The sequence below is a fragment of the Brevibacillus sp. IT-7CA2 genome, assembly GCF_949767855.1.
Lineage (GTDB): Bacteria > Bacillota > Bacilli > Brevibacillales > Brevibacillaceae > Brevibacillus.
The window spans coordinates 113,080-228,422 of sequence record NZ_CATKQT010000052.1; the positions used below are offsets into that span (position 1 = coordinate 113,080).

Below are 115,343 nucleotides of genomic sequence, written 5' to 3' on the forward strand. Positions count from 1 at the left end.
CATGTCGCCATTTTTCACCATATGGGAGCGAACGCGATTGATAACCAGCTTCGGCATTCCGATTTTTTCTCGCTCTAATAGGCCAATAATCCTATCAGCATCACGCACTGCGGCCTTTTCAGGTGTAGTCACGACGATTGCCTGATCAGCCCCTGCCACTGCATTGCGGAAGCCTTGCTCAATACCCGCAGGGCAATCGATGATGACATAATCATATTCCCGCTTCAGTTGCGTAATGATTTCCTCCATCTGCTCAGGAGTTACTGCTGATTTGTCCTTGGTCTGAGCAGCTGGGAGCAATGCCAGATTGTCAAACCGCTTGTCTTTGATCAGAGCTTGCGGCAGTCGGCATGCGCCTTCTGCAACGTCTACCAGATCATAAATAATTCGGTTCTCAAGTCCCATGACTACATCCAGATTGCGCAAGCCAATATCGGTATCTACCATGACCACTTTTTGTCCCAACAATGCGAGCGCCGTTCCCAAATTGGCGGAAGTGGTCGTCTTACCCACGCCGCCTTTACCGGAAGTTACGACAATTCCAATCCCCACGTCCGTTCCTCCTCTTTCCCTCAACCCTCACGCTTTTTCTCACCCAAATCAGGGCGGATTCGCGACAAGTAGTTCATTTTCGCTACCAGCATGATCTCATTTTCCAGATAGGCAAATTCTGTGCCTCCGGAATTATTCGTCCATTCCTCACCCGGCTTGCTGATCACATCTGCAATCCGCAACTGGGTAGGACTCATGACTGCAGCCGCAATAATTACCTGTGAGTCACCGGAAATACCTGCGTGCGCGTACCCTCTGAGATGACCCAGCACGTAGATGCTTCCTGTACTGCGAACCGTCCCCCCGGGATTGACATCTCCCAATAAGAGCAAATCACCGTCAAACTCCAGTACTTGCCCAGAGCGTACCGTATTTACCTGTATGGAAAAATGGGTTTTCAGGCGTTCAGCCATAGCTTCTTCCCGCGTGATCAAATCAGATTCGATTGTATGGATCACCAGGTTGCCCTTAGTTCGAATAATTTGAGTCAACTGCTCTTGTTGCTCGGGTGAGCAGTATCGTTTTCCCAATTTTATAGATACCCGAATGAGTGGCCCCGACAAAATCTGTTGGTGGCTATGCTCTATTTTTTCACGCATATCGGCCAGCAGTTCGTCGAAGGAACAGGTATCATCCATAAAGAAGACGAGACCCTCTTTAGTCCCTTTGATCGTGACCTTGCTTTTCACAGTCGTCACCGGTTTCACCTCGACCGATACCATTCGCCATACAGAAAGATTTTTCCTGCTCTGCATGAAAAAATTGCCGAATTGGGTCAGATGGTGGCATTTTACAAGAGCTTGACTCCATTATTCTCTTGGGCTTGATTGCCCTGGACAACCATTGCGGTTACTTCGCGGACGGTGGATTTGGCTTCGGAACCCCACCAGTAAGGACACCTGGATTCAGTTCATTGTAAGCTTCGAGCAATCGACGCGAGATCGGACCAGTTGCATCAGAACTGGACGTACCGTCTCTCAAACTGTTCGGCGCAATGACGACGAAAACCAGTTGAGGATTTTCATAAGGCGCAAAGCCGACAACCAGTGCATTTTCCGCCGGCTGCGACGTTTGTGCCGTACCAGACTTGGCTGCAACAGTGAAAGGCAACCCATTAAATCGTTGAACGGTACCACCTGGCTGAGTAACCAACCGCATCCCTTCTCTTACCACCTGTATATGCTTCGGATCGATATCAACCCGGTTGAGCACTTGTGGTTCAATAACCGAGAGCGTTTGTCCTGGTTTCTTCGGATCGGTTGTTCCTTTACGAATTTCTTTTACAAGATGTGGGCGTACCCGATATCCTCCATTCGCAATGGTCGATACGTATTGCCCCAGCTGCATCGGCGTGAACAGATCGTATTGACCAATCATCACGTCCGCCAAGTTTCCGTAGTAAAGGTTCTGGTTTTCCCAACCGGTATGTTCATTCGGCAGATCCACACCTGTTTTCACACCAAGACCAAACTGGGCATTGTAGTAATCATAGACAGAGAACTGCTTCTCCCAGCCTTCTTTCCCTTTTCTTGCTAATCGAATCGCCATTTCGTACATATACGTATTGTTCGACACCTGCAAGGCACGACGAGCGTTAACAGGTCCATGACCACTTGCCTTCCAGTTTCGTTTATACGTGTTACCAACATTCAAGCCGCCTCGGTCATAGATGACTTCGTTCGGTGTAGTCAGACCCTCCTGAAGCGCAATCATGACAGACAGTGGCTTGTAGGTAGAAGCAGGTGGATACGGCGTATAAATGAATCGATTTGATTCGTTCGGCAAAATAAGCGAGGCGTAACTCTCGTTGAATTTCTTGCGGTCGTAATACAGATTCAAATTGTAATCTGGATAACTCGCCATCGCCAATATTTCGCCCGTATTCGGATTCATCACCAATACGTGTGCGTCCTTAAATTCTTTTGGCGTAGTCGGGCGCTTCTTGAACGCTTCAAACTCTTCTTTCAAGATAGCCTCTACCTTGCTTTGATAACGCCAGTCCATAGCCAAAACGAGATCGTTTCCTGGCTCAGGGGCTTGGCGCATCTTCTTCTCTACCGTCTCCGAATTTTTGTTCACGTGCACTTCCATAATCCCGTTTTTACCGCGCAAATAACGTTCATAGGAGCTCTCCAAACCGGTTACACCGACACGGTCGATAGCGTTGTAGCCTTGTGCCTGATATTCTTTCAAGCTCTCAGGACGAATCGCATTGATGTACCCGAGAAAGTGAGTACCAAATGCCGAACCATCCGGATCTTCGTAAATTTGGCGAACAGGCTCCAGCTCCACACTAATTCCCGGCAGTTCGGTGCGTCGTTCTTCGATTTGGAACATTTCCTGCTCCGTGATGTTGACCTTGACACGTCTAGGGATGTAGCTGGCCATCTGCGGTGAACGCATCTCCTGCAGCAAAGAAAGCTTGTGCCATTGAAATTGGCGTTGCTGCTCTGTCAACGGCAGTTTGATATCCATGTCGAACAACGAGGCATAGCGCAGCAAATCCATGTCGGACTTTTCTGCTAAGCCTACGGGGGTTGGTAAAACTCCGATCTGATCCTTCACTTTTTTGGCGAGGTCATTGCGATCTTCCTTGTCCAATTTGAGAGTGAGGGTCATATTGGCGTTTATCGCCATTTTTAACAGTTCGAAATCCGTAGTGTTCGCTTCCGTAATAGCGGGTGTACCCGGCTTGGCAGCATTCAGTTTCTTAATAAGGTCTGCTCTCTCCTTGTCATCAAAAGGAGAACGAACGCGCATCCCGAGATACACAGCAGTTTTTACCAGCTCAAAGTCCGACATCTGATCGACGGTCTCTACTTTCGGAACGGCTTTTAACTTCGCCGCAACCTTTGTCTTGAGATCGTTTGTTTCTTGCGCATTGAAAGCAACAGGCAAAGTTGATCTCAGTTCAATCGTTTTCTTTAACAGTTCCTTATCCGTTCCAATTTTGCCGCCATCGGGAATGAGGATTTTTGCCAGACGATCCGCGACTTTCTCTTCATCAATGTCCTGTCCTTGTTCTTCAACGTATTGAACGGTGTACACTGGCTTATTCGAAACGAGTACCTCGCCATTTTTATCCAAGATACGGCCACGAGGAGCGGAAATCGGCAGTTCACGAATACTGAACTTTTCCAATTCATGCTTGTACTGTTCGCCTTCCACCAGCTGCACAAAGGCCAGCCGTAAAATAATGGCGGCGAAGAACAAAAATACAATCACAAACAATATATTGAGCCGAATAGGTATGTCTGATTTCGGTTCTTTGACTTCTTCCACGAACTCTCCTCTCCTTTGCCCTTACTGCATGTGCATTTCCTTTTTCGCCAGAATCTTGTTGCATACATTCTTGATCGGAAAGTATACCAGTAAGCCAAAAGCGAGATTAAACAGCACACTAGGCAAAATTTGATGTGTCAAAATCCATTGAACATCGAAGGGGGCAGCGGAAAACAAGCGGAACAAGGAATACAAAAGCCACTCATGTCCGAACAAAATCAGGAAGCTGGTAATAAAAACCATCCCGAATCCTCTCTGGAACAAAAGAACGATCATCCCTGCAAAGTAGCTGGCCACCATCATGGACATGGTATAGATTCCAATTAGTTGCCCAAACAGGACATCTTGTAAAAATCCGAACGCGATCCCGTAATACAAGCCCTCGCGCCTGCCGAGATACATCGAAATAAAAACGCAGCAGACAAGCGCAAACCGGGGGACTATCATCCAAGACAGACCCCCAGTGCCAGGTGAAAATACTTGCATCACAGTTCCTTCCAAAACAAACATGACCACGACGCCCAACGTCAATAAAAACCGAGCCATTACTGACCACCCCCGCTAGCAGGTGGAGCCGGAGGCACAGTTGTCTGTGTTTGTGTCTGACCGGCTGGCTGTTGCGGGATCAATTCACCATTGGGAGCGATTGTAAAATCTCGTTCCACAACCATGACTTCATTCAATTGTGAAAAATCAGCGCTTGGCTGGATGTAGGCCGTTTGAGTCAAGCCGTAATCATCTGGTTCTACGCGAACAATATAGCCGATCGGCAAATTAGGAGGTACGACGCCTCCCAAACCTGATGAAATAACTTGCTGATCTTTTTTTATGGCCTGTCCCCAAGGGATTTTACGCATGACGAGCAATCTCTTTTGCGGGTCGTATTCCTCGATGACACCACTAATCTGACGGTATACAGGCTTGCCTTCGACCAGTTCTTGCGTCAAAATACCCGCAGAAATATGGTCCCGTCGTTCATAGCTCGTCAACAATTCAACTGTAGATGAAAAGTTGGCAACACTCTGTACGCGCCCAATCATTCCTTTGGCAGTGATGACCGCCATATCCTTTTTGATGCCACTTTTCAAACCTTGATCGATGGTAACAACGTTGTTCCATGTATCAGGGTTTCTCGCTACGACTTCTGCAAAGTGAAGCCTGTAAGATTTGAGTGAATCTTTTGCCCCCACCATTTCTCGAAGGCGCTCATTATCTGCCTTGAGTGTGTGCAATTCGGCACTGAGACGGGCATATTGATCCAAACTTGCCTTGAGTGCCTTGTTTTCTTCATATACGCCGTACGCTTCTTCAATTTCCTGAAAAAAGCCAGAAACAGCCTGGGCAGGGCGATAGAAAAAGCCCTGCACCACGCTGAAGGTATCTTTGAAGAACATTTCTGGCCAGGTCAGGCTAACCCGTTCACGAGAAGTGAAGCCCACGACGGAGATAAGCAGGACCAAGCCTACAAGTACAATGATAAGCCGCTTATTCCCGAAAAACGACATGCCCTACCCTCCGTTTATTTACCCCGTTTTAGTCGGGAAGAGGTGATGCCTTGCTTGGATTTGAACAGGTGAATGTTCTCCAATGCACGACCTGTTCCAATCGCTACGCAATCCAGTGCGTTTTCCGCGACATGCACGGGCATACCCGTTTCCTTACTTAACAGGCGATCCATGTTGCGCAAGAGCGCACCGCCGCCTGTGAGTACAATCCCACGATCCATGATGTCCGCCGCGAGCTCAGGCGGGCTTTTTTCGAGTGTTACCTTCACCGATTCCACGATAGCAGAAATGGTTTCCGCCAATGCTTCTGCAATCTCTGTGCTGCTTACCGAGAGCGTTTTTGGCAATCCGGTTACAAGGTCACGACCGCGAATGTCAACGTTTTCGACCTCATCAGGAGCAATCGCAGATCCGATCTCCAACTTCAATGTTTCTGATGTCCGTTCCCCGATCATCAAGTTGTAACGGCGCTTGATGTACTGAATGATCGCCTCGTCCATCTCATCCCCAGCCACACGAATGGAGCGGGATGTAACAATCCCCCCGAGAGAAATGATAGCGACCTCTGTCGTACCACCGCCAATGTCAACGACCATACTTCCAGTCGGTTCCCACACTGGCAGGTCTGCACCGATCGCTGCTGCAAACGGTTCTTCAATCGTATATGCTTCCTTCGCGCCAGCCTGCTTCGTAGCGTCTTCGACTGCGCGCTTTTCCACCGCAGTAATTCCCGAAGGTACACAGACCATTACGTTTGGACGACGCGTAAACAGCCCTTGATTTTTTTGTGCTTGATTGATGAAATAACGCATCATTGTCGCAGTTGTATCAAAGTCAGCGATAACCCCGTCTTTCATTGGGCGAACCGCTACGATATTACCTGGCGTACGTCCGATCATACTTTTTGCTGCGTTCCCTACTGCTTCAATGGAATTGTTATTCGTACGAATCGCTACAACAGAAGGTTCACGCACAACAATTCCTTTACCCTTCACAAAAACAAGTGTATTGGCAGTGCCGAGGTCAATCCCCAAGTCACGTGTAAATCCACCAAACATAAAAAAACTCCTTCCAAATATTAATCCAAATGACAAGCATAAGAGAACCTCTTCCGAGGCCTCTCCAAGATAGAGCGACCGCGTTTTTGTGGAAGGTTTTCATGCGCACAAGAATTCATAGACATATCGATGATAAATCTTGCACGTAAAAACATGTTACAAGTACCCTTGCTCTTTGAGACTAACGTACTTGCCTTCCCCGATAATAACATGATCCAACAATGAAATCCCCACCAGTTCACCAGCGTCACGCAATGTATGCGTAATCGCGATGTCTTCCCTGCTAGGTGTCGGATCACCGCTCGGATGGTTATGTAGGCATATCACCGATGCGCTGCTACGACGGATCGCTTCTTTAAAGACTTCTCTCGGGTGTACGATGGAAGCGTCCAGACTGCCTACAAAAATCGTCTGCTTGCCAATCACATGGTTCTTGGTATTCAGAAAGAGACAGACAAAATGTTCCTGTGTCAAATGAGCAAGCTCTGGCGACATCAAATCAGCTACGTCCCGTGGTAAACGGATAGAAGCCCTATACTCTCGAGGCACTCCCATCAATCTACGCCCAAGCTCAAACGCAGCATGCAATTCAATCGCTTTGACTGGACCAATTCCTTTTAGCTCTGTTAACTCAGCATGAGAGGCTTGGGCTAAACCACGCAGGTCTCCAAACCTGGCTAACAAGCGCTGAGCCAGCTGATGAGCCGTCTCTTGTTCCCTGCCTGTCCGCAGTAAAATGGCAAGAAGTTCAGTATCAGACAGATGGACCGCTCCTTCGCGAAGCAGTCGTTCACGTGGACGGTCATAGTAAGGGACGTTTTTCAACAGCATTTTGTTACAGGTATTTGTTGCCATTTTATATCCGCCTCCAGCCATATTCACATTATCGAAAACGGCTGACATGGAGATGTTCATGAGGCGTATGGCCGTCGCCGCTTGCTTCAAGCATGACAACTTTACAATATCGGCATCCCAAAACGTGTCAAAAGAGTAGACGTGAGGCCTAACGGAAGACCAACAACTGTGAAGTAGTCTCCGGTTATTCCTTCCACGATCGTGGCTCCAATACCCTGAATGGCGTATGAGCCCGCTTTATCCATCGGCTCACCTGTCGCAATGTACGACTTGATTTCTTGCTCTGTTAAAGCTCGAATTCTTACGTGTGTTAGACTATGTGAGACTTCCGCACGGCCTGTCTCCACATCTATCAAGGCGACTCCACTATAAACGGTGTGCTCTTGCCCCTGAAGCATGGACAACATACGATATGCGTCCATTTCATCAACAGGCTTGCCCAGTATTTGGCCATCAAGAACGACTACCGTATCAGATCCTAAAACGACGCCTTCCGTCAAGCGAGAAGCCACTTCCTTGGCCTTGCGCAAAGACAATTCTTCTACTACTTCGCTCGCAGATAAATGCTCTGCTGTCGTCTCATCTACATCACTGGTGATAACGGTAAATGATAAGCCCAAAGCTTGCAGAAGCTCCCTTCGACGAGGCGAAGATGAAGCCAGAATGAGAGGAACATTTTTTTTCGTCATTTTTCAACCTACTTTATTCGTCGATGTATCCAAAATGCGAGGGCTAAGCCTCCGATACTGGCTAGATTTAGTTTTACCTGAAAGTTCAGTTCGTACTTCAAAATTTCTAAATCTGCCGCAGGCGACCAAGTAATCTCTTTACTCTTGGTCAAAAAAGGTAGCCAGGGACTTAAAATCTCCCCGATAATGCTGCCAAACAAAAGTCCACTCACCAACAGAAACACGAGAGTAAGCGTTTCTTTCCCCATTTTCCCAACTCCCTTTTTATAAGGGATTCTCTTTTTGCCAAACATAAGTTTAGCAAATGGGGAGAAGCGAAACAATCCCTGATTGCTCTTGGTAGTTACTGTATAGAAAGAAAAGGCCTCCTGCAAGAAAACCTTGCGGAAGACCATATAAACATGCACTTATGTGGATGAACGTGCATTTTGAATCCAGCTCGAGTAGCTCTCGAAAAAGGCAAGGACACCCGCCTGTACTTGCCACGCATAGGATTCGGCGCTTTCCACCTTTTTGCCAGTGCTCGCTTCTGCCATTTTGTCCCTGGCTGCCAGCGCTTGATTCACCCCATTTACCATCCCATCTAGCAATGGCTTCCAGGCTTCCTTAGGTTCCATTTTACGGCTTTCCTCCAGAAATTGGCGGTGAATTTCTTTTAATTCTGCTGTTTCTTTTGCCGTTGGCGAAAGTTGACCCGTCGTAATAATCAGCCCTGATTGTGCTGAAAGTGTTTGGACGAGTTTGACTCCGTGGGTGAAAAAGGCATTCACGTTAGGGTCACCAGATGCGTTGGCGGCTTTTCCGACAGGGACAGACCCTTCAAAAGCGGGAAAGGAAAATTCTTTGACGTATATATCCATGCCTTTGTTTTTCAAACTGGCGGCAAAGCCTAGCACAGCATCTCTTGTGGGAGCAGCGGCTGCGAACATGTACTGCTTGCTTGCATCCTTATAAAGCAAATGAGGAATCCCCGCTTTCTCCAGTGGTTCTACAGCTGTTTGCGGCGATGCATCCGGCTGGAATACTCCTGCCTGTGCAACGTACATGTTTACGGCTGGCAGTTGTAGGGCTATCGCTTTTTGACCCACTACGGTACCATTCGTTGGCGTCTCTTGCGTTGGCTGGCTTTCATTAGGCAAAGTGGGACCTGCCACGCCATTTTTCCCAGCGGTTTGTTCAGTGCCTGCACCCGGCGCGGTCAGTGTCTGAACCGTTTCACTCAGAACATTCCCGTACGACTCGGAAAACTCCTTTTGGGAAAAGACTGTCAAAACAAGAAATCCGAACAAGAGACCAATTGCTATAGCCCCACCCGTTGTTAATGTCGTGCGCCAAAAGGGCCCCTTTGGCCATAATGCTGCGAGCCGACTACCAGGACTACTCCTGTATCCCTTCTCTTCGGTATCCTCGAAGGAATAATCGGTTTCAAAGGAGTCGTTTGTCGTCTGATCGAATTCGACGTTCGGATTCGTTTCTTTCGTGGCAGCTCCACGTAGCTGCATCATGCGTTCCCATGCTTCGTTGCCCTTCTCTTTAAACGGGTCAGTAAACGGCAAGGGAGGCGCTTGAAAACGACCACGAGGCGTGTCATCCTTTGGGGTGCGCTTTCTACTTGCTTCCTTCGGGATATCGTCCCGCTTTTCATCCCAGAACCTTCCGTTCATTTTGACCGTCACACGATTTTTATTTTGTCCGCTCATACGCTTGCCCTCCTAGCCACAGGCTCTTTGTACTAGCATACGTTTTGCTCGGACTAGTTATGACTTCTATCTAGTGATTCTATTAAATTTGTTTCTACTACTATTCCCCATACCATTTCAAGAGGTATCGCTTATATACAAAATGACGGCTAGCCCAATCGTCACAAAAGGCGCAAACGGTACTTCGCATTTTATACTTACTTTTCGTATCAGCAATAAAACGAGAGAGACGAGCATAGCTGCCAAGCTCGCAACCGTTAGAACGACTACAAAATCGTGAACCCCAAGTCCATAGCAGACTAGAGCAAACAGCTTCACATCCCCCATCCCAAGCGCACGCGGCCTGTGCCAGCTGATCCATCCAAATACCAGTAAACAGAGAATCGCAAAGAATCCAGCCATCAGCCATTCCCTCTCCGAAGAGAGAACATATTCCATAATAGAAATCAGTACAAACCCTACACCTAATGCAAGATTGGGTATTCGTCTATGACGAAAATCTACCCACGAGAGGTAAAGGCAGAGCCCGAATAATATCACAGCGTTTGCCATTTCTTCATCCCCCAAGTTGAAACTGTCCTTAAGAATACGCTTCTTTCCTGGGACGAAAAAACTGCCCAGAACGATTCTGGACAGCCTCTCGATTTATGAACATGGTTTACGGATTCCAAGTGAACAAAAGGCCAGCGTGGACGAGACCACCGCCAAACCCATACAACAAGATCGTATCCCCTGCCTTTACTTTGCCTTCCTTGATCCCCAAGGCGAGCGACAATGGAATGGTAGCCGCTGATGTGTTGCCATAGTGTGTCAGACTGTACAATGTCTTTTCGAGAGGAAACTGGCTCTTCTCGCAAATGGATTCGATCATGCGCAAATTGGCACTGTGCGGTATGAACCAGTCGACATCTTCGAGCGTTTTGCCCGCCCGACTCACTACCTCCTGCATCCCCTTTGGAACAGTTGTTACTGCCCACTTGTACACTTCTCTCCCGTTTTGGACCATGCATCCATTCCCACTCAATTCTCGTCCGTCCATATGCGTGGACAAGCCCGATCGGTATACATGAATCCCTCCGTCCCCCTTTGAGCCTAAATAGGCGGACAAAAAACCAGGAGCCGTAGAGTCTTGCTCAACCAACACTGTACCCGCCCCGTCCCCGAACAGGATGCACGTCGTACGATCCGTATAGTCGGTTACTTTTGTTAAGGTTTCTGCACCTACCACCAACACTTTGCGATGCAAACCAGAGCTAATGAGCGCATTTGCCATATGGAGCGCATACGTAAATCCTGCACAGGTAGCGGAGAGGTCCATGGCTCCCGCCTGCTCGACTTGAAAATGCGCCTGGATTTGGCTTGCTACACTTGGAAATGGATAGTCTGGCGTACTGGTCGCCACCAAAATCATATCGACATCGCGGATATCCTTCCCATAATTCGCGATCATATCGTGGATAGCAGCGATGGCGAGATCACTGGTAAATTCATCTTCCCTTGCCATACGGCGCTCATGAATACCTGTTCGTTGTAAAATCCACTCATTCGATGTCTCCACTAGTTTTTCCATATCTGTATTGGCAAGAACGCGACTCGGCACATATGTACCGATAGCGGTAATTCGCGACTTGAAGGGGCTTGCATTTGTCATCATCCGATCATCACCTTCCGTTTTTATGATCTGATTATAACACTAGATATTAATATCTGGTACTAATTTTTGAATCAACATAGTGGAGGAGAAGAAAAAGCACAGTTCTCTTCGACTCTGACACGCCAGCAGGGGGATTCACTGCCCGTCTCCACTACAAAAAGGGACCGTCGAGCCAAAGCCACCCTACGGGCGGATGTTTCTCAAGGGAGAAGTGTTCGACAAGCGTGGTCCCCTTTTTGTAGTTCCGACTGGGTAGGCGTTGTCAAGGTCTGCGAGCCCTGTGCTTTTTCTTCTCACTAGCATTGTTGGTTCATCGATACCTTTTAAAATATTGGTAGATCATCCTTTGCAGTATTACGCCAAAACTTTTCGGTAGAAAATAAAAGGCTTGAAACCCGTAGGTTCCAAGCCTTCATATGCCTCTATCCGTTATTTCTCTAGCTTTTCAGCCAGCCAGTAAGCGGATTTCCAAATATCCCCTGCACCCATTGTCAACACGAGATCGCCCTCTTGCAATCCTTTGAAGACATGCTCCTGCATTTGTTCCTTCGTCGGAATGTACTGCGCACGCGGGTGGCTGTTGGTGCGGATTTTTTGCACCAACACCTCGGAGGTAACTCCTTCGATCTTTTCTTCGCCTGCTGGAGAGTAGATATCCGTGATGATCACTTCGTCTGCTTCTGCAAAGGCACGGCTGAATTCATCCATGAGGAAATACGTGCGTGTGTAGCGTTGTGGCTGAAACACAGCGATCACACGTCGGCCCGATGCCCTTGCCCCACTTAGTGTGGCGATAATTTCTGTCGGGTGATGCGCGTAGTCATCTACAACCAGGACGCCTCGTGCATCCCCGATAATTTGAAATCTGCGCTTGGCACCGCTAAAAGTAGACAGTGCCTGTGCAATTTTATCAAAGGAAAGGCCAATATCCAGGCAAACAATGATCGCAGCCAGTGCATTTGCAATATTATGCTTGCCTGGGACTACGAGACACAATTCACCCAACCGCTCATCCTTGTGATAAATCTGGCACGTGCTGCAACGATCTCCACATTCAATCGAAGTGGCAGAAAACTGTGCTTGTGCCACAAAGTTCGGATCGACTGCATACGTCACGACCGTTTTTTCTACGGACGGCATAACTTCACGCACATGTTGATCATCGATGCACAGGATCGCTTTTCCATCCGGTTTGAGATGGCTCAAGAACTGGACGTACGCCTGTTTCAAATTGTTGAAGTCGCCATCGAAATGCTCCAGATGATCTGGTTCAATGCTCGTCACAATTTCATACATCGGTCTGTATTCCAAAAAGGAACCGTCGCTCTCGTCTGCCTCGGCAATGACATAATCACTGGTACCTGCCTTTGCGTTGGTACCAGCACTCATTAATTCACCGCCGATGATGAAAGTCGGGTCTACATCGCACTCTTCCAGCACGTGAGAGATCATCGATGTCGTGGTCGTCTTGCCGTGTGCTCCGGCTACTGCTACTCCTGTGCGTTCATTCAATATGCGAGCAAGCATTTGGGAACGGTGCATGACCGGAATTCCCAATGTTTGACCTGCGATCACCTCAGGATTGTCTTTGGAAATACTGGTGGAGTATACGATGCTGTCTGCTCCCTCCACGTGGGCAGCGTTATGGCCAATATGAATGACCGCCCCTCTTGCTTCCAGCTTTTTCGCCAAATCATTCATGGCGACATCGGAGCCGGTTACCTTGTATCCAAGGTCGATCAAGACGCGGGCAATGGCACTCATGCCATAACCGCCGATGCCCACAAAGTGGACGTGTTGGGCCTGATCCACCCTATTCACCTGCCTCTTCTACTATAGTGGGAAAGAATGTGCGTACTTGGGCGATGAAGTAGAGCGAACCGCAGACGACCAACCAGTCATCCGCCTTCGCTGATTGCTTCTCCCGCATCCAAGAAAGGAGAAACGCCCGCCAGTCTGGGACTGCATCGAGAAACTCTTGCTCCCAGCCACCGGCTAAAAACGACTCTTGTAAGCTATTGGCTTCGGCTGCACGCGGGAAGTCAAAGGTTGTCACATGCAGCTTTTTGATTTTTGACTTTACTGGTGCGAGCGACTCTGCCATTTTGGCAAGCGGCTTATCTGCCAATCCAGAAAAGAGCAAATGCAACTGTACTCCGTCCGGCAACAACCGATCCAGACTGCTTACAAGCGCCTCCATTCCTTCCTGATTGTGTGCCCCATCCAAGATAACCATTGGTCTTGGAGAGATGACTTCTAGACGACCAGGCCAACGCGTTTGTTGCAAACCGCGAGATATTTCTTCTTCCTCCAGCAAGAAAGAGAAGTAATTTCGCAGGATATCGATGGTCATTAGAGCAACGGCTGCATTGGTTGTTTGGTGAATGCCATTCATGGTAAGACGGTAGGATGCTTCCGCACGACGGTGAATGCTTTTGTAACGAAACTGTTGGTCACCCAGCTGCTCCTCTACCTGCTCTGCCTGGAAATGTTCACCAATATGATATAGCGTACTCATCGTTTGTCTTGTGCGCTCCTCAAAAATCGCGAGAAGTTCCGGCCTAACCTCACCTGTGACTACTGGAACACCCGGCTTGATAATTCCTGCTTTTTCCCGGGCAATATCTTCCAAGCTTTCTCCCAATACTTTTGTATGGTCCATGCCGATATTCGTGATGACTGAAACAAGCGGAAGGACGACGTTCGTCGAATCCAATCGCCCGCCTAGTCCTGTTTCCCATACGACTACCGCTGGTCTCGCCACTCTTGAAAAATAAAGAATGGCGATCAGCGTAATCACTTCAAATTCGGTAGGGGAACCGAACTCTGTTTCTCGTTCGCATCGTTGCACCCATACCTTGACTTCATTCACCAGCTGCAATAGATCTTCTTCCGCGATCATGCTGCCGTTGTAACGGATGCGCTCACGGAAGTCAACCAAATAGGGGGAGGTAAATGTACCTACACTATATCCAGCTTCCATCAGCATTTGCGTCAGGAATGCGCAGGTTGAACCTTTTCCATTGGTGCCAGCCACATGAATAAATGGGATTCTCCGCTCAGGATGTCCTACTTGCTCCAAAACCCACTGCATTCTCTCCAGCCCCGGCCGTTGACCGAATCTGAGCAGTCCATGCAGCCAGTCGAGCGCTTGCGTATATTCTACAAACCCTTCTTCTGCATGCATACCACAATGCTCCATTCTCAAAAATATGCGATGGTATGGCGGATCATTCGCCCATCAATTCGGCAAGTCGTGCAATCACTTTATCCCGCTTATCCATGTAGTCTGCCATCTTCGCTTTTTCCTCTGCGACTACTTTTTCAGGTGCCTTGGCCATAAATCCGGCATTGTTGAGCTTTTTCTCAATACGCTCCACTTCGCCGTTGAGTGTCGCCACTTCTTTTTCCAGACGCTTCAGCTCTTGCTCGATATCGATCAAGCCTGCCAGTGGAAGGAACAATTCTGCTCCCGTGATCACAGCAGACATCGCTTTATCAGGCGTAGCCAGATCCAGGCTGATTTCCAGACGCTCAGGGTTGCAGAAACGGCTGAGGTAGTGCTCACCACGTGTCAGACGCTCAGCGGACAATGCATCGCTTGGCTTGATCAGGAGCTCAATTTTCTTGGACATTGGTACGTTTACTTCTGCACGGATGTTGCGTACGCTGCGGATGATATCCATCAACTGGTTCATTTCGCTTTCTGCTTCAGCAAAAATCCATTGCTCGTTAACGGTTGGCCAAGGTGCTACTGTGATGCTATCGCCTTGGTGCGGCAATGCCTGCCAAATTTCCTCCGTGATGAACGGCATGAACGGATGCAACAGCTTGAGCGTTTGATCCAGAACCGTCACCAGAACGGATTGGGTTGTTTTCTTCGCCGCTTCATCTGTACCATACAGCGGCAGCTTAGCCATCTCGATATACCAGTCACACAGATCATCCCAAATGAAGTTGTACAGCACACGGCCTGCTTCACCGAATTCAAATGCGTCAGACAGACGGGTTACATCTGCTATTGTCGCTTGCAGGCGGGAGAGAATCCATTTGTCTGGTGTAGACAGCTCACCGCTCAAATCGATTTCCTCGTATTTGAAGTCAGCCAGGTTCATCAAGGCAAAACGAGACGCATTCCAAATCTTGTTCGCGAAGTTGCGGTTTGCCTCCACCTTTTCCCAATAGAAGCGCTGGTCATTCCCTGGGGAGTTCCCTGTTGCTAGTGTGTATCGCAGCGCATCCGCTCCGTACTTCTCAATCACTTCCATTGGATCGACACCGTTGCCAAGTGATTTGGACATTTTTCGGCCCTCGGAGTCGCGAATAATGCCGTGGATCAAAACGGATTCAAACGGACTTTTCCCGGTAAATTCAAGACCTGAGAACATCATGCGAGCAACCCAGAAGAAGATAATATCGTAGCCTGTTACCAGGACATTCGTTGGATAGAAGTACTTCATGTCCTCGGATTCTTCCGGCCAGCCCAGCGTCGAGAACGGCCATAGACCAGAGGAGAACCATGTATCGAGAACGTCGTTGTCCTGCTCCAGCTTGTGGCTGTGGCAGCTTGGGCACTCAGTCACATCCGCGCGAGATACAATCGTTTCGTTACAATCTCCGCAATACCATGCAGGAATTCGGTGACCCCACCAAAGCTGACGGGAGATGCACCAGTCGCGGATGTTTTCAATCCAACGCAGGTAATTCGTCTTGAAGCGCTCTGGGACGAATTTCACGCTCTCAGGGCTATTTGCATTAGCCAGTGCTTCGTCAGCCAAAGGCTGCATTTTTACGAACCATTGGGTAGAAAGGTATGGTTCTACGACTGCATCGCTGCGCTCACTATGACCAACCTGATGAATATGCTCCTCAACCTTGAACATCACACCTTGCTCAGTCAAATCTTTGATGATTTGCTTGCGGCATGCAAAGCGATCCAAGCCTTTGTAGATACCAGCCAGCTCGTTCATCGCGCCCGTCTCATCCATGACAACGATTTGTGGCAACTGATGACGAAGACCCAATTCAAAGTCATTCGGATCGTGTGCCGGCGTAATTTTTACAGCGCCAGAACCAAACTCAGGATCAACGTAGTCATCTGAAACGATTGGAATTTCTCGTCCTACGATTGGCAAAATCACGGTTTTGCCGATCATGTCCTTGTAACGCTCATCTTCCGGATGTACAGCTACAGCCGTATCACCTAGCATTGTTTCAGGACGGGTTGTAGCTACTTCGATATAACCGCTGCCATCTGCCAATGGGTAACGCATGTGATGCAGCGCACCTTTTACTTCCTTGTAGATTACTTCAATATCAGACAGAGCTGTGCGGGCAGCAGGGTCCCAGTTAATAATGCGGTTGCCGCGATAGATCAAGCCTTTTTCGTAAAGACGAACAAATACTTCGCGGACAGCTTGGGACAAGCCTTCATCCATCGTAAAACGCTCGCGGGAGTAATCCAGGGCAAGACCGAGCTTTTCCCACTGCTCACGAATATGCGAAGCGTAGATGTGCTTCCACTCCCATATTTTTTCCACGAATTTTTCGCGGCCCAGATCATGGCGAGAGACGCCTTCTTCACGCAAGGTAGCTTCTACGCGCGCTTGAGTCGCGATACCAGCATGGTCCATACCTGGCAAGAACAAGGTGCTGTAGCCTTGCATACGCTTGGTACGCGTAATGATATCTTGCAAAGTCGTATCCAGCGCGTGTCCCAAGTGCAATTTACCAGTTACGTTCGGCGGTGGAATGACAATCGTAAACGGACGTTTATTCGGGTCACGTTCTGCCTTGAAAAATTGTTTTTCGATCCAATACGGATACCATTTGTTCTCTGCTGCTTTTGGATCATAGTTTTTCGGCAGCAATTGGTCAATGTCGGTTGTTGGCTGTGTAGACATGTACGACTCCTCCTATTAGCATAACTTGCTTTGCAAAAAATAAAAAAACCCTTCATCGCAAAGGACGAAAGGATTATTTTCGCGGTACCACCTTTGTTAACACACGATAAACGTCATGCTTATGGTGTGTTCACTCTGACAAGATAACGGTTGCGAACCGGTCTCGGCTAGGCACATGCTTTCACCGAAAAAACTCCTGGGCGACCTTCAGCCATTCATGACCTTAGAGAATCTCGCAGCAACTGATTCTCCTCTCTGCTAAGGTGTCCTGACTTACTCTTCCCACTCATCGTTCATATTATATGTAATTGTCGTATAGTTAGCTTTCACTATTATATACAATCACGCTGTTTGGCGTCAAACCCGGGTTTCGCCCACTTTTCCAACTGCAATGCCCAGTGCTTCGGTAAAACCGAGCACGCCCAAAATATCGAGAATTTCTTCTCGGACATTGACGATTTCTACCTGTTTGCCCATGGCCAACAGTTCTTTCGTGGTAAAAAACAAGCTTCCAATACCGGAAGAATCTACAAAGGAGACACCTTGAAAATCGACGGTAACGGATTGATTTCGCCCTCCATACTGCTGGAGCAATTCACCTACTCGATCTCCTACAGCCATGTCCAACTCTCCGACGAAAAACAATGTAGCCTGTCCGTTCGCCTCTGTTGCGCGGTAGTCCATGCTCAAACTCCTCTCAATAGGTATCGGTACACCCAATCTGCTCGTCCTTTTACTATATTACCCATTTTCATTCACTTGCAAACATTTGGCTTTTTGGAAATGGTTGCTTAACGTGAAAGGATACATTCTAAAATAAGCTTTGTGCCTGCCAGGGAGCTGCTCAAATAAACACGATCACAGTATTGCAGGATCACATGAAAACCGGCCCCAAGCGAGTGGCGCGTAGAAAATCCTTGTTGTAGGGTAGCTCGCGGGATATCCTCGAGCAAAATTCCTTGTCCTTCATCATGGATCACAGCGCGGCACATCTGCCTGTCATTCGTTAGGTATAACGTAACCACACCGCCTTTTCCGTGCTTCAACGTATTGGAAGCAGCTTCGTTGACCGCAACGAGAAATTGCAGCAATCGTTTATCAGAAATGCCTTGTGGTTCCAAAGCTTGCTTGAACAATTTACGCAGTTCTGCAAGCTGCTCCGGTAAACGGATATCGATTGCCAAGAGCTTATGCCCTTCCCGAAGCAAGAAAAATAATTCTTCATCACTAAGCAACAATAGCTTACCTTCTGTGACCACACCCAGGATATCTCTGTAGATCTCCCATTCCCGTCTTTTGCGTTTTCGTTCTTCTGCTATGACGGCGGTGACATCAATCAATGCGATTCCACAGGTCCGATCTGGCAATACAGATGTGTATAATTCAAACACCTTTGTGCCATCAGTGGTGACAATTTGCTCCCTTACAGGACCACCCGATCCAGCCGCCTCTTCGACGAGTCGTTGCATTTCTCGCTCTACTTCCAAACTCGCACGAACGTCACCCAGCGGACGAACTTTCCCTTCATCGTAAAGATAGAGGAAAACGGTCTCGATCTGACGCAGTATTGATAACTTCTGAATCTCTTGTTTTATTAATCGCCCCCGCTCGTCGTCTCGATCCTTCCAATGTAACAAGACGTCTGCCGGGTCCAATTCGCCACTCATGTGCCATGTATGAAATTCTTCCAGGAGCAATCGCTCCAGAACATCTTCCCGTCGCAAAACTTTTTCGATATCGATAATGTGGTACGGATCACCTGCTATACCGCGCAGTCCGCTACCAATAATTCGGAAATCATAGGCGAGCTCTATTTCTATGCGTCCGTTCAAAACATGATCAGAACTGCTTAACCCAATGGTCGTCCGACTCACTGCTACCAGCTTCGCCTGGAACGATTCCATCGTTGCTAGGTTCGTCACCTTTACAGTGCGGGGCGGAACTACTTTGTTTGCTGCACCGCCAGAACGTAGCGCGACAAGGCAATTATCACAAGTGGGATTGTCCGGACAACGCTCACACAAAATCACAGTTCATCCTCCTATTCACGCGCAACTACACGAGGGCTATACTCTCTTCAGGCTCAAATTGAAGAATCAACACAGAAATATCATCCGTTTGGTTTCGCTGCTGTGTTATCTCCATTAAGTAGGCCTCAACTCGATTCATCGATTCCTGCTTACTATCACCTGGCATATTTAATAAGGAGGATAGTTCTTCTAGCCAATGCCTGCTGCCTCGAATCACTTCTTTTCTCCCTGTATCCAGCAAACCATCTGTGTAGAGCAATAGCATGCCCTCTTCTTCTAAGGGTACCTCCTCCATTAGATACGTGCTATCGGGCAAAAGCCCTAGGCCGACCCCACCCTTGCTAGCTAAAATGGTTTGATTCGACTTGGACAAATAAAAAGGCTGTGGATGACCTGCCCTGCCAAAACGAATTTTGTGTTCCATCTCATCATAGACAGCAACCAGCATCGTAATGTAAGAACGGGTTTTTACTAAATCTGCATAAAGCAACTGATTGAGTCTTTCCAAAATCTCATCCGGCGAATAACTGGACTGCAAAACCTCCCGTACAGCAATCCTAATCCCCGTTGCCCAAATACTGGCCAAAAAACCGTGCCCGGACACATCCGCAATGATAAAACAGGTGTAGCGATCATTGATTTGTTTATAGTCAATGTAATCTCCGCCTACATAATCGACTGGCACGTAAACCGTTCTTGTTCGCAAACTGGTTAACTGCAATTCTTCTGTGGGAATGAGCTTCGACTGCATGCGTCTAGCCAGCTTCATCTCCATCTCGATTTCTCGCTGCCCTGATGACTGGTCCTGTTGACATCTGAGGATCAACGCCCGAATGTTCACGAGGAGCAGCCCATAAAAAGATTTCTCCAGTTCCTTTAGCTCACGGTCATTGACGTTACTCTGGGCGAACAAGCGGACATAGCGCGGTGTTTGAGCGGTGTCACACTGTTCCGAGACAACAATGCGCTCCTCTACTTCGCGCTGCACTTTTGCGCTCTCTTTGTTGCCACGCTCGATTCGAAAATAGACAGCACCTAGAGCCGATTCAAATGTGATCGACAAGAAGCACGGCTTGTCCATTTTCACGAACCACGTATCGACTAACTCTTCTATAAATGGCATGAGACTCTCGTAATTGACTTGGCGCTTGCTTTGCTCATTGCTGGTCATCACCAGATACTCGTAATTCTGTTTCAATTCCATTAGTTTGACCAATTGATGATTCATCCCCGAGCCACTTCCATACACACTTTAGCATAATTCTTTCTTTCGGGAATTGAGAAAAGGGTTATGGCAATTTTCAAAAACATTGTGATCACCTTTATTCGTTTCGTCCTAGCCTTCCTGCCCTACACCTTCCCTTTTCAGGCACTATTCAAACCACTATCTACTTTCCTTGAAAATGTTTTAGGCATTTGCTCAAGGTTGTAGACACTGTCCAAAGTTGCCGCGCATATGCTGAAATGAGGTGATTGTGATGAATTTTCGTTGGAAGTATAACCCCACGTATTTACGGATCAAATACGGATGCAAACAGGTGCTCTTTCCGCTGTTGGTTTTTCAATTTATCCGAACGGTTGTGTTTCCTACCTCTTTTGATGTCGTCCTTCTCGGTTTGTTAGCCATGCTCTATGTTGCCATCTCCCTTGAATGGTTATAAAAAAGAAAAACAACGCCCCACGCGGTGAGACGTTGCTCATTAAAAGGCTTGCTGGACCCAACGATGCAAACGCATCAGGCGGTCCATATCTTTTTCAAAACGTTGGACAGCGTAAAACTCGGTCCACTCACGGGGATGATGATAATAAATATCCAAGTCTCTCATAATCCTCTCCGGATAGGACAGAAACGAAGCCATCAGCTCAATTTCTTCCGGCCGTAGCGGAAATATCTCGGCGTAACGATGGAATAGTTGAGAAGCCCCAGCCTCATCCCCCGCCATTTGAAAATAAGTACGATAAAATAGCGTCAAATCGCGCACTGGTGTATCAAAGCTGGCACGATCAAAATTAAGCAGCCGTCCTTTTCCCGATCGATCTGGCACAACATGCTCAGGATTCGGGTTACCATGGATCAACGATAAGCGAAAATGAGCATGTGTCTCATGACGCTCACGCCAATCGGTCAATAAGTCTGTCGCTGTTTGCGCCATTTCTTCAAGAAACTCCTTGTTTGCCAAAAACACCAGATCAAAAGGGGAAGGATATTTACGTTCCTGCGCAAGGGTTGCCGCCTTATTCATTTGGTCTTGCCAATATTGCCAACGGTTCAGCAAGGAGTCGATAAGTGGCTCTACCTGTCTCGGATCATCGTAGCGATAGTTTTGTGTCAAATGATGAAGTTCCGCCAAACGCTCCAAGGCAGGGGGCGCCCAAGACAAGGGCTGCTCGACCCATTCCTCGCTTCCTGGCTGCCAGGGGGTTACGTAAAAGGCGGTGCTACCTTGTTGGACAAAAGGATCATCGTATTTCGTGTACGTAAAAGGAACGGCCCCATCCCATCCACGGTGCTGCAATTGACGCAGCATATCGCTGACGAAAACAAGACGTTGAGCGGGTATTTGCGTTCGTTTGCACACGAAGGAGCCGTAGGGAGTCGTCGCCTTAAATACATTTGGCTCCTTTAAAACGTCAATGCTCTGGGCATACATGTCATACTCTTTGAACAAAGGAGCAATGTCATCATACCGACTCATAGACTCCCTCCCTCCTCGAACGCTCGGCCCGCTCTGCAATATGCCGAAGCAGCAAGTCAACAGATTGTTGGCTCTGCAAGGCGTGCTCAATACCAGCGATCGACGCTTCTTGATCCAGCGATACGCGCTTTACGTACGATTCGATACTCCTGTACACTTCACGAGGACGAGCCATAAAGGCGAGTATCAACGAATAGTTTCCATAGGTGAGTGGCTTGCTTTCTTCATAGCCGTCAAAAAAAGCGTCAATCTGTTTCAGATCCTTGTGGGTTAAAAAGTGATCGCGCAAAAAGATGGCAACGTCGCGTTGCTGGACTGAAATCACCGGCCTGAAAAAACCTCTCAAGTACAGCTTCCCGTTTATCATTCCCCAGTTGTCACGCAAAAGGTCCCGATGGGATACAGCAACCGCCTCCGGAGTAATTCGCTCATGGGCAAGCATCGCAGCCGAACGGTCCATTCTTTGCAGCATAGGGGTCATGAGTTCCGATACCCAACGATTCTCCTTAGAATCCCGCCCAGATTTGGCTCGAAATGATTCGACCAGCTCTTTAGCACGTCTTCCTTTTTCTTCTACTTGCTGCTTTTCCTGCTTGAGCAAATCACTTCCGGACAGTAAAGGACTTTCCTGCTGAGACTGATGCATCATCGCGATCACGCGTCCGCATTGCCTCGCAATATCCTGGCCGGGCTGATAGTCTTCGAATTGTCGGTGATGGTCAGTCATGGTAACGCCGCGTTTACCCAAAATCAAAAATGGCTTGGTGTCTCTCGTCCGAATAAACCGCTCCACTTCTCGAAACCCCTGACGAGCCAGTCGTTCGCGCCAGGCAAACGACCAGCGCATCACATCTACACGCGGCCAAACGTGGAGTTCTTTGGGGCCCCGGTTTGTCTCCAATAAATAGCAATCATCTAGGGGCGTAATTCGGATTACGCGCGCCCGATATTGCTGGCAAACCTCGGAGAGATCAATTTTATCCACGGTCCCCCACTCCTCTATTGTGGGATGTACAGAATCTGCCCTGCTACAAGCTGCTCGGAAGCTAATCGGTTTACTTCCACGATTTTGGAAACAGGCAGGGAGTATCGTTGTGAAATATGCTCTAACGTCTCATCTCGCTGAATAATGCACATTTTCAGCTGACTGGAACGCTCTTCTTTTCTCCGGACAAACGACGTTAGATTTTGCATGGCCTCCACCGTAGAAGCGTTGACATTCGCCGCAGCCCCATATCGCGAAGAGCTAGATGAAGATTCCGCCTCCAACGCCATCGCTTCCTGTTTGGCACGACTCGCTTGTGAGAAGATGGAAGTAATGTTCACACGACTTCTATCTTCCTGGGAGGGTTTCCCTGAAATCGCCACTCGCACTTCTACATCTTCAGCTGCAGCCTCTGGTTGCGCAACGACTGGTTCTGCTTCTTGCTCAGGTTCTGGCTCGGATACACCACTGGCTTCCACCGCTTCTTGCACGGCTTCTTGCACGGTTTCCTGCGTCTCTTCTTCGACTGACGAGCCAGTAGGTTCATTGGAAACTTGCTGGTATGCGAGTGCCTGTTGATCGTGTAGAGCCAGTATTGGCTCCTCATGTCCTTGTTCTTTTTCGGCTATTTCTCTCATCTGCTCTTGCTCATCTGCCAATACTGACTGCTCGGAATAGGCGACAGAAGAATCGTAAGAAGCAGATTGTTGGGAATCGAAGTCATACGAAATAGGAGCAGTCTCCCGGGACTCTGGAGGATTGGACTGTGCCACTTCCAGCACATCACCGTATTGCTCGTAGTATTCATCCTCGACGGATTGAGCAATAGCCGGAGTATCGAACATGGAGGGAGATTCGGGAGATTCGGTTGATTCATAGGATGCTGGTAATGCCTGCCGCTCCAATTCCTCCTCCAGCGCACTCAGCTTTTGATCAATGTCATCGAGGGACGTCTGTTCCGTATATTCTTGCCCATCATCCCCAGCAGCAAAGGTATATTCCCACGCTTCTTCGCCTGGACCTGCTGCCTGCGTTTCGATCTGCTCCGCTTGTTCTGCTCTATCCCCGAGGACTATTCCCAAAATCTTCAGATCGGCATCAATTAGCATTTGATGTGGTGATTCCAGCTTGTAGTCAAAGCTGTCCACAATTGCGTAGATATCTCCGATCTCGGTAATCCGATCCAATGGAATGGTGATGTTCAACGGAATGCGATGACCGATCTGTTCCTCCCAGCCATAAAAGGCTTGATCCGATGCTTCCTGGCGAAAGGGAGTAAAAGTCATTGCCTCAACCAGCGATTCTCCTTCGCCGCCTGTCGCTTCTGCGGCTTCCCTGATTGGCTCGTACTTCCCTACTAATTGCAAGCAACCCGTTATCGAGATGTAGGAATCGTTTTCCAACACTTCCACATCTGGAACCAATTCCAGCTCTTGCAATTCACCTATTCCAGCTCTATCGGATGAGAGGAAAATGGTCTCCTTGATGGCAAAAGAGAGTTGCCCATCCTGTAATGCCATTCGTGCTCCTCCTTTCAAGTGCAGGACATTTCCCTATACTATATGGACAGGACGAGCCGTTTAGCACCGAAAAAAAAGGAAAAACCGGGTTATCTATCTCCCCGGTTTTACAGACGCGATCCATTCTGCTATTGCTTTTTTTCCCTGATCAATACAATCGGGTACACCTACGCCACTGTACGACGCACCTGCCACGATAACACCAGGGAGCTTTTCTTTTAATTGATTGTTCACATCCTGCACCCAAGCCTGATGTCCGACAACATATGGTATGGCATTTTGCAAACGTGATACGTTATAAAAATCTGGCTCTGCTCGAATCGTCATGATCTTGCGCAGATCGCGGAGGACAACCTCCAAAATTTCCTCGTCTGTCTGCTCCATGAAGGATTGCTCTCCTGCTCTCCCAATGAAGCTACGCAGCAAGGCTTTGTTTTTCGGCGTCGTATGCGGCCATTTGCGATGCGCCCACGTACACGCGGTAATTTTTGCTCCAGAGTGCCGCGGTACAATAAATCCTGTCCCTTCCATTCCTAAATCAATGGCTGACTCTGGAAACGCCATCGCGATGGTTGCAACCATATGCGGCTTCGCTTGTGGCAGAGTAGGAACTTGTACATAAGGACGGAACAACGGCTCTGCGACAGCATGTGGCAAGGTAAACAATACCGTATCCGTCTCAATCGTTTCCCCATTTTTCAATACCAAGGTGTACTTCCCGTCTGGACGTTTCATCAGTTCTTTGACACCGGTATTCTTCGAGATGACTTCTTCAGGCAGGCTCTTCTCGATTGCCTCTACTAAAGACTGCAAGCCGTTCTTCAACGTCAGGAAGATGCCTTTTGGCTTTTCTTGCGTTTTTACTTGCTGGCGAGAATGCTTCATCGCTACGATCAAGCTGCGATGCTGCTCCTCCATTTTGGCGAATTGAGGAAAACTCGCAAGCAAACTGAGTTTGTCGAGATCCCCGGAGTATACACCGGACAATAAAGGCGCTATAAGATTATCAATAACTTCATTACCTAGCCTACGCCGAAAAAAGTCACCCACGGAGATATCGCCGTCTCCTTTTGATGCAGGAAGAACGAGATCCAAAGCTGCTCGAAGCTTGCCCGGCCAAGAAATAAGATCGGTCGTGACAAAAGGCATGAGCTTCGTCGGTACACCCATGACCGCTCCTTCTGGTATAGCCTTCAGGCGATCCTGATGCCAAATATAAGCTTGGCCTGTACTGTTGCGAACGAGATCATCCGCAAGCCCCAAGTCCACTGCTAGCTCAGCCGCACTCGTTTTCCGCTCGAGAAACGAATCGGGACCTTGCTCAATCACAAACCCTTCGTGACGCCATGTCTTGATTTTCCCACCAAGTCGTCCCTGCTCTTCAAGCAGTTGAAAACGGATTGGCAAGCCTTTTGCTTCGATTTCCTTTTGTAAGTAATAAGCAGCGGTTAACCCTGTGATGCCGCTGCCTATAATCGTAATATGATAGGTATTATCGCTCATATGATCGATCCCCTAATTCGCCAGCTTCTTTCCGACTGCATCAGCCAGACAGGAAATGAACGCAGGTCTGGCGTTAGGCATCGGTGGACGATTGTAATGTACCCCTAGCTCATCTGTAACCGCTTTGCATTCCACATCATTATCAAACAGAACTTCCAAATGCTCCGCAATAAATCCGACAGGACAGTAAACAAATGCTTGGTAGCCTTTTTCTTCGTACAGCTCTCTAGTCAAATCCTGTACATCTGGTCCCAACCACGGATCAGGTGTATTTCCGGCGCTTTGCCATCCGATTGCATAAGAAGTGATCCCTGCTCGCTCGGCAATGAGCTTTGCTGTCTCTTCCAGTTGCATTGGGTACGGATCACCTGACTTCAAGATTTTTTCCGGCAGGCTGTGAGCGGAGAAGATCACGACTGCTTGTCCACGCTCTTCATCCGTCATCGTAGCAAACGTCGCTTGAATGGCATCTGCCCAATATCCGATGAAGCCTGGTTCCAGATACCAGCTCTCAATGCTCTGGATGACTGGTCCGCCAATTGCCTCGGAATGCTCCTGTGCTCGTCCATTGTATTCTTTGACGCTATAGCTGGAATAATGAGGCGCCAGAACAAGACTGATCGCTTCTGTTATCCCATCCCGCTTCATTTGCTCTACTGCGTCTTCGACAAACGGAGCGATATGCTTCAAACCAAGGTACCCTACAAATTCACGGTCTGGGTAGCGTTTGTTCATTTCCTGCTCGAGAGCGCGTACCTGCTCATCCGTAATGTCTGCAAATCGATTCAATCCATCTACAGCCTCGTAACGCGTCATCAAATCATCGAGCAGTTCTTGTGGTGGCTTACGACCACGGCGAATGTGCGTATAGTATGGTTCAATCTGTTCAGGACTGCGTGGCGTTCCATACGCCATTAACAAGAGTCCGATCTTCTGCTTTGACATGTAAGCGCCCCTCCTGATTAGACGTCCCTTTTGTAACTATGGATGAATTTCGTCAGTTGTTGCAGTGTTTCTACTTTGGCATCAGGGAATACGCCGTGTCCCAGATTGAAAATGAAACCTGGCTGTTTTGTGCCTTCATCCAAAATTTCCTTCGCCTTCGCTTCGAGCTTCTCCCAAGGGGCCAATAGCAGCGTTGGGTCCAAATTGCCTTGCAGCGTCTTCGTCACACCCATCTCACGAGCAGTTGTAATCGAAGTACGCCAGTCCAGACCAACCACATCAACAGGCAAGCGGTTCCAATCCATCAAAAGATGGCCAGCGCCGATACCAAAATAGATCGTTGGCACGCCAGTATCTTTTAGTGCGTTGAAGATACGAGTCATGACTGGTGTAATGTACTCGCGGTAATCTTCGTCATTCAATGCACCGACCCACGAATCAAATACTTGCACAGCTTGTGCACCTGCTTTAATTTGCGCTTTGAGGTAGGTGATGGTCATATCGCCCAGTTTTTCCATCAGCGCCTGCCAAGCAACTGGCTCGGTATACATGAATGCTTTTGTCTTATGATAGTGCTTGGAAGGGCCGCCTTCGATCAAATAGCTAGCCAGTGTAAATGGTGCACCTGCGAAACCGATCAATGGAACAGATAATTGCTGACGCAAAATCTTAATGGATTCAAGAATGTACGGCACATGCGTTTCCGGATCGAGCTCAAGCAGACGCTCAACATCCTTCAAGGATTCGATTGGGTTCGCGATTACAGGACCAATGCCAGATTCGATATTCACATCCACGCCAATCGGTTTTAGTGGCGTCATGATGTCTGCAAACAAGATTGCAGCGTCAACGCCCAATTGCTCAACAGGTAGACGTGTCACTTCCGCGCAAACTTCCGGTATGTAGTTCATTTCAAAAAAGCTATGCTTCGCGCGGATGGCGCGGTATTCTGGCTGATAACGCCCTGCCTGACGCATGTACCAGACCGGAACATGCTCTGTCGCTTCACCGCGACATGCTTTCAAAAACGTGTCGTTAAAAGTTTTTGCGGTCATGAATAAACCTCGCTTTGCACAATTATGTTTCCTTCAATATGATACCATTCGTCATTCGACAAGTAATGTCTCTTTTGTGTCAAAATCTTTTCGTTTCTTCCGTTTCCAATCCTATCCATCAGTGTTTCCAAACTTCTCCTATTGAATGCGAACGTCCCCGGTAGAACTTCGCACAGTCATTTTGGGTCCACCTGATCCAATCGATGCCTTCACTTTGTATTCCTCGTTCTTTTCATAGGTAAGGTTAGACCAGGTGGTTTCAATGCCTCCTGTATCTGTCGTTACTTCCAGCTGTGCTGCAGAAGGCTCCTTGGCTACTGTCACTCGAATATCCCCGGTATCCGTTCGAATGGAAACGTCATGGGTCAACTCTGGCATTGTCAGTTTATCAATCTCGCCTGTGGAGCTTTCAATGACAACGGCCGAGCGAATATTCGCCAGATTGATATCTCCTGTAGCTGTCTGGACGTCAAGTGCTTCTCCTTCATAGCCCGACACGTCCACATCTCCATTGCTGGTGGATATTTTCGTGTTCTTTGCCCGCAGCATTCCGCTCTTGATATCCCCTGTCATCGTTCCAAGCTGGACGTTCTCATACACTTTTTCTGGCAGGAAGAGCTCCAGCTTTACCTTCCCGTTGCGAGGATAAAACATATTGACGTGAGGGCGTTCACGCAGTTCTACGAGCAGCGTACCATCTGGTGAGACTACACTCCGAAACTCCAGTCGCTCCTGCTGTTGTTCGGATACTTCCCCGACCATCCGTACGCTCGCTTTTGGTTGCTTGCTTGCCATGATTTCCACATCAGCCGTTTCCGTCAGCAACTCAATCGCTTTTACCTCTTGTTCGATTATGCGTTCTTCATTGACTTGTTTTAACGAAAATGAGAAATTTTCTTGCTTCGTAAAGAGCCAGATGATTCCACATACACCGATGATGAACAAAAGAAGACTTATTCCAAAGAGTCTTTTCCCCAAATTTCGCATCTCATTTCCCCCTGATCATCTTCACGTTGAACTGGAGATAACGCAAGAACTGGCGATACAGCCATTTCGTCAATCGTAGCAAGCCGATGGCAAACATTCCGCCCAATCCTACGGAAACCATGCTGGAGAACAACAAAAAAAGTCGCTCTTGAGACGGGGCAGGAATCCCGTAATCCAAGAATATTCCGACTGGCGCGACCAAAAGCGCCGCAGTCATCGCATACAACCCCATCAGTATACCGATCAAGCCTAAAAATGGCCCCAAAACAAAGACGAGATTGAAAAATCCCAAGCTGATCGTCGCGACAATCGCTCTCGTCATATTCCCTACCGATGCGTTGGACTGTGCTTGATCAATTCGGTAGCCAGCCAAAAGCTCGCGTGCCACTAGCTTCGGACTTCCCAATCCTTCCGCAATTTCAAACTCCGTCTTCCCTTGTTTCATTCCCGAGAGAAAATGCTCTGTATAATCGGCAAGGATGTCTAAGCGTTCTTTATCAGGCAAAGCGCTAAGCAAAGCATTTAACTCATCCATAAACTCACGCCTTGTCATATCCGAGTCCCCCCTCTATGATCTCATTTACCCCGCGGTTAAATATTCGCCACTCCAAGACGAGGTCATTCATGTATTGACGACCGCGATTTGTCAGCTGGTAATATTTCCGTGGGGGTCCCTCTTGTGATTCCGCCAAATAGGTCGTAAAAAATCCTTCCTGGGTCAAACGGCGAAGCAAGGGGTAAACCGTTCCTTCAGAGATATGGAATTTTTCTGAGATGCTCGCAACCAGTTCGTAGCCGTATCTGTCTTGCTTAGCTGTCAAGACGAGAACACACAGCTCCAGAACCCCTTTTTTAAACTGTACGTTCATCAACATCACCCATGTAAAAGCTTACCAAATGGCTACTATATATTGCAAGGTACTTCATAATAACAAAACCTCTTTCTCGCAGCATGTAAAGGAGATGCGACCGCGTTTTAGAGGTAGGTTATTCTATCCGATACAGTAAAAAATGGACAGGGAGGTTTTTCTCCACCCCTGTCCGGTCAAACCTTATTTTACTTCAACAATCCTGTCTTCTACTTTTGGATTGACAGTTTTACGCTTGATCAAGCCTTCTTCCACAATGCTGTACATGGACAAGCCTGTGTTGAAGAATGGCTTTTTCAAAGATTCGTAACCATCTCCACCTGCTGCCAGGAAGTCGATCGTTGCCACTTTATACGTTTTGGTCAGGTCAAGCGGCTTGTCGCCAACTTTTACTTCTACTACGCGCTCGCCAGCTGGCTTGGATGGGTTGTACGTGAAGCTCATGCCGCTCACTTGCGGGAAACGTCCTGCTCCCTCTTCTACCTTGCTCACGCCGTTTTCGAGGGCTTTCTTCAGCTCTTCGCCTGTTACTTCTACGACTGCCAGTGTATTGTTCTCGAATGGCAGGAGCGTGTACAGACCTTTTTTCGTGATATCGCCTGCTGGCAGCTGTGTACGGATTCCACCACCGTTAGCGAGTGCTACATCTGCCTCATAGCCTTTGATGGACTGTGTGCGCTCCAGCATGATATCTGTGATCAGGTTACCCACGTTTGTTTCTTTCGTACGGACCAGTGCACGGTCACCATCGAGTGGCACTTCGGATTTCGCAATGACAACATTCATGACAGTATCGATCTTGCCCACGATTTCTTTTACCATCTTATCTACATCTGGATCAGCTACAACTGCTTCATCGTACTCTTTCAAACCGCCGCTGAATGCTACCAGTTCTTTGCCGAGGTAGTAGAGGTCAGCGCGTCCGAGGGACTTGCCGTACTCCCAGTCTTGTACGATGTACGTGCCGTTTACGAGTTCAGGTGCTTTCAGCGGTGTATGGGAGTGACCACCAACAATCAGGTCAATGCCAGGAACGTTTTTCGCGATTTCACGGTCTACGTTCACTCCGATGTGGGAAACAACAATCACGTGATCTACTTCTTTTTTCAGCTCAGGTACAAGTACTTTCGCCACTTCTACCGGTTTTTTGAATGTTAGCCCTTTTACGTTGTCAGGGTGAGTCAATACAGGTGTGTCTTCCGCCACGAAACCAACAAAGGCGAATTTCTTCCCGCCAATCTCTGCTTTGAAAACAGGTGGCAGCAATTCTTTTCCATCTGCCTTGAACACGTTTGCTGAGATGACTGGATGCTCGAGCATGTCACGCAGCTTTAGCAATTGCTCATAACCGAAGTCAAACTCGTGGTTACCTGCAGCCATTACGTTGTAGTCGAGGCTGTTGAGGATTGGAACAACAGATTCGCCTTTGAATTGGTTCACGAAAACGGTACCTTGGAAGGTATCACCAGCGTCCAAGAGCAAGAAGTTTTCGTTCTCTGCACGCCATTCCTTGAGCAAGGTTGCGATTTTGGCAAAGCCGAATTCTTTTTGGTTCTTGTCTTCTTGAATATGACCATGTGTATCGTTGGTGTGTGCAATCGTTACATGCGTGGTAGCCGCATCACCCAATGCTTGGAAAAATTCACCGCGCGTTACAGTCGCTTTGTTGTCGAGCTTCATTTTGTAGCCCAGTTTGTCAGCCATTTGTGTCAGCTTGGCAGACGTTACGGCTTGCGCAGGGTTTTTATAGTCGTCTTGTGTGAGAGCACCTTGGCTCTTTGCCCAGTCGAAGTAAGGAGTAGACCAATGAGCACCTTTAGCGGCTGCTCCCAGTTTTGCCTCTTTCAATTTGGAGAAAACAACAGTAGCCTCCGCGAGAGTCACGGCACGATCCAAAGCAAGATCGCCATTTTGACCCGCTGATACAATTGCCTTTTTCACCATCCAGTCAGTGTGCTGTACGGGATGCAATGGTGCTGCAAATGCTGAGGAAGACATCAGCGATGCAAATACGATAGATGCAAACGCCGTCATCGTAATCCGACGTGCCTTTTTCATGATAATTTCCCCTCTCGTCTATGTATAAATAAATAGGATAACGTTTTCATTATAGCAAAATTTGCTAGGACTATGGTGTGATATTTGTTTACTTTCTGTTTAGAAAGCTCATGAAGGCTTCAGCCATTTTCTCTGGTGATTCAACCATGCCCATATGCCCAGCATCAGGCAACAGCACTTGTTCGACGTTATTTTTATCTACTGTAAAAGTTTTTTCAGCAGGAATGATCTGGTCCTCTGTTCCTGCGACTAATAGCACAGGTAACGTCGTTTCTTGCAGCACATGATTGCGATCCGCTCGATCACGCATAGCGATTAATGTTTGGACGGCTCCAACCGGGCTCGTCTCAAAGCCGATTTCTTTTGCTAGCTGGACTTCTTCTCTCATCGTCTCGATATGAGAAGGTGCGAACAGCTTCGGTACGAGGGCTTTGATAAACGGCTCCATGCCATTTTGGCGGATGTTGTCTGCGCCTTTATCCCGATTGGCTTTGGCAGCGTCGTCATCCGGATATGGCGTCGAATGGACCAAGCCAAAGCTCGCCAGCTTGTCCGCGTATTGATTTGCAAATGCCAAGGTCACATAGCCACCCAGCGAATGTCCAAACAGATGAATCTTCGCTAAACCAAGCTCCTCTACAAGCAAAGCCAGATCGTCTGCAAAGCGCTCCATCGAATACGGTTCATCAGGCGCCGAGCTGTTTCCATGCCCACGCAAATCGATTGCAATGACCCGATGCGTTTTAGACAAGAGCGGAACTAGCTTATGCCAGTAAGATGAGCTCCCGCAAAAACCGTGGATCAAAACAAGCGACTCCCCCGTTCCTTCTTCTACATAGGCTATTTTGATGCCGTTACTCAGTTGGACTTCCTTTTTCATCGAATCATACTCCTTTAATGTTTGTTTACTTCTTGTCAAAAAGTGCTGCTGACCCTTACGATTGGAAAATAACCCTTGTTCCAAAGAACATGAAAGAGGTGTAGCTAGTAGATGGTATACCCAAAAACAGGTTCCGTGATCGTCAAGGACGGCAGAGAAATGACGTACACGCACATTCAGGCAAATCAGACGCCATCTCGCTCCGTCTGTTTTTTCTTTCCCGGAGCCAGCTATTCGTTCGACAGGCCTTATCTGTATTATTCTACCATGCTTTTTTTGAGCAAACAGATCGATCTCGTCCATGTGCACGCTGCGTATGGAAAAGACATCCCTGATTTCGAAACCAGCTCATTCGCAAAACGCAGCGCTTGGATCAGCGAGGATATGCAAACGGTTGTCTCCCAAGTACTAGATCAGCAGGAGTATGAACGTATTTTCTTTCTCGGGAAATCACTTGGAACAGTTCCGATTGCATGTTCTTTGCTCAAGGAACCTCGTTTTTCCCGTTCGTCTGCGATCCTGTTGACTCCGTTGCTGAGGGAGGATTTGGTCGTGGCAGACTTGCTTTCGCTGGAGCAAAATGTCTTTCTCGTCTCAGGTACTGCCGATCCCCACTACCATCAGCCTACTCTCGAAAGAATCATTACTTCCAAGCCGAATATTCATCGGTATCTGCCACAAAACGCAATGCACTCCCTAGACATCGGTCTACAGGTTGACCTTTCCCTACAAGTCTTGCAGTCTATCATGGATGAACTTGGTTGTTTTTTGGACAAGTCGCTGGACAATTAAGCAAAACGCTTCGATACCCGCTTCAACGCTTTTTTCATTTGCTTGCGTCTGCATTGCAACACTTTTTGGATAAATTTTTTTTCGGACTTTTTCAAACACCCTTTCGGTACCCTTTTGATCGCTTTTTTGATTTCTGAAGTAGGCAAAGATTGGATTTTTTTCACCATCTTGTCAAGCTGTTTTCGATTTTCCCGCGTGAACCGCCTCAATCCGTAGGGAATTCGTTGCTTCTTTTTGTCCCCGGTATGCAAGCAAAATTTGTATGCTTTTTTACAGGAGAACTTTTTCTTTGCTCTGCGAAGATTCCATTTATCTGGATTGCCAAACAATGATATGCCGTGATCGATGCCATACCATTTGTATTTCTTCCATGATTTTCCCCGGTAAAGAATCAAGTTGCGATTCGAACGATCCGGGTTAAGAATCCATGCATCGAAAGCAACCAAACGTGCTAATTTTTTGGCATTCTTGATATACTTTTGCGGTTTTTTCTTTACGTAAGACTTCGCCTTTTTCCAAGGAATAACCTTTTTGGCATTGGCTGTGACAGAGACAAGACCGCGCTTAATGTACCCTCGTGGTCCTTTTACACGAGCCTGCAATACTTTTGCAACGGGTAACCCGAGTTTTTTGGCCAAGTGTGCAGCGATGTATTCGTTAGCGACAAGAATACGATAACTCGTGCGATGATGTGCCCAGACATTCGATTTAAAGTATCCTTTCCGATTTTTCCGTTTGCGAACACTCCAAATCAACCGACCGTAACGCTTGCGCAAGTGCTTTCGATAACGCCATTTCAATTTCACCACACTTGTCACCCCTGTCCTGTTTTTTTACAGTATACGAGTCTGGATTCCAATTGGTGAAACCAAACAGCCAACACCTCCCGCTTTTGGGTTTAAAGGGTGTTGGCTGTTTAGAGGTGCTGCTTCGCTGTTCTTTCACCGAAGCGGAATAAAAATTTCGTACGTGTTCTCGACCCGAGCAGACTCATGTACAGAAGGAACGTACCGTTGATCGTAGCGCTCCATACGAAGAGCATACTCATCTACCTGATGGTCGCTTGCGTTGAGCCAACCAAACAAACTGTGATACGTGTTTTGGACCTGTTTCATTGGACCTGTGTGAGTAAAGCGAGCGTATGTCTTCGCTGGAATGGTGAAACCCACCATGCCCTCAGGGATATACTCAAAACGCTCTACTTCCACCACAATGTACTCGGTATAGATTTGGTGCGTCCGATTCTCGTCGCTAATGTCGTAACGAACATCTGGTGAAATCACGAGAGGAATCTCATCCTGACGCTTCAAAAAGGTCTCCCACAGCTTTGGCATGTACTCGACAAGCATGGGAAAAGAACCAGAGAAGCTAAGACCAACCAGATGCTTTTGCGGTACGTGAACAATCGTCCCTTCCATCTCTCCACCTCATTCATCTGCGTTTTACCTCGTAATTTTGACAATCGGTGGAAAAATCCTGCAACAATGCAAAAAAAGCACCTCCCGCCAAATAAGCGAGGAAGTGCTTTCTCCTTTTCGTTGCTTTTATTCAAACGCTTTTTTCATCGCTCTGTAGCTTGCTTCAATCGTCCGTTCGATATCTTCATCAGTATGTGCCAAGGAAACGAACATACCCTCAAACTGGGACGGCGGGATCATGATGCCTTCCTCCAGCAGATAGCTAAAGTACGCGGAGAAACGCTCCAGATCGGATGTTTTCGCTGTTTCATAGTTGATAACCGGTGTCTCTGTGAAGAACAGGCAAACCATGGAGCCTACGCGATTGAGCGTGTACGGAATGCCCAGCTTCTTGGCATTGTCAGCCAAGCCTTCAGCCAAACGAGCGGACATTTTCTCCAAGCGTTCGTAAGCGCCTGGTTTGCTGAGCTCTTGCAAGGTAGTCAAGCCTGCTGCCATTGCCAAAGGATTACCCGACAGCGTTCCTGCCTGATAGATTGGTCCTGCTGGAGCCACTTGCTGCATGATCTCCCGTTTGCCACCGTATGCACCAACTGGCAAGCCACCCCCGATAACTTTCCCCATCGTTGTCAAATCCGGGGTAATGCCGTACAGCTCTTGTGCACCGCCCAATGCTACACGGAAGCCAGTCATGACTTCATCGAAAATCAGCAGTGTCCCATGTTTCTCTGTAATTTCACGCAGTCCTTCGAGGAAGCCTGGCTGTGGAGGAACGACCCCCATGTTGCCGCCGATTGGCTCCACAATGACTGCTGCCAGATCATCGCCAAACGATTCAAATGCCAGTTTGACGCTTTCCAGATCATTGTAAGGAACCGTAATCGTGTTGTGTGCTGTTCCTTCTGGTACGCCTGGGCTGTCTGGAAGTCCGAGTGTAGCCACACCAGAACCAGCTTTGATCAACAGACTGTCGGCATGACCATGGTAGCAGCCTTCGAACTTCATGATTTTGTTGCGTCTGGTATAGCCACGCGCGAGACGCAGAGCGCTCATTGTCGCCTCTGTACCGGAGTTCACCATGCGCACGACTTCTACAGACGGCACGATCTCACAAACGAGCTTTGCCATTTCTGTTTCCCGCTCAGTCGGTGCGCCGAAACTGGTTCCAAGCGCAGCTACTTCCGTAATCGCTGCGAGGACACGCGGATGCGCATGACCCAAGATCAATGGACCCCACGAGCCGATGTAGTCAATATAGCTGTTTCCATCCACATCAAAAATGCGGGAGCCTTCTCCTTTTGCGATGTAAACAGGATTGCCTCCGACACTCTTAAAGGCACGAACCGGACTGTTTACTCCGCCTGGTATGTAATGCTGTGCTTCTGCAAATAACTGAGTAGATTTTTCTCTATTCATCTCGTGCTCACCTCGCCAGCCATTTTGCAACATCTTTTGCATGGTACGTAATGATCAAATCTGCACCTGCGCGCTTGAAACCAACAAATGTTTCCATAACGATACGCTCTTCATCGATCCAGCCATTCAGAGCTGCCGCTTTTATCATAGAATACTCTGCACTCACATTGTAAGCCACGATCGGCAGGTTGAAGTTCTCTCGCAGACGGAGAATCATGTCCATGAAGGCAAGACCTGGCTTCACGATCAAGAAGTCTGCTCCTTCTTTTACATCGGAAGCTGCCTCGCGCAGACCTTCCCGTGCATTGGCCGCGTCCATTTGATAGCTTTTGCGATCGCCGAATTGTGGAGTCGAGCCTGCCGCATCGCGGAACGGCCCGTAGAAAGCAGAAGCGTATTTCACCGCATAGGACATGATCGGAATGTGCTCAAAACCAGCCGCGTCCAAAGCTTCACGGATTGCAATCACGAAACCGTCCATCATGTTGGAAGGAGCAATGATATCTGCGCCAGCTTTTGCTTGGGAAACAGCGGTCTGCCCCAAAAGCTTCAATGTTTCGTCATTCACGACTTCACCTTCGTGAATCACACCACAGTGACCATGATCGGTGTATTCACACAGACATGTATCTGCAATCACGAGCATTTCCGGATGGGCTTCCTTGATCAGACGCATCGCCTGCTGGGTAATCGCATCATCATTGTACGCCTCTGTTCCACATGCGTCTTTATGTGTTGGTACTCCAAACATCAAAACAGCTTGTATTCCCAGAGCTACGATTTCCTTCATCTCTTCGGCCAATGTGTCCAAGGAGAGCTGATACACGCCTGGCATGGACGGAATCTCATTCTTAATACCGGTTCCTTCCACTACGAACAACGGATAAATCAAGTCTTCCACCCGTACGTGGTTCTCCCGCACCAGATTGCGCATAGCCGCGCTTTTGCGAAGACGGCGATGACGGTCAAATGTTTGTGCCATGTCGATTCCCTCCCAGATTCTCTATGATAGCTGCTAGTAATCCTTCCACGGTGTACTCACTCGCTACCACATGAACAGAAAGCCCGTTTTGTTTTGCTGTATCGGCCGTTATTGGTCCGATACAGGCTATCTGAACGTGCTTGAGCCAGTCAAACGATGCATAAGGCTCCATCGCTGCCATAAAATGCGTCACCGTTGAAGAGCTAGTAAACAAGATGATATCGATGAGACCTTGCTGGAGCTTTTCCACTGCATCTGGAGCCTGCTCTGCATCAATGACAGTGTGATACACGTCTACCTCTGTCACAGCAAGTCCCAAGCGAGCCAACTCCTTTGGTAGTGCCTTGCGGGCAATATCTGCACGAGGCAGCAGAACACGCTGACCAAGAAGCAGTTGATCATACAAGCTCGACAGCAAGCCCTCCGCCACGTAATCAGATGGGATGACAGCTACTTCGAGTCCGTGATGCTCAAGCGCCTTGGCCGTCTTCGGACCGACCGCAGCAATTTTGCCAGTGAACGCTTCGAGTCCTATCCCGAGCTCGCGCATACGCTCCAAAAAGAAGTGTACGCCATTCACACTCGTGAAGACCACCCAGTCGTATGTTGGCAACTGGGTGATGGCTTCGTCGAGCTTGGCAGTGTCCGTCGGCGGCATCATTTTTAACAGGGGAAATGCGTACGCTTCTCCACCCAACCGCTCGATATGTTCAACGAGCTCGCGAACTTGACTTCTCGCCCGCGTGACCATGATGCACTTGCCAGTCAGCGGCTTGTGCGATCCGTGGACAATCATTGCTCATTCTCCCGCAAGACTTGCGCAAGTACCTCTCCCGCTCCCTGCGCCAGAAGGGCTTCCGCCACTTGAATCCCCAGCGCTAGCGGATCTTGGCCAGTCGCCGTGTTTTTGAACATTTGCTTCCCATCTGGGGAGCCAACCATTCCGGTCAAAGTAATTTCATTGTTCTCACCAATTGTCGCATATGCGCCAATCGGTACCTGACAGCCTCCTTGGAGTTTATGCAGGAAGCTGCGCTCTGCCGTTACCGCCAAACGCGTCAGTGCGTCATCAAACTGCTTCAAGAGAGCGAGTGTCTCCTCATCGTCTGCACGACACTCGATGGCAAGCGCACCTTGACCGACAGCTGGCAAACTGATTTCAACAGGCAGGAACTGCGAGATGTTCCCTTCAAAATTCACGCGTTCAAGTCCAGCGGCAGCGAGGATGATCGCATCAAAATTCCCTTCCTCCAGCTTGCGTATGCGCGTATCAATATTTCCACGCAGAGATTCGATCTGAATGTCAGGGCGATGTGCGAGAATTTGTGCAGAACGGCGCAAGCTACTGGTCCCTACCAAAGCTCCTTGTGGTAATTCATCCAATGTCTTGCCGTCCTTGGAAAGCAGGACATCTCGGGGATCAACACGCTTTGGAATCGCGCCGATTACCAAGCCCTCTGGCAATTCAGCCGGCATATCCTTCAGGCTGTGTACTGCAAAATCGGTTTCCCTATCGAACAAGGATTGCTCGATTTCTTTAATAAACAATCCTTTTCCGCCTACTTTGGACAAGGTCACATCGAGGATTCGATCGCCTTTTGTCACGATTTCATGCAATTCAAAATCAGCCTCAGGTGCGAACCCCTTCAGTTTATCTACGACCCAATTCGTTTGGGTGAGCGCCAATTTGCTGCGACGCGTTCCCACATTCCATTTTCCCATGACAGCCTCCTTGATAAACAGCCCCTACCACCAGTCGTGAAATGTAGAAGTAGTGAAGCCTAAAAAATTGATAAGCAGTAACAAAAACGCCAAGACGTTCCACTGCGCGAGTCTGCGCATCTGCACCGTATCCCGATAGCGTTGGTACAGCCATAGCGAATAAATCGCAAGAACCAGCGTGGAGAGCACTACTTTTGAATCTAGCAGAAATTTCTCCGGCAAAACCATTTTACCCCAAATGATCCCTAATACAATCGAGAGCAAGAGCATCGGTACACCCAGCATGTTCATTCGGTACGCGTAGCCTTCCAATTGATCGAGGCTAGGCAACCGCCTGAGCAACGGGGACCAGCGTCTTTCCTTGAGCATTTTGTGCTGAAGCAAGTACATGGCCGAGAAGATCATGGAGAGCGAGAACGCCCCGTAGCTGAACATGGCCAGTGTCACATGTGTCAACAATAGCTCAGAGGTCAAGATACTCGATACAGCCTCAATCGGCGTTTCCGGCAAAAACATCGACATGACGAGCACGACGAATCCGATAATATTGGTAAAAAAAACCAGCAAATCAATCCGAAAAAAATAGTGAATGGTAAGCGACAAGCCTACCAGCACCCATGAATAAAAAAAGAGCGTCTCAAACAGCGTAATGACTGGAAAATACCCCTTCATGACTGCTTGCGAGACAAAAAATGCGGTTTGCAAGGCCCAAACGACAACAAGCAACCCGAAAGCCAGACGATTGACTTTCCGGTTGCTTTGCAAGAAGTCGTTAAAATAGAAGAGAACACTTGCAGCGTAGAGAAAGATCGTCAAGTCGTAGATCCATCTCACCTCGGCCATGTACTCTCTCCCCCACTTTCCCAATCGGTTTCTAACAGTAGCAGATAGATTGTTAGGTCAGCTTAGTCAGGGAACCGGGAAGCCAATACTTGCTCCCGAGAAGAAGATGTCTGTTTATTTTTATCGTTAGCCCAGATTGCTTCCTGTTCTTTTCGATCCAGGATCTCCTCCAACGCAAACATTTTCTCGAAAATATCCAGCACTTCTTCCCCATCTTTGGTAGCTGCCATTTCTTTTAAACGCACGACCGGATCGTGCAATAGTTGATTGACAATGCCCTTGGTTGTCTTGCGGATGATGTGCATCTCCCGCTCAGACAGGTTCGGCAGCTTGTTTTCGATTTTTCGCATCGCTTCGCTTTGAATCGTGTTTGCCTTGTCACGCAGTGCAGCGATGAGTGGCGCCACTCCAAGCGTCTGGTACCAGGTCGTGAATGCCACAATCTCTTCTTGAATCATGACATCCAGACGTTCCGCTTCACGAGAACGTTCTGAAACGTTACTCGCAACGATGCCTTCGAGATCGTCAATATCATATAAAAATACGTTATCAAGATCATGCAAGTCAGGATTCAGGTCGCGAGGAACTGCGATATCCACCATGAACAACGGACGATGCTTCCTTTGTTTCATGATCGGAGCCAGTTCTTTTTTGCCGAGGACATAACCTGTCGCTCCGGTCGAGCTGATGACGATGTCTGCTGTGAGCAGTGCCTCTGGCAGCTGCTCCATCGTACAGGAATCACCCTTGAACTTTTCTGCCAAAAGCTGCGCTCGCTCCAATGTACGATTCGCTACCATGACGCGTTCCGATCCATTTGCGTGCAGGTGCTTAGCGGTCAGCTCACTCATTTTGCCCGCTCCGACGATCAGAACAGACTTCCCTGCGAAGGAACCGAAGATCTTTTTCCCCAGTTCGACAGCAGCGTAGCTAACAGAAACCGCATTTTGTCCAATCGCTGTCTCTGTATGGGCACGCTTGGCGAACGTAATCGCTTGCTTGAATAAGGTGTTAAAGACAGTCCCTGTCGTTTGACGCTCCTGCGCCAACAGGAACGCATCCCGGACTTGTCCGAGGATTTGTGTTTCTCCCATTACCATCGAATCAAGACCGGAAGAGACGCGGAACAAGTGCTCGATTGCCTGTTCGTTCTCTTTTATATAGAGATGATCCTTAAATTGTTCTTTCTCCACGCCGAACCATTCAGCCAAAAAACGGCGAGTATAGTCTCGGCCAATATTCGCCTGGTCGCAAACGACGTAAATTTCCGTCCGGTTGCACGTCCCCAGGATGATACATTCTGCGATACTCTTCGTCTGGGAGAGAAGATGAAGAGCGCGTGCTGTTCCATCGTCGCTGAATGTAAACTTTTCGCGAATTTCGACAGGAGCTGTTTTGTAGTTTAAACCCAGCAAAAGAATATCCATAATGTCCTCCCAGAATAACAAACCTGTTAGCGGCATATGTAAAATGCACTATTATTATATCATTATGTCCTGAATCGGATAAGAGTAATTGTGAAAAGTTTATTAACGGAGTGTACTTTGCGTATATCCTATATAATCCGCTTGCGTTCCTTCCGGGAATCCCTTATGATGTCGGCTATACATGAAAACAGAAGAAAAATTGCGAAAATGTCAGAAAGGAGAGGAAAGAAGCTTTGAGAAAACCTTGGATGGCAGACATAACGCTGCTCCTCGTCGCAGTTATCTGGGGAACTACGTTTTTGATCGTACAGCAGGCAATCGCATCGCTGCCTCCCAATACGTTTAACGCCGTACGCTTTACCATTGCTGCGTTATTTTTATTGATCATCTATTTCATCCGCAATCGTCATCGTGGGCAGACCTATGAATGGAGAGGGCCACTGCTTCGTGCAGGCGTCATCCTCGGTTTTTGGCTCTGTCTGGGATACGCCTTTCAGACCGTAGGACTTTTGTATACATCGCCGTCCAAAGCTGGCTTTATCACTGGTTTATCCGTCGTATTGGTGCCGCTCTTCTCGTTTTTGCTCTTGCGTGAGCGTGTCAAGCCTTTCGCTATCGTCGGCGTGATTCTAGCAGCGTTCGGCTTGTATTTGCTGACACAGAACCAGTCGTTCTCCTTTAATCTCGGTGATGCCCTGGTATTCTTCGGTGCAATCTGCTTCGCCATGCAAATCGTCTCTACTGGCAAATACGCACCTCGTTTTGCAGCATTGCCCCTTGCCATTACACAATTAGGCACGGTAGGTGTTATGAGCTGGCTGTACGCCTTTTTCTTTGAGGATTGGAGTCGTGCTTTTGATCCGGCGATCTTGTTCATTCCCGAGGTGGCCTTTGGTTTGATCATCACTTCTATTTTCGCCACAGCACTGGCCTTTCTCGCGCAGACCGCCTTGCAAAAACAAACCAGCTCGACGCGGGTCGCTCTCATTTTCGCTTTGGAGCCCGTATTTGCCGCACTCACCTCATACGTCTTTATTCATGAAGTATTAAGTGGAAGACAGTTGACCGGATGTCTCCTGATTTTCACCGGAATGATTCTGGCTGAGCTGCCGATTCAGGAATGGTTGCGGAGTTTCCGTCAAAGAAAACCAAATGACGGTCGTGAATCCGCCTAATGCGAAAAGCAAAAAAGTTCCTTCTCCCCTGCGGGAAAGGAACTTTTTTTATGAGCTCTTCTTAACCTCTAGCATTACCGCATCCACAAAAAGCTGCATGACCGGTCCGCACACTTCTTGCGGGTAACGCTCCGTTCGTTTGAGCCACTGCTTGAGCCGGAGCAAATGATACGCTGCTTGTGGGAGTCGCCCTCTTGTCCCATGATCAATGAGTTCGACTGCCGACAGACCGACCTTGGACCATAGATGGAACTTCTCCACCCACGGCCTCGTTTCTTCTGCCAGCTTCTGATTCGTCATTCCTGCCAACAGCTTGTCTGCCGCAGCCTCCATCTTTTGAAAAAGAGCCGTCAAGTCAGCAATGGCTTTTTGCCGATCTCCCTGCAAAAAATGAAAGCGGAAGGTCAGGATAGCTTCTAACAATCGCGGCGATTCCACCTCGCATAAAAACGAGCTTTGCACGTTATCCGCAAAGGTGAAGAAAGCATCTGCATCCTTTTGTCCCGCTACTTCCTCTACGGCTTGTTTCCATACTCTATCAGGATCGTAGCCGATCGGATCTCGCAAATAAGCTGCCGTCGTAATCAAAGGAATCTTCGAGCATTCTGATCTAGACATCGCATTCGCCACATAGCCTGCTGCGTATTGCCACAGGTCAGGGTCACGGTGACGCAATGGACCGATATGTAGTTCGTTCGCCATGGCCAAATCATTCACCGGGTAGTTGTCCCAATAAAATGGCTGATGACCCGTGTGCTCTTGAAAGCGAATGGCATCACCATCCGTCAGGTAGGGCGAGCAGACGAATCGTCCCGTCCAGAACAAATCGATTTCTGGCGGCAAATGCTGGCCGAGGTACATGATGTACGCTTCTTTTCCAATCCCGTTGTATTGTGTAGGACAGACAACCAGCTTGACTGGTTCGCCCCAGCTGCGTATCAAATCCCACACATAAAGCGTCGTACGGGCATGCGCCTCCGCCAAATGGGTAAACTCGGCTACATCCTTCTCATGCAACAGATGCATGGGGATATCATCGAACAATAGCGCAAAGTAACGCACACCGCGATCGTACAAATCCCGATACTTCCTGCCTAACAGCTCCAAGTGCTGACGATTCGTATATTCCATGCTGAGCCCAGGACCCAAGCAATAAATAAACTGCATGTTGCGAGTCTTAGCCCGCTGGATCAGCTCATCTAACTGTTGATTGGCTTTCGCAGGAAGCGGCTCCATCCAGCGTTCCCGCAGATACTCGTCATCTTTTGGGGCGTAGAAATACGCGTTGTAATCATGTCGGTGCAAAAAGTCGATCATATCCAGCCGCTCTTCATGTGTCCAAGGTGTTCCATAGAAGCCTTCAATCACACCACGTACAGCAAAGCAAGCACTCCCGCTCACTCAGATGCTCCCTTCCCCACGACGAATTGGGTCTAAGAATTACTCATTGGCTGGAGCAGTCTCCTCAGCCTTAGTAGCCGTCTCCCTGGCCATTTCCTCGCCAGCACGGATACGACGCATGATTTCTGCCCACAGTTCATCCTTGCCTTGACCTGTCTCCGAGGAAAATACGATGATCGTATCATCCCCGCGCAAATTCAAGCTTTGACGAATGATCTTCGTATGCTGTAGCCAACGCCCGCGAGCGATTTTATCACCTTTCGTCGCTACGACTACGGTAGGGATCCCGATTTGCTTACACCATTCGTACATCGCAACGTCGTCTTTACTCGGAGCATGACGAATATCGACTAGTTGAATAACGAAGCGAAGCTCTTCCCGATTTTTCAAATAGCCCTCGATCATTTTTCCCCATTGTTCCTTGATCGTCTTCGCTACCTTTGCATACCCATAACCCGGGAAGTCAACGAAGTAGAGCATTTGATTCACACGGAAATAGTTTAATGTCTGGGTTTTACCCGGACGAGAACTGATCCGGGCAAGCCCTTTGCGGTTCATCATTTTATTGAGCAATGATGATTTTCCTACGTTAGATCGCCCTACCAGCGCGATCTCATGGAGCCCATCAGTCGGATACTGCTTTGGTCCAACCGCGCTGATAATAAACTCTGATGATGTTACCTTCATGCTTTGTCACCTACTGGCTGTTTAGTTAGCGCGTGACGCAGCACTTCATCTAAATGATCAACTGGATAGAATGTCAGTTCACCGCGTACGCTCTCCGGGATATCCTCGATATCCTTCTCGTTGTCTTTTGGCAAAATGATCGTGGTTAAACCTGCACGGTGAGCAGACATGCACTTTTCTTTCAGCCCGCCAATTGGTAGAACCCGACCTCGCAACGTAATCTCCCCAGTCATCCCCACTTCTTTTTTCACAGGGATTTTCGTGAGGGCGGATACGAGTGCGGTTGCCATAGTAATCCCAGCAGACGGACCGTCTTTTGGAATCGCCCCTTCTGGAAAGTGGATGTGGATATCGTTCTTCTCGTGGAAGGACGGATCAATTCCCCACTGATCTGCATGGGAGCGAATATAGCTGAATGCAGCCTGCGCTGATTCCTTCATGACATCACCCAGTTTCCCTGTCAGGGTGAGCTTTCCTTTTCCAGGCAAAATGCTGACTTCTACATTCAGCGTATCTCCACCTGCTTGTGTCCAAGCCAGACCCGTAACGGAGCCCACTTGATCTTTTTTCTCCGCTAGTCCATAGCGGTAGCGCGGTTTGCCAAGGAGTGTCTCCAACGTCTTAACCGTAACCACGACACGCTTCTTCTCACCGCTCACGATCAGCTTGGCAGCTTTGCGGCATACGTTGGCGGCTTCGCGATTGAGGTTGCGAACACCCGCTTCTCGCGTGTACAGACGAACGAGCTTCAGCATCGCATCGTCGTTCATTTTCAGCTTATCTTTGCCCAGACCGTGATCCTGCATTTGCTTCGGCAAGAGGTAATCACGCAAAATGTTCAGCTTCTCCAGTTCAGTATAGCTGGAAATTGAGATGACCTCCATCCGGTCCAAAAGCGGACGCGGAATCGTATCGAGACTGTTTGCGGTCGTAATAAACATGACGTTCGTCAAATCATAGGTCTCTTCGATATAGTGGTCACTGAATTTATCATTTTGGTTTGGATCGAGTACTTCGAGCAGTGCAGACGCAGGGTCACCGCGGAAATCAGACGCGAGCTTGTCGATCTCATCCAGCAAAAAGACAGGATTAATCGTACCAGCTTGCTTCATTCCTTGTATGATTCGCCCTGGGAGAGCACCTACATACGTGCGGCGGTGTCCGCGAATCTCTGCTTCGTCGCGTACTCCACCCAAGGAAATGCGAACGAAATTGCGCCCGATTGCACGCGCTACGGAACGAGCCAGAGACGTTTTTCCGACACCCGGAGGGCCTACCAGACAAAGGATCGGTCCACGCATGGAGTTTACCAGCTTTTGTACTGCCAAATACTCCAAAACGCGCTCCTTCGGTTTATCCAAGCCGTAATGATCTTCATCGAGAACTTGCTGTGCATGATGAATATCCAGATTATCTTCTGTCGTTTTCGTCCACGGCAGCGCAAACAAGGTATCGATATACGTACGGATGACCGAGCCTTCCGCAGAAGTAGCCGGCATCTTCTCCAGACGCTCGAGCTCCTTCTCGATCTTCGTTTTGATCCGCTCAGGAGCATCCGATTTTTCGAGCTGAGCACGCAGCTCATCTACTTCGCCTTGGCGTCCGTCCTTGTCGCCCAGCTCTTTTTGGATTGCCTTCATTTGCTCACGCAGGTAATATTCCTTTTGCGTGCGCTCCATCTGTTTCTTCACGCGGTTGCCGATCTTGCGCTCCAGCTCAAGTACCTCGCGCTCGTTGTTCAAAATGGTCAAAAGAATTTCGAGACGTTCCTTGATGTTGGTCGTCTCCAAAATTTCTTGTTTATCCTTCATCTTGAGCGGCAAATGCGAAGCAATCACATCCGCCAAACGTCCCGGTTCCTCAATGTCCTGCACAGAGGTTAGCGTCTCTGGAGAAACCTTTTTGGACAGCTTGATGTACTGCTCAAAGTGACCCAGCAAGGAACGCATTAAAGCTTCCACTTCGTTTTGCTCTGTTTTTTCATCTTGCAAATATGTAATCGACACGACGAAATAATCTTCCTGTTGAAGATACTCCTCGATCTTCGCGCGTTGCAAGCCTTCTACCAATACACGGATTGTCCCATTCGGCAGCTTTAGCATTTGTTTCACACGCGCAACGGTACCAATACTGTAGATTTGCTCAGCATCTGGCTCTTCTATATGGACCTCTTCTTGTGTCGCAAGCAAAATCTTGTTATCGTCTACCATGGCTTGCTCCAATGCGCGGATGGACTTTTCCCGTCCAACGTCCAAATGGAGTACCATTGTCGGATAAACAAGCAATCCTCGCAACGGGAGAAGCGGTAATTCTCGTTTACCGGAACGTTCGCCCAAGCGGATGCACCTCTCCTTGTTGATCTACCCTCTTACAAAGAGCCTTATAACAGACAAAAACGGCCCTCAAAGCCGTTTTTCAAACGCCCGCCCGGCCCCAAAAAACGAGACAAAAAAGATCATACCAATCATTTTTTGTGTAGCTCGTTTCAGGCCGGGCAAGGACTCAGGCTCTTTGCAAGCAGAAGCTTTTTTCCATTGTAGCGCAAACACAATCCGATGTCTAATCCACGAGCATACCCGACTGTTACAGTGATAGCGGAGAGGAAGCGAGATCTTCTGCTGGGATTTGCAAAGTAAATCCCGTCGCCTCGTCTTCTTGCATGGCAACTTGCGGTACAGCTAGCTCGATTACCTCAGTGACAGTGGACACTGGTATGATTTCGATCCCTTTCATGTCGGCAAAAATGCTTTGCCAGTTTTCCTGTGGAATGAGGACTCTGGTCGCTCCCGCTTGTTTGGCGGCCTCTACCTTCGCGACTACACCCCCAACTGGCTTTACCTTCCCATGAATACTCACTTCGCCAGTCATGGCCAGTAAATTATCGACAGGCTGATTCAAAATCGCCGAGTAGATCGCAGTGGCAATGGTAATGCCCGCAGAAGGCCCATCGACTGGGATGCCTCCCGGAAAATTGATATGCAGATCGTAATCATACGGGCGGACGCCCATTCTGTTCAGGACAGTCAAAACGTTTTCGATCGATCCTTTTGCCATCGACTTCCGGCGGATCGTCCGGTTGCGGCTGCCCATCTCCTCTTCCTCGGCCATTCCTGTCATCGCCATTCGACCTTGACCAGGAACAGCGGTGGGTGAAGCAGTCACTTCAAGCTCCATCACACTGCCCATGTTCGGACCGTACACAGCAAGACCGTTGACCAATCCCACCTGCGGTGTATCATGCACCTGCTTTTCTGGACGAGGCGATTTTTGACTGCTGTGCATCACCCATTCCACATCGGCAGCCTGGATGTCTTGGCGTTCTTCCGTCAAGGCAATTCCGGCAGCAATTTGCAGCGTATTGATCGCTTCGCGTCCATTGGTCGCATAGCGCTCGATCACGGAAACAGCGCTGTCTTCTATATTCATATTCATTTTAGGCACGGCCGTACGCACGATACTCCCAATTTCTCCAGCCTTTAATGGGCGGAAAAAGATTTCCAGGCAACGGGAACGAAGCGCAGGAGGCAATTCTTCTGGCAACCTCGTCGTCGCTCCAACCAGACGGAAATCGGCGGGTAAACCGTATTTGAAAACGTCATGAATATGCGAAGGAATTTGGTTATTTTCCTCGCTGTAGTAAGCACTCTCTAGCATGACTTTGCGGTCTTCAAGAACCTTTAGTAACTTATTCATCTGCACAGGATGGAGTTCCCCTATTTCATCAAGAAAAAGCATGCCACCGTGCGCTTTTGTCACAGCGCCTGGCTTTGGCTGCGGAATCCCCGCCTGCCCAAGCGAGCCAGCCCCTTGATAAATAGGATCATGTACAGAGCCGATTAACGGGTCAGCAATCCCGCGTTCATCAAAACGAGCAATCGTCGCATCGATTTCAATAAACTTGGCATCAGAAGAAAACGGCGATAGCTGATTTTTCTTTGCTTCTTCCAGCACGACCCTAGCCGCTGCGGTCTTGCCTACACCAGGTGGTCCATAAATAATGACATGCTGTGGGTTGGGACCACACAAAGCGGCACGCAACGCACGAAGCCCATCTTGTTGTCCTACAATTTCTTCCAAAGTAGCTGGTCTCGTTCTCTCTGACAGAGGTTCTGTCAATGCAACCATTCTCATTTTACGTATGGAATCAAGATCCTTGCGCGATTCCTTTTCGGTTGAGGTTTTCGTGTTTCTCTGCGCTCGCAGCAAGTTCCAAAAGTAGGTGCCGATCACGATACCAACAACCACTTCAATGACAGCAATGACCAATGTCGTATAGTCCATATGCAGTCCCTCCCATGCGTCTTCGCTTGCGGTCAACTTCTGTTCCCCAAAGAGGAGGGAACACCTTCATGACCGTTTTGTGCATATGTAAAGCTTCTCTTGAACGATATCAAGTAGTATTGCCCCGCAAGCGTAGACGTAAACCAACAACAAAAAAACCACCTCGCTTATCACGAGATGGTTTGTGTAGACAATGCTTATGCTGTTTCTTCGTGCAATTCCTGGCCTTCTTTGGTCAACAGTTGTGGCTTCACTTTGTCGCGAACCGTTTCTTCGGTAATCACGCACTTGTTGACGTCTTCTCTGGAAGGAAGCTCATACATCATATCGAGCATGATTTGTTCGATAATCGCACGCAGTCCGCGCGCACCAGTGTTGCGCTTAATCGCTTCTTTGGCGATTTGCATGAGCGCACCGTTATCGAACTCCAGCTCAACACCGTCGAGACTCAGCAGTTTTTGGTACTGTTTCACCAAAGAGTTTTTCGGCTCTGTCAGGATACGCACGAGCGTCTCCTCATCCAGCGGCTCCAAGGTAGCAAGCACTGGCAAACGACCGACGAACTCCGGAATCAGACCAAATTTCAGCAGGTCTTCCGGCAAAATGTATTTCAGGTATTCTCCGGCTTTCAGATCGCCTTTTACGCCATCTCCGAAGTCTGCACCGAAACCGATGACTTTTTTACCCAAACGACGCTTGATAATCTGCTCGACGCCATCAAATGCACCACCGCAGATGAACAAAATGTTCGACGTGTCGATTTGGATGAACTCTTGGTGAGGATGCTTGCGTCCGCCTTGTGGTGGAACACTCGCAACAGTACCCTCCAAAATTTTCAAAAGCGCTTGTTGAACGCCTTCACCAGATACATCACGCGTGATGGATGGGTTTTCCGATTTACGGGCTACCTTATCAATCTCGTCAATGTAAATGATTCCTTTTTCAGCCTTCTCAACATCATAGTCAGCAGCCTGGATGAGCTTGAGCAAGATGTTTTCAACGTCTTCGCCCACATAGCCTGCTTCTGTCAGAGAAGTTGCGTCCGCAATCGCGAAAGGTACATTCAGAATGCGCGCCAATGTTTGCGCGAGCAACGTTTTCCCGCTACCAGTCGGACCGATCAGCATGATGTTGGATTTTTGCAGCTCCACATCCTCGATCTTCGCCCCGGAATTAATCCGTTTGTAGTGGTTGTACACCGCTACAGACAAGGACTTCTTCGCCATATCTTGACCGATGACATAGTCGTCCAAGATTTTGCGAATTTCCACTGGCTTTGGAATTTCTTTCATATCGATTTCTTCTTCAGTGCCCAGTTCTTCCTGTACAATTTCATTGCACAGTTCGATACATTCGTCACAAATGTAAACACCAGGACCAGCTACCAGCTTGCGCACCTGTTCCTGGGACTTGCCGCAGAAGGAACACTTCAGTTGGCCTTTGTCGTCGTTAAACTTAAACATGCGCTTCACCTCACAACGGGTCAGTTTTTGCGTTCGATAATAGAGTCAATCAATCCGTAGGCCTTTGCTTCTTCTGCACTCATGAAATTGTCGCGGTCTGTATCTTGCTCTACGCGTTCATAAGGCTGACCTGTCCGCTCAGACAAAATCTCATTCAGCTGGCGCTTCGTTTTCATAATCCATTCCGCATGAATGCGGATGTCTTCTGCTTGCCCACGCACACCACCGAGCGGTTGGTGAATCATTACTTCGGCATTTGGCAGAGCGAAGCGCTTGCCTTTTGCACCAGCAGCCAACAGGAACGCACCCATGCTGGCAGCCATGCCCACACAAATCGTGGACACATCCGGTTTGATGTACTGCATGGTGTCATAGATGGCCATTCCTGCTGTAACAGAACCACCTGGAGAGTTTATGTATAGCGATATGTCTTTGTCCGGATCCTCTGCCTGCAAGAAAAGCAGCTGAGCGACAACCAGATTGGCGATTTCATCATCAATCTCGGTGCCCAAGAGAATAATCCGGTCTTTCAGGAGGCGCGAGTAAATATCGTAAGAGCGCTCTCCCCTGCTTGTTTGCTCGATGACCATAGGGATTAGCATTATGTATTTTCCTCCTTTGCCGAAAAAAGTCAATGGTGGAAAAACAAGGCACGATACACTCGTGCCTTGTGGTCTTGACAGCCAGCGTCAGGGTTAGCCTGCCCACTGACCAATCATGCGTTCTTCTAAGCTTATGCTGTTACTTTGCTTTCTGCAACCAGCAAATCTACTGTTTTGCGAGTTTGCACATCGCGGTACAGAGCAACCATGCCATCTTGTGCAGAGAAGATTTTGCGCAGCTCATCAGCTGGGCGGCCGTATACGCCAGCCAGTTTATCCAGTTCTGCGTTTACGTCTTCTTCTGTTGCTTCGATGTTTTCTGCTTTGCCGATTGCTTCCAAAGTCAAGGAAGTGCGAACGCGGGATGTTGCATCTGAACGCAATTGATCACGCAGTTGGCTCTCATCCATGCCGGAGAACTGGTAGTACAGTTCCAGAGTCATGCCTTGGTATTGCAGACGTTGACCAAATTCATTTACCATTTGATCCAATTCATGCTCAACCATTACTGCTGGCAGATCGATCTCAGCGCTTTCAGCTGCTTTCAGAACGAGCTGCTCACGAACATATTGATCTTTTTCTTGCGCTGTTTTTTCTTCGAGTTTTTTCTTGGTGTCTGCTTTCAGCTCTTCCAGCGTGTCGAACTCGCTCACGTCTTTGGCAAACTCATCATCCAAAGTAGGCAGGTTTTTGCGCTTCAAGCTGTTCAGCTTCACTTGGAATACCGCTTCTTTACCAGCGAGGTTAGGAGAGTGGTACTCTTCAGGGAAAGTTACGGTAATTTCTTTTTCTTCGCCGATGTTCAAACCAGCCAGTTGCTCTTCGAACCCTGCGATGAAAGTACCGGAACCCAGTTCCAGAGAGTAATCTTCCGCTTTACCGCCTTCAAAAGCTACTCCGTCTTGGAAGCCTTCGAAATCGATTACAGCGATATCGCCTGTTTGTGCGGCACCCTCTTCTACTGCTACGAGCTCAGCATGACGCTCTTGCATGCGCTTCAGTTCAGCGTCAACGCTCTCGTCTGTTACAGAGAAGTCTTTTTCTTCGATGGACAGACCTTTGTAGTCGCCCAGCTTCACTTCAGGCTTCACAGTTACAGTCGCTTTGAAGATCAGGTTTTTCCCTTGTTCCATTTGCGTTACGTCTACTTCTGGACGATCTACTGGCTCGATACCAGCTTCACGAACAGCTTGTCCGTATGCAGTTGGAAGCAGAATGTCAAGAGCGTCTTGGTACAAAGATTCTACACCAAAACGAGATTCGAACATTTTGCGTGGTACTTTTCCTTTACGGAATCCTGGAACCTGAACTTTTTGAACCACTTTTTTAAACGCTTGATCCAATGCTGCGTCTACTTGCGTAGCATCTACTTCAATCGTCAGGACTCCCTGGTTATTCTCTACCTTTTCCCAATTTGCTGCCACGTAAACTTCCCCTCCTAAATCGAATCAACAGAACATCGCCAGCCGCGCCATGGTATCTTCGCAGGCTCGGATGATAATATTCTAGCCATTATAACCATTCTAGTATAGCACAAATCTTTTAGTTTTCAAGAAGACCTCATTGGTCGACGAACAGAATAGTTCCCTCCCAATTGTGAAACCCGGTTGCCTAAATGATCATAAAACGCCACGGATATGTAAACTTCTGTCGGGCTCGTTCCTGTCTCTTCTAAAAGAGCATATGTCGGTACGTGAAAACCGCGCGGCATTTGCAGGCTACCCGGATTCAGAAACAAGATGTCTCTCTCTACGCCACAGACAGGTACATGAGAGTGACCGAATACGACTACATTTGCTCCGACCTCTTCTGCACGGTAATGAAGGCGCAGAAGAGAGCCTTTCACTTCGAAAAGATGCCCGTGCGTTTGCAGGATGTGAAGTTCGCGCCATTCGGTCTCTTGTTCAGTCGGCACCTCTTGTGTCGAATCGCAATTGCCTCGGACAAGCGTCATGTTGGAAAACGGCTCGCGCTGATGGTCGACACAAAAATCGCCACAATGCAAAATTTTTTCGACATGATGTCGGTTGACGACCTGGCTTACTTCCCGAACCAAGCCGTGGCTATCGCTCATGATGAGAATTCCCATCACGCCTCACTCTCCTGTTTTCTCTCTTGTCTACTTGATGATTTCAAGCAGTTGCTGCATGGCACGAGCGCGGTGGCTGATCTGGTTCTTTTCTTCTGGCATGAGTTCGGCCATCATTTTGTCCATCGATGGGATGTAGAATACCGGATCATATCCAAAGCCGTTTGTCCCTTTTGGCTCACGCGCAATCACACCCTCACAAGCGCCAGTGGAAATGATTGGCTCTTCGCCTGGAATCACCAACGCCAACGTACAACGGAAGCGAGCTGTGCGTTCCTGTGTCGACACTTCTTCCAGCTCTTTCAACAATTTACGCCAATTCTGCTCGTCTGTTGCATCTTCCCCAGCGAAGCGTGCGGAGTAAACTCCAGGACGTCCTTCCAGCGCATCTACTTCCAGACCTGAATCGTCACCGAGGGCTGGCATATTCAAGTATGTAGAGATTTCAATTGCTTTTTTCAGCGCGTTTCCTTCGAAGGTGTCCTTGTCTTCTACTACCTCAGGCACACCGTCAAATTCAGCGAGGCTAATTCCTTCCCAGCCTGCCTCTGCGAACAGCCTGTTGAATTCTTTCACTTTTCCTTGGTTACGTGTTGCGAGAACAACTTTTTTTCGATTAGGCATGACTTTCCTCCGCTACTGATTGTGCAAAAGAGAGCGAAACATCAGCGAGCGCCTCTTTTTGACTGTTAATCAAGTTGTCAATGCCGACTTTTGCAAGGGCAATCATTTCTTGTAGCTGTTCAGGAGAAAACGGGGCATCCTCCCCTGTTCCTTGCAGCTCGACAAACTTTCCTTTTCCCGTCATGACGACATTCATGTCGACAATCGCTGTAGAATCTTCTTTGTAGTTGAGATCGAGCACGGCTTCCTCGCCGACTACCCCTACTGAGGTCGCTGCCAGGAAGTCGTTGAGCGGCAGCTGTTTCCAGGTGCCACTATCCACCAGCTTTTGCATTGCGTCTACCATTGCCACGAAGGCTCCAGTAATCGAAGCTGTCCGTGTACCTCCGTCTGCCTGAATGACATCGCAATCCAGCCAAATAGTGCGTTCACCCATTGCTTCAAGGTTCACGACGGAGCGCAGAGCACGTCCGATCAGACGCTGAATCTCCATTGTGCGTCCACCGACTTTTCCTTTGGACGACTCACGCGCGTTGCGGGTCGCTGTTGCTCGGGGAAGCATGGAATACTCGGCTGTGATCCAGCCCTTCCCGCCACCACGCATAAAAGGCGGTACCCGGTCCTCCAAAGTCGCCGTACAAATCACCTTTGTGTCTCCGACTTCAATCAGGCACGATCCTTCTGCGTGTTTAATGTAATTGCGCGTAATCGTTACAGGGCGCAATTGATCATGGGCACGGCCATCCACTCTCATTCCAAGTTCCTCCTAAATCGCTTTGTTACACTCCGCTCATTATACCAGAGGCGGGAAACGATCTGCCACTGCACAAACGCCTCTTCCTTATTTACGTTAATTGCAAATATTCTTGTCACTTCCTCCATCATAATAAATTTCTTGCGGTCGAAGTGGCTGCCAGCAGCATCGCTGGGAGCAAAACAATTGGCGTACAAAAACCACGCTCGTTAATACGGGCGTGGTTTTTGTTCATTACATCTGTATGGGATTGAGTTGAACCGGGCGGCTAACTGGCTTGGTGAACTCGCCACTAGCTAGCGGTTTTCCTTCCACCAGCAGCTGCACTTGCTTGGCTCCTGTCGTTTCTGTCAATGACAAGACGAGCGATTGCAGGGCTTCTGGGCTCGCTTCCTTGCCATCGTCATACTTGAGGATGTCACTGCTCAAATTGACCGTCACCAAATCTTTTTCTTGCTTCACATTCAGAACACGTGTCGTACGCAGCAAGGAACTAAAGAGCTGAGATCCTTGTTTCGGTCCTTTGATCAACTCTTCAACAGTTGCCTTGGCGATGTCAGCCGTTTCAGGAACCAGGCGAGTGACTGGGACATAATACGTACGTGTATCATCCAGCTGTCCTTGGAAATAAACCGTTACGCTGGAGGTATCTCCTGGTACCGCCCCATCGCCCAGTTCGAGATTGACTCCTTGATTCCGGTCTAATAGCGTAATGGGTGTTTTGGCTGCTGGCATTTCCGTCAACGGCGTTCCATTCACCCAAATTTGCACAGTCTTGACGCTGCTAAACTCCGTCAACGCCCGGGTGACTGCATCGACAATTTTCTTCTCGTCTTTCTCCTCGTACGTTTTGAAGTCTTTGGAAAAATCGACAGTGGCTACGCCATTTTTGATGACAAGTCCTTTTACTTCTGTCCCTTTCGGCAAGACAGCGGAGAAGCCACCCTGGAGCATGCTCTCTACCGGACCGCCTTTTACCATGTAGCTCAATACTTGTTTGGCAGGACCTTCTGATTTCGGAAGAGTCATCGAGACAGGAACGATATATCCGTTAGCATCCTGCAAGTACACCATTCTCTCTCCAGTCTCCTGAACGACCGGTTGTGCACCTTCTTTTGCAGCATCCGGGGACGTCGTGCCGTTTGGCAAATCCACTGATACCTCTGACTGTGGCGGTGCATCAATACTAATCGTTTCCTTTTCCGGGCCAAAGAGACCGCAGCCCGACAAAAGCACTGCGCTAACCCCCAGCACGGCCGTCATTTTCCCGATGTGCCTTATCTTCATTTCCCCAGCCTCCTCCAGACACTTTGTACTACCATGTATACGAGCTAGGCTTGGGTTTATGCGTTGAAAGTTTGTCTCGACAGACAAGGTCTTCCATCAGGGCTGGACGGATTTTTCCAATGAGTTGTGCTGGACGTTAACTTTGCAATCCAGCCATTCTTCTGCAATGGTCCGGAATTTGCGGGCGTCCCCACTCGTCACAAATAGATGTTCCGGGCGCTCTATTTGCTTACTTTCGGCGTCCGTCGCAATTTGCAAGGACAATTCTCGCGCTGTCTCTTCTGCGGAGTTAATCAAGCGTACTCGATCTCCCATCACTTCCGAAATGACTGGTGCTAGCAACGGATAGTGTGTACAGCCCAAAATTAATGTATCCAAATCTTCGTGCAAGAACGGGGAGAGCGTTTCTTTTACGACTCTTCTTGCTTCCTCCGAGTTCGCCATGTGGCTCTCCACCAGTGGCACAAATGCGGGACAAGCCATGCCTGCGACGTACAGATCCGGTTGAATCCGTAAAAGCGCACGCTCATACGCCTTGGTACGTATGGTCGTTTCCGTCCCGATGACACCGACCCTTCCGTTTTTCGTCACTTGAACAGCCGCACGTGCGCCTGGTTCAATCACCCCAATGACGGGCAGCGGCAAATCCTCCATCGCTTCCTCCAGCACGACGGCAGTCGCAGTATTACAGGCGATCACCAATGCTTTTAACGGTGTACGCATCACATAATCGATCATTTGAAAGCTGTAGGTACGAATCTCTTCCGGCGATTTGGAGCCATACGGACAACGGGCATTATCGCCTACATAAACAATCCGTTCTTCGGGTAGCTGACGCATGACTTCCTTCGCAACAGTTAATCCTCCCACTCCTGAATCAATAACGGCAATCGCTCGTTCTCTACTCATGCTAATGTGTCTCCCCTGTTGAAATGAATATAGTACAGCATACCACTCAAACATTTGTGCTACTACCATATGCCGAGATGAAATTTCTTGTACTCCGCAAATGTCGCACCTTCTCTAGGCGCCTTTCATAATGTGGGGAGAGATGATGTGCCCACGAGGAGGAGAATCTTTTGGTAGAAGAAGCCAAGAATTTGCTGGACTGGAGCCAATGGGGCCGACAATGGATCGAGCATTTGCGAAGACATAAGACCCTCAACCGAGAACTCGAACGGCATCTGCACAAATTCGAAGAATCATTTACATTGATCGGAAGGCAAGCATCCAAGCTTGGTTCATCACAAGAAAGCGAAGAACTCCCTGCTCTCATCACTCGCGCAGAACAGGTGCAGGAGCAATTCCATCACTTTTTACGACTGGCTCAGTTGAGTGAAGATGAGGATCTGGAAGGAGAAGCGAGGGAGCCTGTTCAGGAATCAATGGATGTACAGCCAGCGGTGGCGGAAGAAGTACAGGTGCCTGTAGTGCCAGAACCCGTTTCCTATCCCGGTGCACGCGAGCCAGTCCGTGCGGCACGCCCCGTGGCTGTCGGCCGACATACCCTCCCCCCGCTCCCTTATGCCTACAACGCTTTGGAGCCATACATCGATGAAGCTACCATGCAAATCCATCACATCAAACTGCATCAAAAGTATGTAGACGATCTCAATACAGCAGAACGGAAGCTAGCAGAGGCGCGAGAAAGTGGCAACTTCGATCTCATACGCCATTGGGAACGCGAGCTAGCCTTTAATGGGGCCGGTCATTACTTGCATACTATCTTTTGGCCATCCATGAGTCCAAATGGAGGTGGCACTCCATCTGGTGATCTCGCAGCGGCAATCAATCGGTATTTCGGTTCGTATGACGCCTTTAAGAGACAATTTAGTCAGGCGGCAGAAAAGGTAGAAGGTCCTGGGTGGGCGATCCTCGTTTGGTCCCCGCGAGCACATCATCTGGAGATTCTTACAGCCGAAAAGCACCAGAACTTGTCACAATGGGATGTGATTCCGCTACTGGCTCTTGACGTATGGGAGCATGCCTATTTCCTGGCGTATCAAAACCAGCGAGACAAGTATGTAGAGAACTGGTGGAATATCGTCAACTGGCCCTATGTGGAAGAGCGATTCGAAAAAGCACGAAAACTGCGCTGGGAGCCATATTGACTTGTATCTCCTCTTCATTGACAAACCCCCTCGTCATCCCAAATGACAGGAATGAGAGGGGGGTTTTTGCTGGCAAAACTTACTCGTTATACGGGACAAATTCGATCTTTTGCACCTTGATCGGATTTTGGATGGGCTTCGCATTCTCATCTGTTTTCTGGGCAGCGATCTTGTCTACCACTTCCATCCCGGCAAATACATGACCAAAAACAGTGTGGCGATTGTCGAGATAAGCTCGTCCGCCAATTTCCTTATACTTCGCTTCTGCATTCAACGGCAGCGCCGACAAATCGAGATACTCCTGATCCACCTTGGGGCTTTGTACAATGTAGAAATGGGTGCTGTTCGTATTAGGTCCAGCATTCCCCATACTGAGCGCTCCTCTGAAGTTGAACAGATCCCGGCTAAACTCGTCCTCAAACGACTCGCCGTATATACTCGGCAGCTCCTTGCCATCCGGCCCTTTCAAATCTCCCGCCTGAATCATGAAATCGTTGATCACACGGTGAAAAATCATATTGTTGTACTGCCCATTTTTCGCCAGTGTCTTAAAGTTTTCCACCGCTTTTGGTGCTTTGTTCGGGAACAGTCTCAGCTTGATCACACCTGAATCAGTCGTGATCACACATATTTCTTCGCCTTTGCGTGGCTTCTCCAATTGAAACAGCTTCACATCTGACACATCGATGCCAGAGTCCTGCCAAATGACGCCCCACACCTTCCAGTTCACCGGGTCTGTCCCGAGTCTGGCCAAGCCGAGATAATCCGTTTTTTCAATAGCCTTGTTATCTGCGGTATACCCGACGTATTTGAATTTCACAATCGCGCGGTAGTTATTGTAAGCGTCCTCCTTCGTGACGGTGTACAGCTTGTCTACTTTTGCTTCGATCACCTGAATGTTTTTGTATTGCGCCAATCCTTCCATATAGGTTTTCATCGCAAAATTCGTCAAGGAGTCATCTGCTACCAGCTTTGCTACCTCAGCAGGATTGGATCGTTGCTTCACCAAGGACGCTATGAAATCATTCACTTCCTGCTTATCTCCCCCATGCGGGCGGAACTGGTTGACCTGAACTTCGTTACGATAATCATGAATAGCGTTTGCAGCAGCATGTTGGACAAAGGTCGGACTCAGTAACGGGATCGCAATACTTGCAACGACTGCCAGAGAAACGAGTTTTTTCATTTTTTTCCGCCCCCACTAAATTAGAAGATTGTTCCATAAAAACAGTATAGCTCAATCTGTGAATCGACGTCTGAAATATTTTAAAAATTCTGCTAAATAAAGCAAGAAAATTTCATTTTTTCCCATAAAATCTCTTGCGTCTTTTTGCGTTCCTCCCCCGTCTAACCCATGTAAACTTCATGAAGCTACAACAAAAAACAATCAATCATTACAGCCATATGCCATATAAGGGAGAGACACACCATGAATAAAAAAACGATCACTGTATTTGCTGCTTCTATATTGACTTGCTCTGTTTTTGCTGGAGCTCTCGGCACTACTTGGGCTAACCAAGCTGCTACCCCAGTAACCACGCAGCAAGAAACAAAAGCAAACGAAGCTGCCATGCAAACTATGTTCCGGAATATCAAACTAGCGGAGCCTGCTCTCCTGTACACCTTAAAAGGAGAAGTAAGTGTTTTTGAAGGAACGTACCAATACGCAGTCAAGCAAGGGAAGCACGTCTTGGCAAAAGGGTTCGGCACAGCTTCAAAAGGTGGTCCGGAATGGGGAACTTTTGCGCAAACGATTAAGATTCCAACAAGTGAGCTGATCGGAAACGAGCCATTGATGCTCGAGATGTTTGAAATCAACCAAGAGAACGGCTCGGTCATCAACAAGCTTTCCATCCCATTAGATAGCTCCGATCAAGTAAAAAACACCAACGTATTTCGTAACCTGAAGCTTGCGGCACCGTCTGTCGTGTATACCGTATCCGGCGAAGCTAGCGTTTTCGAAGGCACCTATCAATATGCCGTGAAGCAAGGTGAACAAGTAGTTTCCAAAGGCTTTGGAACAGCATCGAAAGGCGGACCGGAATGGGGGGAATTCTCTCAGGAGATTGTCATTCCGCTGAGCAATCTGTCTAAAAATAAGCCAAGCACCCTCGAACTGTTTGAGATCGATCTAGAAAGCGGCGAAATGAAAAATAAAATGGTTCTTCCATTGAAGTAAGGAAAGAAGGAACTACGCTCCCGCAGTGTGTCTAGCGCTGCGGGATTATTTTCTAGAAGAACGGAAGAACCTAACGTATTCAGTAAGGAGGGTATGCAGCATCGTGAATCAAACTGAACTGGCGCAAAGAGCCATTTCCGGTGATGAAGACAGCTTTACGCTTCTGATCCAAGAGAGTAGAGAAAAAATATATCGAATGGCTTTTACTTATGTACGAAATAAGGAAGACGCTCTGGAAATCGTGCAGGAAACTGTCTACCGCGCTTTTATCTCCATACACAAATTGAAGCAGCCGCAATACTTTCAAACATGGCTGACCAAAATCGCCGTCAATTGCGCCTTGGATCACATACGCAAAGCAAAAAAAGTCGTTTATATGGATAAAGAGCATGAAGGCAGCTACGAGCAGAAACCGCGGGAAGATGTCATCGACCTGCATGATGCCTTGGACCAACTCGATGAAAAATCCCGAACGGTCATTATGCTGAGATATTTCGAAGACATGCCCATCAAGGACATTGCCGATGTGCTAGACATACCCCTCAGTTCCGTAAAGTCGATCATTTACCGCGGACTGGAGAAATTGAAAGTGAACATTGGGGAGCGTGAATCTCTTGGATAAAAAGCTGGACGATTATAAACATGCCTATCACGATATTGAAATTCCCGAAGAGTTGGCGGCAGTCACCGAGCAAGCCATCGAACGTGGGAAACTTCATCGAAAACGTGCGAAAGCAAGAACGCGTTGGATGAAGCACGCTGGCGTAAGCGCAGCGGCAGTCTTTGTTCTTTTTACAGTCAGCGTGAACACGATGCCCGCTTTTGCAAGTGCTTTGGAAAACGTACCCGGTCTGGGCAAGCTAGTGAAAATATTGCAATTCAATAAAGGCAGTGCGGGCGGCGGTACTCCTCAGGATGCCGTAGATGTTAGCTTCATTACGGTACAGAAGCAAGGAGATCAGGAAAACATCATCTTGAACTTTACCCAGGATAATGAGGTACAGCAGAACGCCAGCTCCTTCCACGTGAGTTTTACTGAATATCCGAATACGATGACGTTTGCTGTTGGTGGTGCAAGAAGATTTTCGGCTGTCAAAGATTTCGAGACATTGAAGCAAAGTCCGTATATCGAAGATGCCTACGAGATCATTTCATTGGACGATTCTCTCGTGCGGTTTAATGTGACCTTTAAGGAAGCGATTGCTTATGAGGTGAAAGAGTATAAGGAACCGGCACAGGTTGTGATTACGATTTCGCCAAAAGAAGTGTCGCCAGAAAAGCAACAGCCTGTGTACTCAGTGCGCACTGCTTCCGTACCGTATGGAGAGACGCTCGGGGCTATGGAGGAATCTCTTTTGGTCGCGGACAATATGCGGGTTTTGAAGGACAAGCAAGGTGGATACTTTGTCGAAGCCGGGTATTATCGGACAGAAGCTGAGGCTCAGGAGAAGAGGAAGCAGTTAAAGGATGAGTTTGGGGTTGTAGAGCCGTTATTTGTGGAGCAGAGAGGGTATTTGGAGGTGCCTGGAGGGATTGTGGCGAGGTAGGGTTCCCCTCCCCCTTCTATCAATCGTCAGATTATTCTGGGAGGATAGAAAAGCTGTGAACATGATAGGAAAATTCCTAGTGACTCTATATAATAAGCTCTCAAGAGCGCTCTTCTCTGTTTATTAGTTTGAATCGGGAGGTTTCATGATGAATACCAAAACTGTTGTTTATGAAGCCAGCTATCGTGATCAATTGGTAGATATTTGGTATCGTGCTGTTTGCCGTACTCACCATTTTTTGACGCAAGAAGATATTGAGTTTTATAAAAACATGGTAAAAAATGAAGCACTATCTGCCGTTGAAGTATGGATGGAACTAAACGAAAAGAAAGAGCCTGTAGGCTTTATTGGCCTTGATGGAACGAAAATCGAAATGCTGTTCGTTGATCCAGAATACCACGGAAAAGGGATTGGTAGCAGATTACTCGAACATGCGGAACGCAAGTATGGCCCTCATTTGAAAGTAGATGTCAACGAGCAAAACGAAGGCGCTCACGCTTTCTACAAGCGGTATGGGTTTGTGCAAACAGGACGATCTGAACTAGATGGTTCGGGAAGACCTTTTCCTTTGCTTCATTTAGATTTACAACGTTAATTTTCGATTTTTCAAAAAAAAGACTGTCTCCTGTAGTAGAATTCCCTACTTGCGAGACAGTCTTGCTCTACTTATTTGTCTTGCAAACTACCAAGGGCATTCACACAAAGGGCCATTTCTTACGCATCCTTTTTGGCATCCTGCAAACGCACTTGCTCCAAGCTTTTGGAGTAATTTTTTGAACATGCATATCACCTCTAACTTTCCATAAAATGTATTTATAGGAATATAATACAATATTTATATGGAAATTGAAAGCGTTTTCTGAAATTTCAAGAATTCATATTTTCATCGCTTTTTCTACTATTCGCTTCTGCTGCTTCCATTTTATTAATGAACGTTCCGACCACCTTTAATACTTGAAACAGGACGACCAAAATTGCGATGACCGTCAACAATAATACCCCGAACCCAATCATCCAGCCTGTAGACATATTCATCCCTGCCTTTTTCGCAAAATATGTTTGAACGTACTGATTTCTCCGCTAATAGCCATGAGCAGTGAGATGCACACACTCGAAAAGAAGATAGCGAATACCCCGTTGGCGACTTCGAAACTGCCGGACAATAAATAATGGTCAACACTCGCCCAGCCTCCGCTCCATTGCCCCACATAGACGGCCAGACTGATGAATACGAGGTTACGCAAAACAAGCTTCCACGATAAAAAATGGTTTCCCGCCATTCCGCCGCATCCGCATGAAATCTTCTTTCTACCTCTTGCTAGATTGATACTGATCGCAAGTGTGTACGCCCCTAGCAACAAAATCGCCAGGAACAGTCCCAGCATTGTAAAAAGACCGAGCAGCAAGGAAATCGCTACGATGGCTTGCAACCCCAGATCCAGATACGTAAAGCTTTTTGACCACGAGTAGGGTATGATCTGATAGGCTCGCACAATGGACAAATGCGTGCTAATATCGCTTATTTTTGAGACAAACGTGCTGAGAAATAAAAATGCGAGAATCAACCGAAACAGTAAACCAAGCTCCTCCATAACACCCCTCCTTCGTTACGCAAACCATTTCGCCTGCATGCGGTACATACGCGAATATTCTCCGTTTGCATCCATTAGCTCATCATGATGCCCTACTTCGATCAGCTGACCTTGCTTCATGACAAAAATCCGATCCGCCATTCGTGCCGCAGCCATCCGATGGGAAATAAAAATCGCCGTCTTGTTTTGTGTGAGGGCATCAAACTGCTGAAATACTTCCAGCTCTGCTTGCGGATCAAGTGCCGCCGTAGGCTCGTCCAGAATAAAAATCTCTCCTCTTCTATACAAAGCCCGAGCCAACGCGATCTTCTGCCACTGTCCGCCTGACAAGTCTTCGCCATCCTGTAGCGTCCGCCCCAAAATCGTATCGTATCCACTAGGGAGTTTACGAATAAAGGTATCTGCACCGGTTTCAACCGCTACTTGCCTCATCTGCGCGGGATTGACTTCCTGCGTCACTCTCCCAATGGTGATGTTCTCTCCAGCTGTGAAATTGTACCGTATGAAGTCTTGGAAAATGACCGTGATATTTCGTTGCAGGTCGGAAATATCGAGCTCATGAATCGACTGATTGTCGAACAGAATATTTCCAGAATGGATCGGATAAAGTCCCATCAAGCATTTGACGAGCGTCGTTTTTCCAGAGCCATTATCGCCGACAATTGCAATACGCTCCCCAGGCTTAATCATAAAGGAAACTTCATTAATCACATTGCGCTCCATTTTGGGATAGCAAAACGAAACCCGATCAAACGTAATACCAGATTGCAGCTTGGTGGGAAACTCCGCTTTACCAGTGAGCTGCGGAATCGTCTTATTCTCGTATTCCAGAAAGTCAAACAGATCCGCAATGTACAAGCATCTGTTGACGATATGTGCGAGGTTAAAGGTCATGAGCGAAAGTAGCTGCTGTGTATTCTGTACCGCTTGTGCAATGGCTACAAAATCCCCTACCTTCAGGGCGCTCGCACGAAGCAGCGATACGACCAATCCCAAGCAGCCAATATACATCGAGGAGGTAAAAATCCCTGAGAGAATCAGTGCTTTTTCCCTGCGATGGAGCAGACGAAGTACCTCTTTCATATTTTTCAAATACAGGCGAGACCATCTGCCTAGCAAAAAGTCCTTTAGCTGAAACAGTCGGACCTCTTTTGAGCTGTCGCGCTCATTCAGAATCGAGCTGATGTAAGAGGCTTCGCGAATCTCTGGCGTCTGTAGCCTTGCGAGAAAGTATTCCGACATACCAAATTTGATTTGGACAATTAACAGCGGGATCACGGCCAGCAAGCTCATCACAGCTAATCCCCAGTGAATGCTAAGCAAAAATACCGCGTAGGAAATCAGAGTAATCAGATTTTTACCGAGATCCAATACCCTTTCCACAGGGTCCAGAAATCGTTCCCCCATCGCCTCTGCCCGGATGCGGTGATGATGATTGTAAAATTCCGGATCATCGAAATAAGAGAGCGGAACAGATGCTGCTTTCTTTGCTACCATATGCTCCAAATGATATTCCAGTCGTTGCTCCGTATGGGCATCGAGAATACGCAAGACCGTTTCCAACGCATTGGTCACCAGTGTCACGGAAAACAATCCCGCAAGCAGCCAAAGCAATGGCTGGTAATCATCCGTCTGATCTAGCGCAATAGCTGTAACCTCGTTCACCATTTCTTTCATGATCCAGATCGTAGCCAACGGGGAAAATGCCAGGATGATTCTGAGAGCAATGGAACAAATGAGCCATAGCTTGCCATGTGCCCAAATCAATCGAACTGTTTTTGTAAAATAGGAGCGAATCATACTGGTTCACCTGCTAGCGCCAGGAGCTTCTTTTTGGTTTCCACAGCGGTTATTGGTTTGGCACGAATGACGTCCTGTTCGTCGATTACGAAAACGCTTGGGAAATGATTGATCTTGTATGCTTCCAGCATGGGTTCGTTGCCGATCAAGACAGGGATGCCGGATATGTTGTTTTCTCGCAGCCATTGGGAAGTGGATATGTGCTCGGATTCTGTTGAGATGATAACGGAAGCATCTGTGAGTACCCTTCCCTCGGACAATAGTTCATGCACATGATTGGCACAGTGCCCGCAACCTGTATGGGTGAAGTTTACGATCAGTGGGCGGGGCAGATGGTTTAGTTGTTGCTCTAGACCGTTTAGTGTAAGGAAAGGTAGCGATTGTAGTTTGGTGCCGATTGCTGGTCCTGTTTCTGGGATGAAAGGGTGGAAGTGATGGACCTGTCTCTGGGTTTGTTTTAATAGGGTGAGAAGTTTTGCCAGTATGAAGGCAAAGATAAGTAGAAAGATCAGGTTTATAGCTATGAGCAAATCTATCGATCCCCTTTCGTGCGACTCGAGATAATACGAGAGGCGTAACATATTTTTACAGAGAAAATACCATAATATTCTAGTTTTGTCATTGTTTTATGTTTTAAATGAGTTTGTTGGTAGAAAAGATTTTGGTGGGAAAAAGAAACCCCAAACAAGTATTTTACTGCTCGCTTGAGGTTTAACTCTTTTTTGCATACATAATCTCTATTTCTGTCTTGATTGTGTTGACCCATATCAAAATAGAAAAGACGTCCTTATTAAAGAACGTCTTCCTTCTATCTATTGTAATTTAAAACCTCATTTGCCCCGCAATCGTCAAATGCGCCTCACCAGCTACACGAATAACAGGCTCCTCTCCAGATCGATCAACGGTTACATACAGCTTTCCTGGTCGACCAATCGCATGTCCTTGCCCTACGACAAGCTGAGTCACTTTCCCAGCAGGCAGCCTTTCTTCCAATGCTAGGTAGCCAGCAAGTGCCCCGTTTGCAGCCCCGGTTACGGGATCTTCCGCAATCCCGATCGCAGGCGCGAAATCCCTTGTATACAAGTCATAGCCTTCAGGCGCATCCCACGTAAACAAATGGGTGGTTGTGATGCCGTGTTCCCTGTTCATTTCTGCTAGCGACGAGAACAATGGCTGCGCTGCATCGATTGCCTGACGGGTGCGGACTGGAACGAGTAGATGCCTATTGCCAGTGGAAGCGAGCTTCATCGGATAGCGATCATCCAGATCAGCCGGTGTTAGGCCTACCAGTCTCGCAACCTCTTCTCTGTCTAAATCGGTCTCCTTCACAGAAGGCTTGATTTGGGTCATTTCCACTCGCTGTAACTGACCATCCTCCATCACCAATTGAACAGGAATCAACCCGACGTTTGTCTCAAACACGATACGGCTACCCTTTTCCAACCATCCGCGCTCTGTTGCCAATAGCCAAGCAGAACCGACTGTCGCATGGCCGCAGAAATCGATCTCAACCGAAGGAGAAAAGTAGCGAATACGAAAATCGGCTTCTGGATGGTCGGACGGCATCAAAAAGGCAGACTCAGGAAGATTCAACTCATTGGCAATTTTCTGCATTTGTTGTAAAGTCAAAGTACCTGCTTCCGGGATGACACCTGCGGGATTGCCTGCAAACGGCTCTCTCGTAAAGGCGTCCACATGGTATACGCTCACATGATTCATGGTTGTTTCTCTCCTTTTTTTAAACGAATGCTTCTCTTGCTTTTCATCTTAAAGTGATGCAACCGCGCTGTAAAATGAAGCTTTCGCATACCAACCATGATAAAAACTTCATGAAAGGAGGAGGAGCTCCATGACTTTGTTTCAAATGGAAGTCCTTGTGGCTGTCACGAACGCTGGCAATTTCACGCGAGCGGGAGAACAAATCGGATTGAGCCAGTCGGGAGTGAGTCATACCATCGGCGCACTGGAGAAGGAACTTGGCATTTCCTTGTTCATTCGAAATCGCAGCGGTGTTAAGCTGACCACAGCTGGGGAAAAAATTGTCGCCTCTGCCCGGACCATCTTGGAAAACGTCTCGCTGATTAAACAGGTGGCTGCCGAATCAAGCGAGCATTTGGAGGCAACGCTCCGGATTGCTTCTTTTCCCAGCGTAACCGCCGAGCTCCTGCCAAAATTACTAAAGGCGATGCAGAGTCACTATCCGTATATGCAAACAAAGCTATATGAAGGAAGCTATCAAGAAATAAAAGAATGGGTTCGCTCAGGGGTTGTCGATGTCGGTTTTCATGTGTGGCCCGATGACGAGCTAGAGGGAATCCTACTAACGACAGACGCCCTGCATGCTGTCGTTCCAGCCAATCATCCTCTGGCAAAAGAGCGCTCTCTTACCTTGGAGCAATTAGCCCGCGAATCGTTTCTTATGCCCATGGCGGGTTGCCACTTGTTGATTGGCGCGGAGTTTGCCAAGGCTGGACTTACGCCGAATGTTTCCTATGAAATCGCCGACAATACAACGATACTGGCCATGGTAGAAAGCGGTGTTGGGGTGACAGTCGTTCCGTCACTGACTCTACCAACGCAATTACCCGATGTCGCTGTCATAGAAATCACGCCGCCTCTCTCTCGGCAAATCGGCTTGGCTGTACGCTCGCTTCGTGAAGCCCCACCTGCCGTTCAAGCTTTTTTGCGGGAAGCAGAGTGCATTGCACCCACACTATAAAAAGGACGTGCTTCTTCGTTGAAAAAATGGCTCATTCTACTACTTGCTCTCTCCGTGATTAGCAGTGTGATTTTAGGAATTACCATTCAAGCTGGTACGTTGGTGCCATTGATTAACCAGAGCTTTTTAATCGGTCTTTTCCTGTTGATCGTTGGGAGTATTGCCGTCGTTACACGATCTGGATTTTTCACTATTTTTCTGCGTGGATTCAAACAGCTAAAAGGGATGTTCTTTCGCAAGCCGCGCATGATGGACAGTGACATCGTTCAAGCTAACGACCCTGCTTTCGAGGAAAAGAAGGAGTCCTTCGTGCGAATCGGAACCTCGCTTTTTCTCACATCAGGCACTGGACTGATTGTCTTCTCAATTGTTCTGACCTGTTTCTACTATTTATAATTGCACAAGAAAGGGCTGTCCCTCCGATTGGGGGAACAGCCCTTCTTCCATACTTACAACTCTATCAAATGACAAGCCACCCAATGCCCAGGTTGCGCCTCCTGCCACCTCGGCACTTCTTCCGCACAACGAGGTTGTACAAGTGGGCAGCGTGTACGAAAACCGCAACCACTCGGCTTGTTGGCTGGACTCGGCAAATCTCCCTGCAAAACGATACGCTCTCGCTTCACCGTCGGGTCAGGCACTGGCACAGAAGAGAGCAAAGCCTGTGTATAGGGGTGCAACGGACGAGCGTACAGCTCATAGCTCGATGCAAGCTCAACCATTTTTCCCAAATACATGACGCCAATCCGGTTGGAAATATGTTTGACCATGGACAGATCATGCGCGATGAACAAATAGGTCAATCCGCGATCATGCTGCAAATCCTCCATTAAATTGACGACTTGCGCTTGAATCGAGACGTCGAGTGCGGAAATCGGCTCGTCGGCAATGATAAATTCCGGCTCCACTGCCAACGCACGCGCGATTCCGATCCGTTGTCGTTGTCCCCCACTGAATTCATGCGGAAAACGCTGCGCATGATCCTTATGCAAGCCAACTAGATGGAGCAGTTCCGCCACACGCTCTCGTCTCATTCCTCGATTCAAATGGTGGATGTCCAAGCCCTCTGCAATGATATCCTCCACGGTCATACGCGGGTTCAGACTTGCTTGCGGGTCCTGGAAAATCATCTGGGCATCCCGATTGAACTGCCCCGCTTCTTTTCCCCGAAGCTGATGAACATTCTTCCCTTTGTACAACACTTCGCCATCTGTATGGTCATACAGGCGAATGATGGTCCGACCTAGCGTAGACTTCCCGCAGCCACTTTCGCCGACCAGACCGAATGTCTCCCCTTTGTTGATTGTAAACGAAACACCATCGACTGCTTTCAAATCAAATCCCGTTCCAAACGAAAAATACTTCTTCAAATCGCGAACATCAAGCAACGCTTCTGTCATACTCCCTGCCTCCCTGCTGCCACCAGCTCCTCTATTCGCGGTGCCCGTGGATCGTGGAGCCAGCAAGCTGCCTGATGTCCACGCCCGAATTCGCTCGTCACGGGCATCTGCTGTTCGCATATCTCCATCGCAAAATCACAGCGGGCAGCAAATGGACAGCCGACTGGCGGATTGAACAAATCTGGAGGGCTGCCTTCGATGGGAATCAGCCGTTGCTTTTCGCCTTCATCCAGACGAGGGAGGGAGCGCATCAGTCCCCATGTATACGGGTGACGAGGATTCGCAAAAACGTCCTCAACCGTGCCTGTCTCAACTACCATCCCCGCATACATGACAACCATGCGATGAGCGATCTCGGCTACGACTCCCAAATCATGCGTAATAATCACGACCGATAACTCCTGTTCCTCTTGCAGTCGCCTGAGCAAATCCAAAATTTGCGCCTGAATCGTCACATCCAGTGCTGTCGTCGGCTCATCAGCAATCACCAACTTGGGTTGGCAAGCAAGAGCAATCGCAATGACCACACGCTGACGCATTCCTCCGCTGAATTGGTGCGGGTACTGATCAATTCGCTTTTCCGGATCGGGAATTCCTACGAGTGAAAGCATCTCTATCGCTCTCTTTCGTGCTTCCTCTTTTGATACTTGGTGACTGCGAACGAACCCCTCTACGATTTGTGTCCCTACCTTCATCGTCGGATTGAGCGCTGTCATCGGGTCTTGAAACACCATACCGATCTGCGTTCCGCGAATACCCAGTAGTTCTTTCTTGGGCAGATGACTGATTTGGGCTCCTTCAAATACAACCTTTCCCCCGACGATTTTTCCAGGTGGATTGGGGATCAATCCCATAATCGCTTGAGCCGTAACACTCTTTCCACATCCACTCTCGCCAACGATGGCAACTGTCTCCCCCTTGTCCACGTAAAAGGACACGCCCCGCACGGCTTGTACCTCGCCACCATACGTCTTGAAATTCACCCGCAAGTTATCGATCGTCAGCAAATGCTGATTCATCCTTATTCCCCCTGTCGTCTCTAATCGCGTAGACGCGGATCAAGCGCATCCTGCAAACCGTCGCCGAATACGTTGAAGGCGAACATCGTCAGCGAGATCATCAATGCTGGGAAAAACAGTCGCCACCAATCACCCGTCAAAATAACGCCCAAGCCATCGTTTGTCATCGTCCCCCAACTGGCGACGGGCGCTTGTACACCAAGTCCAAGAAAGCTGAGAAAAGATTCCGCAAAAATTGCCGATGGAATCGTAAAGGTCAAATTGACGATAATGACGCCAAATGTGTTGGGAATCAGATGCTTTAGCAAAATTCGTGAAAACTTCGCTCCCAGTACTTGGGCAGCCAGAATGAACTCTTGATTTTTCAATTGCAGGATTTGTCCGCGCACCAACCGCGCCATGCCGACCCAACCAGTAGCAGACAGAGCAATAATAATCGTCAGCATTCCTGGCTCCATCACAACCATGAGCAAAATGACGACCAGCAAATACGGCAGCCCATACAAAACCTCGATAATGCGCATGATGATCGTATCGATGCGATCCCCTCGTTTGCCTCGTCCTGCCATATAGCCTGCAATTCCCCCGACTGTCACTCCGATGACCAGGTCGATTACTGCCGCGACAATGCCAATCGTCAAAGAAATCCTCGCCCCATACCATGTACGGGCAAACATGTCTCGTCCCAGCTCATCCGTACCGAACCAATGCTCTGCGGAGATTTCCTGATTTTTGGTCAGCAAGCTCTGGTCGGAATAACTATACGGTACGAGGTTCGGTCCAATGATCGCCATGCCAACCAAAGCGAGAATAATGAAAAGGCCGAGCATAGCCAGCTTGTTTTTCAAAAGCTTCCGAATGACCTGCTGCCCATTGCTGAGACTGGGTCGTGCAATGACATTCGCCTGCGTATTTTTCGCCAACGGGCGAAATAACGGGTCCACTTTGTGCTCTATCGCCACAGTTTATCTCTCCTTGTTGGTCAGCTTGATCCGCGGGTCAATCAGGGTGTATGCGATATCAATCAGGAAAATGGTAAAAATCAGAATCGCACTGTAAAAAATAGTCGTACCCAAAATGACCGGATAGTCACGGTTGAATATGCCGTCTACGAAATACTTGCCAATGCCGGGAATCGCAAAGATTTTCTCCACGACAAAGGTCCCTGTTATCAAACTGGCAATCAAAGGTCCGAGAAAGGTGACAACAGGCAGAATCGCATTGCGAATGCCATGTCTGACGACGATGATAAACATGGGAATCCCCTTTGCCTCTGCTGTTCGAATGTAGTTCTGGTTCATGACTTCAATCATACTGGCACGCATGTAGCGGGTAATGACCGCAACCGGACCAAAGGCGAGCGCCAGTGACGGAAGTATCGTATGCATCCAGGTACCCCATGTCGCAACGGGAAAGAGCGGCAGCTTGATCGCGAAAAAATTGATCAGAAGCGGTGCCATAATGAAGCTCGGGATCGCTACCCCCAATACGGCAAGCGCCATGGCAACGTAGTCCAGCCATTTGTTGCGATTGAGCGCTGCGATGATACCCAATGATATTCCGAAAAGGAGTGCGATCCCGATCGCTTGCACACCCAGCCAGGCAGATGCAGCAAAGCCATCGGAAATCATGTCATTGACTCCACGCGAGTCTGATTTGATGGATGGGCCCAAGTCGAGCATTAACAGATTTTTCAGATACAAAACATATTGAACAGGCAACGGCTCGTCCAAGTTGTATTTGGCGCGTAAATTATTGAGAATTTGCTCTGGCAGCTGATCCGATTCGGAGGCAAACGGATTCCCTGGAATGGCATGCATCAAGGCAAACGTCAGCGTCACGATAATCCACAGGGTGACGAACATCATCAAAATACGTTTTACCAGATAGTTTGACATGGAAGTCCTCCTCGTTTACTTAGCCAGCTCGTAAATGGCATGCGCGTATATCGCCATGGCACGAAGCAGGTCGTCAATCTCGGCATATTCATCAGTCAGATGGGCCATTGATTCCTTGCCTGGAAAGAGCGGGCCGAAAGCAACACCATACGGCATGATTTTGGCGTAGGTAGCTCCTCCTGAGGAAAGAAGGGTCGCTGGTTCTCCCGTGTGCTCCTCGTACACGCGCGACAAGGTTTGGATCACAGGATGATCTTTGGGTACATAATGCGACTTGGATGTCCGTAAAGCGGAAATCGTCCAGCCCAGCTCTGTAGTCCTTTGCTTCAATTTCTCAACGTATTCCTCACAGGAGACAGTCGCCGGATAGCGTATATTGAGCCGAACTGTCCCCCCTTCGCTGGAATCGTAACGCAAAATCCCAGCGTTGACCGTCAGCTTGCCTGACACTTCATCCTCGCAAGCCATATGTAGATGGTGAGCAAAATAATCTTCATGCAGGACATCAGCCAACATCGTAAGAAAGGACGAACAGGAGCCACCAAACGGATACAATCGCAAAAAAGTAGCCAACAAGGTTCCTGCATTCACGCCTTGGAATGGTGCCATCCCATGAGCCGGCTTTCCTGCGAGCTTGAATTGCAACTGTCCCAGCCCTACCAGTTCCATACGACCAGTTGTGTGGTTTTCATTCAGAAACATTTCCCACTCTTCCGCCAATCGAGAAAGGACGACCTCCTGCCGTGCCAGGGAGTCCAGTCGTACAAGAGCGACTGCTTTTTCGGGAACACTGTTGCCTTGATCACCGGAGACAAATGACGCTAGCTGCCATGCTCCATTTCGTTCGATTGGTCCCTTCGCTGGAATCGTCAATGTCGGGTTGATTTGTCCCTTTTCGGCATGTGTCATCGGGAAGGAGGAATCAGGTGAAAAGCCAATCGGCGGGATGCGATCATGCTCGGCAAAATGCTTCATGCATAACCATCCGCTCTCTTCATCTGTTCCGATGATCATTCGCACGTGTTTGGTCAGTGGCAAGCCTGAATCCTTGACCAGCTTCAACGCATAGTAAGCAGCCATCGCTGGGCCTTTGTCGTCAATCGCTCCCCGCGCATAGATGCGACCGTCGCGAATGCTCGGTTCAAAAGGCGGGGTCGTCCAACCTTCTCCCACAGTAACAACATCGATATGAACGAGCACACCGATCTCTTCTTCCCCGTCGCCGAGCTCGATTGTCCCTGCGTAACCAGCCAGGTTTTTGGTCTGGAAGCCATCCAGCTCACCGCGTGCGAGCATTGCTTCAAGCGCCGCGGCAACACCTTCGCCAAATGGCTTTCCTTCTTTTGCCGTCGTCATGTCTTCGATACTGTTAATGGAAAGAAAGGATTTCAAATCATCCAGGTACTGCTCTCTTTGCAGAAGCGCTAGCTGTCTCCAGTAATCGCTCATATGCGTTCCCCTGCTTTCATCCGATGTAGATAGGCAAGAAACGATTCACCTTTCGAGGAAATCTGACTCCCTTGTCTTCCTTTTCCCACTTGAATCAGCTCATCCTGCTGCATAAGCTTCAGGCGATAGCGCAGCTGTTGCAACGTAACCGAGTGACCTCTTTCTTGCAACTGCGCAAGTAGCGTATAGCGTCCACCGCTTCCTTGCCCCAGCTCCTGCAAAATAGCTGTGATTTCATCCAGAAATCCTCGTTTTTTATATTCAGTAACGATGCTTTCACATTCGTTGTTCAGACCATCTATAGGCAACGGCGCTTCCGGTATTTCCCGCAGAAACGGCAAATGATACGGATACGCTTCATCCTCTACGACGTGTGCTAAATACTCGATCACATTTTCGAGCTCGCGAATATTTCCAGGCCAATCGTACTCATGGAGCGCCCGCATGGCTTCATTGGTCAACGTAAACGGTGGGCGGCGCAAATCATAGGAGTATTTCTTCATAAATTGATGAGCTAACCATGGGATATCCTCCCGTCTGTTTCGTAGCGGCGGCAAATGAATCGGCAAGATATTCAGTCGATAATACAAATCAGCACGGAAGGCACCTTCCGTAATCATCCGCTGCAAATCTTGATTCGTTGCTGCGATGACGCGAATATCTGTCGGGATGATCTTGCTGCCGCCTACGCGCATAATTTGGCGTTCTTGTAATACACGCAGCAATCGGTTTTGAATAGCAACGCTGGCATCTCCGATCTCATCAAGAAATATAGTTCCTTTGTGGGCCAATTCAAACCAGCCGATATGCCCACCTTTACGCGCACCGGTAAAAGCTCCTTCTTCATAGCCGAACAGCTCGCTTTCCAAAAGAGATTCCGATATGGCAGCGAAGTTGACCCCAACAAACGGCTCTCTTCGACGTGGCGAAGCATTGTGGATAGCCTGGGCGAGCAATTCCTTCCCTGTCCCTGTTTCTCCCAGCAACAGCACGGTGGAGTTGCTTCTTGCGATTTTTCGGGCAATCTGAATGACATTTTGTACAGGCGCACTCTCCCCATAGAAATCATCAAATTGGTATTTGGCTACCAATCCTTTGCTGTAAAGGCGCATGCGATAATCATGCTCCAGCTTTTCAATTTCTGCGGCCTGGCGAAACAAGAGCAGACTCCCGAGAAAGCTGCCTTCCATGACGATGTGCATTTTGCGGAAAAAATAGGTTTTGTTCGCCCAATCTACCAAAACATCCTTGTTCTCTTCACACTGCCGGATCAACTGATAAAAATTCGCAGGCAAGCAATTGGACGCCCGCTCACCGACGACTTCATTCCCTTCCATCTGCAACGTATCGATTGCTTTCTGATTGACAAAACGGATGTTTTCTTTTTCATCCATGGCAATCACCGCGTCCTCAATCCGATTGACGATGGCCTCCAAATATTTGCTCAACAGATGCGCATGCTGAATCTCGTTGTTCAGCTCTTTGGTGATATCGACCAACGATTGCATGGCGCGTGCGGTCACCTTTTGAAAATTGCCGTATTTAAAATGAGAGTAGATGGCAAGCCACGTAGATAAATCGATGATCCGATACCCAATATCGACAACTTTGCGAATATGCGTCGGGACATGCTCTGCCTCTCCTGGCGTTACCGCAATCTCGATGTCAGGGGGATAGTCAGCACCTGGATAATAAGGATACAGTTCAAAATCCATCCCTGAGGCACGCAGCAATTCCACATTTTCTTCAGCAGTCTCCTTGGTGTCACTGACGAGAAGTACTTTCACGCCTTTCGGGATTTCCAGCATGCCGCGCAAATTATGGTACGGTAGCATTCGCTTGGCAATGATGATGCTGGATTCTTTCGGCACATACGGTTGTACAAGTGGGACGATGCTTTTGGTAGATACAATGACGAGGGCACCAGGCGTGATCGGGCGTAGCGGAAGCTGGTCGACTCGCATCGCCTCGACATGGATATCATCGCCGATTCCCAATTCATGATATTGACTAACGACGGACTGTAGAAACTCATCCATTCTTGCAATAAATATGATCGATTTTTTGTCCATATCAGCCGCTCCAAGATGTAAAGTGAAGACAAGAACGTTTCGAATATTCGCTCTTGTCTTCGCTTATTTTACTTATTATTTATTGCCGATTTCTACCCATTTGTAGTCAATCGTGCCGACTGGATGGCGAATGATGCCTTTTATGTTTGGTTGCTCCATAAACACTTTTGTCCCGAAATAGATAGGTACGAGCGGCATATCATCCATGAAAATTTTCTCGGCGTCATGCATGAGCTTGAAGCGCTCTGGTTCGTCGGCAGTGTTGCGAATCTTCTCGACCAGTGCGTCATACTCTTTGTTGCTGTAGTTGACACGGTTTCCAGGATGGTCAGTCACGAACAGCTCAAGGTAATTGACCGGGTCTCCGTAGTCCGCAGGGATCGTCGAGCGGGAGAATTGAAGACTGCGGGCACGCTGTTCAGCCAAGAATACTTTCCACTCTTTGTTTTCCAGCTTCACATCTACCCCGAGATTTTTCTTGTACATTTCCTGCAAAACTTGCGCGATGGCCTTGTGCGCATCACTGGTGTTATACGTCATGGTGACAGGCGGGAGGGTTGTCCAGCCTTCCTCTTCCATCCCTTTTTTCAGCAGTGCTTTTGCTTGCTCTACATCGTTATCCTTGAAGAAATCCCCGCCCTTTGTACGGAAATCCGCTCCGTCTGGCTCCGGGAAGCCCAATGGCACGTGAGCCATAGCAGGTGTTTGTTTCCCTTGCACGACATTGTCGATCAAGGTTTTGCGATCGATGGCCAGCGCAAATGCTTTCCGAATGTTGGCGTTCGTGAATGGAGGCATTGTAGTGTTCATCCGGTAGTAGTAGATGGACGCTTCGGTCTCTACCTTTGCTTCTCCAGAATCAATCAACTGTTTCTTCATATCATTGGGAACGGTCTGGATCATGTCGAGCTGACCTGTTTTGTACATTTGGAATTGCGTATTTTCGTCGTTGACCATGACAAACTCGATTCCCGCATATTTGATCGAGTCACGGTCCCAGTAGCCGTCGTTTTTCACGAGCTTCACTGATTGGTCATGGACCCAATCTTCCATTTTGAACGGTCCATTCGTCACGATGCTTGCAGCGCCTTCCGCCCATTTCGGATTGCTCTCCACGACTTTTTTATTCACCGGGAAGAAGGTCGGTTGCGTCAGGATGTGGAGGAAGTAACCTGTTGGCGCCTTCAGCTTTACCTCAAACGTCTTCCCGTCTACGGCTTTTACCTGTACGCCGTCTGCATTTCCTGTTCCTTTGTTGAACGCTTCTGCTCCATCGATGTAATAGGCGAGGAAAGCAGACGGGAATGCATTGTTCGGATCGACAATGCGCTTAAACGCAAATTCGAAGTCCTGCGCTGTCACTGGTTCACCATTCGACCATTTGCTATCGCGCAGTGTAAAGGTATACGTTTTCCCATCCTCACTCACTGCCCATTTCTCGGCCATGGCTGCTTGCGGCTTGTGATCCTTGTCCAATCGAACCAAGCCTTCCATTGTGGCGTTCAGCACTTCGTTAGAGGTACTGTCAAAGCCCTTTGGCGGATCGAGGGAAGGTGGCTCGGTCTTCAGGTTGAGTTTTAGTTTTGCAGCGACATTTGCTTGTCCACCTGTATCTGTGGACGATTGACCTGCTGTCCCTCCCCCTGCTGGCTGTGTCGGCGTTGCCGACTGGCTACAACCTGTAATGGCAAGAACAGTGACAAGTGCAGCGGTACTAAGCAGCTTCCATCCTTTTCGCATGTTCATTGCATGTGACCCCCTTTTCTTTTTTAAACAACAATGAGCATTTGTTGCTTTATGAATAAACGGCACTGCTGGAAATGCCATTTATACACGTAAAGAAAAACCTGTCTTGGCTAGACGGAAGGAAGTTTCGATCCGTCCAACAACGTTACCACTCATGTTTGTAATGGGCGGGTTGGTATATTCGGCGAGCGTATCCAAAGGACCGTCCAAGCCGATTCCCAGTTGACGAAGCACTTCATTGACGACCGGGTTGATCGCCCGTGGTCCTCCATCCTCGATTTTGATGGCAATGCCCAATCCTGTTTCTCTATCACCCAGGCAATACACGGACTCGGCGCCCGCCTTCCCTACGATACGACCGCCATAGGCTGACATGAGGTCTGTGCAATATCGATTCTCGCCTCCGACCATTTCGGGATGAGCGGTCATGGCATCCGTAATTCGCTGAACGGCTTTTCGTCGCTCTGAATTCTCGATCACCTCTGGTCTCGCCAGCTTGGCGAATGCCCACGCATAATGAGCGAGTGGTAATTGATGGACGGGAACCCCACATCCATCTGTCCCGAGGTTGATTTTGTCTTTGGGGTAGCCTGTTATGTCCTCGACTACTTCGAGAATCCGCTGTTGCACTGGATGCGTAGGCAAATGATAGGTAGTCACGTCCTCCCCCATATGTGTCGCGGTGGCAATCATTCCGGAGTGCTTACCGGAGCAATTCGAGAATACGGGTGTAAGCGGCTTGCCCTCCCGGATCAGCTGTTTGTAGCTCTCCTCATGACGTGGCACATGTGTCCCGCATTGCAATGCCGCTTCTGGCTGACCTGCTCGCGCAAGCATAGAGAGCGCCCGCGTGCGATGGCGTGGCTCTCCACTATGAGAAGCGCAACAGAGCGAAAGATCAGCCGGCTCAAGACCATACCGATCTGCCGTCCCCGTCTCGATTACCGGAATCGTCTGCAACGGCTTCATACTGGAGCGTGCATATGTAAGGCGATGGGGATCACCGTACGAATAGAGCAATGTCCCCTGCGAATCAACGACTGCGATATGTCCGAGATGTGAGCTCTCTACCTGTTCTCCCCGGTATACGTTGGCAACGACGTTCATAGCAAGTCTCCTTTGAGTGTTCAATAGTAGAATGATTGTACCTTTCTACAGTAAGCAAGTAGCGTGCCAGCGAAATGATATGACAGTCAATATTGAATTTTCTGCTATTTTACTCATGAGTAGCGGGACAAAAATAACAATCCGCACGATAAATAAGCCACCCCATAAACGCTAATAGGTTGACCTTTTAGATAATTAAGCTACCTTTTTGATCAAATAAAAGAAAAACACCCCTTTTCATCCCGCAATCGGAAATAGGGTGTCCTGAATAGCCTTCCCCTTATTGTTTGGCAACGCGTTGCAAATCCGCTTCGACCATCAAGTGAATGAGCTCTTGCAGCTTCGTTTTCGGTGTCCAGCCGAGCTCTCTTTTCGCTTTTTCCGGATTGCCCAACAAAATGTCCACTTCTGCTGGCCGATACAATTCCGGGTCGATCACGACGTAATCCAGGTAGTTCAACCCAACATAATCGAAGGCAATTTTGCACATCTCTTCCACCGTCGAAGTTTTTCCTGTCGCAATGACATAGTCATCCGGCTTATCCTGCTGGAGCATCAGCCACATCGCTTCCACGAAATCGCCAGCAAAGCCCCAATCCCGCTTCGCCTGTATATTCCCCAACCGCAGCTCCTTTTGCTTGTTCGAGGCAATTCTTGCGACAGCATGTGTCACTTTCCTCGTAACGAATTCCAGCCCACGTAAAGGTGATTCATGATTGAATAAAATGCCGTTAGTGCTAAACATCTGAAAGCTTTCCCGATAATTTTTGGTCATCCAGTAGCCAAACAGCTTGGAGACTGCATAAGGGCTTCTTGGGTAAAAAGGCGTTTGCTCCGATTGCTGTGGCTCCTGGATTAAACCGTACAGCTCACTTGATGAAGCCTGATACATTTTGATGGCCGGGTCTGTCTCCCGTATCGCCTCCAGAACATGCAGGACACCCATTCCAGTTACTTGCGCGGTCAAAATGGGCTGCTCCCACGACGAGCCAACAAAGCTCTGCGCCCCTAAATGGTACACTTCCTTTGGTTTGCACGCCTTCAGTGCACGCGTCAACGACGACACATCCAATAGATCACCTTCCTTGTACTCGACGTGATCTGCGATGTTCAAATACTCCAACCGCCACCTGTCCACCGTGCTACGGCGTGGTACCAGTCCCACAACATGGTACCCTTTCTCTAGCAAAAATTTTGCCAGGTAAGCGCCGTCCTGACCTGTGATTCCTGTGAGGAAAGCTGTTTTCATCCACTTCTACTCCCCTTCTTCAGGCTGTGCCGTAATGTTCATTCCGGTAAGTTCCCTTGAGCATCTCTTAAGCTTATGCCGGACCATGTTCATACGTTCAGTTATCAAGGGTGAGGGTCAAGAATAGAAGTCCGTAATAAACTAATGAAAGCAAACCGTTGTCATTGATCAAGGAGGAGGTAGGCAGGTGACAGATCGTTGGATGCCTGGTCCACAAAAAAGCGGTGCGATTTGGCTTACCGGATTATTCATTCCCACCCATCAGCTTGGCGTCGATGAATGCGTGGAACGAATCTTGTCTTCTTTCTTATCTACCATTAACAAGCAATAAGGCTGGGAGTCAGGGATTGGAATCATCATGCTTACTTTGTTGACTCGATCGAAAACATGGATTCCACTATCTAATGAGACATTCAGATGATGTCGTACATCTCTTTCATGGGCAACCGTTATTTTCTTGGTAACACTTTGACCAATAAATAGCACATCACCGGATATCTCCATCCCTCTGGTAAAACCATTACACCGGAAGATAGCCTCCTTGTCTGGGAAAAGCGGATTTTATCATAGGTCGCCATCACGAAGTGCTCTCCCCCTCTCGCAATTCCCTTACAATTGTTCGTCAGCAATTTCGTGAGCCGATAATTCTCTTCCTTATACATCCAGAACATACAGTCCTCCATTCACATTGCTACACGTGACGAGCAGCTTGCATTTCCCGATTCCAAAAATGGTACGCACCCTCTTTCTTCCTGCTTACATGTGTTTCTAAGATCGTTTGAAAATGTCCAAAAGAGGTGTTTCGACCGCCATGTCGCGCATTACTGTCGTGATCCCAACCTATAATCGGGAAAAGTATCTTCCCACAGCCATCACAAGTGTGTTGAACCAAACGCACAAGGAATGGAAGCTCCTCATTGTAGATGACGCCTCTACTGACCATACACATGCCATCGTAGAAAAGTACCTCGATGATCCCCGCATTCACTACGTGCTACTCCCTGAAAATTCGGGGATCGGCAAAACAATGGCAGCTGCTCTTGAACGAATTGACACGCCCTACTTCGTCTCACTTGACTCGGATGACTGGTTCGACAAAAAAACCTTAGAAATTTTGTTGGATGAAATGGAACGCCAGCCCGAAACCACGAACGTCGTGTTCTCCAACACCGTTTTTTGGAAGGAAATTGGTGATACGCGAGAACTGTCTGAAATCATGCGGCCTCCGATCTATGAAGATAAGTATGATTACCTGGAAGCTCCGATGGTTTGGCCTCGTTTTTATCGGACACAAGCGGTTCGTGATGTCGGTGGATTTGAATGTGATGATCCGATGCAGGGAAGGTTTTCTCATGACAAGTACATGTTATTAAAATTGATCGGAACAGGTGATATTCACTGGGTCGATGCGAACCTCTATCATTATTTGATTCACGAGAGCAACAATTCCCACACAAAAAACTGGCCGCAATGGACAAAAGCAAGAAAGTACATCCTTACGAAAATCTTGAAACTGTGGGGAGACGAGTACGAGCCTGTTTTTGTTTACACACCCGAGGGATGGATCTATGTGAACGAGCTCATTCCGAAAGAAAAGCCTTCCTAAACTATTCTGTGACAATCTGCTTAAACAAGGTCAATGCCCGCGCCACTGCTTGATCCATGTTGTAGTATTGATAGTCCGCGAGTCTGCCCGCAAAAAGTACTTGATCGCGTATTTGCTCCGCTTCTTGTTTATAGAGGCTGTACCGTTGGCTATTTTCCTTGCGAGGAATTGGATAATAAGGCTCGTTTTCGCCTGGTGAATACGGCTGTGGATATACGAAGGATATGGTTGTATGAGGAACGACTTGTCCTGTGAGGTGCTTTTGTTCGAGGATTCTGGTGAAATCATACTCATTGGGATAATTGACAGTCCCCACTTCTTGGTACCATGCCTTTTGATGCGTTTCAAAATGAAAGCGCAGGCTTCGATAAGGCAACCGTCCATGCTTATAGCCAAAGAAGGTATCGATCGGGCCTGTGTAGATCATTCGTTTATATCTAATTTCATCCGCGATTTCTTGATAGTCCGTATTGAGAAGAACCTTTATATTCTGATGGTCGAGCATGCGATGAAACATTGCCGTAAAGCCATGCATCGGAATTCCTTGATACGTGTCTTGAAAATACCGATTGTCCCTGCTGACATACACAGGAACCCTTGCGGAAACAGATTGATCCAGCTCCTCCGGCTTCAAATCCCATTGCTTGATCGTATACCGATGAAATACTTTTTGATAAATGAATTCGGCCAAAAAACCAAGCTCTTCATGTGCACTATCCCGAAGCTTGAGAATCGGAATCTTCGCCCCGAATCCATATTGACGGATCAGTAAGCTCTCCAGTTTCTGCGCATATTGCGGGGAAAACAAAGCGGACAATGCATTTAGATTGAAAGGCAACGGTATTTTTATGCCATCGACATAGGCACGCACCTCATGAAAGTACGGCCGCCACTGGGTAAAACGCGACAAATAGTCCCAGACCAGCTTGGAATTCGTATGAAAGGTGTGCGAACCGTATTTGTGAATCAGTACCCCCTGCTCGTCGTAGCAATCATAGGCATTTCCTCCGATATGATTACGCCCCTCAACCACCAACACTTTCTGATCAAGCTCATTGGCAATCCGCTCTGCGAGTGTAGCACCCGTGAATCCAGCTCCGACAATCAGCCAATCCACCTTCATGTTAGTCTCACATCCTCCAGTCTTAATTACATCCACTCACTCCCTCACCATTCCGTTAATACCTTAGTAAATGATGTCGTACTCTACACGCGGGAGTGAACTCTACATGAATGCATACTGGCACGCACACTACACACGCTGGAACGAGTGTGAATCCCTCGATCCAGAGCTTCGTCAGCAGTTAACCGCCATGCACGCTGATGAAAAGCTGCTTGCGGATTGCTTCTCTGCTCCGATTGCATTTGGAACCGGAGGCATGCGCGGGGTCATGGAGCCGGGAATAAACCGCATCAACCTATACACGATTCGCAAAGCAAGCGCAGGGCTGGCTCTTTATTTACTCGAAACATACCCGGATCTGGCCGTCAAAAAAGTCGTCATTGCCTATGATTCACGGAAACACTCACAGTTGTTTGCCAAGGAAACCGCCAAAGTTCTCGGTCAGTACGGGATTACTACATGTATATTCAAACAGCTGACTCCTACCCCTCTGCTTTCCTTTGCCGTGCGCCACTATTGTGCGTGTGCGGGAATTGTCATTACAGCAAGCCACAATCCGCCGGAATATAACGGCTACAAAATTTATGGCGCTGATGGGGGGCAAATTACGCTCGCGACAGCCGAACGACTGATGGAACAGATCGTCGCAGCCGGAAATGAACTCGAAATCACCCCAGCCGATGAACAAGAGCTGTACAAAAATGGACTTCTCCGCTACATTGACGATTCTCTCTTGCATGCGTATTTGGAAAAAGTAAAGCAATTGCGCGTCCATCCAGACTTATCTCCTGCGATCCGAGAGCAAGTGAAGATCGTCTTTACTCCCCTGCACGGTACAACCCATGACTCGATCACACGCGGATTGGACTTGTTTGGGTATACACAAGTGAGTGTCGTGGAAGAGCAAGCTGTCCCCGATCCTAACTTTTCGACCGTAGCCTCGCCTAATCCCGAAGAGCCTAAAGCCTTTCAATTAGCGATTTCATACGCCAACCAGGTGGAAGCCGACGTGATCATGGGGACGGACCCTGATGGAGATCGCCTCGGTGTGCTCGTCAAAAATCAGGCAGGAGACTACAGCGTCCTGACAGGGAATCAATTGGGAGCCTTGCTTCTTCATTACCTGCTGGATTCCAAACAAAAAAAGGGGGAGCTCCCCTCTAACGGCATTGTATTAAAAACAATCGTCACGTCTGAAATGGGCAGGGCCATCGCGTCAGACTTCGGTGTATCTACAGAAGACACTTTGACCGGCTTCAAATATATTGGCGAAAAAATCGAAGCTTACGAAAAGAGTGGAGCGCATGTCTTCCAATTTGGTTACGAAGAAAGCTACGGATACTTAATCGGCGATTTTGTCCGGGATAAGGATGCCGTACAAACTGCTTTGTTGCTTGCTGACATGTGCGCGTATTACAAATCTCAGCACAAAAGCCTCGATGACACACTGAATGACTTATTCAACCGTTACGGTCATTATGCGGAAGAGCTGATTTCTTTCACGTGCAAAGGAGGAGATGGCATGCAAAAAATATCGGCAACGATGTCTGCCCTGCGCAATCATCCACCTTCCCTAATCGCCGCCCACCCCATCATAGCCATCGAAGATTATGGCAGCGGGATCCGCACAAATTGTCAAACACATACATCCACACCGCTCACCTTGCCTGCCTCGGATACGATCAAATACTTTTTCCATGATCATTCGTGGTTTTGTGTCAGACCATCAGGCACGGAGCCCAAAATTAAAATCTATTTAGGAGTGAAAGGAACGAGTAAGCAGGATAGCCAAGAAAAGCTTTTCACCTTGAAACAGGCTGTCTTGCAGCTGATCAGATTCTAGTATGGACTAGATATCCAAGTACGGACCGGATTGAGGAGGATGTCCGCCCGCGACTGTTCCGTAACGAGGAGGATGATAAGCTTGTTCTGGTGTTAGTTCAGGAAAACCTGATTGAAGAAGCAAGTCGTGTCTAACAAAAAAAGCGTTGACGCCCTTTGAATCTGTCCCCACCAAGGCATACCCCAACCTGGTTCCCAAAATGGCCAAGGAACTCAAGCTGGCACCATAGTAGGTATTGCCACCCCATTTAAAATCAGGCTGATACACGATCACCATTTTTTGTGGAGGCGGAAAAGCCGCATTGTACTCAATAACGACAAGTCGCGGGGTGTAAGCAGAAAGAGCTTGCCATACCCAGTAGTCATTGCCGTCAATGTCGATAGAGAGCAGATCAAATTCTTTTTGGACACCATTTTTTTCGAATAACCCAGCAATATTTTCTCTCGTGATCAACTCATTCTTGATGATGAGCTGGGGGTAGGCAGCATAATCGGCAGACATTTTATTGCAACTGTTCAGGTCGGCTTCCATCGCCAATCCGCCCCATCCATGCTGCGTGACGAGATTTTTCATCATGCATTCCGAGCCATCTCCAACTCCGAATTCTACACAATAGCGATTCGTAGTTCCGATTCGCGAAAATATTTCATCAATGATGCCGTCTTCTCCATTTTGGGAATACACTCGTTTTTCATATCGGTTTAACACATCCATTCTTTCCATGCCTCCATTCACAACGTCCCTCTTTCCGTATCTTATTTATCTTTTTGCAGATACGATTGGTCATTCAATGAACAGGCTGCAAAACAGGCTATTTGCACGCATCTCATACAAAATGTTCCACGTAAGAGGCGCCTGCCGTTTCAAGGCCCTCCTCGGGACATATATTAGGATAAAGTTTACAACTAGGAGCCTATCAGGCATTTTGTAAGACAGAGGAGATGTGTATCGTGAGTTTGCCCATCGTGTTTATTCACAGAACGGCTGAAGAGCATGTAGGATTATGCATGCAACAGGCGAAATACAGCAACCCTTCTTCTCGTGTCATTCTTATCGGAAGCCCAGAAAACAAGTATCTTTCTGCGGAAAATACAGAGCACTTCCTGTTGAGTCATTTCTACCAAAGCGCCCAAGCTTTCTCCAAAGTTTACAAACACTCCACTTCCAACACCTACGAATACAATCTGTTTTGCTTCCAGCGCTGGTTTATTTTGCGCGATTTTATGAGGAGTCAAGGGATAAAACATTGTTGTTACCTAGACTCGGACGTAATGCTATACACCGATATCAGTAAGCGAGACAACGAGGAGTTCGATGACTTTACGTTTGAGTATACCTGGACGACCGTATGCGACCTGGAAAAACTCAATCAATTTTGCGATTATACAACCAAATTTTTTCGCGACCCTCTTCACTACCAGACTCTGCTTCAATTCGCAAAAGAAATCGGAGATGCCCCCATTTCTGACATGGTGTTGTTTATCCTGTTTCACAATTACGCGCTTCGCCGCAAAGCTACGTATGGTATAGTTGCCAACGGCTTTTTCGATCATAATCTCAACTGTCCTTTTGCTCCATCCTGCCCACAGGCTGACAGCCAAGATGAGAAGAAGCAGATTTATCAAAAGAATGGCGCTCTTTATTGCAAAATAACGGGCACGACCGACTACCTTAGCGCTCATTCCTTGCATTTTCAAGGACATTCGAAAGCATATATCCCCTACTTTCGCTCACAGGACATCCCGAACACAGATGATTTTATGTATTTCGACTATCCGACCTGTAAATGGGTGCCCGCCAAACCCTGATCTCAATAAAATTCCCTTTGGAAACGAGCTGTGCGCCGTGCCATTTTTTCACGTTTTTCCATATTCATAATATGTTAAGCTGTTCATCCTTCGCTATGAGCATCATGGACAGGGGGGATTCGACTCATGAAGGCATTGATTACCGGAGTAACGGGATTTGCCGGCAGTCACTTGGCTGAGTATCTACTGTCACGGGGAGATGTAGATGTTTACGGCACATTCCGATCCCTTACCAAAAAAGAGCAGCTGGGGCACCTGATGGACCGCGTGCATATGGAAAACTGTGAATTAAAAGATCCCCAATCTGTAAATGAACTCATCCAGAGAATAAAGCCTGATCTCATTTTTCACTTGGCTGCTCAAAGCTTCGTCCCCACCTCGGTGTCGTCTCCTGCAGATACGATGGTAAACAATATTGTCCCACAGTTAAATTTGTTCGAGGCGGTACGCAACCATGCCGTTTCGTGCAAAATTCAAATCGCTTGCTCCAGTGAGGAATACGGTTTGGTTTATCCGGAGGAAATCCCCATTAAGGAGACCAATCCCCTCCGTCCTCTCAATCCATACGCGGTCAGTAAAATTGCCCAGGATTATCTCGGGTATCAATATCATCACAGTTACGGTCTGGCTATCATCCGTACACGTACGTTTCACCATACCGGTCCGAGAAGAGGCGAAAGCTATGTGACCTCTAATTTTGCCAAACAAATTGCCCAGATTGAGCTTGGTCTGCAAGAACCAAGAGTGCACGTCGGCAATCTTGGGGCAATTCGAGACTTCACGGATGTACGGGATATTGTCAAGGCGTATTGGTTGGCGATTACGCGAGGTGAACCAGGTGATGTATACAATATTTCCGCAGGTACTCGTTATACCATCGAGGACATGTTGAAAACACTACTAGCCTTGACTGATGTGCAGGTACAAATACAAGTAGACACCAATCGGTTGCGCCCCTCTGATGTGGACATTGTCTTGGGAGACTCTTCGCTGTTCCGAGAAAAGACGGGATGGGAGCCCGAGATCTCTTTCCAGCAAACAATGGAAGATTTATTGAATGACTGGCGCTCTGTACTACGCCAACAGAACAGCTCTTGAAAACGTCGAGTGGATGAGTAGAAAAAATCAGGAGGGAACTTTTTATGTCCATGCAATCCCTTCCTCTCGTCAGTGTCATCACCCCTTCGTACAATCAGGCAGCCTTCATCAAGCGAACGATCGAGAGTGTATTGACACAGGACTATCCCCATATTGAGCATATTGTGGTAGATGGCGCCTCAACTGACGGTACACAGAGTATTTTGCAGCAATACAGCCATCTGGCAGACCGCTTCCGCTTCGTTTCCGAGCCTGATCGCGGCCAATCTCATGCGATCAATAAAGGATTGCAAATGGCACGTGGTGAGATTATCGGTTGGCTCAATTCGGATGATACGTATTTTCCCGGTGCCATTCGAAAGGCTGTGGCAGCCTTGCAGCAGCATCCCGATTGGGGCGTGGTATACGGAAAAGGGCTACACATTGATGAGAATGACAAAGTAAAGTATCCGTACATTTGGGTAGAGTTTGACAGAAAAAAATTGTTTAATTTCAACCTCATCTGCCAACCCGCTGCTTTCCTGCGAAAGCATGCCTTTGAAGCAGTTGGTGGTGTAAATGAAGAACACGACTGGTGCATGGATTACGATTTGTGGAACCGGATTTCCCTGCATTATCCGATTGGAACGATACCTGAATTCTTGGCTAACTCACGCTTATATGACGCATGCAAAACGTTTGTCTATGAATTGGAGCCAGGGTTTTCCGAAATTTTGAAAACAAGCGTGAAGCATCATGGCACCATCTCGAATGAATGGCTCTATCACTACACGCAGAAGCATTACAAGCAAGGAGCATTTTGGTTTCTCAACAAGCTCAAAGCGTATCATGCATTCGGATCCTCTCCTCAAATCGTTGCATCCAACCGCTATTCGGACGCATGGGCTCCCCAAAACCTGCGAATGACCATCGAAGCCAGCCATGGACCGATGCACGCTTTGCTTATCAAAGGAAGCAACCAAAATATCGCCCCTCTCCTGCATTTCCATGTCACGAGGAATGGGAAATTCGTACACAAATTCCAAGTTACCCAAGCGCGTTTTCAAGTCGTGATTCCCATTACCTCAGAGGGACAGCAATGTGAAGTGAGTATTTTTTGCAGCCAGCAGATCCTTCAGAGCCACCCCAACAATCCTGAAGTCAAACGATCTGTCAGCTACCACCTGGAAGAAGTCCTCCCGCTTTCCTATGAGGAGTACCAATTTTATCAGGAATTTACCAAAGGCAAGGCCCACATCGAAAATTGGGTAAATCGCAGAGTCCCTTCGCCTCGAATTTGAATGCGGACGAGAAAGGCAGGTTGACAAGAATTGAATCTGGCGAAAAAACGGATTGTGGTTACTGGTGGATCAGGATTTCTAGGAAGCCACGTCGTTCATCAATTGCGCAAGCTGGACTGTACGGACATCTTCATCCCTAGAAGCCATGAATACGATCTTCGCAAAGAATATGATGTAAACAAGATGTTGCAAGATTTCCGTCCCGATATCATTCTTCACTTGGCTGCCGTCGTCGGCGGAATCGGAGCGAATCAAAAAAACCCCGGAAAATACTTTTACGATAATTTGATCATGGGGACTCAGCTCATGGAGCAATCCCGCTTATTCGGTGTCGAAAAATTCGTAGCCATCGGAACCATTTGCTCCTATCCAAAACATGCGCCTGTCCCGTTCCAGGAAGAAGATATATGGAATGGTTACCCTGAAGAAACCAATGCTCCGTATGGCTTAGCCAAGAAAATGATGCTGGTGCAATCGCAAGCCTATCGCGAGCAATACGGGTTCAATTCCATTTATTTGCTTCCTGTCAATTTGTACGGTCCGGGCGACAACTTCGATTTGGAAACCTCACACGTCATCCCTGCCATCATTCGAAAATGTGTGGACGCTATTCGCAATGACGAGAAGAAGATCGTTCTCTGGGGAACAGGCAGCGTCACACGCGAGTTCATTTATGTCGAAGATGCCGCACAGGCGATTATTGCTGCAACCATGAGCTATGATCAATCTGAACCGGTCAATATCGGTTCTGGTCATGAAATCTCCATCAAAAGCTTAGCGGAAACGATCAAGCAGCTAAGCGGCTTCCAAGGAGAGATCGAATGGGATAAAACCAAGCCAGACGGACAGCCGCGCCGCCTTTTAGATGTGACCAAAGCAAAAGAGCATTTCGGCTTCGTGGCACAAACGTCCTTACTTGCTGGCTTGGAGAAAACGATTGCCTGGTACATGGCACATCCTCACGTACAAGGGAGGATCCCTACATGAGAGTCGGAATAAACCTGATGTCAGTGATTCCTGGCAAAATCGGCGGGATGGAACAGTATGTCAGGAACTTGCTGGCCTACTCGATGAATGCTGGGGACGGCCATCAGTGGTTTCTTTTTTTATCCTCACACAATTTCCATACCTTTGAGGCGCAAAAAAATGTGCGCAAATTCATGGTCCCCGATCATGGTAATGCACACGCGATGCTTCATTTCTGGATTAACTCCCTACAGTTGAATTTGTGGTTTTGTCCGCTGCTTGTATTGAATCCAGCCGATGTCACAATCCCTTCTGTGATCAACATTCCAGATATCCAACACGAGTATTACCCGGAGTTTTTCGATGCACATTCCTTGCGCTGGCGACTAGACAACTACAAATCGTCTGCAGAGCGTTGCAGTGCCGTGCTGACTCTGTCGGAGTTTTCCAAGCAAACGATCCTCCAAAAATTCGGGCTTGCTCCGCATAAAGTACATGCGATCCACCTGGATGCCTCGCGGGAATTTTCCTTGCCGCATAATGAGGCACTCAACCAACAGGTCATACAAAAGTATAAGCTGCCCAGCGAATACGGCTTTTTCCCCGCGAATACATGGCATCACAAAAATCACCTGAATGTATTCAAAGCACTCGTCACTTTGCGGGATAAACACAATATACGAATCCCCATGGTTTTCACTGGTTTTGCTCAAGAGGCTCATCAAAACGTCATGAATTACATCACAAATAACCAGCTATGGGACCAAGTCAAATGGCTCCATTACGTACCGCAGGAAGAGATGCCTTACTTGTATCGGAATGCCCAGTTCCTTTGCTTCCCTTCCCTCTTCGAAGGCTTTGGCATTCCTCTGGTAGAAGCCATGAAGTCCAACATTCCAATCGTATGCTCCAATGCAGGGAGCATTCCTGAGGTGGTGGGTGATGCTGCGCTCACTTTCGACCCGAATATTTCCGATGATATCGCAGTGAAGCTCGCCCATCTTTATTTGACACCTGAGGCAAGAGCAGAGCTGGTTGCCAAAGGCATCCAACAAGCCAAGCATTTTTCGTGGGAGAAATGCGCGCGTGAAACACTGGCTATCTTTTCTTCCGTCGCACGCTAATGTCATTTGAAAGGAGGTCATCTTTGTAATGTCACGCATGCAGCAAATTCGGGATACGTGGAGGAAGGAGCGCCGAATCCCGTTTCCATTAACTGAACAAGAGACTTGGGATTTTTGGCTGTTGGAAGCACCGACAAACGATTTGAAAAAGTCGAAGATCAAGCATATAGCAAAAACGATGGGCATACGCACCTTGATCGAGACAGGTACGTTTAAGGGCGACATGTTGCAAGCGATGAAAAACCATTTTGACTTGCTCGTTTCCATCGAGTTGGATGAAGCCTTGTTTATAGTGGCAAAAGAGAGATTTTCAGGCGACAGCCACATCCATATCCTCCACGGTGACAGTGGAGAAGTATTGACCAACCTGATGCACTCTGTTACAACACCTTGTCTGTTTTGGCTGGACGGCCATTACATTCCCCGCTCATCTGAGGCAGCCAAAGGAGACCTGGATACCCCTATCTTGAAGGAACTTGCTGCCATTCTGCAGCATTCTGTTCAAAATCACGTCATTTTGATTGATGATGCTCGTTGCTTTATTGGTCCCAATCCATTGTTGAACGATTACCCCACGATCCAAGAACTACGAGAATTCGTTCATTCTCTTCGTCCTGATCTCTTATTCGTCGTAGGAAATGACATCATCATGATCTACAATCCACTTGAAGGAGCAACGAATTCGATGAAGAAAGTTGACTTTCACCTGCCGTTTGACAATCAAACCTTTACCGTCTATGGGGACGACTCTGATCAAAGCGTCCTGTACTTTATGGAGTATTACAAAGGATACTATGAAGACTACGTTATCCTTCCTCTGAAAAAAATCGTACAACCTGACCATGTTTGCCTAGACATCGGAGCGAACATCGGTGCGATCTCGCTCGCCCTGAGCTATCTCGCTCCTCAAGGCAAGGTGTACGCATTCGAACCCTCCGATGCCAATTATCCTTATCTCCTGCGAAACCTGTCCGAGAATCACATCACCAATATCGAGCCACTCCAGCTCGGAATAGCGGACCGCAACGGGAACATTCATTTTAATGACGACCCCCGTGGGGGCGGATGGTCTTATATCCCGCATGAGCCAGAAGACGTGGAGAAATCCACCCAATTCATATCATGTGTCAGGCTGGATGACTGGGTAGAGCAGAATATGATCTCGCGCATCGACCTCATTAAAATTGACGTAGAAGGCTCGGAGGTCGTCGTCTTGGAAAGTGCCATGCGAACGCTTAAGCAGTGGGACCCGGATGTAATCATTGAATTCAATCCAGAGAGCATCAAGGAAAACTTCGGCAGACATCCACTCGTGCTATACACACTGCTGGAGAAATTGTTTACCCATCTGTATATTTTTAAGCGGGACAATACGGTGGTAAAAGTGAAGAACTATAACCACTTACTAGACGAAATGAAACCTTTCCACGCTGATCTGTTCTGTACGAACAAAACTTTCCTCGATTAAGCGCACATGATAAAAACATGGCTGCAGGCTCGCCATGTTTTTTGTTTCGTTTCTATTTGAAAGTGGCCATTACCTTTCTCAATCCATCTTCCAGCTTTACACGTTGATTCCACCCTAGTGCTTGCAGCGGTCGAATATCTGCTTGTGAATGCATGATTTCCATGTCGGTATACGCAATCGATCCGAACTTCAGAACCGTGCTTGATTGAGTCATCTGATGAACCAGTTCTACAAACTCTCGGATCGAGGTTGCTGTACCTGTCCCTACCTGGTATTCCGTAAAGCCTGCGGGTAGACGAGTCGCATGCGCCAACAGCACACAAAAGGCAGAAACAACATCGTCCACATAAATAAAGTCCCTTGCTTGCTTTCCTTCTGTAAGCCTTAGTTCGGGCTGATTTTCGAGACAGCTTTTGATGACAGTAGAGACAAACTTATTCGTATTATCATAAGGACCATACAAATGCTCCAACCTGACGTTGATGAATTGCAGGGAAGATGTATCGGCTAGGCATTTTCCCCATTCTCGAAATTGACGCTTCGTCAAATTGTATGGTTGTAGATGTTTGGATAATCGGACGGGCGCACTGGAAAACGTATCTGTATTCAGAAAAACAGGGGTGTCGAAGCGCATAGCCGCATCCAGCAGTTTCAGCGGAAAGGTCACATTAGCATCTACCATCGTGGCATTGCTCTCGTTGTTTCGTCCATAACAGGTTGCCGTATGGATGATCGCATCGATTCTCCCCTGCTCGAAAAAAGGAGCTTCCCATTGACCGCGATCCGTATCATACGTAATCAAATCAGACAATATGTCCTGGATACGCGAGCAATCGGAAGTGCTCCTTTTCAAAATGATGACAGTATGTCCGTCCAATCGCAGCGCTTTTACGAGCTGGCTTCCGAGAAAGCCTGTCGCGCCGGTCACAAGTATCTTCATCTGGGATCGCTCCCCTTCACCTGCTTGGCACTCTTCTTATATCCAGTTCAAGTCAATGTTGTGAATTTGTTTTTCTTGCATGACCCTCCGAAAGTGATCGGCTTTCGTTTTCAAGCCTTCGATCAGCCATTCATGATTTTCTACGACTATTTTTTCTATTTGAAGGTGTAAATTTTGCTCCACGATTTTTTCCAATAGTTCAAATTCTGCCCCCTCAATATCGATTTTGATCAATCTGATCGGGCGGTTGAGCATTTGGATGAACTGTGTCAAATCGATTACCTCTACGTCTACATACTTTTCAGGATTCGTAACCGGATGATTGGTCAAAAGGGAAGAGGCATACGCAGACCCTGCCGGATCCGTATGGTAATGTTCATGCAAATGCAAGCGCAGCTTGTCGTTTTTATGCCAAACCGCTTTGTTTATACATACGACATTGGGATAGGAACCAACCCTTTTTTTCAATTCCTCAAATACGTATGGATTCGGTTCAAACGCAAAGACGAGGGCGCCTTTATCCGCCATTTTTTGAGAAATGACCCCGTAATTTGCCCCACAATCGATGGTAATGTCCCCGTATCCGATCGGAGAAAAAACTTCTTCACTGTTCTCGTTTAATCCGCCCACTCCTGCTTCCTCCTTCATGTTCGGCTGGTTGCCCAAGCTGCTTTGCCGGATTTCCACAGTTCTTCCAAGTAGTTTTTATCTCTGAGCGTATCCATTGGATGCCAAAAACCTGTATGCTTGAAGGCCATCAGTTGATTCGCCTTGGCCAAGCTCTCCAGCGGCTCTTTTTCCAATACCGTCTCATCACCCGCAATATAGTCAAATACGCCCGGCTCCATGACAAAAAAACCAGCATTGATCCACCCGCCGTCCCCTTTTGGCTTCTCCTGGAATCCTTTTACGGTGCTCCCATCGGCAATATCCAATGCTCCGAATCTGCCTGGCGGTTGAGTCGTGGTGATCGTTGCGAGTTTTTTATGCGTACGATGAAATTTTACCAGCTGTTCAATATCAATGTCGGATAAGCCATCTCCATACGTCAGCATGAATGTTTCTTCTCCCACATACTTCTGAATGCGCTTCACCCTTCCACCTGTCCCTGTGTCTTTCCCCGTATCAATCAATGTGACTCGCCACGGAGCAGCATTGTGGTTGTGAAAAGTGACCTGATTGTCGTTACGAAAATCAAAAGTCACATCAGAATGGTGAAGGAAGTAGTGCGCAAAGTACTCCTTGATCATATAGCCTTTGTACCCGAGACAGATGATGAAATCATGGAAACCGTACTTGGAATAAAGAGACATGATATGACAAATGATGGGCCAATCACCGATCTCAATGAGCGGCTTCGGACGAAGATGCGTTTCTTCTCCAATGCGCGTGCCATACCCTCCTGCTAGGATGACGACTTTCATTGGCTGCCCTCCTTCCTCTGTTGTTCATTGGGTCTTATCTGTATACGCTGCGATTTGGGCCAAACAGATCTCCCTTACGTCTTGCTTTTGCTGATAAGCCTTATGCCAAGAAATGATACTGTCCAAGGTCTGTTCGAGCGACCACTTGGGCTTCCAGCCTATTACGCTTTTGGCTTTGGAACAGTCCAGCTTTAAATATTGGGCTTCGTGCCATTGTGGATCGGTTTGCTCTGCTTCAAAACGGGCACCAGCCCCCCATCGCTCACACAATTGCTGGACGATCCACTCTACCGATCTGGCATCTTCCTCATTCGGACCAAAATTCCAGCTCTGGGCGTAATCCTTGCCATTTCCCCACATTTTTTCAGCGAGCATCAAGTACCCTGTTAATGGCTCAAGGACGTGCTGCCACGGTCGAATTGCTTTGGGATTTCGGGTGGTGACTTTCTCTCCCTTTATCAAGGCACGCAGGCAATCCGGTATCAAGCGATCAAGAGCCCAATCACCGCCGCCGATTACATTGCCTGCTCGCGCTGAAGCAATTGCTACGCCATGCTGGTGATACTGGTCGGGGTGGAAAAAAGCATTGCGATAGGAGGCAGTCACTTGCTCCGAACATGCTTTGCTGTTGGAATACGGGTCATAGCCGCCCAACACATCCTGCTCACGGTATCCCCACACCCACTCCCGATTTTCGTAAACCTTATCCGTCGTAACATTGATGATTGCTTTGATTTTCATTCCGTTCTGCACAGCCACTCTCGCCGCCTCGAGTACATTCACCGTACCCATGACATTGATTTCGTAGGTTTCCGCCGGATATTGATACGACAAACGCACCAGCGGCTGAGCGGCCATATGAATGATGATATCCGGGTTTGCTTGGTTGATCGCTTTTTGAACGCTTTCCTTCGATCTGACATCATCAATGATCGAATCAACCAATGAACTGATTTGGGCACACGCAAAAATACTCGGATTCGTCGGCGGCGACAGCGCATACCCTGTTACCTTCGCTCCTAAATGATGCAGCCATAAGCACAGCCATGCCCCTTTGAACCCCGTATGACCTGTGATCAACACTTTTTTGTTTCGCCAAAACGCAGGATCAATCATCGCGATCACCGTGCTTCCCAATCTGCTCCAGAATCGCTGACCACGTCATTCCAAGTCGAACGATATCTTCTTCCACCAACTGACTTCCCATCTGTACCTCGATAAATTCCAGCTCGGTCATAGCTTTGATTCCATGTTTGGCTCTTACCGGGATTTGCAATACGTCACCTGGTCCAACCTGACTCAGCTGATCATCCAAAATGAAATCGCCGCAGCCCTCTACGATGATCCATACTTCGCTACGGTGGTGATGGTACTGATAGCTCAAATTTTTCCCGGCGTATACATGGATTCTTTTCGTTAATACTTCCACGTCGTCTTCATTCTTCTGAAAATGCATAACCTGATACCATCCCCAGCGCCGCTCTTCATACATTGGGCGCTTTGTCCAATCCAAAGCCACATTTTTGACCATATGACTTTGTTCCTTGGAAGAAACGAGGATGCCATCAGGACTAGCTGCCACGATCATATCCGATAAACCGATGGACACGATAGGTATGTCCAATTCGTTGATAACGTGTGTATTCGTGCAACTCTCATCAAGCAAAACCTTACCGATTGCATTCCCGCTCATTTCTTCCGTGAGCGTATTCCACGTCCCTAAGTCCTTCCAGGCTCCTTCATACGGGAGAACGACTACTTTCTCTTCCTTTTCCACAATCTCATAATCAAAGCTGATGGCAGGCATTTGGCTATATTGCTCAAGCATTCGGTTGTATTCAGTAGGCAATCCTTTTTGCTCTAATTCGCGAATCAGATAGCCCAATCGAAAAGCAAAAATTCCACAATTCCACAAGGCTTTCTTTTCTACTAAATCCTGTGCTTGCTCAAGAGACGGCTTTTCTTTGAAGCTTTTTACTTTTTGATAGGCATGAGGCCTCTTACCCTGATCCGATTGTGATTCTAGCTGTGGAACAATGTAGCCGTATTTCGTAGATGGATACGTAGGCTTCACTCCGATTAATGCGAGATTCGCGCCTGATCTGAGTATGACGTTCTCCAGCTCCTTGATCCTGTCCATGAAGCGATCCTCAACGAATGGATCTACAGGCATGATGGCGATCACTTCATCCGGGTCCATTGTCAAAGCAGAGTACAAATAGGTCACCGCTAAAGCAATGGCAGGGAAGGTATCTCTTTTTTCCGGCTCCACGATCAAGGGAACGCCTTCTCCAAGTTGGCTTTGAAGCAAGTCAACATGCGAACGGCCTGTTGAAATATAAACAGGCTCCGACCAATTGCGGGAGGCCAGCTGCCTCCACACTCGTTGAACCATCGCCTCTGGTTGGGCATGTGCACTGCCTATCAACTTCAAGAACTGTTTGGATCTGACATCATTGGAGAGCGGCCACAGCCTTTTCCCTGAACCACCCGATAGCAATATCAGTTTCACCCAGGCCACCTCTATCCGTTTATCGTGTTGTATGCACCATCTTATGCGTTTGTCGCAGTCGATGCTCTATGGTCCAATGAAAATGGTCAAATAACACGAGGGATGATAGAAGCCTATAAAAACTGAATCCATCGATTGGAAATATAATCGAAAATGTAAGAACCTGCTTGGGGGAGATAGGGAGCCGTGAAAAACTTCATATGGTGCTTCGTGTATCCTTGAAAATGAAGAGAAAACAACGGCAGATATCGGCCCAATGCCTTATCCTTGCAGCACAGGACACCATTTATCGAGTAAATTTTCTTAAAGCCGTACAAGTTCTCCACCGACGCAGACTGCTGAATATTGCCGTCAATAAAGCCATCATGAAACAAGCCGTTCTTCATTTGGTAATCCTTGAATTGTGCAAGAAATAGCAAGGCCAGCACCATATCTGTAATTAAAGGCTGATTGAATCTGACATGTTCCTTTCTCTGCATCGTGTAATGAACGACTTTCGCAAATGTTATCGGATTGGCAAACTGAGACGTCATAAACTCGCAAAACTGTTCTAGCTTCTGCCTATCTAAGAAATTGGTCCATACGAATTCCATCATAAAGTTGTCAAAGCGCGGATGGTTCACGTCGGTAAACAGCATGACATCCGTATCGATGTAGCAGCATTTCGGAATCTGATGCTTTTTCATAAATGCCAACAAAATAAACCATCGTTGAAAACAAAACAGATTGTACTCATAGGGCATGAAATGAATATGTTTATAGACTCTCGTCATTTCGCTAGCGGCATGCATGTAATCGTCTATCATTTCGTGAATGACGCCGTTCAAAGCATACCTTCTATTTCCTCCATTCCCTATAAGATAGACGGGCGAATGGGGATTACTTCTTTTCGCTTGCTGCAAGCTGTATGTGAGATAATCATCGTCCCCTCGATGGATGATCACGATAGGCAAGGGCATACTCTTTCCGCCTCCTTTTTCTCCCCATACTTTATGTAAGTGAAAGACAACGAGAAACGGGCATATGCCTTTTTTCCGGAAACCTGCATGCTGGCAAGCAACTTTACATTTGATTGGGACGAAATTAATGCATTTATATCATTCCCCCCAGCACTGTCCGTACATATCGTATAGGGCAAGCACTCTTCAATGAAGGGGACATGTCGATGGGAAGATTTTGGACAGATCAGGAAATCCTCGATGAGATCAATAAACGACGATGGTACCATAAAATCGCGCTGCGACCAGGTATCATCACTCCCGGGATTACGCTTCTGGAAAATGTATGGAATATGACGCGACAATCCAGAGAATACATCCAATATTCGGGGAAACGCGTCCTTGATCTCGCTAGCTTTGACGGAATGTGGGCGTTTGAAGCGGAGCAAAGAGGGGCAAGTCTTGTCGTGGCTACGGACTGTATGCAGCCGCTCTATTTGAATTTTGAGTTTTGCAAGAACATCCTGCAAAGCAAAGTTTTGCCGCTGTACAATACCAGCCCTTATAAACTATGGGAAGGGCTGCAAGTTTTGCTGATGGACGATTTTATAGAACCACTGCCATTTCCTCAACAAATACGGCACAATCAATTTGATGTCGTCCAGCATCTCGGTTTGCTCTATCATCTGCGCGATCCGATGTGGACATTGTCACAATGCCGGAGCGTGATTAAACCAGGTGGGCACCTCTTGTTGGAAACTGCCTGTATTTTGGATACGAATCAATCCATCATGGTCTACAACGGAGCTCCTGGACAAATGAACCGGATTTATAAAGACGATACCACTTGGTGGCTACCGTCCGTCCTTTGCATCGAGGAGATGCTCCGAGGCACACTGTTTGAAATCATTCCTGAATCGGTTCGGACCATTCCTTCCGGCAAAATCAACAATTACGATGCGGGTCGTATCAGCCTCGTGGCAAGAGCCATTTCTGGCAACGAGATAGACCCTAACTGTCACGCGGAGTTACTCCGCATATTCCGCAATCCAGGGATCATTCCAGACTACCTGTAATATCCGGTTAAAATGAAATCGGGTGCACAAGATCAACGATGCTTGTGTACCCGATTTTCCATTCTTTCATAGTCTGATGGTAGTGCATGCATTTTTTATGATGGAAAGATGGGAGTGAATCTCGTGTCCCACTCACAGCAACCATTAGTGAGTATCATTACCCCCTCTTACAACCAAGGCCGGTTTATTCGTGAGACGATAAATAGCATATTGACCCAGGACTATGCAAACCTTGAGCATATCGTGGTAGATGGAGGCTCCACTGACGATACGCTCTCCATCCTGCAAGAATATGCACAAAAAGATCCGCGCTTCCGTTATATTTCCGAACCGGATCGCGGACAGTCTCATGCGCTTAACAAAGGTCTGGCAATGGCAAGAGGGGAAATCATTGGCTGGCTGAATTCAGACGACACCTATGTACCCGGCGCCATCATGATGGCAGTTCACGCTTTTGCAAGTAACCCCGGCTGGGGAATGCTTCACGGCAATTGCCAAGTGATGAACGAATACGGTCAAGTATCTAGCAGCTACCCTTCCGAACAGGCTGATGCCAAGAAGTTGTACCAGAGCTGCGTAATTTGCCAGCCATCCGCTTTCATCAGAACCCACGTCTTCAGGCATATGGGGGGTGTTGATGAAAAATTGCAATTTTGCATGGATTACGATCTGTGGATGCGCATCGCCAAATTTTATCCCATCGGTTATGTGCCCCACTATTTAGGAAATGCTCGAATCCACACAGCGTGCAAATCAGCTACCCAATGGCATTCCGTCGGCGTACCCGAAGTCTTACGATCTCTTGCGAAAAATTATTCGTCCATACCCAGCCATTGGATATCGTATGTTCCACAATACAAAGGCATGGGTGTACTCGACCTGTTGCGGCTCTATAAGTCCTTCCCATCCAATACAGCCAGAATCACAAGCATGAATCGGGGCGTGGACTTGTGGGCGCCTCCTGTCCTGCGCGCGATAGTGGAATCGGATCCTACTGCACCTGCTCAAATGTTGCTCGTAAAGGGCAAAGTTCCTGGCTCCCCCGTAAAATTACCGAAGCCCATTGTTTTGACTGCGCTCGTGAATGGCGTAAATGTAAAAAGTTTTACCGTTGATAAACCCACCTTTGCCCTCGAAATTCCACTCGATCCGAATGCCACGACGATTCGTGTAGACATCGCGTCTTCCAGTGTGGGTGTACCGAGCACTCCTCAAGTCCAGCAAAGAATGGCAGGAGGATACATGGCCGAAGAGATCATTCCGCTTTCGTATGACGAAGTGATCGTGTACAAAGCTTTTTCGAGGAGCTAACCTTTCAACTCGAGTATAATTTCGTCTCAATGACAGCCGCCGCTCCGGCTATGGCAAGCAGGAGCAGCAACGGATAGGCGGCTGGCACATACATATACAACCCAACGATCAAAGCGCCCACCCAAATTCCCACGCACCAATGGCAGCTCAACAATCTGCCTATCCATTGTCGCACCCTCCCGCCTTTAAATTGAAAGTCCCGCACCATTTGCCCAGACTCATCGGGTACATATAACACCTGGTAAAATGGGTTTCGCAGAAAAGATGTGATCTCATCAAAAACAATCAAATGCGTGAGACGAAAGCTTGCCAGCACGAGAATGATTAGGTCGATCCAAGAGAGGTCAAACATTCCACCTCCACCTCTTTCCAATATTTTGTGCTTTTCTCATTTGTTCCACATTTAGTACCATTGTGGTGCGACAAACCAGAGAAAGGCGTGATGAGATGAATCGCAACATGAAGAAAATGGCAACCATCCTTTCCCTGTCCGTCCTCGTAACCATGATCGGACAACCTGCATTTGCGAAAACAACCTTTACCTCTTTGAAAAAAGGGATGAAAAACTCGCGCGTGCTTGAAGTGGAAAAGATGCTCGATGCACTCCATTACGACTACAAGCTGGTAGTGGACAAGATCTACAACAGCAACACAGCTTATAACGTCAAAGCGTTCCAGAAAAAATACATGCTGCCGCAAACCGGAATTGTAAATAAAACCACTTACGGTAAACTGAAGAGCGTGTACCAAGCTCGCAAGCAAGAGCAGCCGACACAGCCAAGCACACCGTCCAAGCCTAGCAAGCCTGCTGAGTCTAATGATTACGTTACGCTGAAATTGGGTGCTAGCGGTGAACGCGTGAAGGAATTGCAAACGATGCTCGCTGGCCTCGGTTACAAAGTAACGGCATCGGGACAATACGATGAATCTACGCGTTTTGCCGTCATGCTGTTCCAGTCGCGCAATAAACAAACCTTGACTGGTGAAGCTGATGCCAAAACCTATACTGCCATTCAAACGCAATATAAGAACAATCCAGTGCAACCCAAACCAGATACAAAGCCAACCACTCCAACCAATCCAACGACTCCCGTAACACCAAGCAAGCCTGAACAACCGCAAAACCCTGGTGCTGGCACGCAAGTTCCTCTTCCTGCTGGTTTGACGGCTGAGGAAAAAGAAATGGTTCAACTCGTGAATCAAGAGCGCACCAGCCGCGGGCTCGCACCTTATCAAGTGGACATGCAGTTGGTGAATGTTGCACGCGTGAAAGCCCAGGAGATGGTAAGCAAAGGGTACTTTAGCCACACCTCTCCCACTTACGGCTCACCGTTTCAAATGATGGATACTTTTGGTATTCGCTATTTAGCAGCTGCTGAAAATATTGCTCAAAACTACTCTGTAAGCAGCGCTCATCAAATGTTTATGAATTCCTCCGGGCACAAAGCCAATATCATGAGTCCGTCATACGACTACGTAGCCATTGCTGTTGTGAATGGCGGTCCGCACGGGAAAACGTTCGTGCAAATGTTCTTGAAAAAATAGAGGCGCGGAACGGAAAAGCCATCATTTCTACTGAAATGGTGGCTTTTCTTCCATATTAGAAAGACACGGCGATCCGGTTATTGGCGGAAAAGTGTACCGTCTGATCGTTGCACAGCACGACACCCTCGACGACGATTCCCTTCCCCGCTTCTTGTTTCATAAAAGAAATCTGAAAGTTTTGGAACGATTCCGTCGATTCCGGCGCAATGGTTACAGGCTGGATCGGCGCTATCCAGTATTCCCCTCTCTCCATCGCTTGGGCAAACCAATCGTCTTCCAAGTATCTCCACCCTTTTAAGCCCGATGTACCCTGCACAGCCATCGTCTCCACGAGCTTCGGCGGCAATACCTGCCCTCCCATTTTGATCGAATCGACAGGCGAGACGCGCAGGCACACGATTGGATTTTTCAGTTCAACGTTCCCCGTATTTTTCACCTGCAGTGTCCCAATCAACAGGTACGGCTTCTCAACTGATTCAGAGTGAATCAACGTGTAATCAAAATACACTTCTGCCGCTGTACGCAATTCAACCTGTTCAGGCACTTCTTCGATCGGATGAATGGTCACTACATGTTCCAGCAGTTCTTCTTCTGCCAAGATCAACAGCTCTTCCCTTTCACTGTTTGATTCGCTGTTTTCTTCACTTTTTGAGTCACTGGCCTCAACACTCGGCTGGTCACTTTCCTGAATCGTGATTTGTTCCTCTGCTAATGGCTTTTCATCTGCTCTCTGCTGACTTTCCTCATCAGAGGTAAAGAGCATAGTGGAATAAAACAGCTTTAAAATATTGGGTGGTAAAAACGCCATTGGCTGAATGTGCAATCCATTTTGGAAATACTCCAAAACCCCTGACGCTAAGTGTAGCGCAATTTTTTCCGCATAGATCTTACGCTTGCTCACATCCGTATAAAGCGGCAACTGCAACTGGATGTGAACGATTGATGGTTGCTTTTGGTTTTTGATTACTTTATAGAGACACGGGATTCCTGATTGCTGCATTTCTGTACGCAAGCACTTGACCAGATCTTGCCGCTTTTCATCCTCCGACTGAAAGAAAATCAGTCTCGTTTTTTCTAGGGCTCGCATTTCCTTTAAGCTGAAACGTATGGCGACATCCGTATTTTTCGCCAGAGTCGGATTGTTTTGGCTTAAGACAACCTCCATCCCGCTATCAGAGAGAAATTTTTGAACGTTCCCCAATACCTCCCACTCGTAGGCGGTCCCTCCTGAAGATATGCCTGTAAAAAGAACGCAAACTTTTCCTTTCAACCCCGAATCCAGGTCCACTCTTTTATTCGTCGAATCCCACTTCAATTGAAAGCCATTTTGCTTGCAAAATAAACGGAACGCTGGCAGAGCCGCGTACGGCATGGTCCCGCCACGTTGACCACTGTAATATACCTCAACATCCATTCCCATCTCTCCTCACGACACTTTCCGTCAGTCCGCGATATTGTATGAATGCCCAGTGTCCAAAGTGAACATTTTTGGCGATGACTGTTCCGAAGAAGCGCGTTGCGCATACGATGCTACGGAAAGGAGTGGTCATATGCCCACCTCACAAATACCCCTGATCTCCATTATCATTCCTGTAAAAAATGAGGGGGACAATGTGCGTTCTACCATCACTTCCCTTTTGAATACAAGAACCACGTATCCATATGAAGTGATCGTAGTCGATGATGCCTCATCTGATAACGGTTGTCACTTTCTACAAGGCCAAGTGCAAAATGAAAAAATAAAATTAATCACAACAGAAGGCATTGGTGCTGCAGCAGCACGAAACTTGGGCGTGAATCACGCACGCGGCAACTACTTCATTTTTTGCGATGCCCATTTGTCTTTTGAAAACTTTTGGATCGATCGCATGATGGAGCTCATTCTTACAAAAAAAGCAGATGGCGTTGCTCCCGGAATCGCCTCCATGACGGAGCCACATAAAATTGGATATGGGCAAAATCTGAATCAAAAGCTCGAGATCACCTGGTATCCAAAGCCAACAGGCCCGGCACCGGTTGCGATATTGCCAGGGGGATGCTTCCTGGTCACCAGAGAGGCTTTTATGAAAGTCGGGGGTTTTGACCGTGGTTTTCGCATATGGGGATTTGAAGATATCGAGTTTTCCATCAAAATGTGGCTCTTTGGATATACGTGTATGGTCCAGCCATCCGTAAAAATCTTGCATTTGTTTAGGCAAGTTCACCCTTACACAGTTGCACATGAGCACATTTATTACAATATGCTTCGAATGGCGTACAGCCATTTTAACGAGCAGCGGATTGAGGCTGCAAAAAAACTTGTGCTCTACGCAAATGCGAGTGAAATTGCGGATGATGTGCTGACTTGCGGGGCTGCCGCTCAGCGTGTTCGATACACTGCCCAAAGAAAATTCGACGACAATTGGTTCTTTCAAAAATTTCAAATTCCATTCTGACAAGATAGTGACCTAAAAAATAGGCGCATGCTCAACATGCCAAACTCCCGTTGCCCACATAGTATGTAACTGCAAAGCAAACTCCCTAGGAAAGGAAGGATTCTTACGGTGAAACATCACGTGAAGCCCATTATGGGTCGCCAGCTCCCTACACCGACGCCTACAGCAACTCCTCCTATATCGAACAACCTGCAGGAAGAGTGCATTCGCGTCAATAAGGTGTATGACTGGGTAGTATTAGCGAACAGCTACCGAAACAAGATTGCCCTTCCCGACGATTGTCAAGCTCTGGTAGACGCTGCCATTCGTGCAGGGCAAGATATCACGCTCTCCTGCGTTGAGCCAGTTTCTCCTGGTCCTACTTGCAGAGTCGTCAGTATTCGCCGCGAGAATATTACAGTCAATGGGACCACTGTTCGGGTCGGAGTCGTTCGCTTTGTGTTCGGAGCCACTGTGCTCGTTCGCGTCTTCGCAGACGGAACACCTCTCTGCGAATTCACAACAACAGTGCAATTCGATCAGGAAGTCGTACTGTGCCTGCCTGAACCGCTTGATGAGGACAATATCTTGTGCCGAATCAGTGCTTTCGAGTGCTCACCGACCGGTACTGTTCTCCTCGGTGGCATGGTTCAACTCGACGTCATTGTCTGCGTAGAGATCCAGGTAGAAGCAGAAGTCAAACTGGAAGTATTGGCGAAATTCTGCTCTCCGCGTCCAAACAACATTCCAATTCCTTCGCCAACGCCATCTTTCCGTTGCCCGCCGATCACATTCCCGCCACAATGCCCACCAATCTTCCCAGTACGCAACTGCGATTGCCAGGCGTCCGTCAACGCGTTGGTACCAAACGTCTCCATTTCTATTGGTATCCCACTCGCCATTGCCGTCGGTACGATCCAGCTCATCGCGGATATCTGCCCAAGTTGCGATCCATCCAGCAGCTCGTTTACCTTTAATTTCTTTGATGCTCTCCTGCCTGATGTCCTTGGCGATCAAAGCTTCAGCTTCTCGCCAACGACTATCAGCTCTCCGACATGCATTACCGTACTGCCTATCCTGCCAATTGTGACAGGTCTGATCGTAACAGGTACTGGTGTACGGACATTCACAGCAACAGGCGCACAAGAAACACTGACCTACTCTCTGACACTCGCCGAAACAGGACTCGGCCTGCCAGACGTTATCATTCTGACACTCACCGACTCTGCTGGTGTCCTCGTCTTCAGCGGCACCATTACAGTCGTTCCAGACGAACAATTACTGGTTGCCGATTGCATCACGTTCGGGGATATTGTCATTACCACTCCGTAAGAAAAAAAATATTCGTTTCCAATCAGGCGGGAGAAGACCAACACTTCTCCCGTTTTTTCTATAGATGAACCGTCACTACAATACAGGCACCAATTCCCACCCCGTACATATGTCTATATGGGAAAGCCAGACGGAAAAAGGAGGACAACACTGTGTACAAAAGGAGAATCTCCAATCCGAACAAGTCGAAAGAAAATGAGAAGCTCCTCCTGCTAAAAAAACAAGCACACTACTACGAAGAAAAAGCAACCCAACTCATGCAAGAAGTGTGGTACCTACAGAAGCAGATAGAGGAAACATCCCAAAAAAATGAAGCATATAGAGAGCAGCTTGAACAACTGAACCAGAACCTCCACGATTTGGACAGCAAAGGCGCAGAATGGAAGCTGCGCTTGAATGATTCACAAGACATGCTTCAAGAAATGAAGAGCAAGCTCGACTACTACGAACATCTCCTAAAACAACGCGAAAATGCCATAACCGACCACCAGGAAACAGAGGCAAAACTAAAGAGTTCGATCGACTACTTGCAATCCGAGATCAGAGAGCAACGAAAAGGTCCACGGCTTGAAGAAATCATGTCCAAACATCAAGCGCAGGAAGCACACTTACGCGAGCACATTGAATTGCTCCAACGGCGAATACAAAGCTACGAACAAAAAGAGGCACAATGGCAAAAAGCGTTACACGAGCAAGATCAGCAGCAGCTGAGTAAAATCGAGGAGATCCTGCAAGAACGCCAGCAGCATTTAGACATGATCGCGCATCTGGAGCAGCAACAGCTTACATGGAAACAAGCTTTGGATCATGTAAATGAAGAGTTTGAGAGTGCGCAGATGAGGCAACACGAGCAACTCTCCAAAATTGAATCACTGAATCAGCAGTTGGAGGACGCACGAGCACGGGAAGAGCAGACACTCTCTGACCTACAGCAGCTTACAGAATCAAGCACAAATTGGGAGCAGCGGGAACAGGAACTACAAGTGCGAGAGCAAAACCTCCACGCATTTGAGCACAGTCTCACGGCACAGGAGCAGGACCTTCACGATCTTGAGCAAGAATTGCTAGGGCAAGGGCAGGAACTGCAATCCCTAGCGAGTAGCCTTCAGGCAAAAGAGCAGGATCTACTCTCTCTCGAACAAGGCCTCCAATCGAAGGAACAAGAACTGCATTCTCTGACGCAACACCTACAAAAACGGGAACAGAAGCTTCTCGATCTTGAACAAGAGCTTCAGACGCAATGGTTAGAATTGCATTCTCAAGCGGATCACCTGCAGACGAAAGAACAAGAGCAGCTCACTCTCAATCAAGAGCTTCAGACGAAAGAACAACAGCTGCTTGTTACCGAGCAAAAGCTCGATGCTAAGGAGCTGGAGCTGCATTCTCTGACACAAGACCTTCAAGCAAAGGAGCAGGAACTTCTCGGTCTTGAACAAGCGTTACAAACGCAAGGACTAGAAATGCACTCACAGGCACAAGACCTCCATGTACGGGAGCAGGAACTTCACGTTCTCGAACAAGAGTTGCAGAATCAAGGGCAAGACCTTCAATCCCTAGCTCATAACCTCGAGACGAAAGAACAACAGCTCCAATCCAAAGAGCTAGAGCTGCACTCCCAGACTCAAGGCCTTCAAGCACGGGAGCAGGACCTCCTCGATCTCGAACAAGAGCTTCAGATGCAAGGGCAAGACCTTCAATCCCTAGCGCATAACCTGCAGACGAAAGAACAACAGCTCACTTCCAAGGAGCTAGAACTGCATTCTCAAACGCAAGACCTCAACGTACGGGAACAGGAACTTCTCGGTCTCGAAAAAGAGCTTCAGACGCAAGGGCAAGACCTTCAATCCCTAGCGCATAACCTGCAGACGAAAGAACAACAGCTCACTTCCAAAGAGCTAGAACTGCATTCTCAAACGCAAGACCTCAACGCACGGGAGCAAGAACTTCTCGATATCGAACAAGAACTTCAGACTCAAGAGCATGACCTTCAATCCCTGGCTCAAAACCTGCAAACGAAAGAACAGCAGCTCACGTCCAAAACGCAAAACCTCGAAGCACGGGAGCAGGAACTTCACGTTCTCGAGCAAGAGCTTCAGACTCAAGGGCAAGAACTTCAATCCCTAGCGCACAACCTGCAAACGAAAGAACAGCAGCTCCAGTCCAAAGAGCAAGAGCTGCATTCCCAGACGCAAGACCTCAACGCACGAGAACAGGAACTTTTCGATCTCGAGCAAGAGCTTCAGACTCAAGGCCAAGAACTTCAATCCCTAGCGCATAACTTGCAGACAACAGAACAGCAGCTCACGTCCAAAACGCAAAACCTCGACGCACGGGAGCAGGAACTTCACGTTCTCGAGCAAGAGCTTCAGACTCAAGGGCATGACCTTCAATCCCTGGCTCAAAACCTGCAAACGAAAGAACAGCAGCTCCAGTCCAAAGAGCAAGAGCTGCATTCCCAGACGCAAGACCTCAACGCACGAGAACAGGAACTTTTCGATCTCGAGCAAGAGCTTCAGACTCAAGGCAAAGACCTTCAATCCCTAGCGCATAACTTGCAGACGACAGAACAGCATCTCACGTCCAAAACGCAAAACCTCGAAGCACGGGAGCAGGAACTTCACGTTCTCGAGCAAGAGCTTCAGACTCAAGGGCATGACCTTCAATCCCTGGCTCAAAACCTGCAAACGAAAGAACAACAGCTCACTTCCAAAGAGCTAGAGCTGTATTCTCAAACGCATGACCTCAACGCACGAGAACAGGAACTTTTCGATCTCGAGCAAGAGCTTCAGACTCAAGGCCAAGAACTTCAATCCCTATCGCATAACCTGCAAACGAAAGAACAGCATCTCACGTCCAAAACGCAAAACCTCGACGCACGGGAGCAGGAACTTCACGTTCTCGAGCAAGAGCTTCAGACTCAAGGGCAAGAACTTCAATCCCTAGCGCATAACCTACAGACGAAAGAAGAACAACTCACTTCCAAAGAGCTAGAGCTAGATTCCCATACTCAAGATCTCCATGCACGGGAACAGGACCTTCACGCTCTCGAGCAAGAACTTCAGACGCAAGAACAACAACTCACTTCCAAAGCGTTAGAGCTGCATTCCCAGACGCAAGACCTCAACACACGGGAGCAGGACCTTCTCCATTTTGAGCAAGAAATCCAAGTACAAGGGCAAGAACTGCAAACGCAAGCAGATAACCTGCAAACAAAAGAACAAGAACTAACAATCCTCGAACAAGAACTCAAAGCTCGGGGGCAAGACCTTCTCACCCAGACGCAATACCTTCAAGCACGAGAGCAGGACCTTTACATTCTCGAGCAAGAGCTGCAAACGCGCGGGCAAGAAATTCACTCTCAGAATCAAAACCTCCAGACGAAAGAACAAGAGCTGCTCACTTTCGAGCAAGGGCTTCAGGCACGAGATCAAGAACTTCTCGCACAGACGCGAGATCTTCAAGCACGGGAAGAAGAACTAAACGGTGTTGAACAAGATCTGCAGGTGCAAGGAAAAGAGCTACTAGCTCATACGCAGGCGTTGCAGGTTCAAGAACAAGAGCTCATGACCCATGAACAGGGGCTTCGGGATTGGGAGCAAGCCAACCTCTCCCAGGAGCAAGCACTTTTGGCTCAGACCCAGGAACTACAGGTTCAAGAACAAGGACTTCAATCTCGAGAGCAAGCGCTGCAGCTTCGCGGACAGGAGCTCCTCTCTCATGAGCAGGAAATCCACTCCCACGAGCAAGAGTTACTCACGCTGAAACAAGAGCTGAACGCTCGAGATCAAGAACTACACAACCAAGAGCAGGAGCTGCAGGCTCAAGGGCATACCCTACACAATCGTGAACAGGAGTTGCTCACTCGGGAGCAAGAATTAAACACACTGGAACAGACCCTCCTCTCTCAGGAGCAAGAAATCCAAGTTCAGAGGCAAGAGTTGCAAACCCGGGAGCAGGAGCTACAAGCACAGAATCAAGATAGATACACCCGAGAGCAAGAGCTTGAAGCGCAAAAACAGGATTTACGAACGAAAGAGCAAGAGCTAGAAGCCACCCGCCATGAGATGTTGCAAAAAGCAATAGATCTCGAACAAAGTTGGACAGCAAAGCACGAAGAGACTTCTCAACAATTAACAGAAGCTCTGCTTGAGCTGGAAGCAGCTCGGTTAACGAAAAATCAACTCGTCGCTGACTATAAAAAGCTGGCCGAATCGCATTCCCTGCATGAGCAAGAATTGCAGCAAAGCATCCAAAAACGCGACGAAGAAATCCAACAAACACAAAACACCGTTAAAAGTCTCCAGTCGGAGTTAAAAGAAACAAAACAGCAATTAACGGAGGCCCAGGATCGTATCAAATCTTTTCAGCAACAATCCAAGGAAACCGACGAAAAGCTCGCGAACGTCTCTCTTCAAAAAAATAAATGGAACGAAGTACTGGAGAAAACAACCCAAAAATACGACTCTCTTTTAACAGAAAAAGAAAAAGCCATTGAGCAGTTTACATCCCAGGAGCAAGTGTTGAAAAAAACGATAACCGGACTCAAAAACATGGTGAAAGAACTCCAAAACAACGAAGAAAAATACAAGCAAATCATCAAAGAATTCACTCAAAAAGAATCTCGAACCAATAAAGCCTTCAGTCAACTCCAGCAAAATGCCCAATTCCAACCAAACACTCAATTCCAGCCAAACGCCCAATTCCAACCAAGCACGCAATTCATGCCAATCTCCGATCCCTCCACTCAACAACTGGCTTCCACACCAGTAAAAATGCAGATGCCCTTTCCTAAAAGTGCCAACGAATTCAACCCGTTTCGTTGAAAAATTGAAAATGTGCGAGAGCCGTTACCATGTGAATCTATCCTGAATACAACATAATACAGCCAGAAAGGGAGGAAAAACCATGACACCTGAACAAATGCGTGCACTGTATCATCAACGTCAACAACATCAAGTCCATCCTGCCCAGCGCCCATCGAGAATGCCGCGATCACCATTGCCAAAATCCGGTCCGGTTCATAAAGTCCAACCGTCCGTCCAGAGTAGAACGAGTGGAGGATGCTGCGGCAGGCGTTGGCAGGGCTAATCTTTTAGAGACCCCCTTTTCCATGACCCGTGCAGTCTGGAATGAAATCATCCAAGATTCCCTGGAGAAGAAGCCAAATGAAACATGCGGATTGCTTTCCGGTAGAAATGGGAGTGCACAGACGGTTTGGCGTATGGAAAATATATTGAAAAGCCCGGTCGCTTTCGCAATGGACCCCAAGCAGATTCAACACGTTTTCCACAAAATGGTGTTGCGCGGGGAGCATTTGGTTGGGATCTATCACTCCCACCCTACTGCACCTCCCATTCCGTCACCTGAAGATATTGCTTACTGTCATTACCCGGAGGCTGCGTATCTCATCGTTTCGCTCGCTTCTCCACAACCAGTTCTCGGCTGTTTTCGAATTGAGGGGTCTTTTGCTCGGGTGTATCCTTATACAGTCCGTAACTAGTGGTCAAATTCACGCAAAACAAAAGAACAGTGGGAATTTACTCCCGCTGTTCTTTCTGTTTTTGAAGATCGCCATGTTCCATTGAACTGGACAGCAGCCATTCCCTTTTCTCCCAGCTGACAAAATCATCTTCCCACTTTACCTGGAAGCGGTCCTCCTCAATATGAATGACAACTCCCTTTGCGCCATCCTTTACGTATACGACCAGATCGCCTACTTGTATCACCGCTCATCGCCGCCCATTACCCGAGTCTGAAAATGATTCCGTGTCCACCCTTCGGATACACCCATTTGATATTTTCGTACGGACAACCAATGCGGCAGCTCCCACATTCGTGACACCCTTCGTAACCGACGTGCATCCGCACTTCTTCCCATTTGTATACTTCCGCAGGACAGAAGATGGTACAGAGCTTATCAGGGCATTGCGTGGCACAAACATCTGCGGAGAGCACATGCAGATGTGACTCCGTATCCGCTTTGAAGCGCACAAGGTACTGTTTCTCCTCGATTGACTGGCCCTTCGGTAGATCCTGCATCACTTCATCACCCTCCACGCATTCATCAAGTCACGCGCCATTTTCCATTTGTCCTTCGCAGAGCCGAGGTCGCTCCAGATTTTCTTCTGCTTGCTCCATTTCGAGTTGCCGTCAACCGTGAACATTTGACTCGCCGCTTTGTTCATCATCGGAATATACTGTTCGAAATACTGCGGGAATTTTTCAAAGTGATGCGTTGCGTCCTTGTACTTTTTCAAATCTTGACCGACAAAGCTGTTCAACAGATTGATTCGGTATCCGTCGAGCAATTTTTCGGAATAGTCCCCTGCCTCTTTTGCCGCCAGGATCGTTTCCGCCGCCATGACACCAGATGCCATTGCCATATTCGATCCCTCTCGATGGATCGCATTGACGAGCTGGGCAGCATCTCCTACAACAAGTACACCATTGCCAACAACTTTGGGAATGGAACGATATCCCCCCTCGGGAATCAGGTGCGCCAAGTATTCCTGCTGCTCACAGCCTTGGATATACGGCCGAATCATCGGGTGATTTTTTACATAGTCCAACAACTCATATGGCTTGATCTTGTTTTTGATCAGACCTGACAGCATCGTCCCTACCCCAATGTTCAAGCTGTCCTTATTCGTATACAACCACGCCGTCCCCAAAATCCCTTTGGTCGAATCCCCGAAAATTTCAATCGTACAACCGTGATCGCCCTCTAAGTTAAAGCGATCCTCGATTATTTTTCGATCCAGCTTCAGCACTTCCATGACAGCGAGCGCTACTTCATCTGGGCGAAACTCTTTGTGGAAACCTAACGATTTCGCCAGCAAGGAGTTGACCCCGTCTGCCAGAACGACAACATCTGCGTATAGATCCCCATCCGGTCGATCTGTTTTGACCCCGACTACCTTGCCATTTTCAACAATGCACTGTAAAGCGACGGTCTCATTGAGTAAAAGTGCTCCCTGCTGTACGGCTTTATCTGCAAACCATTGGTCAAATTTCGCCCGCAGCACCGTGAAATTGTTATAGGGTTCCTGGGCCCACTCCATGCCTTTATAGCTGAAATTGATGGCTGATTCCTTATCGAGCATCATGAACCGCTGCTCGACGATCGGCCGTTCAACAGGCGCCTCCTTGTAAAATTCGGGAATGATGTCTTCCATCGTTTTGCGATACAAAACACCTCCCATGACGTTTTTGGAACCCGGATATTCCCCGCGTTCCATCAACAGTACATTTACACCCGCTTTGGCAAGCGTATAAGCACAAGCTGTTCCAGCCGGACCTGCTCCGACAATGATTACATCAAATTTCTCAGCCATACGTTACCTCCTTGTCCGGCTCCTTTTGGAATGCTTCCATGAGCAATGGCACAATTTCAAAAGCATCACCGACAATACCGTAGTGACAAGACTGGAAGATGAGGGCATTCGGATCTTTATTGATGGCAATGATCAATCCCGAGTTGCGCATGCCGACCAAATGCTGGATAGCTCCCGATATGCCGATAGCGAAGTAAATTTTTGGCGTGACAGTTACTCCCGTCTGTCCGACCTGATGTTCATGACCGATCCAGCCTGCTTCCACCGCATCTCTGCTGGCCCCAACGGTTGCCCCGATTCGTTCTGCAAAGCGATGAATAAGCGCAAAGCCTTCCTTGCTTCCGAGTCCCTTGCCACCAGCGACGATCACATCAGCCTCATCCAGCCGCACCTTTTCCTTCGTCTCCCGGACGATTTTCAGTACTTTTGTGCGAATGTCTTCTTCACGTAGCTCCATGCATTCATCAATGATTTCTCCTGTACGTGACTCGTCTGGCTCAAGCGCTTTCATGACTTTCGGGCGAACGGTCGCCATTTGCGGTCGATGTTTTTTGCACAAAATCGTTGCCATGATGTTACCGCCAAACGCTGGACGGCTTGCCTCTAATAAGCCTGTCTCCGCGTTCACATCGAGCATGGTTGTGTCAGCTGTCAGCCCTGTCTCCAAGTCCGTCGCGACAGCGCTCGCCAAATCTTTTCCGGTTGAAGTCGCCCCGTACAAGATGATTTCCGGCTTGTGCTTCTGGACACATTCGATAACAGCTCGCATGTAGGACTCTGTTCGGTAATCATGAAAAATCTTGTGATCGTATACATACACTTGGTCAGCACCGTATGGAAACGCCGTATGGGCCAACTCCTTGATTCCATCTCCGATTAACAAGCCAGCAAGCGGCACGTCTCGCTTGTCAGCCATTTGTCTACCCGCCCCCAGCAGCTCGAGTGATACAGGGGCGATACGGCCGTCACTCACCTCTAAAAACACCCAGATGCCACGAAAATCATCCAGATTCATATCTGCTCCTCCTTCACCCGAAACATTCGCTGTTTATCGTGCAAAATTTCCATCAAGCGCGCGATTTGCTCGCTGGCGCTTCCTTCGAGCATTTCGCCACCCTTTGGCTTCTCTGGGGGCCAAACTTTTGCAACGATGGTAGGAGAGCCCTTCAGACCTAACTGCGTCCGATCGATATCCCCCAAGTCATCGACGGACCAGACAACGGGATTATATCTAGCAGCTCGAAGCATGTTGGGAAGCGGAGAATAAGGAACCTCGTTAATCTCCTTCTCCACGGAAAACAAACAAGGCAAGGTCGACTGAATGACTTCATAACCATCCTCCAGCTTTCGATGCACGATGGCGTAACCTTGTTCTTTGTTTATCTCCACTACTTTTTTCACACACGTAAGCGGCGGAATATCCAACCTTCTGGCAACACCCGGTCCGACTTGTCCCGTATCACCGTCGATGGTCATCTTCCCGCAAATGACGAGGTCGACTGGCTGGCTTTCTGCAATCTTTTCAATGGCTTTGGTAATCGCATAGCTGGTCGCCAATGTGTCTGCTCCGGCAAATGCACGATCCGTTACCAGATAGCCTGCGTCTGCTCCAATCTCGATACATTTCCGAATGGCCTTCACCGCTGGCGGCGGTCCCATGGTGACGACGGAGACCACACCACCATATCGATTTTTCAACCGTACGGCTTCCTCCACCGCATGTGCATCATACGGGTTGAGGATGGCTGGCGCACTAGCGCGATCCATCGTATTCGTCTTCGGATTCATCTTGATGATTTTGGTGTCCGGCACCTGCTTAATGCAAGCAATAATATGCAGCATGATTGATCCCCCCTTGCTGCCGCGCGCGATACCTATGCCTGTACAAAAGGTTGCCTTTCTTACGCGCAATCAGATCAGGCAGCTTGTCGTTCATTGTTATAGCCTATTTCGATGCAGCCGAGCTTAGACCAGTAATCATAGAAACGAAAAAGACGCCAAGCATCAGCTTGGCGCTGTGTGGCGTCTTTTGGCTTATTGATTAATCTTTATCAATGGAGAATTCGATCGTAGCATCCGTGAACTTCTTGGAAACTCTTTTCAGTTTGATTTCCAAACCGATTTGCGGCAGGATTTTACCGACTTCCGGCACTTCCGGCATCGAGTAATCATCACCGTCTTCAAACTCAGTTACTCCATCCAACGGCTCGTATTCCATGGTTCCCATAATGTAATCCAGATTTATTCCAGAAGTGTCGTTCGGGCTAAACGCAGCGTCATTCACTTGGTAACGGGAGTCTGCGATTGCCTTTTTGTTACCTTCATCATTGTTCCAGTAACGTACTTCCTGATGGGCATCTACTACACCGAGCATGCCGTAGCCTGGATGCAGGCTCGTATTGTTGTCACGGGTTCTTTCATAGCGACCGTCAAAGTACCAGATCACCATACCAGGATCATACGTAAAGAAGGAGTCGTTGCGACGGAAATGCTTCAATCCAGCGTCAATTCCTTCATGAGAGCGCAGCTCAATCAGGTAGTACGCATCGTACATTTTTCCTTTTCCATCGAAGTGAGTGAAGCCATCCAATTTGAATTTCTTCTCACCCTCTGCATCATCTGCG

The 115,343-nt window shown here is 48.1% G+C and carries 106 protein-coding genes and 1 other annotated feature (2 of these 107 only partly in view); of the genes, 26 read left to right on the forward strand and 80 right to left on the reverse strand.

Annotated features, from left to right (window positions below; genetic code table 11):
* The 18 genes from minD to ACM6JA_RS26325 form a co-directional block, all read right to left on the reverse strand.
* Positions 1 to 552, reverse strand: partial view of a septum site-determining protein MinD gene (gene minD, locus ACM6JA_RS26240; protein ID WP_414854741.1) — the 5' portion only. The gene continues 243 nt to the left of window position 1, outside the view; 552 of the gene's 795 nt are visible here — the first part of the coding sequence; the start codon lies at positions 550 to 552; its stop codon lies beyond the left edge, outside the window.
* A gap of 20 nt (positions 553 to 572) precedes the next feature.
* A complete protein-coding gene (gene minC / locus ACM6JA_RS26245; protein WP_017247539.1) occupies positions 573 to 1,274 on the reverse strand; it encodes a septum site-determining protein MinC in 702 nt (233 codons plus the stop codon).
* A 127-nt stretch (positions 1,275 to 1,401) separates the two neighbouring features.
* Positions 1,402 to 3,834 (reverse strand): peptidoglycan D,D-transpeptidase FtsI family protein, encoded by a 2,433-nt coding sequence (locus ACM6JA_RS26250; protein ID WP_414854742.1) that lies wholly within the window; start codon positions 3,832 to 3,834, stop codon positions 1,402 to 1,404.
* A 21-nt stretch (positions 3,835 to 3,855) separates the two neighbouring features.
* Positions 3,856 to 4,380: a rod shape-determining protein MreD gene (gene mreD, locus ACM6JA_RS26255; RefSeq protein ID WP_414854743.1), complete on the reverse strand. Its 525-nt coding sequence runs from the start codon at positions 4,378 to 4,380 to the stop codon at positions 3,856 to 3,858.
* Positions 4,380 to 5,339 carry a rod shape-determining protein MreC gene (gene mreC, locus ACM6JA_RS26260; protein ID WP_173618936.1) on the reverse strand — a complete coding sequence of 320 codons (960 nt, stop codon included), beginning with the start codon at positions 5,337 to 5,339 and terminating at the stop codon, positions 4,380 to 4,382. Before mreC ends, mreD begins: the two co-directional genes overlap by 1 nt.
* Before the next feature lie 14 nt (positions 5,340 to 5,353).
* Positions 5,354 to 6,397 carry a rod shape-determining protein gene (locus ACM6JA_RS26265; protein WP_012685552.1) on the reverse strand — a complete coding sequence of 348 codons (1,044 nt, stop codon included), beginning with the start codon at positions 6,395 to 6,397 and terminating at the stop codon, positions 5,354 to 5,356.
* Positions 6,398 to 6,553: 156 nt separating this feature from the next.
* Positions 6,554 to 7,252, reverse strand: a complete 699-nt coding sequence (gene radC / locus ACM6JA_RS26270) for a RadC family protein (protein WP_012685551.1) — start codon at positions 7,250 to 7,252, stop codon at positions 6,554 to 6,556.
* Between the two features lie 101 nt (positions 7,253 to 7,353).
* The gene (locus ACM6JA_RS26275) at positions 7,354 to 7,941 is read right to left on the reverse strand and encodes a Maf family protein (RefSeq protein WP_017247533.1); all 588 of its coding nucleotides are present in this window, start codon (positions 7,939 to 7,941) and stop codon (positions 7,354 to 7,356) included.
* 8 nt (positions 7,942 to 7,949) lie between these two features.
* A complete protein-coding gene (locus ACM6JA_RS26280) occupies positions 7,950 to 8,189 on the reverse strand; it encodes a DUF4321 domain-containing protein (RefSeq protein WP_007726664.1) in 240 nt (79 codons plus the stop codon).
* Positions 8,190 to 8,348: 159 nt separating this feature from the next.
* Positions 8,349 to 9,641, reverse strand: a complete 1,293-nt coding sequence (locus tag ACM6JA_RS26285) for a hypothetical protein (RefSeq protein WP_414854744.1) — start codon at positions 9,639 to 9,641, stop codon at positions 8,349 to 8,351.
* 117 nt (positions 9,642 to 9,758) lie between these two features.
* Complete coding sequence (locus ACM6JA_RS26290; protein ID WP_414854745.1) at positions 9,759 to 10,193, reverse strand: prepilin peptidase; 435 nt, start codon at positions 10,191 to 10,193, stop codon at positions 9,759 to 9,761.
* A 106-nt stretch (positions 10,194 to 10,299) separates the two neighbouring features.
* Positions 10,300 to 11,295: a ketoacyl-ACP synthase III gene (locus tag ACM6JA_RS26295; RefSeq protein WP_414854746.1), complete on the reverse strand. Its 996-nt coding sequence runs from the start codon at positions 11,293 to 11,295 to the stop codon at positions 10,300 to 10,302.
* A gap of 429 nt (positions 11,296 to 11,724) precedes the next feature.
* Positions 11,725 to 13,107 (reverse strand): UDP-N-acetylmuramate--L-alanine ligase, encoded by a 1,383-nt coding sequence (gene murC, locus ACM6JA_RS26300; protein ID WP_414854747.1) that lies wholly within the window; start codon positions 13,105 to 13,107, stop codon positions 11,725 to 11,727.
* A gap of 1 nt (position 13,108) precedes the next feature.
* The gene (locus ACM6JA_RS26305; protein ID WP_414854923.1) at positions 13,109 to 14,482 is read right to left on the reverse strand and encodes a bifunctional folylpolyglutamate synthase/dihydrofolate synthase; all 1,374 of its coding nucleotides are present in this window, start codon (positions 14,480 to 14,482) and stop codon (positions 13,109 to 13,111) included.
* Between the two features lie 43 nt (positions 14,483 to 14,525).
* Entirely contained in the window at positions 14,526 to 17,198 is a 2,673-nt protein-coding gene (locus ACM6JA_RS26310) for a valine--tRNA ligase (RefSeq protein WP_414854748.1), read from the reverse strand.
* A gap of 57 nt (positions 17,199 to 17,255) precedes the next feature.
* Positions 17,256 to 17,497, reverse strand: a binding site (T-box leader).
* 58 nt (positions 17,498 to 17,555) lie between these two features.
* Positions 17,556 to 17,882 carry an STAS domain-containing protein gene (locus ACM6JA_RS26315; protein ID WP_007726674.1) on the reverse strand — a complete coding sequence of 109 codons (327 nt, stop codon included), beginning with the start codon at positions 17,880 to 17,882 and terminating at the stop codon, positions 17,556 to 17,558.
* A 107-nt stretch (positions 17,883 to 17,989) separates the two neighbouring features.
* Complete coding sequence (locus tag ACM6JA_RS26320; protein ID WP_414854749.1) at positions 17,990 to 19,228, reverse strand: ATP-binding protein; 1,239 nt, start codon at positions 19,226 to 19,228, stop codon at positions 17,990 to 17,992.
* Positions 19,229 to 19,253: 25 nt separating this feature from the next.
* Entirely contained in the window at positions 19,254 to 20,456 is a 1,203-nt protein-coding gene (locus ACM6JA_RS26325) for a PP2C family protein-serine/threonine phosphatase (protein ID WP_414854750.1), read from the reverse strand.
* 250 nt (positions 20,457 to 20,706) lie between these two features.
* Between ACM6JA_RS26325 and ACM6JA_RS26330 the strand changes: the two genes are divergently transcribed.
* A complete protein-coding gene (locus ACM6JA_RS26330) occupies positions 20,707 to 20,889 on the forward strand; it encodes a hypothetical protein (RefSeq protein WP_007726679.1) in 183 nt (60 codons plus the stop codon).
* 39 nt (positions 20,890 to 20,928) lie between these two features.
* On the opposite strand, the gene ACM6JA_RS26335 is transcribed toward ACM6JA_RS26330, so the two are convergent.
* From ACM6JA_RS26335 to ACM6JA_RS26385, 11 genes are all read right to left on the reverse strand, one after another.
* On the reverse strand, positions 20,929 to 21,924 hold the full coding sequence (locus ACM6JA_RS26335; protein WP_414854751.1) for a hypothetical protein: 996 nt from the start codon (positions 21,922 to 21,924) through the stop codon (positions 20,929 to 20,931).
* Positions 21,911 to 22,909: a phosphotransferase gene (locus tag ACM6JA_RS26340; protein ID WP_414854752.1), complete on the reverse strand. Its 999-nt coding sequence runs from the start codon at positions 22,907 to 22,909 to the stop codon at positions 21,911 to 21,913. The genes ACM6JA_RS26335 and ACM6JA_RS26340 overlap by 14 nt, the downstream gene beginning before the upstream one ends.
* 14 nt (positions 22,910 to 22,923) lie before the next feature.
* A complete protein-coding gene (locus tag ACM6JA_RS26345; protein ID WP_414854753.1) occupies positions 22,924 to 24,429 on the reverse strand; it encodes a LysM peptidoglycan-binding domain-containing protein in 1,506 nt (501 codons plus the stop codon).
* A 93-nt stretch (positions 24,430 to 24,522) separates the two neighbouring features.
* Positions 24,523 to 25,932: a protoporphyrinogen oxidase gene (hemY, locus tag ACM6JA_RS26350; protein ID WP_414854754.1), complete on the reverse strand. Its 1,410-nt coding sequence runs from the start codon at positions 25,930 to 25,932 to the stop codon at positions 24,523 to 24,525.
* 12 nt (positions 25,933 to 25,944) lie between these two features.
* Positions 25,945 to 26,877, reverse strand: a complete 933-nt coding sequence (hemH, locus tag ACM6JA_RS26355) for a ferrochelatase (RefSeq protein ID WP_414854755.1) — start codon at positions 26,875 to 26,877, stop codon at positions 25,945 to 25,947.
* A 17-nt stretch (positions 26,878 to 26,894) separates the two neighbouring features.
* On the reverse strand, positions 26,895 to 27,932 hold the full coding sequence (gene hemE, locus ACM6JA_RS26360) for a uroporphyrinogen decarboxylase (protein WP_069850577.1): 1,038 nt from the start codon (positions 27,930 to 27,932) through the stop codon (positions 26,895 to 26,897).
* Between the two features lie 138 nt (positions 27,933 to 28,070).
* Positions 28,071 to 28,919 (reverse strand): DUF4097 family beta strand repeat-containing protein, encoded by an 849-nt coding sequence (locus ACM6JA_RS26365; RefSeq protein WP_414854756.1) that lies wholly within the window; start codon positions 28,917 to 28,919, stop codon positions 28,071 to 28,073.
* Position 28,920: 1 nt separating this feature from the next.
* Positions 28,921 to 29,472, reverse strand: a complete 552-nt coding sequence (locus tag ACM6JA_RS26370) for an HAAS signaling domain-containing protein (RefSeq protein ID WP_173618955.1) — start codon at positions 29,470 to 29,472, stop codon at positions 28,921 to 28,923.
* Entirely contained in the window at positions 29,459 to 29,788 is a 330-nt protein-coding gene (locus ACM6JA_RS26375; RefSeq protein WP_039961221.1) for a PadR family transcriptional regulator, read from the reverse strand. The genes ACM6JA_RS26370 and ACM6JA_RS26375 overlap by 14 nt, the downstream gene beginning before the upstream one ends.
* Before the next feature lie 183 nt (positions 29,789 to 29,971).
* Positions 29,972 to 31,846: a bifunctional metallophosphatase/5'-nucleotidase gene (locus tag ACM6JA_RS26380; protein WP_414854757.1), complete on the reverse strand. Its 1,875-nt coding sequence runs from the start codon at positions 31,844 to 31,846 to the stop codon at positions 29,972 to 29,974.
* An 88-nt stretch (positions 31,847 to 31,934) separates the two neighbouring features.
* Positions 31,935 to 32,726, reverse strand: coding sequence for an alpha/beta fold hydrolase (locus ACM6JA_RS26385; RefSeq protein ID WP_414854758.1), 792 nt, complete (start codon positions 32,724 to 32,726; stop codon positions 31,935 to 31,937).
* A 111-nt stretch (positions 32,727 to 32,837) separates the two neighbouring features.
* Between ACM6JA_RS26385 and ACM6JA_RS26390 the strand changes: the two genes are divergently transcribed.
* A complete protein-coding gene (locus tag ACM6JA_RS26390) occupies positions 32,838 to 33,518 on the forward strand; it encodes an alpha/beta hydrolase (RefSeq protein ID WP_414854759.1) in 681 nt (226 codons plus the stop codon).
* Here ACM6JA_RS26390 and ACM6JA_RS26395 read toward each other — a convergent pair.
* The 8 genes from ACM6JA_RS26395 to hemA all read right to left on the reverse strand — a co-directional run bounded on the left by ACM6JA_RS26395 (position 33,515) and on the right by hemA (position 41,326).
* Entirely contained in the window at positions 33,515 to 34,324 is an 810-nt protein-coding gene (locus ACM6JA_RS26395) for a HipA family kinase (protein WP_414854760.1), read from the reverse strand. The two genes, ACM6JA_RS26390 and ACM6JA_RS26395, sit on opposite strands and share 4 nt — an antisense overlap.
* A gap of 135 nt (positions 34,325 to 34,459) precedes the next feature.
* A complete protein-coding gene (locus ACM6JA_RS26400; RefSeq protein ID WP_414854761.1) occupies positions 34,460 to 34,936 on the reverse strand; it encodes a GyrI-like domain-containing protein in 477 nt (158 codons plus the stop codon).
* 126 nt (positions 34,937 to 35,062) lie between these two features.
* Complete coding sequence (gene hemL / locus ACM6JA_RS26405) at positions 35,063 to 36,352, reverse strand: glutamate-1-semialdehyde 2,1-aminomutase (RefSeq protein ID WP_414854762.1); 1,290 nt, start codon at positions 36,350 to 36,352, stop codon at positions 35,063 to 35,065.
* Between the two features lie 7 nt (positions 36,353 to 36,359).
* Positions 36,360 to 37,334, reverse strand: a complete 975-nt coding sequence (gene hemB / locus ACM6JA_RS26410) for a porphobilinogen synthase (protein ID WP_414854763.1) — start codon at positions 37,332 to 37,334, stop codon at positions 36,360 to 36,362.
* On the reverse strand, positions 37,318 to 38,130 hold the full coding sequence (locus tag ACM6JA_RS26415) for a uroporphyrinogen-III synthase (RefSeq protein WP_414854764.1): 813 nt from the start codon (positions 38,128 to 38,130) through the stop codon (positions 37,318 to 37,320). Before ACM6JA_RS26415 ends, hemB begins: the two co-directional genes overlap by 17 nt.
* Positions 38,127 to 39,056 carry a hydroxymethylbilane synthase gene (gene hemC, locus ACM6JA_RS26420; RefSeq protein WP_414854765.1) on the reverse strand — a complete coding sequence of 310 codons (930 nt, stop codon included), beginning with the start codon at positions 39,054 to 39,056 and terminating at the stop codon, positions 38,127 to 38,129. The genes ACM6JA_RS26415 and hemC overlap by 4 nt, the downstream gene beginning before the upstream one ends.
* A 24-nt stretch (positions 39,057 to 39,080) precedes the next feature.
* Positions 39,081 to 39,899, reverse strand: coding sequence for an inner membrane protein YpjD (locus ACM6JA_RS26425; protein WP_007726739.1), 819 nt, complete (start codon positions 39,897 to 39,899; stop codon positions 39,081 to 39,083).
* A 62-nt stretch (positions 39,900 to 39,961) separates the two neighbouring features.
* Positions 39,962 to 41,326 carry a glutamyl-tRNA reductase gene (gene hemA, locus ACM6JA_RS26430; protein ID WP_414854766.1) on the reverse strand — a complete coding sequence of 455 codons (1,365 nt, stop codon included), beginning with the start codon at positions 41,324 to 41,326 and terminating at the stop codon, positions 39,962 to 39,964.
* 233 nt (positions 41,327 to 41,559) lie between these two features.
* On the opposite strand from hemA, the gene ACM6JA_RS26435 reads away from it, so the two are divergent.
* Complete coding sequence (locus ACM6JA_RS26435) at positions 41,560 to 42,501, forward strand: DMT family transporter (protein ID WP_414854767.1); 942 nt, start codon at positions 41,560 to 41,562, stop codon at positions 42,499 to 42,501.
* 48 nt (positions 42,502 to 42,549) lie between these two features.
* Here ACM6JA_RS26435 and ACM6JA_RS26440 read toward each other — a convergent pair whose 3' ends face one another.
* From ACM6JA_RS26440 to racE, 12 genes are all read right to left on the reverse strand, one after another.
* Positions 42,550 to 43,902: a protein O-GlcNAcase gene (locus tag ACM6JA_RS26440; protein WP_414854768.1), complete on the reverse strand. Its 1,353-nt coding sequence runs from the start codon at positions 43,900 to 43,902 to the stop codon at positions 42,550 to 42,552.
* A 39-nt stretch (positions 43,903 to 43,941) separates the two neighbouring features.
* The gene (yihA, locus tag ACM6JA_RS26445; RefSeq protein WP_414854769.1) at positions 43,942 to 44,589 is read right to left on the reverse strand and encodes a ribosome biogenesis GTP-binding protein YihA/YsxC; all 648 of its coding nucleotides are present in this window, start codon (positions 44,587 to 44,589) and stop codon (positions 43,942 to 43,944) included.
* Complete coding sequence (lon, locus tag ACM6JA_RS26450) at positions 44,586 to 46,925, reverse strand: endopeptidase La (RefSeq protein ID WP_173618968.1); 2,340 nt, start codon at positions 46,923 to 46,925, stop codon at positions 44,586 to 44,588. Before lon ends, yihA begins: the two co-directional genes overlap by 4 nt.
* Before the next feature lie 247 nt (positions 46,926 to 47,172).
* Positions 47,173 to 48,870: an ATP-dependent protease LonB gene (gene lonB, locus ACM6JA_RS26455; protein ID WP_414854770.1), complete on the reverse strand. Its 1,698-nt coding sequence runs from the start codon at positions 48,868 to 48,870 to the stop codon at positions 47,173 to 47,175.
* Positions 48,871 to 49,067: 197 nt separating this feature from the next.
* Positions 49,068 to 50,333, reverse strand: coding sequence for an ATP-dependent protease ATP-binding subunit ClpX (gene clpX / locus ACM6JA_RS26460; RefSeq protein ID WP_007722243.1), 1,266 nt, complete (start codon positions 50,331 to 50,333; stop codon positions 49,068 to 49,070).
* 20 nt (positions 50,334 to 50,353) lie between these two features.
* Positions 50,354 to 50,935, reverse strand: a complete 582-nt coding sequence (gene clpP / locus ACM6JA_RS26465) for an ATP-dependent Clp endopeptidase proteolytic subunit ClpP (protein WP_007722241.1) — start codon at positions 50,933 to 50,935, stop codon at positions 50,354 to 50,356.
* 131 nt (positions 50,936 to 51,066) lie between these two features.
* On the reverse strand, positions 51,067 to 52,359 hold the full coding sequence (gene tig / locus ACM6JA_RS26470) for a trigger factor (RefSeq protein ID WP_414854772.1): 1,293 nt from the start codon (positions 52,357 to 52,359) through the stop codon (positions 51,067 to 51,069).
* Between the two features lie 125 nt (positions 52,360 to 52,484).
* Complete coding sequence (locus ACM6JA_RS26475) at positions 52,485 to 53,024, reverse strand: metallophosphoesterase family protein (protein ID WP_414854924.1); 540 nt, start codon at positions 53,022 to 53,024, stop codon at positions 52,485 to 52,487.
* Positions 53,025 to 53,054: 30 nt separating this feature from the next.
* A complete protein-coding gene (locus ACM6JA_RS26480) occupies positions 53,055 to 53,648 on the reverse strand; it encodes an XTP/dITP diphosphatase (RefSeq protein WP_414854773.1) in 594 nt (197 codons plus the stop codon).
* Positions 53,641 to 54,402, reverse strand: coding sequence for a ribonuclease PH (rph, locus tag ACM6JA_RS26485; protein WP_017247492.1), 762 nt, complete (start codon positions 54,400 to 54,402; stop codon positions 53,641 to 53,643). Before rph ends, ACM6JA_RS26480 begins: the two co-directional genes overlap by 8 nt.
* A 234-nt stretch (positions 54,403 to 54,636) precedes the next feature.
* Positions 54,637 to 55,689 (reverse strand): GerMN domain-containing protein, encoded by a 1,053-nt coding sequence (locus ACM6JA_RS26490; RefSeq protein ID WP_414854774.1) that lies wholly within the window; start codon positions 55,687 to 55,689, stop codon positions 54,637 to 54,639.
* 96 nt (positions 55,690 to 55,785) lie between these two features.
* A complete protein-coding gene (gene racE, locus ACM6JA_RS26495) occupies positions 55,786 to 56,598 on the reverse strand; it encodes a glutamate racemase (protein ID WP_414854775.1) in 813 nt (270 codons plus the stop codon).
* 170 nt (positions 56,599 to 56,768) lie between these two features.
* Here racE and ACM6JA_RS26500 point away from each other — a divergent pair, with 170 nt between their 5' ends.
* Positions 56,769 to 57,800 (forward strand): superoxide dismutase, encoded by a 1,032-nt coding sequence (locus ACM6JA_RS26500; protein ID WP_414854776.1) that lies wholly within the window; start codon positions 56,769 to 56,771, stop codon positions 57,798 to 57,800.
* Between the two features lie 79 nt (positions 57,801 to 57,879).
* Here ACM6JA_RS26500 and ACM6JA_RS26505 read toward each other — a convergent pair whose 3' ends face one another.
* Positions 57,880 to 58,986, reverse strand: a complete 1,107-nt coding sequence (locus ACM6JA_RS26505; RefSeq protein WP_414854777.1) for a peptidylprolyl isomerase — start codon at positions 58,984 to 58,986, stop codon at positions 57,880 to 57,882.
* Positions 58,987 to 59,229: 243 nt separating this feature from the next.
* Between ACM6JA_RS26505 and ACM6JA_RS26510 the strand changes: the two genes are divergently transcribed.
* From ACM6JA_RS26510 to ACM6JA_RS26525, 4 genes are all read left to right on the forward strand, one after another.
* Positions 59,230 to 59,979, forward strand: a complete 750-nt coding sequence (locus ACM6JA_RS26510) for a Gmad2 immunoglobulin-like domain-containing protein (protein ID WP_414854778.1) — start codon at positions 59,230 to 59,232, stop codon at positions 59,977 to 59,979.
* 103 nt (positions 59,980 to 60,082) lie between these two features.
* Entirely contained in the window at positions 60,083 to 60,601 is a 519-nt protein-coding gene (locus ACM6JA_RS26515; protein WP_414854779.1) for a sigma-70 family RNA polymerase sigma factor, read from the forward strand.
* On the forward strand, positions 60,585 to 61,526 hold the full coding sequence (locus tag ACM6JA_RS26520) for a DUF4179 domain-containing protein (RefSeq protein WP_414854780.1): 942 nt from the start codon (positions 60,585 to 60,587) through the stop codon (positions 61,524 to 61,526). The genes ACM6JA_RS26515 and ACM6JA_RS26520 overlap by 17 nt, the downstream gene beginning before the upstream one ends.
* Before the next feature lie 148 nt (positions 61,527 to 61,674).
* Complete coding sequence (locus tag ACM6JA_RS26525) at positions 61,675 to 62,121, forward strand: acetyltransferase (protein WP_414854781.1); 447 nt, start codon at positions 61,675 to 61,677, stop codon at positions 62,119 to 62,121.
* A 272-nt stretch (positions 62,122 to 62,393) separates the two neighbouring features.
* Here the strand turns inward: ACM6JA_RS26525 and ACM6JA_RS26530 are convergent, their stop codons facing one another.
* The 5 genes from ACM6JA_RS26530 to ACM6JA_RS26550 form a co-directional block, all read right to left on the reverse strand.
* A complete protein-coding gene (locus ACM6JA_RS26530; protein ID WP_414854782.1) occupies positions 62,394 to 62,561 on the reverse strand; it encodes a hypothetical protein in 168 nt (55 codons plus the stop codon).
* Entirely contained in the window at positions 62,558 to 63,118 is a 561-nt protein-coding gene (locus ACM6JA_RS26535) for a MauE/DoxX family redox-associated membrane protein (RefSeq protein WP_414854783.1), read from the reverse strand. Before ACM6JA_RS26535 ends, ACM6JA_RS26530 begins: the two co-directional genes overlap by 4 nt.
* 15 nt (positions 63,119 to 63,133) lie before the next feature.
* Positions 63,134 to 64,918 carry an ABC transporter ATP-binding protein gene (locus tag ACM6JA_RS26540; protein WP_414854784.1) on the reverse strand — a complete coding sequence of 595 codons (1,785 nt, stop codon included), beginning with the start codon at positions 64,916 to 64,918 and terminating at the stop codon, positions 63,134 to 63,136.
* Positions 64,915 to 65,448, reverse strand: coding sequence for a TlpA family protein disulfide reductase (locus ACM6JA_RS26545; protein ID WP_414854785.1), 534 nt, complete (start codon positions 65,446 to 65,448; stop codon positions 64,915 to 64,917). Before ACM6JA_RS26545 ends, ACM6JA_RS26540 begins: the two co-directional genes overlap by 4 nt.
* A gap of 292 nt (positions 65,449 to 65,740) precedes the next feature.
* Positions 65,741 to 66,637 carry a PhzF family phenazine biosynthesis protein gene (locus ACM6JA_RS26550; protein ID WP_414854786.1) on the reverse strand — a complete coding sequence of 299 codons (897 nt, stop codon included), beginning with the start codon at positions 66,635 to 66,637 and terminating at the stop codon, positions 65,741 to 65,743.
* A 130-nt stretch (positions 66,638 to 66,767) separates the two neighbouring features.
* On the opposite strand from ACM6JA_RS26550, the gene ACM6JA_RS26555 reads away from it, so the two are divergent.
* Together ACM6JA_RS26555 and ACM6JA_RS26560 are read left to right on the forward strand one after the other, a co-directional pair.
* Positions 66,768 to 67,637, forward strand: coding sequence for a LysR family transcriptional regulator (locus tag ACM6JA_RS26555; protein WP_414854787.1), 870 nt, complete (start codon positions 66,768 to 66,770; stop codon positions 67,635 to 67,637).
* A gap of 18 nt (positions 67,638 to 67,655) precedes the next feature.
* Entirely contained in the window at positions 67,656 to 68,033 is a 378-nt protein-coding gene (locus tag ACM6JA_RS26560; RefSeq protein ID WP_056497658.1) for a DUF3899 domain-containing protein, read from the forward strand.
* Between the two features lie 53 nt (positions 68,034 to 68,086).
* Here the strand turns inward: ACM6JA_RS26560 and ACM6JA_RS26565 are convergent, their stop codons facing one another.
* The 9 genes from ACM6JA_RS26565 to gmd form a co-directional block, all read right to left on the reverse strand.
* Positions 68,087 to 69,037: an ABC transporter ATP-binding protein gene (locus ACM6JA_RS26565; protein ID WP_414854788.1), complete on the reverse strand. Its 951-nt coding sequence runs from the start codon at positions 69,035 to 69,037 to the stop codon at positions 68,087 to 68,089.
* Positions 69,034 to 70,056: an ABC transporter ATP-binding protein gene (locus tag ACM6JA_RS26570; RefSeq protein WP_173618990.1), complete on the reverse strand. Its 1,023-nt coding sequence runs from the start codon at positions 70,054 to 70,056 to the stop codon at positions 69,034 to 69,036. The genes ACM6JA_RS26565 and ACM6JA_RS26570 overlap by 4 nt, the downstream gene beginning before the upstream one ends.
* Before the next feature lie 20 nt (positions 70,057 to 70,076).
* Entirely contained in the window at positions 70,077 to 71,018 is a 942-nt protein-coding gene (locus ACM6JA_RS26575; RefSeq protein ID WP_414854789.1) for an ABC transporter permease, read from the reverse strand.
* Between the two features lie 3 nt (positions 71,019 to 71,021).
* Complete coding sequence (locus ACM6JA_RS26580; RefSeq protein ID WP_173618991.1) at positions 71,022 to 71,954, reverse strand: ABC transporter permease; 933 nt, start codon at positions 71,952 to 71,954, stop codon at positions 71,022 to 71,024.
* 15 nt (positions 71,955 to 71,969) lie between these two features.
* Positions 71,970 to 73,403 carry a dipeptidase PepV gene (gene pepV, locus ACM6JA_RS26585; protein ID WP_414854790.1) on the reverse strand — a complete coding sequence of 478 codons (1,434 nt, stop codon included), beginning with the start codon at positions 73,401 to 73,403 and terminating at the stop codon, positions 71,970 to 71,972.
* Entirely contained in the window at positions 73,400 to 75,475 is a 2,076-nt protein-coding gene (locus ACM6JA_RS26590; protein WP_414854791.1) for a sigma-54 interaction domain-containing protein, read from the reverse strand. Before ACM6JA_RS26590 ends, pepV begins: the two co-directional genes overlap by 4 nt.
* A gap of 75 nt (positions 75,476 to 75,550) precedes the next feature.
* On the reverse strand, positions 75,551 to 77,221 hold the full coding sequence (locus ACM6JA_RS26595; protein WP_414854792.1) for a peptide ABC transporter substrate-binding protein: 1,671 nt from the start codon (positions 77,219 to 77,221) through the stop codon (positions 75,551 to 75,553).
* Positions 77,222 to 77,302: 81 nt separating this feature from the next.
* Positions 77,303 to 78,328, reverse strand: a complete 1,026-nt coding sequence (locus ACM6JA_RS26600) for an asparaginase (protein ID WP_414854793.1) — start codon at positions 78,326 to 78,328, stop codon at positions 77,303 to 77,305.
* A gap of 280 nt (positions 78,329 to 78,608) precedes the next feature.
* Positions 78,609 to 79,577, reverse strand: coding sequence for a GDP-mannose 4,6-dehydratase (gene gmd, locus ACM6JA_RS26605; RefSeq protein ID WP_414854794.1), 969 nt, complete (start codon positions 79,575 to 79,577; stop codon positions 78,609 to 78,611).
* 187 nt (positions 79,578 to 79,764) lie between these two features.
* Between gmd and ACM6JA_RS26610 the strand changes: the two genes are divergently transcribed.
* A complete protein-coding gene (locus ACM6JA_RS26610) occupies positions 79,765 to 79,908 on the forward strand; it encodes a hypothetical protein (RefSeq protein WP_414854795.1) in 144 nt (47 codons plus the stop codon).
* Between the two features lie 480 nt (positions 79,909 to 80,388).
* Positions 80,389 to 81,183, forward strand: a complete 795-nt coding sequence (locus tag ACM6JA_RS26615) for a glycosyltransferase family 2 protein (protein ID WP_414854796.1) — start codon at positions 80,389 to 80,391, stop codon at positions 81,181 to 81,183.
* A 1-nt stretch (position 81,184) separates the two neighbouring features.
* Here the strand turns inward: ACM6JA_RS26615 and glf are convergent, their stop codons facing one another.
* Positions 81,185 to 82,306: a UDP-galactopyranose mutase gene (gene glf / locus ACM6JA_RS26620; protein WP_414854797.1), complete on the reverse strand. Its 1,122-nt coding sequence runs from the start codon at positions 82,304 to 82,306 to the stop codon at positions 81,185 to 81,187.
* A 106-nt stretch (positions 82,307 to 82,412) separates the two neighbouring features.
* Between glf and ACM6JA_RS26625 the strand changes: the two genes are divergently transcribed.
* On the forward strand, positions 82,413 to 84,149 hold the full coding sequence (locus ACM6JA_RS26625) for a phospho-sugar mutase (RefSeq protein WP_414854798.1): 1,737 nt from the start codon (positions 82,413 to 82,415) through the stop codon (positions 84,147 to 84,149).
* A 6-nt stretch (positions 84,150 to 84,155) separates the two neighbouring features.
* Here the strand turns inward: ACM6JA_RS26625 and ACM6JA_RS26630 are convergent, their stop codons facing one another.
* Entirely contained in the window at positions 84,156 to 84,872 is a 717-nt protein-coding gene (locus ACM6JA_RS26630) for a hypothetical protein (protein WP_414854799.1), read from the reverse strand.
* Positions 84,873 to 85,090: 218 nt separating this feature from the next.
* Between ACM6JA_RS26630 and ACM6JA_RS26635 the strand changes: the two genes are divergently transcribed.
* The 6 genes from ACM6JA_RS26635 to ACM6JA_RS26660 all read left to right on the forward strand — a co-directional run bounded on the left by ACM6JA_RS26635 (position 85,091) and on the right by ACM6JA_RS26660 (position 91,893).
* Positions 85,091 to 85,957 (forward strand): hypothetical protein, encoded by an 867-nt coding sequence (locus tag ACM6JA_RS26635; protein WP_414854800.1) that lies wholly within the window; start codon positions 85,091 to 85,093, stop codon positions 85,955 to 85,957.
* Between the two features lie 126 nt (positions 85,958 to 86,083).
* Entirely contained in the window at positions 86,084 to 87,055 is a 972-nt protein-coding gene (locus tag ACM6JA_RS26640) for a GDP-mannose 4,6-dehydratase (protein WP_414854801.1), read from the forward strand.
* Positions 87,056 to 87,099: 44 nt separating this feature from the next.
* Entirely contained in the window at positions 87,100 to 88,335 is a 1,236-nt protein-coding gene (locus tag ACM6JA_RS26645; protein ID WP_414854802.1) for a glycosyltransferase family 2 protein, read from the forward strand.
* 30 nt (positions 88,336 to 88,365) lie between these two features.
* Complete coding sequence (locus ACM6JA_RS26650) at positions 88,366 to 89,322, forward strand: GDP-L-fucose synthase family protein (protein WP_414854803.1); 957 nt, start codon at positions 88,366 to 88,368, stop codon at positions 89,320 to 89,322.
* Positions 89,319 to 90,425 (forward strand): glycosyltransferase family 4 protein, encoded by a 1,107-nt coding sequence (locus ACM6JA_RS26655; protein ID WP_414854804.1) that lies wholly within the window; start codon positions 89,319 to 89,321, stop codon positions 90,423 to 90,425. Before ACM6JA_RS26650 ends, ACM6JA_RS26655 begins: the two co-directional genes overlap by 4 nt.
* A gap of 28 nt (positions 90,426 to 90,453) precedes the next feature.
* Positions 90,454 to 91,893, forward strand: a complete 1,440-nt coding sequence (locus tag ACM6JA_RS26660) for an FkbM family methyltransferase (RefSeq protein ID WP_414854805.1) — start codon at positions 90,454 to 90,456, stop codon at positions 91,891 to 91,893.
* 52 nt (positions 91,894 to 91,945) lie between these two features.
* Here the strand turns inward: ACM6JA_RS26660 and ACM6JA_RS26665 are convergent, their stop codons facing one another.
* The 6 genes from ACM6JA_RS26665 to ACM6JA_RS26690 all read right to left on the reverse strand — a co-directional run bounded on the left by ACM6JA_RS26665 (position 91,946) and on the right by ACM6JA_RS26690 (position 97,728).
* Positions 91,946 to 92,833, reverse strand: a complete 888-nt coding sequence (locus ACM6JA_RS26665) for an NAD-dependent epimerase/dehydratase family protein (RefSeq protein WP_414854806.1) — start codon at positions 92,831 to 92,833, stop codon at positions 91,946 to 91,948.
* Positions 92,834 to 92,869: 36 nt separating this feature from the next.
* Entirely contained in the window at positions 92,870 to 93,520 is a 651-nt protein-coding gene (locus ACM6JA_RS26670; protein ID WP_414854807.1) for an FkbM family methyltransferase, read from the reverse strand.
* Positions 93,478 to 94,257: a glucose-1-phosphate cytidylyltransferase gene (rfbF, locus tag ACM6JA_RS26675; RefSeq protein WP_414854808.1), complete on the reverse strand. Its 780-nt coding sequence runs from the start codon at positions 94,255 to 94,257 to the stop codon at positions 93,478 to 93,480. The genes ACM6JA_RS26670 and rfbF overlap by 43 nt, the downstream gene beginning before the upstream one ends.
* Positions 94,258 to 94,281: 24 nt before the next feature.
* Positions 94,282 to 95,373 carry a CDP-glucose 4,6-dehydratase gene (gene rfbG / locus ACM6JA_RS26680; RefSeq protein ID WP_414854925.1) on the reverse strand — a complete coding sequence of 364 codons (1,092 nt, stop codon included), beginning with the start codon at positions 95,371 to 95,373 and terminating at the stop codon, positions 94,282 to 94,284.
* Complete coding sequence (locus tag ACM6JA_RS26685) at positions 95,366 to 96,769, reverse strand: sugar phosphate nucleotidyltransferase (protein WP_414854809.1); 1,404 nt, start codon at positions 96,767 to 96,769, stop codon at positions 95,366 to 95,368. Before ACM6JA_RS26685 ends, rfbG begins: the two co-directional genes overlap by 8 nt.
* Positions 96,770 to 96,882: 113 nt before the next feature.
* Positions 96,883 to 97,728, reverse strand: a complete 846-nt coding sequence (locus ACM6JA_RS26690; RefSeq protein ID WP_414854810.1) for a hypothetical protein — start codon at positions 97,726 to 97,728, stop codon at positions 96,883 to 96,885.
* A 206-nt stretch (positions 97,729 to 97,934) separates the two neighbouring features.
* On the opposite strand from ACM6JA_RS26690, the gene ACM6JA_RS26695 reads away from it, so the two are divergent.
* Together ACM6JA_RS26695 and ACM6JA_RS26700 are read left to right on the forward strand one after the other, a co-directional pair.
* A complete protein-coding gene (locus ACM6JA_RS26695; protein ID WP_414854811.1) occupies positions 97,935 to 98,783 on the forward strand; it encodes a DUF1698 domain-containing protein in 849 nt (282 codons plus the stop codon).
* A 123-nt stretch (positions 98,784 to 98,906) separates the two neighbouring features.
* Entirely contained in the window at positions 98,907 to 100,094 is a 1,188-nt protein-coding gene (locus tag ACM6JA_RS26700; RefSeq protein ID WP_414854812.1) for a glycosyltransferase family 2 protein, read from the forward strand.
* 4 nt (positions 100,095 to 100,098) lie between these two features.
* Here ACM6JA_RS26700 and ACM6JA_RS26705 read toward each other — a convergent pair whose 3' ends face one another.
* Positions 100,099 to 100,446, reverse strand: coding sequence for a DUF1360 domain-containing protein (locus ACM6JA_RS26705; RefSeq protein WP_390233797.1), 348 nt, complete (start codon positions 100,444 to 100,446; stop codon positions 100,099 to 100,101).
* Positions 100,447 to 100,553: 107 nt separating this feature from the next.
* Here ACM6JA_RS26705 and ACM6JA_RS26710 point away from each other — a divergent pair, with 107 nt between their 5' ends.
* On the forward strand, positions 100,554 to 101,639 hold the full coding sequence (locus ACM6JA_RS26710) for a peptidoglycan-binding protein (protein WP_414854813.1): 1,086 nt from the start codon (positions 100,554 to 100,556) through the stop codon (positions 101,637 to 101,639).
* A 55-nt stretch (positions 101,640 to 101,694) separates the two neighbouring features.
* Here the strand turns inward: ACM6JA_RS26710 and ACM6JA_RS26715 are convergent, their stop codons facing one another.
* A complete protein-coding gene (locus ACM6JA_RS26715) occupies positions 101,695 to 103,053 on the reverse strand; it encodes a hypothetical protein (protein ID WP_414854814.1) in 1,359 nt (452 codons plus the stop codon).
* 136 nt (positions 103,054 to 103,189) lie between these two features.
* Here ACM6JA_RS26715 and ACM6JA_RS26720 point away from each other — a divergent pair, with 136 nt between their 5' ends.
* The 4 genes from ACM6JA_RS26720 to ACM6JA_RS26735 all read left to right on the forward strand — a co-directional run bounded on the left by ACM6JA_RS26720 (position 103,190) and on the right by ACM6JA_RS26735 (position 110,885).
* Positions 103,190 to 104,074 (forward strand): glycosyltransferase family 2 protein, encoded by an 885-nt coding sequence (locus tag ACM6JA_RS26720; protein WP_414854815.1) that lies wholly within the window; start codon positions 103,190 to 103,192, stop codon positions 104,072 to 104,074.
* Between the two features lie 120 nt (positions 104,075 to 104,194).
* Complete coding sequence (locus tag ACM6JA_RS26725; RefSeq protein ID WP_414854816.1) at positions 104,195 to 105,385, forward strand: hypothetical protein; 1,191 nt, start codon at positions 104,195 to 104,197, stop codon at positions 105,383 to 105,385.
* Between the two features lie 152 nt (positions 105,386 to 105,537).
* On the forward strand, positions 105,538 to 110,208 hold the full coding sequence (locus ACM6JA_RS26730) for a hypothetical protein (RefSeq protein WP_414854817.1): 4,671 nt from the start codon (positions 105,538 to 105,540) through the stop codon (positions 110,206 to 110,208).
* 101 nt (positions 110,209 to 110,309) lie between these two features.
* Positions 110,310 to 110,885 carry a M67 family metallopeptidase gene (locus ACM6JA_RS26735; protein ID WP_414854818.1) on the forward strand — a complete coding sequence of 192 codons (576 nt, stop codon included), beginning with the start codon at positions 110,310 to 110,312 and terminating at the stop codon, positions 110,883 to 110,885.
* A 37-nt stretch (positions 110,886 to 110,922) separates the two neighbouring features.
* Here the strand turns inward: ACM6JA_RS26735 and ACM6JA_RS26740 are convergent, their stop codons facing one another.
* The 6 genes from ACM6JA_RS26740 to ACM6JA_RS26765 all read right to left on the reverse strand — a co-directional run.
* Complete coding sequence (locus ACM6JA_RS26740) at positions 110,923 to 111,111, reverse strand: hypothetical protein (RefSeq protein ID WP_188067644.1); 189 nt, start codon at positions 111,109 to 111,111, stop codon at positions 110,923 to 110,925.
* A gap of 16 nt (positions 111,112 to 111,127) precedes the next feature.
* Positions 111,128 to 111,424, reverse strand: a complete 297-nt coding sequence (locus ACM6JA_RS26745; RefSeq protein WP_007726971.1) for a ferredoxin family protein — start codon at positions 111,422 to 111,424, stop codon at positions 111,128 to 111,130.
* Positions 111,424 to 112,719 (reverse strand): FAD-dependent oxidoreductase, encoded by a 1,296-nt coding sequence (locus ACM6JA_RS26750; RefSeq protein ID WP_414854819.1) that lies wholly within the window; start codon positions 112,717 to 112,719, stop codon positions 111,424 to 111,426. Before ACM6JA_RS26750 ends, ACM6JA_RS26745 begins: the two co-directional genes overlap by 1 nt.
* Positions 112,712 to 113,734, reverse strand: coding sequence for an electron transfer flavoprotein subunit alpha/FixB family protein (locus tag ACM6JA_RS26755; protein ID WP_414854820.1), 1,023 nt, complete (start codon positions 113,732 to 113,734; stop codon positions 112,712 to 112,714). The genes ACM6JA_RS26750 and ACM6JA_RS26755 overlap by 8 nt, the downstream gene beginning before the upstream one ends.
* On the reverse strand, positions 113,731 to 114,561 hold the full coding sequence (locus tag ACM6JA_RS26760; RefSeq protein WP_414854821.1) for an electron transfer flavoprotein subunit beta/FixA family protein: 831 nt from the start codon (positions 114,559 to 114,561) through the stop codon (positions 113,731 to 113,733). The genes ACM6JA_RS26755 and ACM6JA_RS26760 overlap by 4 nt, the downstream gene beginning before the upstream one ends.
* A 199-nt stretch (positions 114,562 to 114,760) precedes the next feature.
* Positions 114,761 to 115,343, reverse strand: the final stretch of a protein-coding gene (locus ACM6JA_RS26765) for an immune inhibitor A domain-containing protein (protein WP_414854822.1). Its footprint extends 1,679 nt past the window's final position; only the last 583 of its 2,262 coding nucleotides appear in the window; its start codon lies off the right edge, out of view — the gene reads right to left on this strand; it ends in the stop codon at positions 114,761 to 114,763.

Coding starts and splice junctions, on each gene's coding strand:
- minC (WP_017247539.1), bottom strand. CDS start 1,274: ATGGTATCGGTCGAGGTGAAACCGGTGACGACTGTGAAAAGCAAGGTC.
- mreD (WP_414854743.1), bottom strand. CDS start 4,380: ATGGCTCGGTTTTTATTGACGTTGGGCGTCGTGGTCATGTTTGTTTTG.
- mreC (WP_173618936.1), bottom strand. CDS start 5,339: ATGTCGTTTTTCGGGAATAAGCGGCTTATCATTGTACTTGTAGGCTTG.
- ACM6JA_RS26265 (WP_012685552.1), bottom strand. CDS start 6,397: ATGTTTGGTGGATTTACACGTGACTTGGGGATTGACCTCGGCACTGCC.
- radC (WP_012685551.1), bottom strand. CDS start 7,252: ATGGCAACAAATACCTGTAACAAAATGCTGTTGAAAAACGTCCCTTAC.
- ACM6JA_RS26275 (WP_017247533.1), bottom strand. CDS start 7,941: ATGACGAAAAAAAATGTTCCTCTCATTCTGGCTTCATCTTCGCCTCGT.
- ACM6JA_RS26280 (WP_007726664.1), bottom strand. CDS start 8,189: ATGGGGAAAGAAACGCTTACTCTCGTGTTTCTGTTGGTGAGTGGACTT.
- ACM6JA_RS26285 (WP_414854744.1), bottom strand. CDS start 9,641: ATGAGCGGACAAAATAAAAATCGTGTGACGGTCAAAATGAACGGAAGG.
- ACM6JA_RS26290 (WP_414854745.1), bottom strand. CDS start 10,193: ATGGCAAACGCTGTGATATTATTCGGGCTCTGCCTTTACCTCTCGTGG.
- ACM6JA_RS26295 (WP_414854746.1), bottom strand. CDS start 11,295: ATGATGACAAATGCAAGCCCCTTCAAGTCGCGAATTACCGCTATCGGT.
- ACM6JA_RS26305 (WP_414854923.1), bottom strand. CDS start 14,482: ATGCATGCAGAAGAAGGGTTTGTAGAATATACGCAAGCGCTCGACTGG.
- ACM6JA_RS26310 (WP_414854748.1), bottom strand. CDS start 17,198: ATGTCTACACAGCCAACAACCGACATTGACCAATTGCTGCCGAAAAAC.
- ACM6JA_RS26315 (WP_007726674.1), bottom strand. CDS start 17,882: ATGGACTACCGCGCAACAGAGGCGAACGGACAGGCTACATTGTTTTTC.
- ACM6JA_RS26325 (WP_414854750.1), bottom strand. CDS start 20,456: ATGAATCATCAATTGGTCAAACTAATGGAATTGAAACAGAATTACGAG.
- ACM6JA_RS26330 (WP_007726679.1), top strand. CDS start 20,707: ATGAATTTTCGTTGGAAGTATAACCCCACGTATTTACGGATCAAATAC.
- ACM6JA_RS26335 (WP_414854751.1), bottom strand. CDS start 21,924: ATGAGTCGGTATGATGACATTGCTCCTTTGTTCAAAGAGTATGACATG.
- ACM6JA_RS26345 (WP_414854753.1), bottom strand. CDS start 24,429: ATGGCATTACAGGATGGGCAACTCTCTTTTGCCATCAAGGAGACCATT.
- hemY (WP_414854754.1), bottom strand. CDS start 25,932: ATGAGCGATAATACCTATCATATTACGATTATAGGCAGCGGCATCACA.
- hemH (WP_414854755.1), bottom strand. CDS start 26,877: ATGTCAAAGCAGAAGATCGGACTCTTGTTAATGGCGTATGGAACGCCA.
- hemE (WP_069850577.1), bottom strand. CDS start 27,932: ATGACCGCAAAAACTTTTAACGACACGTTTTTGAAAGCATGTCGCGGT.
- ACM6JA_RS26365 (WP_414854756.1), bottom strand. CDS start 28,919: ATGCGAAATTTGGGGAAAAGACTCTTTGGAATAAGTCTTCTTTTGTTC.
- ACM6JA_RS26370 (WP_173618955.1), bottom strand. CDS start 29,472: ATGACAAGGCGTGAGTTTATGGATGAGTTAAATGCTTTGCTTAGCGCT.
- ACM6JA_RS26375 (WP_039961221.1), bottom strand. CDS start 29,788: ATGAACGTACAGTTTAAAAAAGGGGTTCTGGAGCTGTGTGTTCTCGTC.
- ACM6JA_RS26380 (WP_414854757.1), bottom strand. CDS start 31,846: ATGAAAAAGGCACGTCGGATTACGATGACGGCGTTTGCATCTATCGTA.
- ACM6JA_RS26385 (WP_414854758.1), bottom strand. CDS start 32,726: ATGAAAAAGGAAGTCCAACTGAGTAACGGCATCAAAATAGCCTATGTA.
- ACM6JA_RS26390 (WP_414854759.1), top strand. CDS start 32,838: ATGGTATACCCAAAAACAGGTTCCGTGATCGTCAAGGACGGCAGAGAA.
- ACM6JA_RS26400 (WP_414854761.1), bottom strand. CDS start 34,936: ATGGAAGGGACGATTGTTCACGTACCGCAAAAGCATCTGGTTGGTCTT.
- hemL (WP_414854762.1), bottom strand. CDS start 36,352: ATGAATAGAGAAAAATCTACTCAGTTATTTGCAGAAGCACAGCATTAC.
- hemB (WP_414854763.1), bottom strand. CDS start 37,334: ATGGCACAAACATTTGACCGTCATCGCCGTCTTCGCAAAAGCGCGGCT.
- ACM6JA_RS26415 (WP_414854764.1), bottom strand. CDS start 38,130: ATGATTGTCCACGGATCGCACAAGCCGCTGACTGGCAAGTGCATCATG.
- hemC (WP_414854765.1), bottom strand. CDS start 39,056: ATGGGAAAATGGAATGTGGGAACGCGTCGCAGCAAATTGGCGCTCACC.
- ACM6JA_RS26425 (WP_007726739.1), bottom strand. CDS start 39,899: ATGGCCGAGGTGAGATGGATCTACGACTTGACGATCTTTCTCTACGCT.
- hemA (WP_414854766.1), bottom strand. CDS start 41,326: ATGGATATTCTTTTGCTGGGTTTAAACTACAAAACAGCTCCTGTCGAA.
- yihA (WP_414854769.1), bottom strand. CDS start 44,589: ATGAAGGTAACATCATCAGAGTTTATTATCAGCGCGGTTGGACCAAAG.
- lonB (WP_414854770.1), bottom strand. CDS start 48,870: ATGGACTATACGACATTGGTCATTGCTGTCATTGAAGTGGTTGTTGGT.
- clpX (WP_007722243.1), bottom strand. CDS start 50,333: ATGTTTAAGTTTAACGACGACAAAGGCCAACTGAAGTGTTCCTTCTGC.
- clpP (WP_007722241.1), bottom strand. CDS start 50,935: ATGCTAATCCCTATGGTCATCGAGCAAACAAGCAGGGGAGAGCGCTCT.
- ACM6JA_RS26475 (WP_414854924.1), bottom strand. CDS start 53,024: ATGGGAATTCTCATCATGAGCGATAGCCACGGCTTGGTTCGGGAAGTA.
- ACM6JA_RS26480 (WP_414854773.1), bottom strand. CDS start 53,648: ATGCCTAATCGAAAAAAAGTTGTTCTCGCAACACGTAACCAAGGAAAA.
- rph (WP_017247492.1), bottom strand. CDS start 54,402: ATGAGAGTGGATGGCCGTGCCCATGATCAATTGCGCCCTGTAACGATT.
- ACM6JA_RS26490 (WP_414854774.1), bottom strand. CDS start 55,689: ATGAAGATAAGGCACATCGGGAAAATGACGGCCGTGCTGGGGGTTAGC.
- racE (WP_414854775.1), bottom strand. CDS start 56,598: ATGAGTAGAGAACGAGCGATTGCCGTTATTGATTCAGGAGTGGGAGGA.
- ACM6JA_RS26505 (WP_414854777.1), bottom strand. CDS start 58,986: ATGAAAAAACTCGTTTCTCTGGCAGTCGTTGCAAGTATTGCGATCCCG.
- ACM6JA_RS26510 (WP_414854778.1), top strand. CDS start 59,230: ATGAATAAAAAAACGATCACTGTATTTGCTGCTTCTATATTGACTTGC.
- ACM6JA_RS26525 (WP_414854781.1), top strand. CDS start 61,675: ATGAATACCAAAACTGTTGTTTATGAAGCCAGCTATCGTGATCAATTG.
- ACM6JA_RS26530 (WP_414854782.1), bottom strand. CDS start 62,561: ATGAATATGTCTACAGGCTGGATGATTGGGTTCGGGGTATTATTGTTG.
- ACM6JA_RS26535 (WP_414854783.1), bottom strand. CDS start 63,118: ATGGAGGAGCTTGGTTTACTGTTTCGGTTGATTCTCGCATTTTTATTT.
- ACM6JA_RS26540 (WP_414854784.1), bottom strand. CDS start 64,918: ATGATTCGCTCCTATTTTACAAAAACAGTTCGATTGATTTGGGCACAT.
- ACM6JA_RS26550 (WP_414854786.1), bottom strand. CDS start 66,637: ATGAATCATGTGAGCGTATACCATGTGGACGCCTTTACGAGAGAGCCG.
- ACM6JA_RS26555 (WP_414854787.1), top strand. CDS start 66,768: ATGACTTTGTTTCAAATGGAAGTCCTTGTGGCTGTCACGAACGCTGGC.
- ACM6JA_RS26565 (WP_414854788.1), bottom strand. CDS start 69,037: ATGACAGAAGCGTTGCTTGATGTTCGCGATTTGAAGAAGTATTTTTCG.
- ACM6JA_RS26570 (WP_173618990.1), bottom strand. CDS start 70,056: ATGAATCAGCATTTGCTGACGATCGATAACTTGCGGGTGAATTTCAAG.
- ACM6JA_RS26580 (WP_173618991.1), bottom strand. CDS start 71,954: ATGTCAAACTATCTGGTAAAACGTATTTTGATGATGTTCGTCACCCTG.
- pepV (WP_414854790.1), bottom strand. CDS start 73,403: ATGAGCGATTACTGGAGACAGCTAGCGCTTCTGCAAAGAGAGCAGTAC.
- ACM6JA_RS26590 (WP_414854791.1), bottom strand. CDS start 75,475: ATGGACAAAAAATCGATCATATTTATTGCAAGAATGGATGAGTTTCTA.
- ACM6JA_RS26595 (WP_414854792.1), bottom strand. CDS start 77,221: ATGAACATGCGAAAAGGATGGAAGCTGCTTAGTACCGCTGCACTTGTC.
- ACM6JA_RS26600 (WP_414854793.1), bottom strand. CDS start 78,328: ATGAACGTCGTTGCCAACGTATACCGGGGAGAACAGGTAGAGAGCTCA.
- gmd (WP_414854794.1), bottom strand. CDS start 79,577: ATGAAAACAGCTTTCCTCACAGGAATCACAGGTCAGGACGGCGCTTAC.
- ACM6JA_RS26615 (WP_414854796.1), top strand. CDS start 80,389: ATGTCGCGCATTACTGTCGTGATCCCAACCTATAATCGGGAAAAGTAT.
- glf (WP_414854797.1), bottom strand. CDS start 82,306: ATGAAGGTGGATTGGCTGATTGTCGGAGCTGGATTCACGGGTGCTACA.
- ACM6JA_RS26625 (WP_414854798.1), top strand. CDS start 82,413: ATGAATGCATACTGGCACGCACACTACACACGCTGGAACGAGTGTGAA.
- ACM6JA_RS26630 (WP_414854799.1), bottom strand. CDS start 84,872: ATGGAAAGAATGGATGTGTTAAACCGATATGAAAAACGAGTGTATTCC.
- ACM6JA_RS26635 (WP_414854800.1), top strand. CDS start 85,091: ATGTGTATCGTGAGTTTGCCCATCGTGTTTATTCACAGAACGGCTGAA.
- ACM6JA_RS26640 (WP_414854801.1), top strand. CDS start 86,084: ATGAAGGCATTGATTACCGGAGTAACGGGATTTGCCGGCAGTCACTTG.
- ACM6JA_RS26645 (WP_414854802.1), top strand. CDS start 87,100: ATGTCCATGCAATCCCTTCCTCTCGTCAGTGTCATCACCCCTTCGTAC.
- ACM6JA_RS26655 (WP_414854804.1), top strand. CDS start 89,319: ATGAGAGTCGGAATAAACCTGATGTCAGTGATTCCTGGCAAAATCGGC.
- ACM6JA_RS26660 (WP_414854805.1), top strand. CDS start 90,454: ATGTCACGCATGCAGCAAATTCGGGATACGTGGAGGAAGGAGCGCCGA.
- ACM6JA_RS26665 (WP_414854806.1), bottom strand. CDS start 92,833: ATGAAGATACTTGTGACCGGCGCGACAGGCTTTCTCGGAAGCCAGCTC.
- rfbF (WP_414854808.1), bottom strand. CDS start 94,257: ATGAAAGTCGTCATCCTAGCAGGAGGGTATGGCACGCGCATTGGAGAA.
- rfbG (WP_414854925.1), bottom strand. CDS start 95,373: ATGATTGATCCTGCGTTTTGGCGAAACAAAAAAGTGTTGATCACAGGT.
- ACM6JA_RS26690 (WP_414854810.1), bottom strand. CDS start 97,728: ATGCCCTTGCCTATCGTGATCATCCATCGAGGGGACGATGATTATCTC.
- ACM6JA_RS26695 (WP_414854811.1), top strand. CDS start 97,935: ATGGGAAGATTTTGGACAGATCAGGAAATCCTCGATGAGATCAATAAA.
- ACM6JA_RS26705 (WP_390233797.1), bottom strand. CDS start 100,446: ATGTTTGACCTCTCTTGGATCGACCTAATCATTCTCGTGCTGGCAAGC.
- ACM6JA_RS26710 (WP_414854813.1), top strand. CDS start 100,554: ATGAAGAAAATGGCAACCATCCTTTCCCTGTCCGTCCTCGTAACCATG.
- ACM6JA_RS26715 (WP_414854814.1), bottom strand. CDS start 103,053: ATGGATGTTGAGGTATATTACAGTGGTCAACGTGGCGGGACCATGCCG.
- ACM6JA_RS26720 (WP_414854815.1), top strand. CDS start 103,190: ATGCCCACCTCACAAATACCCCTGATCTCCATTATCATTCCTGTAAAA.
- ACM6JA_RS26745 (WP_007726971.1), bottom strand. CDS start 111,424: ATGCAGGATCTACCGAAGGGCCAGTCAATCGAGGAGAAACAGTACCTT.
- ACM6JA_RS26750 (WP_414854819.1), bottom strand. CDS start 112,719: ATGGCTGAGAAATTTGATGTAATCATTGTCGGAGCAGGTCCGGCTGGA.
- ACM6JA_RS26755 (WP_414854820.1), bottom strand. CDS start 113,734: ATGAATCTGGATGATTTTCGTGGCATCTGGGTGTTTTTAGAGGTGAGT.
- ACM6JA_RS26760 (WP_414854821.1), bottom strand. CDS start 114,561: ATGCTGCATATTATTGCTTGCATTAAGCAGGTGCCGGACACCAAAATC.